Raw genomic sequence first — 112,471 nt, 5'->3', positions numbered from 1 at the left:
CAAGGACGCTCAGGCGCAGTTCCTCCCACCGTCCGGCGAAGGCCGCCAGTTCCTCCAGTTCCAGGTCGGCGAGCACCGGGCCGCGCCACAGTGTCAGGGCCTGCCCCAGCAGGTCGGCGGCCTCGGCCTGTCGTCCGGCCCGAGCCGCCTGCCTGCCCCGATCGATGCACCGCTCCGCCTGGTGCGTGTCCACCAGGCCACCAGCCAGCCGGTAGCCGGACCCCTCCGTCCTGATGATCTCCGGTCCGGCGCCCATCCCGCGTAGTTCCCTGCGCAGGGCCGCCACCGCGATCATGACCTGGTTGCGTACGGTCGCCGGCGGGTGCCGCCCCCAGGCGGTGGCCAACCGGTCGATGCTGAGCACCTGGCCGTGGCCGACGACCAGCATGGACAGTACGGCCCGGGCCCGCGGACCGCCCAGCCGCACCGGCCTGCCGTCGACCGTCGCTTCGAGCCGCCCCAGGATGTTGAACCGTACGTCAGGCCCCATGTGATCACGATAGCGAGGGCGGGCGTCCCGTCCGTCCGGAGAGAAACCGTGGTCGTTTCACGCGGGGGCCGTTACCGGAACGAAAAGGGATCGTTCCCCGAAAGGCGCGACCGCTTTTTCGGCGTCGCCGTCATATCGGGTCGATAGCGAAACAAAAGCGGGCGTTCGTAGGGTCGGAACGAATCTCAGGCCGAAACGGTGGGCTGCGCGAAACGGTCGACCGCGAACCTGAACTCCCTACAGAGAAAGCCGAGAAATTGAACACCACGACAAAGTTCGCGTTCGCCGTGGCGGTCGGCACGCTCGCCCTGTCCGTCTTCGCCACCCCTTCCAACGCCAGTTCCGCCGGTGCCGGCCTGCAGACGTCCTCTGTGAACAAGGCCGCCTGCGCGGTTCAGCACCACTTCTACGACGTCGGGTACGCCAGGAGGGTGGACCTCTCCAACGAGTGCTCCTCCACGCGCTACGTCTGCATCGACAAGGTCTGGAACCAGGACTCCGGGCCGCACGCCGTCCCCGGACGGTCGACGAAGACCGTCTCCTACGCCACCTGGCCCGAGCCGACCGGCCGGAGTGTCTACTACGCGAGTTCTTCCAGCAGGTGCTGAACGCGATATACGTCGCTCACAAGAGCTGAAGAGAACGGCCGGCTGGACGGGGGCGTTCCGGCTGACCTCCTCCGAGGAATCTTTGACTGGCCATTCCCAGGCCCACCGTACGGCTTCTCGCACTCCTGTTCCGGGCCCGTTTCACAGCGGTGACCGCGGGTCTGGGGTGCCCGATGGTGTGACCGGCGCATCGGGCACCCCAGAGTCTTCATTCAGGGGTGGAAGGTGTCGAAGTAGTCGGCGGGGATTTTGTTGAGCCAGGCGTGGGTGACACCGGTCCAGCCGATGCGCAGGAAGTCGGCCTTGCCGTCCCCGTCGATGTCGGCGAACTGGATGTCCTTGGGCGGCAGGTCGCCGTCCCCGGCGATCCTGCCGATGTCGCGGTAGGTGCCGCCCGCGCCCTTGGCTCCCTCGTTGATCCAGGCGCGGGCGCCGCCCTTGAGGGTGATCAGGATGCGGTCGGCCCGCTTGTCACCGTTGATGTCGGCGTAGCGGATCTCCCGGGGGTTGGCCAGGGCGCCACTGATCTGCTGGGGAGCGGTCCAGTCCAGCCACTTGCGGCCGTCCTTGTTCTGGAAGTCCCTGTTGTACGCGGCGGTCGTCGTGCCGTCCGGTTTGATCAGCAGGTAGTCGTCCCGGCCGCCCCCGGTGACGTCGGCGAACCGGATCTTCGTGGCCGGGTCGATGTTCAGGATCTCACCCTGCGACCCCTCGTCGAAGACACTGGCCATGCCGTTGTACTTGTTCATGCACATGCGCTGCCCGGAGGGGTTGTCGGCCTTCCAGGTGGAGACCTCCACCTTGCCGGTCAGCCAGACCACCATGCAGTCGGGGAACCCGTCACCGTCGACGTCACCGAAACGCAGCATGTTGCCCACCGCCCCGGCGCCGGGTTCGTAGGAGTTCTGGCCTTCGACGAAGGGCATCCAGTTCTTGCCGGAGGGCCCGCTGTTCCACCAGAACCGGAAGTTCTGCTTCTCGTCGACCGCGACGAACTCGGCCTTGCGGTCCTTGTTGATGTCGACCATCCAGAACCGGCTGGAGGAGGGGTACTGCTGGTCCTGGATGACCCCGCGGTCCTCCCAGTTCGGGCCGAGCTTGGAGCTGTTGTCACCGGTGCCGGTACCGTCGTCCCTCGGGCCGCCACAGGCGTCGGACACCTGGCCGGGATCCTGCTCGGCCGGCGGCCGGAGCCAACCTCTGTCACTCGCCTGACCGGCCGCCTTCACGAACGCCGTGCCGATCTTCTCGTAGCCCTGGTCAGTGGGGTGAATGCCATCGGTGCCGATGTCGGAGAGCTCCAATCCGGTGGTGTCGGTGTACACCACACGCAGGCCGCGTTTCACCAGCAGATCGACCATGGCGGGGATCTGGGCGGTGAACGCCTCACCCCGCGCGTTGGCGCCGGGAAATTTCGGGGAGTTCAAGGGCTGCATCCCCGCCACCAGGACGACGGCCCTCGGAGAGTCACCGGCGATCTGCTCGACCAGTCTTTGGAGCCGCCCGATCGCACCGTCCATCTGGATGTCGTAGAGGACATCGTTGCCGCCGGCGATGAGCGTGATGACGTTGGGCTTGAACACCTTGACCGCGCACTGGGCCTTCCCGGCGATCAGGTCGATCGTGTACCCACGCCAGCCCTCGACCTCCCGGTCCTCCATCGTCCCCACCCGGACCGAGCCCACCCAGTCCACCCAGGGGGTGACGTCGTCACTGACCTCGGTACCGGCGGGCTGTGCCCTGCGCTCCGCGAGATCGTTGAACCCCTGATCGGCGGTGTCGCGGTAACCGTTCCCGTCCGAACTGCCTTCCCCGTAAGTGCTGGACGACCCGAGTGCCATCGGACGCAGGCTCGCGGATCCGATGCCGTTGCGGAGCCTGTGGAGATTCGCGAGAAGGGCTGGAGCGAGGCCCTCAAGATATTGGGCCACGAACTCAAGCGGGCTCCGGAACGCGGTGAACTTCGCCGCCAGGTTCTTCACGCCCTGCGCGATCTTCTGGAGCAGGGGGTTGGCCCCCGTCTCCATCACCGCGAGCGCCTTGCCCAGCACGGCGCCGGTGATGGCTCCGTGGATGCCCACCGCCAACGCCTCCGTCCAGACCGCCGGGTCGGTGAACGGCCTGTTGTCGAAATAGGCGTTCAACAACTCCCCGATCATGCCCCCCACGAATCCGCCGAGGGCTCCGCAGAACGGCGCGGCCGCCGGGGCGCCGACATTGAAGGCTCCCAGGCACAACGCCGAGGTCAGGATCATCGCGCCCGTCCCCACAGTGGCGGAGAGGAACTTCTGCCACCAGTTCGCGTTCGGGCCGACCTGGTCGGCCGGTATCACGATGGCCACCCCGGTGTCGATCACCTGGATGGAGCCTTCGAACCCGACGCCTTCCCATGCGTCCGGGTAAACGCCCACCTCGTACGACTTCAGGAGCGTGATCATGTGATCGCTCAGCGACTGACCCGTCGCCTGTGCTCTGTGGATCTTGTCCACCTCGGCCTGGAGGGGACCACGGTCGACCTGCGAGACCTCGAAGCTCATCACCACGTCGTCGGCGTCCTCCGCCAACGCGGCGAGGCGCGCAGGGGCCTCACCCGCGCACATCAGGCGTATCGCCGAGGCCTGGCCGACGCCGGCGGGCCCGATGCCCCCCAGCCGGGCGGCGGCGCGGTCGGCGCCCTCGCACGAGGACGGCCGGAGCGGTGCACCCGCTTGCGCGGGCGTGACGGCGCCGGCCAGGACCAGCGTCACGGAGACCACAACCGCGGCGATCCGGCTCCACCAGCCTCGGCAGCGGCCGGCTCCCACATTCGAGGCCGACGGTGGACCCGGCAAACGCAGCCGTGCGACCGGCGCGGTATATAACGACTTTCTCAAGAAGCTCTCCTAAAAGGCGTTCCGGTCGCGCCCGACTCGGCGAACCGGCGTGTCATGACAGAGCGGTCACGGTCGCGAACGCGGGCGCGTCGGCTCTCCCGGCCAGACCAGCGGACCTGTACGGGCTTGGGTGCGGCACGGCTGCCTCCCGGCGGGAGGCACTCCTGGACGGAATCGGACACCGCACCGGCAAGCATGTCGCGACAGCCGTACCCGGATCGATCTCGCCTGCTGCCCATGTGAGGTACGGCTCGCGCTACCGCGGTCCCCTGTTCCCGCAGGTCCGGACGTGCCTCGTCTGCGCGCGGGCACGCGGTACGGATCGAAGGGGGACGTTCGCCGGAGAAACGGCGACCCCTGGCACGGACTCTGCTTCTCTCCTTTCCGAACGAAAGGCCGAAGCCAGTCTGTTGATTCTCCGGCGGAATGTCGTTGACGGTTTCCGCAGAATGTGTTGACGGTTTCTGCAAACGCCTGAACGCCTCGGGTTTCACCCAGGAGGCGCCGCGAAACCGGGGCGAAGGTGCGGTGAAACCCGGGTCGTCGAACCTGTGTCCATGAGCATCACTCAAGAGACAAGACAGACGAGGTCCGGTGCCGAGACGGCGGTGAGCGCCGTCCGGGCCGAAGGACTGGTCAAGACGTTCGGCACGTACCGCGCCGTCGACGGGATCGACCTGGACGTACGGCCCGGCGAGGTCTTCGGGGTCCTCGGCCCCAACGGCGCGGGCAAGACCACGACGATGCGGATGCTGGCGACGCTGCTGAAGATCGACGCCGGACGCGCCGAGATCTTCGGCGTCGACGTGGCCGACAACCCGCACGTGATCAGGCAGCTGGTCGGGGTCACCGGCCAGTACGCGTCGGTCGACGAGAACCTGACCGCGCGGGAGAACCTGTGGCTGTTCGGGCGGCTGCAGGGCATCGGCTCCGCGGACGCGAAGCGGATCTCCACCGACCTGCTGGGGCGGTTCGGGCTTGAGGAGGCCGCCAACAAGCCGATCGCGCAGTTCTCCGGGGGCATGCGGCGGCGGCTCGACCTGGCCGCCAGCCTGATCACCAGGCCGCCGTTGATCTTCCTGGACGAGCCGACCACCGGACTCGACCCCCGTACGCGCGGACAGATGTGGGACACCATCCGCGACCTGGTCGCCGACGGCTGCACCGTCCTGCTGACCACCCAGTACCTCGACGAGGCCGACCAGCTCGCCGACCGGATCGCCGTCATCGACCACGGCAGGAAGGTGGCCGAGGGCACCCCGGACGAGCTGAAGACCACGGTCGGCGACTCCGCCCTGCAGGTCGTGCTCGCCGTACCCGGTGAGATGCGGCAGGCCTCGGACATCGTGCGCCGTGTGGTCGGCGTCGAGCCCGTGCTCAGCCCGGAGCAGGGACGGCTCACCGCCCCGCTCGGCCAGGCGGACCTGGCCGCCGACGTGCTGATCGCGCTACGCACCGCGGGGGTGTCCGTAGCGTCGGTGAGCGTGGACAAGCCCAGCCTGGACGAGGTGTTCCTGGCCCTCACCGGTCACGAGGCCGACGAGAAGAACGACAACGACGGAGAGAACCGATGAGCACCCTGACCGCACCGGCCACTCGCCAGCCTGTACGGGCCGCCGACCGGGTGGCGTCCGCGCGGCGGCGCGTCTCGGTCGGCGAGACGCTCAGCCAGACCATGATGATGGCCTGGCGGGCGGTGAAGAAGATGTTCCGCAACCCCGAGCAGTTCATCGACGTGACGATGCAGCCCATCCTGTTCACGGCGATGTTCGCCTACATCTTCGGCGGCGCCATCGCCGGGAACGTGGGCAACTACCTGCCGCTCATGATTCCCGGCATCCTCGCCCAGACCGTGCTGACCACCTGTATGGCGACCGGCACCCAGCTCCGTGAGGACATGGAGAAGGGCGTCTTCGACCGGTTCAAGTCGCTGCCGATCGCCCGCATCGCGCCCCTGGCCGGACCGATGGTCGCCGACCTGGTGCGTTACACGATCGCCTCGGGGCTGACCTTCGGCATGGGCATCCTCATGGGCTACCGGCCGGGCGGCGGCGTGTTCGGGACGCTCGGCGCGATCGCGCTGTCGATCGTCACGGGCTGGTCGCTGGCGTGGGCCTTCACCTGGGTCGGCACCATCGCGCGCAGCGCCCAGGCGGTGCAGGGCATCTCGATGATGATCATGTTCCCGCTGACGTTCCTGTCCAACGCGTTCGTGCCGGTGGACACGCTGCCGGGCTGGCTGGCCGCCTTCGTCCGGGTCAACCCGGTCTCGCACCTGGTCACGGCGGCTCGCGACCTGGCCAACAACGGTGTCGTGAGCGGCGAGGTGGCCTGGACGCTACTGGCCTGCCTGGTCTGCATCCTGATCTTCGCGCCGCTGGCGGTGCGTTCCTACAAGCGGCACATCTGAGCCGTGGCCGCGCAGCGCCTTCCTGGCCTCGTCGAGCAACTCGGGGCCGCGCCGGTCGCCGTACTCCGCCCGTATCGCGGAGATCAGACCGGGCGCGGCCCTCTCCGCGTGCGGCTCGATCCGGTCGAAGGCCATGCTGGACATCATCTGGCTGTAGGAGAAGCGCTCGGCGAGCACCAGCAGCCTGATCGCCTCCTGCGCGGGCAGCGCCTCCCACAGCAGGCCCCACGCGCCGAGCGCGAACAGCATCGTCCCGACCACCGGGTAGTCGATGTAGAGGCTGCGCGCGCTCAGCATCTCCCCGTTCAGCAGGAAGGACCGGTCGGCGAACAGTTCCTCGCCGTGACGCAGGTCGGACGGGCCGGCGTGGTAGGCGTGGGCCGTCAGCGCGAAGGCGGTGATGACGATCACCCACGGTTCGCTGCCGCTCGGAAGACCTGCGGTCAGCCGCATGTCACGGGCCCGCTGTACGGCCAGGCGGTACTGGGCCAGGGCGTGCGCCGTGTCGCCGCGGGCGAGGGACAGTTCGGCCGCGCACATCGGGATGAACACCATCTCGCCCTGCACCGCCTCGCTCTCGCTGATCCGCGTCAGCTCGGCGAACTCGGCCTCGGCCGTCTCCAGATCGCCTGTCTGGATGGCGTTGTGGATGATGACGGCGCGGAGTTGCACCTCGTCGTCGGTGGCACCGATCCTGATCATGGCGGGAAGGGCGGCACGGGCGTGGCGGACCGCCTGCTCGTGGTCCCCCTGTTGCAGGGTCAGCTGGGCGAGTGTGGCCCGCAGGACGGCCTTCTGCCACGGCCCGTCGTCCTCCCGCACCACGGCCAGAGCCCGCTCCGCCGCCGCGCACGCGGCCTCCGCCGCTCCGATGTTCTCCAGCGCGTGGGCCAGCGCCTGCCCCGCCATCAGGGCGAGGTCGTGGTCGGAACTCAGGCTCAGCTCGGTCAGTCGCCGGATGACCTGGTCCCCGACGGGGGAGTCGCCGGCCAGCACCACCCGCGTCATCGCGGCCAGGCGGGGATCGGGACTTTCCCGTTTGGGCAGGTGGGCGAGCAGGTCACGCAGCGTGCGGTCGGTCATCCCCATCATGTTCATGAGCATGATGAGCAGGGCCGCCCTGGTCGCCTCCTCAAGCTCCGGAGGCGGGACCCAGCCGTCGAGCGCCTGGACCAGCGCCTCACGCAGCACGACGATCCTGGGGTGGTCGCCGCGGATCGACCACAGCGCGCCCACGGCGGACATCAGCTGCATCACCGTGCCGGCATCGCCCTCGCCGAGTGCCCGGCGCAGCTGGTCGGCCAGGTTGCCCTCCTCGGCGCGCAGCGCGTCCACGGCCTCGAACTGGCGGGTGCTGAACAGGTAGCCGATATGGCGTATGCCGTACTCGACGGCCCAGGACCGTTGCGCCGCCCGCGCCCGCTCCTCCTCACCGGCCTCGGCCAGGCGCATCAGGCCGAACTCCCTGACCGTCTCCAGCATGCGGTAGCGCAGACCGTACGCGGTCTCTCTGACGCTCAGCAGGGACTGCTCGACCAGCGCGTCCACGGCGTACAGCGCGTCCGCGCCCAGCATGTACTCGGCCGTCTCCAACGTGAAGCCGTCACCGAACAGCGACAGCCGGCTCAGCGCGCGCCGCTCCCGCTCGCCCAGCAGGTTCCAGGACCAGTCGATGACCGCCAGCAACGTCTGGTGCCGGTCGGGGGCGCTGCGGTTACCGCCACGCAGCAGGGCGAACCGGTCGTTCAGCCGCCGTCTGATCTCCTCGACCGACATCATCCGCGTCTTGGCCGCGGCCAGCTCGATGGCCAGCGGCAGACCGTCGAGCCGGGTGACGATCTCGCGCACGACCTCCTCGTCGAGCCGCACACCGGGACGGGCCGCCGTGGCCCGCTGGCCGAACAGCTCGACCGCGTCACCCGTGGCCAGCTCGCCGAGCTGGTGGACCCGTTCGGCGGGGATCGCCAGCGGGGCGCGTGAGGTGGTGAGAATCCGCAGGTCACGGGTGGTGGCGATGAGGAAGGCCACCAGGTCGGCCACGGCCTCGACGACGTGCTCGCAGTTGTCCAGGATGAGCAGGGAGGGCACCTGGTCCAGGTGGGCGGCGATGCGGGTCCGCACGTCGGCGCGCTGCTGCGGGGTCAGCGCCCGCCGTCCGACGACCGAGTCACGCACCCCGAGCGCGGACCCCACCTCGTCCACCACGCCCTCGGGAGAGGACACGGCGACCAGTTCGACGAAGTGCGCCACCGGCTGCACGGCGTTCCTGCCCGCCACGTGGGCCAGCCGCGTCTTGCCCAGCCCGCCGGGGCCGACGATGGAGACGACCCTGCCGCTCTGCAGCAGGGCGTGGACCGTACGGATGTCGTCCTCACGGCCGAGCAGCGAGGAACCGTCGTAGCGAAGCCCCTCGCGCACCGGCCGGTCGGCGGCCAGCAGCCCGGCGTGCACCCGCGTCAGCTCAGGCCCGGGATCGGTGCCGAGCCGGTCGGCGAGGTCGGCCCGGTAGCGTTCGTAGCGTTCCAGCGCCGCGGCGACACCGCGCACCGCCGCCTCACTGCGCAGCAGGCAGGCCAGCAGTTCCTCGTCGTGCGGAAGGGCGGCCGCGCGCTCCTCAAGCAGGGGAAGCGCGCCCGCGTGGTCGCCGTCCCTGCCCCGCGCGAGGGCAAGCACCCGGCAGGCCTCGGCCAGGTGTCCGGCGGCGACGGCGCGCAGGTCGGCCAGCGCGCCGGTCGACGGCTCACGACCGTTCCCCGCCAGGGTGATCGCCTGCTCGGCGCACCGGCGGGCCAGGGCCGTGTCCCCCTCGCCCAGCGCCCTGACCGCCCGCCCCACGAGGTCGGCGAGCAGGTGGGCGTCGACCTGGTCCGCCGACAGGCCCAGCCGGTAGCCGCGCGCCGTACGCACCACGACGTCGGGGCCGGTCGCGGACCGGGTACGGGAGACCACGACCTGTAGCGCCTTGACGGGGTTGGCGGGCGGGTCCTCCCACCACAGCTCCCGGACCAGGTGATCGTCGCTGACCCCGGCCTTCCCGTGCAGCACGAGCACGGCCAGCAGGGCATGCGCGCGATCGCCCGCCAGTGGCCTACCCTCCCAGCGGACACCGTCGAGCAGGGTCAGCACCGGAGCCACGCACCCCAGCTTACGGCGTATCGGCCTTCCAGTAGCAATGCATATATTTCCCCCTAAAAAGGCCGCTGACCTGCGATATTTACGAAATTCGACCGCCGGCCCCGCCGCGTACGCCAGGTTTCAAACACCACCACCGGCCCCTGGGGCGGCTACTCCCGGGATCGATCGGTCACGTATCACCGTGAAGCCCAGCAACCGATCGTGAAGAACCTGGCCCTCCGCGTCGAAGAGCGTCCACAGCCCGTCCACCAGAAGTAACCACAGCCCGGCACCGGGCACGAGGGCGAGCAACGGAAAGGCCACCACCCGAAGCACCGCCCTCCCGGCCGTTGATCGTGTGCCCGTCGCGACGACACGGATCCCCAGCAGCCGTTTACCGGGCGTCCGCCCCCACAGGACGTGCTGGATCCAGAAGAAGAGGAACAGTCCGGCGGGGGCGGCCGGTGCCGTCGGGTACGCCTCGGCCCGCTTCAGGAAGCCGGCTCCCATCCCGGATATCGGGCCCACGACGGAGCTGAAGACTGTACAGATGACGAGATAGTCGACCAGGACCGCGGCCGGTCGTCGCCACGCCATCCCCGCCGATGAGCCGTCCGGATGACGCTCCCGTGAGGCGGCGAACATCAGCGCCGCCGCCATCAGAAGGCACAGCTGGGTGGTCCCCACCCGTTGGTCATCGCCGCCAACCGCTCGACGCTGAGAAGCGGGATCTCCTCCCGGCAGATCCCGCTGGAGCCGTACAGCGAGACGAGAGCTCCGACGGCCGCGCCCATGACGAGGAGCCAGGCCACACGTCGGCCGGTCGCTCCGGGATCTCCACGGTTCAGACAGGGCAGAAGACCGAGAAGAACTACCAGCGCCGCGACCGCCCGCTCCGTGGCAAACTTACCGACCGTTTCGAGATCATGGCTCAACGGGGCGAGCGGGGACAGCGTTGTTCCGCTGCCGAACCGGCACACGACCCTGTAAAACGTGTCGGGCTCTCCCGAAGTCCGTACGAACTCCTCATAACCAAGGCGTTCGCGCCACAATTCCCACGTCGGGAAGACCGCGACGACCGCGGCCGTCACCCACACCGCCAGCATCGACCAGGACATCCGCGGCAAGGTGGTCCTTTCGTCTTGGGAGACGACACCCTACCGACAGACCTGGACGCCACAGATTTCGTGGAAATGTCTCACTACGCTGTCATCGGCCCTGGAACTCACGGCGAGGTGTTTCCACAGGAAGGCAGAACTCCATGGCGGTTCTTCTCGTGAGTGCTCTCGACAGCCTGCGGATGTATCTGGGCTCCGACTTTCTCATCACCGAGGTGGAGGACGGCATCCCCACGGGCAGCCCCTCGCCCGGTGACGGCATGAGGATGACGCTCCCCAGGATCGGGGCAGGTCCCAACGGGGTCAGCATCGTCAGCATGGTCACTTCCGGGGGAACGAACCAGCGAGGTGGTCCGATCCATGTCCGCTACGAACTCTGGGACGCCGAGCCCGGCCTGCTCCCCTCCTGGGAGCGCATGTGGGAAGGACAGCTTCACCTGCGCTCCGGTCGGATCGGCATCGTCGAGGAGGTAGGAGAGGAAGGAGACGAGTATCTAGAGTTCGACACCGGCAGACGAGACAGCACCTGGTCGGCCCGGGTGTTGACCAGATACCTGTCCAACACCGACGAACCCGACTTCCCGGCCACCGTCGTCGATGTCGACCTCTACCGGATGCAGCTCTGGCCGGTGTAGCGGTTACCCGCCGGTCGCCTCGCGTACGGCGGCCGGGCTGGGTTGGGCGGGTGGGACGGGGCCCTGGCGGGTGCGGTAGACGACGTAGGGGCGCCACAGGTAGGCCAGGGGGGCCGACCAGACGTGGACGAGCCGGGTGAACGGCCACAGCGCCAGGAGCAGGAAGCCGCCGACGGCGTGCAGCTGGTAGACCAGCGGGGCGCCGGTCATCAGGTCACTGCGCGGGGAGAACAGGAACACGCCGCGGAACCAGACCGCGACCGTCTCCCGGTAGTCGTATCCCGGGCCGAACAGGTTCACGACGACCGTGGCGGCCATCCCGAGCCCGATCATGACCGCCAGGGCCGCGTAGAGCACCCTGTCCATGGGGGTCGTCTTCCGCCTGACCCGGCGGTTGACCACGCGACGGGCGACGAGCAGGACGAACCCGGCGACGAGCATGACGCCGGTCACCGTACCGGCCCAGACCGCGACCAGGTGGTAGAGGTGCTCGGGGACACCCAGCCACGCGGTCACCGAGGCCGGGACCAGCAGCCCCATCGCGTGCCCGCCGATGGCCCCGAACGCGCCCAGGTGGAACAGCGGCGACCCCAGGCGCAGGATCCGGTTCTCCAGCAGCTGGCTGGTGTGCGTGGTCCAGCCGAACTGGTCGTGGCGCCACCGCCATATGTGGCCGCCGACGAACACCACGAGGCAGAGGTACGGCAGGGCGATCCAGATGACGGTGTTCATCGCAGGTCCTCCGAGGAGGGGGTGGGGTACGGTGCCAGGCCGATACCGCCGAGCTCGTCACCGTGGAGGTCGAGGTCCGGGCTCGGGAAGCCCGGGCTGAGGAGGTCCGGCCCCAGAGAGCCTAGACCGGGAGAACCCGGACCACAGAGGTTCAGGCCGGAGGAGTCCAGGCCGGGAGAGCCCGGTCCGCAGGGGTTCGAGCCGGGGGTGTCCAGGCCGACGGACTCGACGGGTGGGCCGTCCAGGGCCAGCTCCGCGATGGCCGCCCGGTCGGCGTCGGTCAGCTCGGGCAGGACGGCGGTGATCGCGTCAAGCAGCAGGCCGTACGGCGTGCCGAGGTCGGCCAGGGCGGCGCGGAGCAGTTCGACGCCGCGCCGGTGCTGGCGCAGCGGCGCCTCCCCCTCGCCGGGGCCGACCACGGCGGCGAACTCAAGGACGACCGGCAGCAGGTCGGGCAGCTCACCGGCGGCCAGCCGCAGGCCGTGGGCACGGTAACGCCGCTTGAGGACGAGCAGCGCCATGCCCCGCCTACGGGTGTCACCGTGCAGGTAGTACGTCAGGTAGAGGCCGGACTTACGGCGCAGGTCGAAGGTCCGCACGTAGTGCCGCTGCGCGTCGATCGGCGCCGTGCCGGTCAGCCAGGCGAGGAACTCCTCGACCTGCCCGCGCAGCCACGGGTGCCCGATTCCGACGGCGGCACCGCGCAGCTCGTCGGCGGCGCCGAGCAGTTCCGCGTCCGGATAGGTGAGCAGCACCGAGGCGAGCTGGAACAGCCGGATCCGGTCGGCCGGGGCCACGGAGGCCCCATCGATCACGGAGGTCCCATCGGCCACCACCGGGGTCGCGTCCGTGGCGGCCGAAGCCCCATCGGTCACCGTCCCCGAGGTCGTATCCGTGGTGGCCGGGACTCCACCGGTCGCCGCCATCGAGGCCGTGCCCATGGCGGCCGGGGCCGTGTCGATCACGGGCATGGGGGCCGCATCGGTGACGGCCGTCAAAGTCACGTCGATCACGGGCACCGGGATCCTGGTGGTCGCGGTCATCGGGGTCACCGGGGTCATCGTGAAGGTCGTGTTGGTCGGGGGTGTGGTCATGACCGGTCCCGCAGGGGGTCGATGGTCAGGCCCGTCCGGCCGTCGGGGCGTCGTGTCGTGAGTCCCTGTCTTCCGACGTGCACGTCGTCGGCACCGCCCTCGACGAGGTGGAAGCGCTCGGTCACGGCCCTGACCCGCTCGGCATCACCCGCCCCGGAACCACCCGCGCCAGGACCGCCCGCGCCAGAGCCGTCCGCTCCGGAACCGCCCGCCCCAGGACCGCCCGCGCCAGAGCCGTCCGTTCCGGAACCGCCCGCGCCAGGACCGCCCGCCCCGGAACCACCCGCACCGAACCCGGCCGCGCCGGAACCGCCCATGCCCGGGCCTCCTTCGCAGTCCAGGGAACAACCGCCTGACGCGGCGGCCTGGGCCTCAAGGGCGGCGGCGTCCCTGCTGTAGGCGGTCGGGATGACGTACCGCTCGTCGTACTTGGCGATCGCGAGCAGCCGGTACATCGACTCGACCTGTTCGGCCGTCATCCCGATGCCGTCGAGCAGTTCCTCGGCGACCGTGCCGTCCAGGGTCCTGGCCCGCATGTACGAACGCATCGCGGCCAGCTTCATCAGGACCCCGGCGGCGGCGTCGGCGTCGCCCGCGGTGAACAGCTCGGCGAGATACTCGACCGGGATGCGCAGGTCCCTGATGGTGTGGAAGACGTCGTCGGCGTCGGTGTCGTCACGGCCCGCCGCGCCGGTCGCGTCGAGCACCGGCGAGAGCGGCGGGACGTACCAGACCATCGGCAGCGTCCGGTACTCCGGGTGCAACGGCAACGCGATCCGGTACTCGCTGATCAGCCGCCACACCGGCGACAGCCTCGCGGCCTCGACCCACTCCTCGGGCATCCCGGCGTCGCGGGCCGCCCGCCGTACCGCCGGGTCGTGGGGGTCGAGGAAGACCTCGCGCTGGGCGTCGAGCAGGTCGTGCTCGTCCGGCACCGACGCGGCGGCGAGGACGGCGTCCTCGTCGTAGAGGACGATGCCGAGGTAGCGGAGCCGTCCCACGCACGTCTCCGAGCAGATGGTCGGCTGACCCGCCTCGATCCTCGGGAAGCAGAAGGTGCACTTCTCGGCCTTGCCGGTGGCGTGGTTGACGTACACCTTCTTGTACGGGCACGCCGAGACGCACATCCGCCAGCCCCGGCACCTGTCCTGGTCGACGAGGACGATGCCGTCCTCCTCCCGCTTGTACATCGCGCCCGACGGGCAGGCCGAAACGCAGGCCGGGTTGAGGCAGTGCTCGCAGATCCGGGGCAGGTGGAACATGAAGGTCTTCTCGAACTCGAACCTGACCTTCGCCGCGGCCTCGGCGGGCATCCGGGTGATGTTCGGGTCCCGGTCCGCCCGTTCGTGCGCCCCGCCGAGGCCGTCCTCCCAGTTCGCCCCCCACTCCACGGCCATCGGCTCACCCGTCAGCGCGGAGTACGGCCTCTTGACCGGGGTGTCCTTCAGGCCGGCGGGCGCGCCGACCAGGATGTCCTTGTCGAACGTCGCGGGCTCGTAGTAGTCGTCGATCGACGGCAGGTCCGGGTTGGCGAAGATGCGGCTCAGCCGCTTCATCCGGCCGCCGGAGCGCAGGACCAGCCTGCCCTTGCGGTCGAGCCGCCACCCGCCGTGCCAGCGGTCCTGGTCCTCGTAGTGCTTGGGGTAGCCGATGCCGGGCTTGGTCTCGACGTTGTTGAACCAGACGTACTCGGTGCCCTCGCGGTTGGTCCAGGTCTGCTTGCACGTCACCGAGCAGGTGTGACAGCCGATGCACTTGTCGAGGTTCATCACCATCGCGACCTGCGCACGGATTCTCATCAGTACTCCACCTCCTGCGAACGACGGCGGATCACCGTGATCTCGTCGCGCTGGCTGCCGATCGGGCCGTAGTAGTTGAAGGCGTAGGTGAGCTGGGCGTGTCCGCCCGCGAGGTGGGTCGGCTTGACCAGCAGCCGGGTCATCGAGTTGTGGTAGCCGCCGCGGCGGCCGTTCCTCTCGGCCTTGGGCACGTTCACCGTCCGCTCCGGCGAGTGGTACTGGAAGACCGTGCCCTCGGGCATCCGGTGGCTGACCACGGCACGGGCGACGACGACGCCGTTGCGGTTGTGCGCCTCGATCCACTCGTTGTCCCTGACGCCGATCTTCGCGGCGTCCTCGACGCTCATCCAGATGACCGGCCCGCCCCGGGACAGCGCGAGCATCAGCTCGTTGTCGTGGTACATCGAGTGGATCGACCATTTGGCGTGCGGGGTGAGGAACCGTACCGTCACGCCGCCGTCGACGACCTCGCCGGGCCTGCCGAAGTGACGCGCCATGTTCAGCGGCGGCCGGAAGGCGGGCAGCTGTTCGCCCAGTTCGGCGACCCAGTCGTGCTCGACGAAGAAGTGCTGCCTGCCGGTGAGGGTGTGCCACGGCTTGGACCGTTCGACGTTGAGGGTGAACGGCGAGTAGCGGCGGCCGCCCTTCTCCGAGCCGGACCACTCCGGGCTGGTGAACACCGGCTGCGGCGCGGCCTGGGTGTCCGGGTAGGTGATGTGGTCGTCCTCGTGGCCTTCGATCAGGTCGGCGAACGGCTGCCCGGTGCGCGCCTCCAGGGCGGCGAACCCGGCGGCGGCCACCCGCCCGTTGGTGGTGCCCGACAGCGCCAGGATCGCCTCGCACATCCGGTCGGCGGTCGCCAGCGACGGGCGTCCGGCGAACGGGCCGTCGGCGACGACGCCGTTGCGCTCGGCGAGGTAGGCGATCTCCGGGGTGACGTCCACGGTGATGGCCTTGGTGGTCGTGCCGAGGGTGTCGAGCAGCGGGCCGACCGCCCGCATCTTGGCGCCGATCAGCGTGTAGTCGCGTTCGATCTCCACGAGCTTCGGCATGGTCACGCCGGGGACGGGCTCGCACTCCCCGGCCTTCCAGTCCCTGGCCCGGCCGCCGGGGGTGGCGAGTTCGTCGGGGGTGTCGTGCTGCAACGGCACCGCCAGGACGTCACGCCGTACGCCGAGGTGGACGGCGGCGAGTTCACTGACCCGGTCGGCGAGGGCGAGGAAGGTGTCGTAGTCGGTGTGCGCGTCCGAGGGCGGTTCGACGGCCGGGCTGAACGCGTGCACGAACGGGTGCATGTCCGTGGTCGAGATGTCGTGCTTCTCGTACCAGGTGGCGGCGGGCAGGACCAGGTCGGCGTGCAGCCCGGTGTTGGTCATCCGGAAGTCGATCGCGGTGAGCAGGTCCAGCTTCCCGGTCGGCGCCTCCGCACGCCAGGCCACGTCGCGGGGCCGTTCGCCGGGTTCGCACTCCTCCGCCCGGGCGAGGGAGTCGACGCCGAGCAGGTGCCGCATGAAGTACTCGTTGCCCTTGCCCGAGGAGCCGAGCAGGTTGGCCCGCCACAGGGTGAGGCAGCGGGGGAAGTTCGCCGGGTCGTCCGGGTCGTCGGCGACCGCCCCGAGCCGCCCGGCCTTCAGCTCTTCCACGATGTGCTCCTGGACCGTACGGCCCGCCGCCGCGGCCTCGTCGGTGAGGTCGAGGGGGTTGCGGTCGAAGGCCGGGTGTCCGGGGCTCCACCCCATCCGCTGGGCAGCGGCGACGGTGTCCGCGAACGTCATCCCGGCGAACCTGCCGGTGCCCAGCGGCGAGGCCAGCTCGTCGGCGGGCACCCGCTCGTAGCGCCACTGGTCGGTGTGCAGATACCAGTACGGCGTGGCGGCCTGGTGCCGCATCGGGCGCTGCCAGTCGAAGGCGAAGGACATGTGCTGCTGGCCGGTCAGCGGCCTGGCCTTCTCCTGGCCGACGTAGTGCGCCCAGCCGCCGCCGTTGACGCCCTGGCAGCCGGTCAGCAGGACGAGCGAGATGAACGCCCGGTAGGTCATGTCGGAGTGGAACCACTGGTTGGCCCCGGCGCCCAGGACGATCAGGGAACGGCCCCTGCTGCGTTCGGCGTTGCGTGCGAACTCCCGGGCGATCCGGGCGGCGAGGGCCGCGGGAACCCCGGTGACGCGTTCCTGCCAGGCCGGGGTGTTGGGCTCCTCGGCGTCGTCGTAGCCGTTCGGCCAGCTCCCCGGCAGGTCACCGCGGCGCACGCCGTACTGGGCCATGAGCAGGTCGAACACGGTCGTCACGAGGTGGCCGCCGATCCGGGTGACCGGCACTCCCCTGCGCATCACGGCGCCGCCCTCGGTGTCCCCGACGTCGAACCTGGCCAGCTCGACCTCGACGGCCTCTTCGGTCGTGCCGAGCAGGCCCAGCGCCGGTACGGCCTCGCCGAGGTCGAGGTTCCACCGGCCCGCGTCCCGCTCGCCGTACCGGAACCCGAGTGAGCCGTTCGGCACGACCGGCTCGCCCGTGCGCTCGTCGAGGAACACCGTCCGGTGCGCCGCGCCCTGGTCCTCGTCGCCGAGGTCCTTGGCGGTCAGGAAACGGTCGGAGGTCCAGGCGCCGTTGTCCCTTCTCCTGAGCGTGACGAGGAAGGGCAGGTCGGTGTAGCGGCGGACGTAGTCGGTGAAGTACGGCACCTGGCGGTCGCGGAAGAACTCGGTGAGGACGACGTGGCCCATGGCCATCGCCAGGGCGCCGTCGGTGCCGGGGTGCGGCGCGAGCCAGTCGTCGGCGAACTTGACGTTGTCTGCGTAGTCGGGGCTGACGGCCACGACCTTGGTGCCCCGGTAGCGGGCCTCGGCCAGGAAGTGCGCGTCCGGGGTCCTGGTCACCGGGATGTTGGAGCCCCACATCATCAGGTAGGTGGAGTTCCACCAGTCTCCGGCCTCGGGCACGTCGGTCTGGTCGCCCCAGATCTGCGGGGAGGCGACGGGCAGGTCGGCGTACCAGTCGTAGAAGCTCAACAGTGTGCCGCCGAGCAGCGCGTGGTACCGGGTGCCCGCGGCGAAGGACGCCATCGACATCGCCGGGATCGGCGAGAAGCCCACGACGCGGTCCGGGCCGTACTTCTTCGTGGTGTGGACGTGGGCGGCGGCCATCATGGTGATTGCCTCCTCCCACGAGGCCCGCACGAAGCCGCCCCGGCCCCGCCGGCTCTTGTAGGCCTGCGCCTTCATGGGGTTCTCGACGATGTCGGCCCAGGCGAGCACCGGGTCGCCGAGGCGCTCCAGCGACTCGCGGAACATCTCGGCCAGCGCCCCGCGCACGTAGGGGTGCCGTACCCGGGACGGCGAGTACTCGTACCAGGAGAAGGACGCCCCGCGCGGGCAGCCACGGGGTTCGTAGTCCGGCGCGTCGGGGCCCGTCGTCGGATAGTCCGTCGCCTGGTGCTCCCAGGTGATGAGGTCGTCCTTCACGAACACGTTCCACGAGCACGAGCCGGTGCAGTTGACGCCGTGCGTCGAACGGACCACCCGGTCGTAGCGCCACCGGTCCCGGTAGAACGTCTCCCAGGAGCCGCGGTCGATCTGGTGCAGGGTCCGTCCCCCGTCGCCGACCGTCTCCTTCGTCAGGAAGCGACGTGCGGCCAGCAGCGGCGCCACGCCGGGCACCGAGTCCGTCGCGGGGGTCTGGGGGTGTGGTGACACGGTGCTGCACTCCTTCGATCGCGGGACGCGTACTCAGGCTCCCGTGGCACCGGGTCGCACGTCAGGTGCCGAGGGTCCCGATCAGCCGGGTCCTAAGTCCCGGACGCCTCCGACCCTTCGACCAGGCGCGGACGCATGGCGCGGCGGGCCGTCCTGGCGACGGCGGTGGTGTCCAGCAGCAGGGCGGCCAGCGCGACCAGGGCCAGCAGCCCCAGGCCGAGGGCGTAGCTGCCGTACCAGCCGTAGATGACGCCCATCAGCAGCGGCGGCACGAACCCGCCCAGACCGCCCGCGGCGCCCACGATCCCGGTGACCGAGCCGACCTTGTTCGCCGGGGCGAGCAGCGCCACCAGGGCGAACGTCGCGCCGCTGCCCGCGCCGAGCGCCGCGGCCATGGACAGGAACGCGACCGTCCCGAGGGGCGCCAGGCCGGGGGTGAACGCCTGGACCGTGGCACCGGCCACGACGACGACCAGTGTCCAGGCGAGCACCCTGGTCGGCGCGAACCGGTCCGACAGCCACCCGCCGACCGGGCGCATCAGCACCGCGAGCAGCACGAACCCGGCCATCCGGTTGGCGGCGTCGGCCTGGTCCAGCGCGTAGGCGGTCTTGAGGTAGGCCGGCAGATAGACCGAGAACGCCACATACCCCCCGAAGGCCACCGCGTAGAGCGCCGAGGCCTGCCAGGTCACCCGCAGCCGGAGCGTGGCCCCCAGCCGCCGCGCCATCGACTCGACCGGCACCGTACGGCCCGGCGCGTCCCGCAGCAGCAGCGCCGCGACCGCCGCGTACCCGCAGAGCACGACGGCGGTGACCGTGAACGGGGTCGCGCCTCCGCCGACGTCGACCAGCTTGACCGTGGTCAGCGCGCTGATCGCGGTGCCGCCCATGCCCGCGCCGAACACGCCGACGGCCAGGCCGCGCCGCGCGGGCGGGAACCAGGCGTTGACGAACGGCACACCGATCGCGAAGGTCGTGCCGCCGACGCCGAGGAAGAAGCCCCCGACCAGCAGCCCGGCCAGGGACGTCTGCCCGGCCAGCCCCAGGTAGAGCACCGGGACGACGGTCGCCAGCGACACCAGCGGGAACATGACGCGACCGCCGTACCGGTCGGTCAGCGCGCCGACCGGGACGCGGCCGAGCGAGCCGACGACCACCGGCACCGCCACCACCAGCGCCTGCTGGAAGGGGCTCAGGTGCAGGGCCTCCTTGAACCTCGGCGCCAGCGGGCTGAGCAGCGCCCACGCCCAGAAGTTGATCGCGAAACCGGCCGTGGCCAGGGTCAGCATCAGCGCCGGACGCCTGTCCGGCGCGTCTCCCGCACTCATGGTTTCCTCCACTGTGTGTCGCCGTGCCGCCCAGGGCACGGTGGTCGACACACAGCGTTTCCGGCCGGTACGTCCCCGGGACAGGGACCTTGGACCTCTCCCCGCGGGCCCTGTGTCCCCTGCCTCCGTACGGATCGCGCGTCACCTGCCGCCTCGGCCACCCGGGTTCCCCTCCGGCTCCCGCTCGGTGTGGATGTCCAGGGGCGGCCCCCCTAGAAGATCCGTTTACGATGACACGCCCAGCCCGCTCACCATTTCACGATAAATAAGCGAAAAACCAATGCTTGGATAATAAATCCACTAAATGTCTATAAGACGGTATATGAGAGCCGGGATGTTTGACACCTGATTTGGGCGGTATGGGCGCCTCTGACGAGGGAAAACGGACATCGCGTCGCCAGAATCTCCTACGAAGGGGACCGACGGGCGACTTCCGGACTCTCACCAGAAGCAAGACGGGAGAACTCCATGCGTAAAACGCTTACCGGACTGGGCCTAGCCTTCTTCCTGACGCTTGGGCCCGCCGCCACAGCGGCGACCGACTCACTGGCCGCACCGGTCACCCAAAGCCAGCCCACTCCCGCACCACAGAACAACAACAGCAACAGGGACAGCGGCGACAAAACCGGTCTCTGGGGCCTGCTGGGGCTGGTCGGCCTCCTGGGTCTCAGCGGCCTGCGCAAGCACCGCGAGTACACGGGAACAGGAGCCGGCGCGCACGTCGGCGACCGGCCGACGCGTCCATAGCCGTCGAGAGAGCCGTCGAGAGGCGGGAGGCCCACGGCTCCACGGCCGGGGCCTCCGGCGCTCCGCGATTCGCACGTTTGCCCATCTGCCTGTTTTGTCCACCGCAGTACGACAGCGGCCGAGCCGAGCCGCCGTACGCGGATCAGGCCACCTGACCGGCACCGGCCGCGGGCCCGTCATTTCTCCAGAAGGCTCACCCGGATGCCGTTGATGAGAATGTCCAGCTCACTGAGAAAGGTCTCGTCGCGCCGGTCACGGGGCCATATCTTGGCCTGCCGGGCCTGTTCCTCCAGCGTGAAACCGTTCGTGAAGCTCGTCAGCAGGTCCGCGCCGAGCTCCGCGTCCCGCTCCGGGACGCCCGCCGTACGCAGCGAGTCGACCAGCGCCTGGAAGTAGGTCACGGCCGAGGCCGGCAGCACGCTGAAGGAGGCCACCAGCCGGGCGCCGTCCCGGTGCGCCAGCATGGTCGAGCGAGCCCGTACGGCCAGCTCCCGCAGCCGGCCCGCCCAGTCCTGCTCCGCGATGGGCTCGGCGAGCATCTCGTCGACGATCCGCTCGACCAGGGCGTCCAGCAGGGCGGTCTTGCTCGGGTAGTGCCAGTACAGGGCGCCCACCCGGACGCCGAGCCGGTCCGCCAGCCTGCGGGTGGTCAGCTCGTCGAGACCCACCTCGTCGAGCAGCTCCATCGCGCCTCGGAGCACATCGGCCTGCCGGAGCGGCATCCACTTCCCCCTTCTCCTCGTCCTCCACGGAGAGCTTGCCACTTGAACACCGACCAAGTAACTTGAACACCGCTCAATTGAGCAATGTTCAAGTCAAGGGAGCCACCATGCGGGTTCTGGTGATCGGGGCGGGCATCGGCGGACTGTGCCTGGCACAGGGGCTGGTCCAGGCCGGGATCGACGTGCGGATCCACGAGCGGGAGACGGGCGCCCACAGCCGCTACCAGGGTTTCCGGATCGGCATCGGCGGCGCGGGCCTCGCCGCGCTACGCGAATGCCTGCCGCGGCGGCTGCACGGCCTGCTGGAGGCCACCACAGGAGAGCTGTCCGGGGAACGGCCGGTCGTCGACCAGCACCTCAACGTGATCGGCCAACTCGGTCCGATCGACGACGGCATGGCCACCGACCGGCACGTGCTGCGACACCTGCTGCTGGCCGGTCTCTCCGACCGGATCGAGTACGGCAGGCGGCTGGTCGAGTACGTCGAGCTGCCCGACGACACCGTGCGGGCGGTCTTCGCCGACGGCGGCACGGCCACCGGTGACCTCCTGGTCGGCGCCGACGGAGTCGGCTCTGCGGTCCGCCGCCGGTTGCTGCCCGACGCCTCGGTCGTCACGCTGGGCGGCAACGGCCTGCTCGGGCGCACCCCGCTCACCGAGCGCCTCGCCGTTCTGGTGCCGGGGTTCGGCACCGTGGTGCGCGGCCCGGACATGAGCATGCTGCTCGGCAAGATGGAGTTCCGCCGCCCGCCGCACCTGGCCGCCGCCGAACTCGCCCCCGACGTCGAACTGCCCGCCACCGAGAGCTACCTGCGCTGGGCCGCGTTCCTGCCCGAGCGCGTCGAGCGCCTGCCCGACGACTGGGCCGCGACCCGCGACCTGCTGCTGACCCTGATCGACGGCTGGCACCCGGACCTGGTCGAACTGGTCGAGCGGTCCGACGTGGTGAACAGCTCGCCGCTGAAGGTCGGCTACGCGCGGCCGGTGCCGCACTGGGGAACCCGCCGGGTGACCCTGCTGGGCGACGCCGTCCACGTCATGCCGCCGAGCGGCGGCCAGGGCGCGAACACCGCCTTCCGTGACGCGGCCCTGCTCTGCCGCCGGCTCACCGAGGTCCACCGGGGCGAGAGCGACCTGCTGCCCGCCGTCGAACGCTACGAACGCGAAATGCTCGACTACGGCTTCGCGGCGGTCGCCCGGAGCCTGGAGGCACTGCCGAACTTCACCGTGGCCGGCCGCTGACCCGACCGGACCGGCCGCACCGTGAGCGGCGCGAGCGGGCTCCCCACGACCGGGCTGGCCTCACCGGGGCATATCCCACCGCGGCCCGACCGGCCGCACCGGGGCGGCTCCCCCGCGGCCCGACCGGCCGCACCGGAGGCACGCGCCCGACGCGGACAGACCGGCTTCATCGGGGCAAAGCACCGCCGCCGCCGGGGCGGCGGGCCGGTCACGACTCCCTGTGCGCCACCGGACAGCCACCGGTCAGTCTGCTGAGGAAGTCGTTGGGGTCGTAGTAGTGCTCGACCTCCACCAGCCTGAGGTCGTCGGACAGCTTGGCGATGCTGACGCCGTACATCTCGATCGTCTGCCCGGTGGGCTGGAAACCGTGGTACTCACCCTCGAAGACGCCCCAGTGGCGCCATTTGACGGTGACGGTCGGCGGCGGGGTGAGAACTTCGAGCACCTCCCAGAAGAATCCTCCGGGAAACGCCCTGTGGAACATCCGGTGCGAGGAGTCGAAGGTCTCCCGCCCGGTCGGGTAGAAGACGCTGTCGCCGATCAGGACGTTGTAGCTGCCGATCTCCGCGATGTCCGCCGCGGTGGCCCACGGACCTCCGTTGACGTTGGTCCGGAAACGGTCGGCGACCATCGACACCCAGGTCGCCGGATCCTTCTTGTGCGAGACCTCCATCTCGAAGACCTGCACGATCCCCTCGACCACGGCCTCCAGCGAACCGGGCTCGAAGTGGTGCGTCCGCTGCCGCGGCATGACTTCGTGCGAGAGGTCGTAGTCGGGCAGGCCGTCCCGCCACTCACTCGGATCCGCGGCCGCGACCACGGCCGAACGCCCCTGAAGCCACAGCGGAGTTTCAGCCAAGACAATCACCCCATTTAGGACGACTACCACGAAAGAGCCGAAGCCCACAGATCCTCACGGACGCCTCCCGCCCCGTCAAGCGCCCCTCACGGGAGCGGCGTCGCCTTCGGCTTCCAAAGTCCGTCACCCAGCCTGGCGATGAGATCGGTCGCGGAAAGCCCCGGCTCGCGCCAGAAGGCGCCATCGGCCGCGGCGGGACCGAAATGCCTTTTCGAGCCGCCCGGGAACCACCGGCCAGAAACCAGGGAAATCACGAAATGGAATTAACACTCACACCCTCCGTGATAATCACCGCCAGTCGAAGGCCGTAAATCCGCGAGAACGGCTGCGATGAGCTGCGATTCTCACCGACGGTGCCCGAATGGAACACCCCTGCCACCTGCGGCGACGAGCGGAACACAATATGAATTGTGATCCACGTCACGCCGCGTTCGACGGCGGGAGAGATATGTTCGAGGAGTGCGAAGGCGAGTTTTTAATTCCAGCCCGCCTTTATCGCCTACCACCGGAGGTTGCACGTGTTAAAGTCACGCCGAATTATGCTGGCTTCCATTGTCGGCGCCGCTGCCGCCGCGACGGCACTGCTCTCACCTCACACCGCCATGGCCGCGGACTCCACTCCGATTCCGGCGTCCGCCGACGTCTCGGCCCTCAGTCCGCAGCAGCTCGAACTCCTCAAGTCCGACACCCCGCACACGCTCTCGGTGGACCCGCGAACCGGCAAGGTGCTGTCGGTGACCGAGGGAGCCATCTCCACCCCCGCGATCAGCCAGCACAACATCTGCAACTCGGGTGACTTCTGCTACGCGTCCGGCCAGGTCCCGTACGCGCACCAGGGGTTCTACGGCAGCGCGGGCACGAAGACCGGAAGCTGGCCCTACCGGTCCTACTTCAACACCGGCAACTACAAGGGCCGGGCCTGCTGGACCTATCAGGGATCGTCGCCCTGCAGCGGCCCGTGGGGTCCCAACAGCTACGTCAACTTCAACGGTTCGCTCGTCACCGGCACCAGCGTCACTCTCTACTGAGCCACCGGTGAGGACATGACCGAGCGATGCCATCGCTCACATTGAGCGATCGAGAGCGGGGAGGCCGAGCCTTCCCGCTCTGCGTATGGAGAACGTCGACTCACGGACCGTCGAAACCGGAGACGGGATTCACCGGAATTATTTCCCGTTCGTGGACGGCGACAGTACCTGACCGGTAAGCGGATCCACGTTCACCGTCCTCCCGCCGAGATTCGACGGCTTCCCCTCCGAAACTCCCAGCACCTGGCCGGTGGCGGGGTCCACGGTTATCGTCACCGGTTTGTCCGACTGCAGAAGCTCCTTCTCCCGAGGCGTGACCGTCGCGGTGTCCGCAGGTGACGGGCCGGTCGCGCTGACAATGGACGTCGAGGTCAGAGCCATGGCGACCGCACCGGCACCAACCGCCGCCACGAGGATGAGACGTCGTACTTCAGGCACGTTGACCTCCGAGGATCGAGAGAACTTACGGGGACAGACGTACGGCAGGCGCATCCACCAACCGCTTGACCACAGCCTTCACTTCTCAAAAATGAGAACCCACACAAACCTATCGCCGAGCGGCGATCCTCAGGACCTTTACCTTTGGTTCCAACCGAGATCGGCGACCCCCAAGCACTCCGATCCGGAGCCGAACACCCCTGAAGCCATAACGGGGTTTCCGCCAAAAGCCATCGAAAGTCCCGGGTCACGCGGTCATGCAGCCCTCCAGAGCGGCGGCGAACTCATCGGGGCGAGACCAGTAACCCAGGTGGTCCCCCGGAAGGTCGACGACCCGCCGATTCCACCGGGCCGCGAGCACGGCGGCCGGCCGGTAGGGAAAGTGGGCACGGGAGTCCCGGCCACCCGCCAGGACGACGCGATCACGCCACGCGTCAAGCGCGGCGAAGTCCGGATGGTAGCCGGGAGCGTTGGGCACCTCCTGGGTCAGGATGGTGAGCGTGTTCCCGGACATGCGGGCGAGCAGTTCCGGATCGGGATCGGCCGGTCGCCGAGCCTCGGCGACCCCGATGCCCGCCAGGAATCGCCGCATCGCCGCCTCCTGCCCCTCGCGCCGATGGGTCGCGCCGACCTCCTCGAAGAAGGCTCGCCAACGCGGGGCGTCCGGCAGAACCTCGAAGATGGGCGGTTCGTGGGCCACGAGCCTGCTGACCAGCCGAGGATGCCGGCCGATGAGGTCGAGCCCGATGACGGCTCCCGCGCTTGTGGCGAAGACGCGGACCGGTTCCCCGGAGACGGCACCGATCAGGCGGCGCGCGTCTTCGACGTGCGTCTCGATCCACCCCGCGGGCTCCTCCTGGGCGAAACTCCGGGAGAAGCCTCGCCGGTCATAGCCGACGACCGTATGACGGTCGGCCAGCCGATCGGCCATGGCGTCGAAGAAACCGGCGTCGCCGTTGCTCCCGGGGATCAGCAGAAGCACCGGCCCCGAACCGCGAACCTCGTAGTGGATGCGGGCTCCGGCCACATCCAGGACATGGTTCTCACGCACAGCCATCACGCCTCACCTTCGCGCACGGCGGATAAGATGCGGACTGCATCTAACATAAACCGTTCCCAAGGGGTGTGCGATGGGCCGACGGCGCGGAGAACGGTTGGAGCAGGCCATCCTCAACGCCACCTGGGACCTACTGACCCAAGGGGGCTACGCCAAACTGACCATGGAGGCCGTGGCCGCCAGAGCGGGCACCAGCCGACCGGTGATCCACCGCCGCTGGCCCACCCGCGCGCGACTAGCACTCGCGGCCCTCGACCACGCGGCTCCCCCCGACGCCGAACCACCGGACACCGGCGGGCTGCGAACCGACCTGCTCGCCATGATGCGGCAGATCACCCACCGATTCGGCTCCGTGCACGGCGAGGTCCTCGCCGGGATGACGGCCGAGACAGCCCGTGACCCGGAGGCCGCCCACGCCCTGCGCGCCCGGCTGACCGTCACGACCCGAGGACAACAGGTCGCGACCATAGTCCGGCGAGCCGTCGAGCGGAACGAGATCCTCCCCGTCCTCCTGCCCTCACGCGTGACCACACTCCCGCTCGACCTGATCCGCAACGAGATCGTGCTGTACGGCCGGCCGCCGGGCGAGGACGCGATCACCGAGATCGTCGACTCCGTCCTCCTGCCCGCGATACTCCACGCCCCGGCCCCCGGCTTCGATGCCGGGCAACCGGTCGCGGGGAAGCCCTGACCCTTCGGATGCCACGACGACCCACCGCCGGTCGCCGAGGCACCGCGTCCAACCGGCTCCGGGCTGTCGAGCCGGCATGCCGCCGTCCCCGCGCCGCTACGAACGCCGGGCAGACCGCTTCTCCTCCTTCGTCGCTGTCGCCGCAGCCCTCATCCGCTCCCGCCGCCTCGTCGAACAGGCCACCGGCGCCGCGGGATGGCGGGGGTTCACCGGGCCGGAAACCGAACCCACGCTGCTCAGAGCAGATCTGCCCCAGGCGGATCGTGTCGACGCCGGTCCTGGTCACCTCACAGGATGGACGCATGAGCGAAAAATCGAATCCTCCGCTTTTCGACACGCGGGTGAGGCGCGAACTCTACGAACAGCGTGTCCTCGTTCTCGACGGCCCTCTCGATGACGACAACGGGACCCTGCTGGCCACGCAACTGATAGCACTCGCCACGCAGGACGCGTCAACGGACATCGCGCTCTGGATTCACTCCCCGGGCGGTTCCGTTCCCTCGATGCTCGCCATTCGCGACGTCATTCGACTCATTCCCTGTGATGTGTCGACCTTCGTCCTGGGCATCGCCTACAGCGCCGGACAGTTCCTGCTCTCGTCGGGAGCCAGGGGAAAGCGCCGCGCCCTGCCGCATTCACGCGTCCTGATGCACCAGGGCTCGGCGGGAATCGGTGGCACCGCGGTCGACATCGAACTGCAGGCCGGTGACCTGCGGCACACTCGCGACACGGTGCTCGGTCTCATCGCCGCGGACACGGGGCAGTCCGTCGAGCGCATATTCGAGGACTCTCTGCACGACCGTTGGTACACGGCGCAGGAGGCACTGGAATACGGCTTCATAGACGCGATCGTTCAGGACTTCCACGAGATCGCACCACACAATCGCCCCCGAACCGGTTTCGGCATCACCGGAGGAGTCGGCCAGTGAGCACATACACGATCCCGAACGTCATCGCCCAGAACCCTCGTGGCGAGCGCATCATGGATGTCTACTCGCACCTGCTCACCGAGCGAATCGTCTATCTGGGCACCGCGATCGACGCCGGCGTCGCGAACGCCCTCATCGCGCAGCTGATTTTCCTGGAGTCGGACAACCCCGAGGCCGAAATACAGTTCTACATCAACTGTGAGGGCGGGGACCCGAGCGCGATGCTCGCGATATACGACACCATGCGCTACATCCGCCCGCGGGTTTCGACGACCTGCGTCGGACAGGCCGTGGCGGTCGGCGCCGTCCTTCTCGCCGCGGGCACCGAGGGAAAGCGCGCCGCCCTCCCGCACGCACGGGTGATCCTGCACCAGCCCGCCGCCCAGGGGCGCGGAACGATCCCCGACCTCATCCTGCAGGCCGACGAGGTCGTCCGTGTCCGAGCGGACATCGAGCGCATCCTGTCACGGCACACCGGTCAGACGGTCGAGACCCTCCGCGCCGACACCGACCACGACCGCGTGTTCACCGCGGCCTCGGCCCTGGAGTACGGGCTCATCGACCAGATCATCGAGGAGCGTTCGCCCGCTCGCAGGTGATCCGGCGGCTACGCGGCCAGGGCGTACGCCGCCGAGCAGGTGGCGCCTCTCGACACGCCGCTCTGCGCGGACCGCAGGCTCTCGGAGACCGCGAGGGTCAGGTCGATCAGGGTCACATCCAGCGCTCCGGCGACCGCGGCGATCATCTCGCTCGACGGCTCCTTGACGCCCCGTTCCATCTCGGAGAGATACTGCGGCGAGACCCCGGCACGACGTGCCGTCTCGCTCAGCTTCTCGCCCCGCTCGTGACGAAGACCTCTGAGACACTCACCGAGCGCGTGCCGCCACAACGGCTCGCGAACCGGAGACGGCTTGGAGTCGGTCCGAACGATCGCCGGACGCAGCGGCGGAACGGAAGAGGCCATACCTCACCTTAAGGAGACGCCACCCCCAAGTTCAGTCCAATCCGCGCAGAGCAGAACCGTTCCCGTCTTCCCTGGTCCATCTCGGTGAGCACGATCACCGTGGACGAACACCTCCATGGCTGGATCGAGGGACCCACGCCATGGAGGTCAACCCGGAAGCTCCTGGCCATCCGCCTCAGCGCCAAGTCCTTCATCGGCAGGACAGGGCTCGGTCACCAAGCTCTAGCCGGGTGGTCAGTCGCTTCTCCGGCGACGGCGGTACTCGGTCTTGACAGGCATGAGACGGTCACGCCTGGCGGCGACTGCCTGATAGTCCACCATTTGACCGCTCTCCCACTCGGCGGCGTACCTCTCCCGTCGCTCTCGCAAGGCGGCCATTCCCTGAGCCAGCCAGTCAGGGTCATGGCGCACCTCCACCATCTCGCCAGAGGCGATCAGGTCAGCGGCTTCCCTCTCGGACAGCTCCCTGCCCACCCAGTCGGGCAGCCGACGGAGACCTCGCCGGTCACGACGCGACACGCACCCTCCCGAAGCACAGGTACGGCCTTCAGGGTAACCACGTGTTTCCACCGTCTCCGCGAGCCCGCGTGGGCGGTATCTCGTGGCCGGCGACGCCGAACGGATCCGTACCTACCGAGTCCCGCGAATCCCGGACCTCGACGTCCTCGACGAGCGGTTCAACCTGGCGGACCTACCTGGAGTGTTGCGACGCGCGCCGACACCGGGGGGAGACGACGCTCCGTCTTTCCCCCAACGCCCTCGACCGGCCGCCCCACCTCATGGAACCGGCCGTGGTCCACGCCGTACGGCGGGCCTCCACGCCCCCGGATCCCGACGGCTGGACGCGGGTGACCATCCCGATCGGGTCCGTCGAACGGGCCCTCCCCGAACTCCTCAAACTCGGCGCCGAGGTCCTCGCCCCCGTCGAACTCCGCGAACGGATCACCCAGACCCTCGACACCCTGATCGACCTCCACCGACGACCGACCTGAAACCGCCCTCGGACCCCCGACAGCCAGCTCAAATGGCCGCGGGATGGGTCACGGCTGCTCAGGAGAGCCGGATGGCAAACAGGAGATAATTCACTTATTCAGCACGAAAGAACATATCACCGCATTTCCGCTCATGAACCAAGCGATCTACCTTACTGCGTGAGCAAGTTGACGGAAGCGAGATGGATTACATCCAATTCACACATTAAATTGCGGATACATCCGACTCTGAGACTGTTTCCCGAGGTCACATCGGTAGAGAGGGATCACGACCGGGGTGGACCGGATTGAATTCGCTCGAAGGGCGCTTGCTATGGCGGCATATGCATACCGATGTCCGCATTGCTCCGAAATTGAGGCCGTTTTTCCGATCGGCACCGCACCCGCTACGGTGCCGTGCCCAGACTGCGGCGCGGCCTCTGTTCGGACGTTCTCAGCGCCGATGCTGGCGCGCATTCCGACCGCCGTGTCCGCGCAGTTGCAGCGCGCGGAGCGCAGCGCCTCCGAGCCCGAAGTCGTCACGTCCCTGCCACGGCGCCGTACCGGAGGCGCGGTGGCCGTCCATCCCGCCACCGCCCGCCTGCCGAGGCCGTGACCGTCCCGCAGCGCCGAAAGGAATCCAGCCGTGCCAGAGTTGATTTTCCCGCTCGACTCGACGAAGAAGTTCACCGACCAGGCCAAGATCGGTCACAACCGTTGGCACCCCGCGATCCCGCCTGTGGCGCGGGTCAAGCCCGGCGACAGCTTCCGGGTCCACTGCCGGGAGTGGTTCGACGGCGCGATCCACAACGACGACTCCGCCGAGGACGTCCGTGACGCCCCGTTGATGAAGGTGCACGCGCTCAGCGGCCCGTTCGCGGTCGAGGGAGCCGAGCCGGGTGACCTGCTGGTCGTGGACATCCTCGACCTGGGGCCCATCCCCCAGGAGGACAGCGGCCCACTGGCCGGTCAGGGCTGGGGTTACACCGGGATCTTCCCCACCAAGAACGGCGGGGGGTTCCTCACCGAACAGTTCCCCGACGCCTACAAGGCGATCTGGGACTTCTCCGGCCAGGTCGCCACATCACGCCATATCCCAGCGGTGTCGTTCACCGGCATCGCCCACCCCGGGCTCATGGGCACCGCGCCGTCGGCGGCGCTGCTGTCGAAGTGGAACGCGCGGGAGTCGGCGCTGATAGCCACAGACCCGCAGAGGGTGCCGCCGCTGGCCCTGTCTCCCGAGCCCCGGGAGGCCATCCTCGGCGGTGTCTCCCCGTCCGAGTTCGACCGGATCGCGGCCGAGGCCGCCCGTACCGCACCGCCGCGAGAGAACGGCGGCAACCAGGACATCAAGAACCTCACCCGGGGCTCCCGAATCTTCTACCCGGTGTACGTATCCGGTGCGAACCTGTCGGTCGGCGACCTGCACTTCTCGCAGGGCGACGGTGAGATCACCTTCTGCGGCGCCATCGAGATGGGCGGCTTCATCGACCTGCGGGTCGACGTCATCAAGGACGGCATGCAGACCTACCGTGTCGGCGAGAACGCCATCTTCATGCCGGGCCGTACGGACCCTCAGTACAGCGAGTGGCTGGCCTTCTCCGGGGTGTCCGTCACCCTGGACGGCGAGCAGCGCTATCTCGACTCGCAGCTGGCCTACCAGCGGGCCTGTCTGCACGCGATCGACTACCTGACGGCGTTCGGCTACAGCCCCGAGCAGGCGTATCTGTTGCTCGGCGCCGCGCCGATCGAAGGCCGGTTGTCGGGGGTGGTGGACATTCCCAACTCCTGCGCCACCGTCTATCTGCCAACCGCGATCTTCGACTTCGACGTCCGTCCTGGCTCCTCCGGCCCGTTCCGCGTACCGCAGGGCACCAGCGCCCCGCACGCCGGCTTTGACTGAGCCGCCGACTTCCCGCTTTCAGGCGGGCCGATCACTCTGGTCGGGTAACGAAGACGGTGGCCGAAGTGAGCCGGAACACGTGGAGCGCGAGGCCCGGTTGCGGGCCACGTGAAAGACAAGTCCGAGGTTCGGTGGGCGGCTGCATATGAGGCCTCCAGAGATTGAGGTGTCTGAAACGACACATCCACACCGACCGAGGAACCCTGCAAAGGTGGACGGCGTTAACTGATCATGACGAGCGATGAGAAGCCAACCGGCCGGTTCCAGCGTCTGCCTGAGCGGCCGGACCCTGCGACCTGGGTGCCGGGCCGGGATGAGGACCCGTTGCCGCAGGTGATCGCCGAGCCCGGAAACCCAGTCGACGCGACCCTGCAGTGGGTGGCGCCCGAGCTGTACGCGGCACAGCAGATCAGCGATGCGATCGTCCGCCGTCGCTCCCACGACTGACCACAGGGTTCAGTCACCTCACACTGGCTGGGGTGTCTGACGCGGTCGTTCGACAAGCTCGGCACCGGACCTGCCGCCGGTGTAGCGGAAAGCCGTCGTCGTGACGGCACTCTGCTTGGTGGTCGACCGCGGGCTGGGGAAGCGTTCCAGGAACGACAGCGAGATGTCGGTTTTCAGACATCTCGGTCTGGGCGGCTTCGGAGAAGGCGTGCCAGATGCCGGCCGGTACGGCCCAGCGGTGCGGATGGACGGCCTTGATCACGCACAGCGTCTGTACGGCAAAGGCCTCTACACCGGTGTGCGATGTCGCCGTAGGACCATCAGAGAATTTGCGAATCGGCACGGTCTGTCTGCCGTTTCCTCCGTTCGACGCGTACGGCGCGGACGATCAGATAGGTCAGCAGCAGTACCCCCGCGACGAGGACACCCACGCGGACAGCGGGGGTCTCCAGGTCTCTTGACGCCCCTTTGAGGACGAAGAAGACACCCAGATAGAGCACGAATCCTCGCCCGTCGAACCACAGGTGGACACGGGGAATGCCGTTGAGGATCATCAGGCTGAGAATCACGTAAGCGAAGATCAGGAAGCCCGGAGCGAGATCCATTGGCGGCCCCAGCCAGAGGTAGGCCGCTCCTCCTATGGAGCCGATCAACGACATTGTGATCGCGGTCACCTTTTGCGGCTTGGACAGCGCGTTGAACCACGACGAAGGCCGATCTTCGGAATTCACGAGATCAATCTCGCACAGAACGACAATCAACCGCCAGGCATGGCCTGACATGCCCATGTAGACGGTCCCGCCCTGGCCGTAGTTGTCAGGCGGGCCCGTCAGCTGAAACGGCCGGACAGATCGTCAGTGACGACGATGACCGGTCCGCGCCGGTTGGCCGCGGCGGTCCGCTGAAGCAACCGGATCCGATGCGGTGACCAGAATTCGGCGCGCCTGAGAGCGGTGGATGCCGATGCCCGCCACACGGGCGACGGCGGTCAAGCTGTTCGGCATCCACCGCGGCGGGCCGCTCTCATCGGCCGCCACCAGGGCACCTGCCTCGTCGCGGACCGGGTGCCCCGGGGGGGGCCGAGCACGCCAAGGCGATGATCACCCGCGTTCGACCCTCGTCGGTGTCCAGCCTCAGGCGCGCGAACAGTGGTTCGGCATGATGATCTGAACCATCGTTCCCCCGGCCCAGCCGGCATCCACACCCTCGATCAGCAACGCGGCACCGGACACCCTGGGGAAGCTGGAGCGAACCGGCTACCCGCAGGTTGGACGCCGCGACTGAATACCGGCGCCCACGCCGGGTTCAGCGGCAGACCGTACCGGGCACAGGGAGCGTCCCGGAGATCAGGTAACGGTCGACACTCCCGGTCGCGCAGGCGTTACGCAGGTACGCGGTGTGCCCGTCGCCGTCATAGGTCAGCACCTGTGACCCCTTGATACCCCTGGCCAGGCTCTTGGCCCAGACGAGCGGCGTTGCGGGATCATGCGTGTTCCCGACCAGCAGAACGGGCGGCACCTGGGTGATGCGCACCGGCCGCTGCGGATTGGACGGCTGGACGGGCCATCCCAGACATCCGGTCGTCATGTCCCAGAACTCCGATGTCCCGCGCATGTGCGGGGCCCTCCGTGCGGCGTCCCGAGCCCAGGCCCTGAGCTGCGAGAATCCGTTGGTTCCAGGGTCGATGTCCTGACAGAGGACCGCCCGGTAGGCCGAGGTCATCGCGGAGTTGTCCAGCGCCTCAGTCCGCATCTGCCCGAGGATCTCCGCATCGCCCTGCTCCGCCTGAACGATGCCCCGGGCCAGATCGCCGTTGAACTCGGGGGCCAGCGTGAGCATCACGTACGCGGCGTAGCGCAGTTCTTCCGCCGTCAGCGGACGCCCGCCGGTCACCGGAATCGGCGTCTTCTCCGCCTTGCGCATCAGCGCGTCCCACACCTGCGGTACGGACCGGCCGTGCAGCTCACATTCCTCCGTCCGCTCGCACCATTCGCCGAACCTGTCGAACCCGTCCTCCACCGCCGCCGCGGCATCCCGCACCATCTGGCGCGAGCTCATCCCGTGATCGACGATCCCGTCCAGAGCCATCGCCCGTACCCGGTCGGGGAACCGCCGCGCGTACTCGGTCCCCAGCATGCTCCCGTAGGAGCGTCCCAGGTAGCTGATCTGCTCCTCGCCCAGCGCGGCCCGCACCGCGTCGAAGTCTCGCGCCACACTCCCGGTGTCCACGTGACCGATCAACGGCCCGCAACTCACGCCCACGGCCCGGTTGTGCGCGACAAGGCGGTCATACTCCCACCGCGTCTCAGGGAACTGCGTGACAGCCGGATCATGCACCGCCTTCCCGCACTGGATCTGCCCACTGCCGGCGACCCCGCGCGGATCGATCCCGACGATGTCGAACCGCTCGCGTAACTCCTCGGAGAAGTAGTACTGCGACCAATTCCGCACCAGATAGGCCGCACCCGCCCCCGGTCCGCCCGGGTTGTAGAACAGCGTCCCGACCCGTTGTCCGGTGGCCTTGCGACGCGTCATGTTCAGCGAGATCCGAGGCCCGTCCGGCTTCTCCCAGTCCACCGGCACCGCGAGGGCGCCGCACTCGGCCCCGGGTTCCTCCCCGCAGGCTCGCCAGTCGATCGTGTCCGTACCGGTCACACTTACCGCTTGGGTCACTTGGCCGGTCGCGGCGGCAGGTGCCGCGGGAAGCGCTACCGCGATCAGCGCCAAGCCCGTGATGAGGGGTGTCCATTTCATGATCTAAATCGTCCTCGGCTTGCCGACCCCCGCCATCGGCCGAACGGACCATAGTTCATCGAATACGGCTTTTCGAAGCCCCAACAGAAAGATCAGCGAACGAGCCGCGGTCACACGGACAGGAACGCAGAGGCCCCACCGGAACCCCTTCCCTTGGCACTCGGCTTCGCGGGATCAGGCTTGGTGGGCCGGCGCCGCTCCTGAGACTTCCCCATACCCGTCATCGTGAAGAGACCACAGCCCGGTGACGAGATGTTGTCAGGCGCTTATGGGTCATCGGTGGGCGAGTTTAAACCGCTCGGCCACCCTCTCCTGCAGAATCTGCATTGCTTGAAGCATGTTCATTACGACATGATCCGCCTCGCGCTCCCGGTCCGGCCACGTCCCTCGATCGATCCAGACCGTATGAAGGCCAGCGGGCCGCCCTCCACCAATGTCGGCGACCAGGTGATCACCGGTCATCCATCCTCCGTCGACAAGATCCACCCTGTACCGTCGGGCAGCAATTGTTCGACCGGAGCCATGAACGGCGTGATGCCGGTGGTGACTTCGCAGCGGCCGAAGACTTTCGCCCGGTGGACGTCGTAGGCGGCCAGGTAGGCCGGCGCACCGCCACGGCCGTAGGTGTGGTTGACGCGCACCGCCCTGGCCTGGCCTGGGGCGAGGGTCGGGTGACATCGGCAGCGGGCCTGGATCGAGGTTCTTCTCGTCGCTGGAGATCACGTATTCGTCCGCGCTGAGGGGTTCGCCTTCGTAAGTGGGGGCGTATAGACCAAGGACGTGCTGAGCCTTGGCGCGAAAGTCCGGGTCCCGGATGAAGATCCGGGATTGGTGCTGCCAGGGCTTGAGCGCTTCCTGCCGAAGCCAGCGGCGCACGGTGGACGCCAGGAGTATGGGGCGGCTGGCAGGAACAGGCAAGGCAGACAGGCCGATCAGCAGAAGTGGATCACAATGCAATGGGGGTCTTGCTCACGCCGTCTCGTGATGGAGGGGGTCCAGGGCAGTGAGTTCTTCCTTCGACAGTCTCAGGGAGCCCACGGCGACGTTCTGGACGAGGTGGTCGAGGTCGCCGGTGCCGGGGATGGCCAGCACGTGGGAACCCTGGTGCAGCGTCCACGCCAGCCGGATCTGGGCTGCGCTCACGCCGTGGGCGCGAGCGATGGTGTGCACCTCCGGACTGTCGGCGGTGGTCGCACCGGCAGTGCGTCCGGCGCCGGCAATCGCGTAGAACGGCACGAATGCGATGCGCTGTTCACCGCAGAGGTCCAGGAACTCCTTCTGCTCAGGCGATGCGCCGATGCCGTACATGTTCTGGACGCAGACCACCGGCGCGATGGCCTGGGCCTCAGCGAGGTGGTGAGGACGGACGTTGGACAGGCCCAAGTGACGGATGAGTCCGGCCTCGCGCAGTTCGGCCAGCGCGCCGAAGCGTTCGGCGATCGAATCGGCCCCGACGATGCGCAGGTTCACCACGTCGAGGTGGTCGCGGCCGAGCTGGCGCAGGTTCTCCTCGACCTGGCCGCGCAGCTGCTCGGGAGTGGCGTGCGGCAGCCATTGCCCCGAGGGATCGCGGCCCGGTCCGACCTTGGTGGTGATGACAAGGTCGTCCGGGTAGGGGGCCAGCGCCTGGTTGATCAGCTCGTTGGCCGAGCGCAGCGGCGAGAAGTAGAAGCCAGCGGTGTCGATGTGGTTCACGCCGAGTTCGGCCGCGCGGCGCAGCACACCGATCGCCTGGTCACGGTCGCGTGGAACGGCATCGGGTGCGAACGCCTCGCCGTGCTGCGGCAGGCGCATCGCGCCGAAGCCGACCCGGTTGACCGTCAGGTCGCCGAGCTTCCAGGTGCCCGATGCCGCTGCGGTGATCATCTGTGAGGTCATGGCGAGATGATCCCCGCACGGTAGGCTGACCCGCCATTGATTCATGCATGCCTGAATCTATTGAGGAGGGGTTGTCCTGGCGGAACTGACGTTCTCGACGAGCGATCTGGCGCAGGTGCGGTTCGCCGTCTCGCCGATGTGGGAGGTCGCGCCCAGCTTCCGATTGCTGAGGTCCGGCACTACGCATTCGGTCCACCGACCCTGGGTCCACCAGGTACGGCCGCGCCTGGTGGCCGCCGGACTGGACCGGGGATGGCTCCACGAGTTGATCCCGCCCAGCGGCGGCTACGTCCCCGACTTCCTCAACCCGGCCCCCACCGGACCGGCCCCCACCCTGGCGGCAGAGCGGGACGCGATCCGGGCCGCGCCCGCCGACCGGGTACGCCATGATCTCGACCACCTGGCCCGCCACCAGGGAACCCTCGGCCCCCGGCTACGAGCCCTGCGCAACAACCCTCAGGGCCTCCTGGCCAAGGTCGCAGAGGAAGTCGAAACCTACTGGGGACTGGCGCTCGCCCCCTACTGGACACGAATCCGAGCAGTCCTGGACGCAGACATCCTCTACCGGGCCCGCCTGGCCGCCGAGCACGGCACCGGCCACCTTCTCAACGACCTGCACGCGTCGCTGAGCTGGGATAACAACGCGCTGCGGATGGCCCGCCGGAAGCAGCCACTGACCCGCACGACGGCAGGCACGGGACTACTGCTGATTCCCTCGGCCTTCACCGGAGCAGGGCTACGCACCCGAACGACGCCGCCAGATCCACCTCAACTTTCCTATCAGGCACGGGGTGTCGGCTCGCTCTGGCAGGCACGGCCCGTTACACGAGCCGACGCCCTCTCCGCCGTACTAGGGCGCTCACGGACCTTGCTGCTGGCCGAGTTGGAGATCCCGGCCTCCACCACACAGCTGGCCCACCGCACCGGACTCTCCCTGGCCGGGGTATCCCAATACCTCACCGCGCTACGTAACGCGGGCCTGGTCAGCGCCCACCGCGCCGGCCGGTCCGTCCTCTACGCACGCACCACCGCAGCCGAAGTCCTTCTCCAAGCCGCCTCCGCCTGACCTCACGTCAGCCCCCGAAGGACTTCCGGCGCCGACCACTAAGGACAAGGGCATCACCAACGGAAACCTCATGCAGAAGATTGACCAGCTTCACACCAGCGGCCACATCTCACAGTTAATCGCTGAGGCCGCCCACGAAATCCGGTTCACCGGCAACGAAGCCGCTCACGGCCCCTTAGACATGGACCCTACGAACCAGGAAGACGCCGAAACAGTCACTCGGTTCATGGACAAGATCCTGGAGCGCGTCCATCACGAGCCAGCGGAGATCGAATACATCCACATGAAGCGGACTCTTGGCCCGGCTGCAGGAGAGCGGCACCCCGACCATGCTCCCGGCGCTTTTGGCAGTCTGCCCGAAGCCGGATGGGTCACTAGGTCGGCCTTTTGAGGATGCGGCGAAACCACTTAGTCGCGCAATTGGAAACGCAGAGGCCCCCTACGGTCACCGTAGGGGGCCTCTGACCTGGAGCCGCCTTCGGGATTCGAACCCGAGACCCCTTCATTACGAGTCAACGGCGGGTGCCAGGTCGGATGGCTCACGCGCTGGTCAAGCGGTAGATGCGGTTCGGTGAGATGTGATCGCGTAAGGCGGTGTTGCTGTACGACTCTGCTGTACAGCATTCCCCGTGAGCTGCGGCGCGGTCTCTCGGTCAGCGCTCGCTGTGCAGGATCTCCATCGCCTGGAGCACATCCGTAACAACGTGGTCGGCCCCGTGCTCCTGGTCCCGCCAGTCTCCCCGATTGATCCAGACCGTGCGGAGGCCGGCAGCCTGTCCCCCGCCAATGTCCTTGACGGGGTGATCTCCGATCATCCATCCCCCGTCGGCCAGGGCCATGCCGCGCCTCCGAGCGGCGATCTCGAACAGACCAACATCCGGCTTGCGGATGCCTTCGACTCCAGAAAGCGCGTAGGCGTCGACAACCTCGGCCAGTCCCGTCTGCTGGATCTTACCTAGCTGGTTGTCCGCCGTTCCGTTGGTGACGATGGCCACCTTCCATCCGGCAGCACGAAGCCGCGCCAGGCCCTCCTTCACCTCAGACCGACAGCGAACCAGGTACGGCATGCGCCTCCGGTAGCACCCCCACAACTCCTCGACGGACGCTGGGAGGGCGAAGCGCTCACGCACCTTGCCGAAGAAGACCTCACGATGCGGATCGCCCGCCCGATCGAGAGCGATCAACCAGTCAACCGCCGCGGACTCAAGCCCATGCTCGTCGACGAACTCCACAGTCCATGCCTGGAACGCCTCGTCCAGGTCCACAAGTGTGTTGTCCAGATCGAAGAACACGAGTGGCTGCACGGCAACTCACCCTATGGGGACAGCTAAGCCAGAGACACCCGCATTAGGAGAGCGGCGGCTGTACGGTTGGTTCGTGTGGCATGAGCTGCGTGGACGCTTCGCGTAGCCCGCACTGCTCGCGAGATCATCCCGTGCATGTCCCGCACCTATCGAGTCGGGTCACCACGCCACTCGGTGACAAGACATCCGTACCGCGGAATGGAAAGCCCGGGAGGTCTAAGCCGTACGGCGGATCGGCTTCCCGACATTCGGAGCCACGATGCTTCAAGATCATAATTCTTGGCATCTTCCGAGAGTTCATAGCGACACAAATCCGGCCACCTCGTGAGGACATATGGCATAAACAGGTCATTTGGCTCCGGCATACCGATGCGAATGCTCCCTCAACGGACGCGGTAGCCAGTAACTCGTGGCACTCTATAGTCATGAGTTCCCCGACAGCCCAGCGCCGCCCCCAGCAGCCGAAGCCCCCGACGATCCAGCGCAGCGTCTACTTCTATCGGATCGATGCAGGCGCTGATGAAACGGGTATCCCGAAGAACATCAATGTCGAGCTCGAAGCTGGCCTTAAGGCGATTGGCGATCTTCCCTTTGACCTTGCTAATCGTCGATACATGAACCAATCAGATGGCAGTAGCCTTTGCACGTGGATAGACGCTGTGGGTGAAGTCACTAAAATCCGACTGGGAACTATCCGAAAGAACGCACTTCCTCAGTCCGAATTCGGAGGAACGCTCCGTAACCTCACACTCGAAGCGGAAGAAGGGCTATGTGAAACATCGCATATTTGCCTCTTCCCTAACGGGATTGTCGGGGTGGAGCATAATTTCTACGGCCCCCGCGCAAAACGTTTGTCTGCGTACATGATGCACGTTCTATCTGGATCACTTCCATCATTCACGATGGAAGCTTTGCTGCGCCATGATGTATCGAAGCAGCTGGAGGGAAACAAGTCCGTCCGTAAGCTGACTCTGCGCGTCCGTAGATCATATACGTCCACCATCGCTGAAGCTAACGAGTCCCTTGGCCGGGCGCTTGATGCTGCTGCCGTTGGAAGTGATGCTGCCGTTGTCGGACTCATACTTCAACCCGAACCTTACAAGAAGATCGATCTCAAGTCGGACTTGATTCACTTCTTGCGTCGCATCATGCGTAAGGAAGATCTACGCGAGCAGACTAGGGAACTTAAGGCAACCATCGTTGATGACAAAACGGGAAGGACTGATGAAATAAACCTTCTGGAGGATCAACTCATCAGTAAGAAGACGATCCTTCGGCAGAGCCAAAGGTCTAGAGTTCTCAACAGCGATGATGCTTACCGTAAGATCGCCGAGGCCTACGAGGAGCTACGCGAAGATCTTTTGTCGGCCTCGTCAGCTAGTATGTCCTCAAAGGGTTTGAATCAATCCCCCTAAGAGGTGCAAGTGATGGTGTGGCGGCGACTTCCCTCCTTCGCCAAAGAACTTTTCGTGTCCGCCGTCATATCCGCAGTGCTCTACAAGTTATCGCTTATGCCAGAAGTAAATAATCCGGTTCAGGGTATTTTGGTAGGCCGCCGGAAAGAGATCTACGCTGCAGTTCTTGGACTTCATGGAACTCTTCTTGGATTCATTATTGCAGCTATCACTATTGCTTTAACTTTTGTAAATTCTCCCAGGTTCGAAATATTGCGTCGAACCAAGCAATGGCCTCGCCTGTTCGGCTCCTATACAAGGAGTATGCGGTGGGCTGCCATGGCCACCCTTCTATCGTTTATTGCACTATTAGTCGACAACGATGCCCGGCCAAATCAACTAGCGGCGACTCTCTGCTTCTCCGCCGTCTTCTTCGCGACCTTGGCCCTTACACGCATGCTGTGGGTTACTGAGAAGACGGTGAAGGTAGCAATTTCCGCCAAACCTAGACTGCCAGGCGAATAGCGCGATTAGGTGGGGCAGCCATTTAAATCCGCCCGCCCGTAGCATAACGATATTTTCGGCGATAAATCGCCCCTATGCTTAACAGTCAGGCTTATATGTCTCGCTGAGCATCACGGTCGTCGCTGGCCGTCGGGTCGTAGGTCTCGCGGAATACCATCTCGGTCAGCCATCGTTTGAATGCAGAGTTGCCGGCGAACTGGCTGTATAGCTCAGTGTCGGACTTCAGGAACGCCATGATCGCCCGCTGCACAGCGGCGTCACTCTCGACTCGGGCGTTCTGCTCATCGTTGTACCGCTGGGCATTGATGTACTGCTTGTCCTCACGGACCTTCGCCGGGATCTCCACGGAAATCAGGTGCCGTATCCGGTCCTTGTCAGTCCAAGGGATATTGCCAAAGTGCTGATTGAAATCCTGAAGGATGACCGAAGCGGGCTTCAAGTCGGGTTCGGCCCGCTGTCCCATACCCATCGGGGTGCTAGCCGTCAGCTCCGCGTCCTCGTTGCTCAGGGTGATGCTGATCGCCGTCTGCTGCTCGGCCCGGTAGCTGTCCAGGTCAACCGTCTCCAAGATGCCCCTGGAGAGGTCTTCCTCGATTGGCGCGGGCAGTTTGGGAATAAGGAACGTCAGAAAGATCGACAGCTTCAACCACTCGGGGTTGCGGTAAGGAAGGATGCCAGCCAGGTAGTCGTAAGCACGAACGAACACCTTGGCCCTGCCCTTGAACTCGACCTGTTGATCCTCGCTGTCGAGCTCCTGATAGGCGACGACGAGCTGGTCAAGGAACGCTTCTAGACGTGGACGGGGCTCCTTGGCCAGGAACATCTCCACGAACTGGTCGATGTCCTCACGGCCGTAGACTCCAGCGCCGTCGAGAACGGCCCGCAAATCATGGAGCTTATTGGGATCGACTGATTCCGCAAGCACAGTGGTGCGATACCACTGTTTGAATGACTTTTGGATGACGTCGGACTTGTTGTAAAAATCCAAGACCGCGACATCATGTTTGTCCGGGTGGGCACGGTTCAACCGGGATAGAGTTTGCACGGCCCGCACGCTGGACAGGGGCTTGTCAACGTACATGGTGTGCAGGAGCGGTTCGTCGTAACCTGTCTGGAACTTGTCCGCGCAGACCAGGATGCGATAAGGGTCCTCTCTCAAGGTCTTCTCGATGGCACTGCTAGGGAAGCCATTAAGACTCGCCTCGGTGACCTTTTTGCCGCCGTACTCGTGTTCACCAGAGAACGCAACGATGGCCCGGTAGGGACTGTTCAGCTTATTTAGGTACGCGGTGATGGCAAAGTAATAGCTCAACGCCCGCGGAATACCGTCGACCACAACCATGGCGCGGGCCTTGCCACCGATCTTCCGAGGCCGGATCACGTTGTCCAGCAGATGGTCGACCATGATCGATGCTTTGGTCTGGATTGCGTGGCTGTTGCCTTCGACATAGCGACGCAACTTTTTCGCTGCTTTTTTGGCGTCGAACTCGGGGTCATCCTCAACCGACTTGACTAGCCTGTAGTAACTTTCTACAGTCGTGTAGCTCTTTAGAACATCTAGGATGAAGCCCTCTTCGATTGCCTGCTTCATCGTATAGACGTGGAAGGGATGGTCTCGCCCGTCCTCGCCGCGGCGGCCGAAGTAGCCGAGCGTTCGGGACTTAGGCGTGGCTGTGAACGCGTAGTAGCTGGCGTTGCCGAGCAGCCTCTGACTGTCGATGATTTTGTTGATCTTATCCTCGGTCGTCTCTTCTTCCTCAACATCTTGAGGAGCCGTACCGAGCGCGCTGCTCATAGCGTGTGTCGTCTTGCCGCCCTGCCCAGAGTGCGCTTCGTCGATAATGATGGCGAACCGTCGGTCTCGGTGCGCATTGTCGATGTCATTGAGGATCACTGGGAACTTCTGCACTGTAGAAATGACGATCTTCGTGCCGTTGGCGAGGGCCTCGCGCAGATCTTTCGACTTGTCGGCGTGCTTGACAAGAGATCGACGCTGCGTGAACTGCTTAACCGTGCGCTCGATCTGCGTGTCCAGGTTGATACGGTCGGTTACTACAATTACCGCATCGAAAACTGGCGAGTCGTCGCCACCGAGATCTACCAGCTGGTGTGCCAGCCAGGCAATGGAGTTGGACTTACCGCTGCCAGCCGAGTGCTGGATCAGATAGCGCTGACCGGCGCCGTTCTCTTTGCTGTCTTTGAGGATCTCACGAACGACGTCGAGCTGGTGGTAACGCGGAAAGATCTGCCAACGCTTCGTCTTTTTGGTTTTGGGGTCCTTGTCCACCAGCCGGGCAGCGTAGTGCTCGATGATGTCTGCGAGACTCGCGGGCGCCAGGACGTCTTGCCAGAGGTAGGCGGTCTTGTATCCGTGCGGGTTAGGCGGGTTGCCGGCGCCGCCTTCCCACCCTTTATCAAAGGGGAGGAACCAGGACTTCTTACCGGCTAATCGCGTGCAGAACCGCACTGAGTGCTCGTCCACTGCGAAGTGCGCCAGACAGCGGCCATCAGCGAACAGCAGCTCACGTGCATCGCGCGTATTCTTGTACTGCTCGACCGCGTCCTCCACGGTCTGCTTGGTCTGGTGATTCTTCAATTCGAACGTTGCGAGCGGTAGGCCGTTGACAAAGATGGCCAGATCCAGGGCCAGGAAGGTGTCGTCCTGGCTGTAGCGCAGCTGCCGGGTCACACTCCAGCGGTTGGCGCGGTGCCGCCGTTTGGCAACCGCGTTGCCAGGGGAGGGCGTCGTCCCGTAGAAAACAACCTCGTAGACTCCCGTGCTGGTGGAGTGGTTCATCCCCTTCCGCAGGAGATCCACGACACCGTGCTGAGTAATGTGCCCCTGGACGCGGTTGAGGAACTGCGCACGTGTCTCGGACTGAGGATTGCCAAGCTCGAATGCTGCGGCGGCCTCCGGCTGGGTCTCCTCTAGGAACGCCTGCAATTGCTCGGTGTCGATGGCGCGGCCACGGTCATACGACTTGGGAGACCCTTCGATCCATCCGCCCGACAGCGAGGTCATGTCCGCGACGATGTCCCGTTCAAGGGCCCTCTCGCTCATGTCCGTACCACCGTACAGCCCTGCCTTGCCACTCACATCGGCTCCTCGTTCGGGTCGTTACCGTCCAGATCGCCATTCAGTCCGTCCTCGTCGACGTCGTGGGCCGTCGCCAGGCGGGGGTCATGTGGGTCCACGTCTGGTAGCAAAGCTGCGGCGGCACGAACATCGAGCTTTCCGGTGATCACGTCAGCGGTCAGGCGGATTTGGTATTCGTGGAGGAGGGAGATTTCGCGTTCGGTACGGTGAATCACCGCATCGATTTCACTCTCCCGCCTGTGAAGGTATCGAGCGATCTCTTCTTGCTCTTCCTTAGGAGGTAGCGGTATTGCTAGCTGCCCGTAACGAGATGGGTTGAGATTCGCTTGATGAAGGCTCAGCAGTGCATGCCCTCGGGCGTAGGCCCAAAAGAGAGGGCTATTGAGTACATAGTTCAGCCACTGAGCACAATATTCTTGCCGGACGCGCAGTCTTACGAGATAGGACGCAAAAGAAATAGTTGCGTCATCTGGACCATCGTAGATTCCCGTTTTCCCTACGAGATCCGGACTGTTTGTGCGATTGAAGAGTAGGTCGTTATGGCAGAGCGTAAGCCCTGGAGGGACTGCAATGGAATTTCCAAATTCAGGAACATTTACTTTTCCGTTGCGGACATTACCCATAGTAAGGATTCGGATTGGCCCGTACCCTTCCGGGCTCTGCGAGGTGCCATATTCAATTTTTTGAAGTAGACGCTTTATTGGGGCCATGGTCCAACGAGCTGGAATGGTTGCGATCCATGGAGATCCTGTCTCTTTAACTTCAGTAGAAGGGATTAGTCCGCGTGTCACTACCTGATGCACAATAGCGTGCTTCTGTTCAGTGAGCAGGGTTACGAGCTGTCGCTTGGCTCGGATCGCTGCTCCGATTTCTCGCTCGATGTGTCGGACATACTTGACGATGGCCCGCTGTTCATCGGAGGGAGGGAGCGCAATATGGGAGCGCGACAGCTTCGCGTAATTGATATTCTGGCCGTCGCGAATTCCTGTGATGAAAAGCGTTAGGCCTGCCACAAACGGGCGAGACTTGAAGAAGATGGAGTAGAAATCTCCAAAACTACTATCGATGGGTTCCAACACGGTGTAAGCGGGACTAATGATCCCTTGGTCGTGACAGAGCTCAATGCCCCCTTGAAAAGAGCGAAGGCTGATGACAAAGTCTCCTGGTTTTGCCAGCTTCAGTAAATGGAGCCCTTTTTCTGCCGTTACCGTGCGTACCGCGTACCGGTCTTTCCTGACGACACCCATAGATTGCGTGGCTGCCAGAAGCGGCTCTTGAGGAAACCCAGTACGGGATCGTTCCCTGAAGAGCGACTTGATGCGGCGAACCTGCCAATGAGTAGGCTTGGTATCCTGCCAGGGCACGTCTATTTTTTCAAGATCGCCGTATGGATTCGGTTCGTCATTCACTCCGTATCACCGCCGAACAGATCCCCGATAAGCCCCTCAGTCTCCTTCTCCAGCGCCACGATGTCCGCTCGGATCTTCTCAAGGCTCCGAAGAGCTGGCGGCTTGTAGAAGTGGCGCGTAAAGCTGATCTCGTACCCCTTCTTCGTCACACTCGCCTTGATCCACGCGTCCTCTGCGTATGGCAGGACCTCGCGATAGAAAAACGCCTCGATGCCGCCGGGCTCCAGTAGCGGTACCTGTTCCGTGTCACGCAGTTCGCTGTCAGGCTCGTACTCGACGACAGAGGCCTGGGGCTTCGCCGACTTCGTCTCCTCGGTCTCATACAGCCCGTACAGAGGGTGCCCGGCGGTACCGGCCTTGTGGCGCTTGAGGATCACGGGCTTCGCGTTCTCGTCGCGCCAACTCACGCCGCGTAGCAGGACCTTGCGGTCAACTAGGCTGAGTTGGAGGCCTAGGCGGCCCATCGCCGTACCAGCCTGCCGTTCGAACTCGTTGTAGTCGTCGAAGACCTGCTCGCCTATGTCATTGATCAGCGCCGTGCCGATCTGAACCAGTTGCCCGTCTCGCTCCCATGTCTTCGCGTTCCGCAGCTTCTTGCGCGCGGCCTCTTTAAGGACCGGCACGTCGGTGTCCGCCTTGTCCTCATCGGATCCAGCCTCTTGGGCCCACTGCTCTAGTTGCTCGCGTACCTGCTTGGAAACGCTTGCGAAGTCTGTGAACAGGTCATCACCGAACTTCTCGTATAGCAGCCCCCGTGCCTGTGCCTCGCCGGAAGCGAAGCGCAGCGCCTCCACGCGTTCCTTCGTGAACTGACTGCTCAGCCGCAGCGGACGCTCGACTGTGATCTTCCAGTAGCCGAACTCCTCGTTTGGGAAGATCTTGGACTGCTCCGTCTCAGCAAAGTCCATGAACGCCTGGGTAGTGCGCTCAATGTCAACCGTAGATAGCTCGCAGTTCTTACTGCCCAGATTCTTACGCAATGGGGTGAACCAGCCGGTAGCGTCAATTAGCTGCACCTTGCCCTTGCGAGCATCGGACTTCCGGTTGGCGATCACCCAGACATAGGTGGCGATACCGGTGTTGTAGAATATGTTCAGCGGCAGCGCAACGATCGCCTCAAGCCAATCATTCTCGATAATCCAGCGGCGGATATTGCTCTCGCCACTCCCGGCGTCCCCAGTGAAGAGAGATGAGCCATTGTGGATCTCAGCGATCCGGCTGCCCAACGACGACTCGGTCTTCATCTTCGAGACCATGTTTGCTAGGAACATCATCTGGCCGTCGCTGGAGCTGGTAACCAGAGATGACGGCTCTACCTCGCCGCCGAAAGTGACAATGAACCGGGGATCAGAGATATTTGTCTTACCCCCCAGCCGCTCCTGGTCAGCTTTCCAGCTCTTGCCATACGGAGGGTTGGCGAGCATAAAGTCGAATTGCTTACGGGGGAAGGCATCGTTGGAGAGCGTGGACCATTCGGGGCCGCCCTTGATGTTATCGGCAGCCTCGCCGTCGCCCTTTAACAGCATGTCTGCCTTGCAGATGGCGTATGTCTCAGAGTTAATCTCCTGGCCATACAACCGGGTAACGATTTCCTTCACACGGTGCTTAGTTGAGAGGTCACGCAAGGTCTCCTCGGCGACGGTAAGCATGCCGCCGGTGCCGCATGCGCCGTCGTAGAGCAGATATGTACCACCCTTGATCTTTTCTGCGATGGGCAGGAACATTAGCCGGGTCATGAGCTTGACCACGTCACGCGGGGTCCAGTGCTCGCCGGCCTCTTCATTGTTTTCCTCATTGAACCGGCGTACTAAGTTCTCGAAGATTGTTCCCATACCATGATTATCGAGGCCCGGCATGTGGACCCGTCCATACGCGTCGAGCACTGGCTCAGGGGAGAGGTTGATCTCCGACGACAGCAGCTTATTGATCAGCATGCCGAGGGTGTCATTGCGAGATAGCTTGGGGATCTGGTTACGGAACTCGAAGTTGTCGAGGATCTCCTTGACGTTCGGCGAGAAACCGTCTAGGTACGCCTCGAAATCGCTACGGAGCTGCTGGGCGCTGGTTCGCTTGGACAACTTCTGGAGGGTGAAGGGCGAGGTGTTGTAGAACGCCTCCCCTGCGGCCTGCCGTAGCGGGAAATCCAACTGCTCGGGATCGATCAAGCCCAGGCCTCTGAGCTCCTCGTGAGTCTGGAGGACAGCGTCCTTGGTCTTCTCCAAGACCGCGTCGAAGCGCCTCAGGACGAGCATGGGAAGAATCACGTCGCGGTACTTGCCGCGCACGTACACATCACGCAGGACATCGTCCGCGATCCCCCAGATGAAGCTCTCAATGCGGCTCTGCTGCGCGCTGTACACCCTGCGACCGTCTCTCCTTGGACTGTGCCGATCCCGTCTAGGCCGGCACGCTATGCATGTTCTTAACAACATCGCAAAGCGTAGTGGCAATCCCCTGAAATCGTGGAGACTTTCTATGCAGCGATGATCTGCTGGCACCTCGCTGTAGTGGCCGCTCGGGCGGCCGTGACCTGCTGTTCGTAGACGATTGGCGGTAGCCCGTCAGCGGCGCTGTGCCGACGGCGAGTGTTGTAGAAATCAGCGATCCAGGTCGCGATCTTCAGCCGTGCCTCGGTGCGGGTGGCGAAACGGTTCCGGTAGGCGAACTCCACCTTGAGGGAGGAGTTGAACGACTCGGCCGCAGCGTTGTCCAGCGCGCAGCCGACCCGGCCCATCGACTGCACCACACCCCAGTGGCGACAGGCGGCCTGAAAGCGAGCCGCGGTGTACTCGCTGCCGCGATCGGTGTGGAAGATCACCCCGTCGATGTTTCCGCCCCGCGTGACCGCGGCCATCTGCAGCGAGGCGACCGTCAGGGCGGCATCGTGATGGGCGGACATGGCATAACCGAGCAGGCGGCGGGAGAACAGGTCCTCCACCGTGGCCAGATACAGCTTGCCCTCATCGGTGACGATCTCGGTGACGTCGCCGCACCACAAAACATCCGCGGCGACCGCATTGAACTGCCGGTGCACCAGATCCGGCGCCGCCAGCCGCCTGCCCTGCCGGGTCAGCGACCGGGGCAGACGCCGCATGCGGGCCACCAGGCCGAGCTCCGACATCCGGGCTGCGACCGTGTTCACCGACACCTGCCAGCCGTGCTCGCGCAGGTCACGGGTGATGCGCGGAGACCCGTAGGTGCCGCCGGAGGCCTCGAAGGCGGCGGTGATCGCCGCATCCAGCTCCTCCCGTCGTCGCCGTCGGACGCTCGACGCGCGATTACGCCACTTGTAGAACCAGGACTGCGAGACTCCCAGGATCCGGCAGGCCGTCGCGTGGGGAACATCGTGCTCGGTCTTCTGGGAGGCGATGAAGGCCGCCACGCTCACCGGCCCGTCGCCTCCTTGACCCACAAGACCACCGAGCGCTTGAGCACATCACGCTCCATCTCCAGTTCCGCGCGCTCCCGGGCCCATTCGGCCTTTTGCCGGCGCAGCCGGGCCAGTTCCTCGCGCTCGGATTCGATCAGTTCCCCATCGGTGTCGCGTTCGCGGGCCAGGCGGTCCATCTGCATCCAGTTGGCCAGTGTTCCCGCGTTCATCCCCAGGTCCTTGGCGACCTTCCCGCGTTCATCCCCAGGTCCTTGGCGACCTTCCCGCGTTCATCCCCAGGTCCTTGGCGACCGAGGCGATCGATTTCCCGGTCTCTCGCACGATCCGCACCGCACCGGCGCGGAACTCTGGATCGAAGTTGCGTCTGGTCTCTCCCATGCTCCGACCTCCCCCTTAGGTCAGGTCTCCACGATATGAGGGGAGAGTCATAGTTGAGAGGACTGACACATGCCGGGCCTCTGAGCTCGAAGGTTCGGAGTCATTTCTAGTCCCCGATCGGTGTCCACAGGTACGCAGTACTGGTGTGTGATGTTGCCTCAGCGCTGCTGTCGCCCCAGCCCTAGTCGCCCGGTGCCGAGTCCCGACGAAGGAGGGCCTTGGCGTCGATCGCCCTGGCCATGGTCCGTGAGTACCGAAGTGAGCGATCGTCACGGCCTTAAGCGGCAACTCCTCTCGGGCGCGCGGGCGGTGCGTGCCCGGACCGGCCGAAGAGCCGCAGCCGGGCACGCTTGCCGACTAGCGCGCCCGGCGGGCCGCGCAGCGGACCGCCTTTAAAGACGGACAGATAAGTTTCTTTCGATCTTGATCCAGTGCTGTCAGCCGCTTTGAGCTGCGGGTACCGCTCTGTCCCAGACGCGTTCGAAGCTATCGAGGTAGGTGGCCGCGGTGCTGTTGGGTTCGTTGCCGGTGATGTAGACGACCGGGGCGTCGGAGGCGCGGGTGCCGTAGGCGTGGAGGTTGACCAACAGGTCGTTGTCGGCGCGGTAGATGGAGTTGTACAGGATCGTCCCGTGCAGCCGTATCTCGATCCCCTCCACGTCCCCCAAAGGACGACAGAGCGTGAGAGCGTTCCTGGTCCTGGAGACCATGACATCTGCTCCGACCCCTTCGTCCGCTCCCCGGGTGGCGACGTGAGGGCTGTCGGGATCACCGAGCAGGATGCGTACCCGGACTCCGGCCCTTGCCCGCCCGACCAGGATGCGGAGGAGTCCGGCGTCTTCGGCGAGGAACAGGCCGCTGTAGACGAGGATGCCGATCTCAGCCTGGGCGGCTTCGAAGAAGGTGCGCCAGATGGTGGCCGGTACGGCCCAGCGGTGCGAGTAGACAGCCTTGATCTCAGCCGGAGGTCCTGGGCGTCGGCGGACACTTTCGGGCCACAGGTCGTTCTCGTCCACGTGGAGAAGGTCGGCGACGGCCAGGCGGTGGCGCGGGTGGGGGACGCGGCCGGCGAGCCAGCGGGTGACGGTTTTGGGGTCGACGGTCAGGTGAGTGGCCACGTCGAGGGGTTGCAGGCGGGCCCGGATGAGGGCGTGGCGAAGGTGTTCGTTCATCGGGTGTGGTCCCTCCCGGAGCGGGTCGGTACCAGCGACGCTAACATAAGACGTCCCTAGACGTCCCTAAAGTCGTGGTGCCTGTGTCCCATCCCGGTCGGGAGACTCACTGGCACCGAACCCGGCACCACCGGGGCCGTGAGACGACGGGAGCACCCGCATGTCCAAAGAGAAGATCATTGACCACCAGCGGAACCTGCTGACCATACTGCGCGGCCACCTCAACGCGCTGTACGTGCCGAATTTCCTGACCAACGACCAGAACGGTCAGCCCTGCCTGGAGATCACCGACCACAACGCCCGTACCCGCCGCGTCTACGTCCAGGTCGTCTTCTACTGGTTCTACTGGGGCGACCGACCCGACGAGCGCACCTCCACCATCCACCTGCCCATGGCCGCCGAGGACATCGCCGCAGCGGTGCGGCGCGGCTGGCGTGAGGGCGAGCAGGGCACGCTCACCATCGATCTCGGCAACATCCACGGCGCGCACGGCCGCTGACCTCGATGACCGATGACACCGACGGGTGGCTGACCGGCAGGCGGGTCTACGACCGGATCGCCGAACGGCTCCGCGCGCAGATCACCGCCGGTCACTACCCTCCGGCCAGTGTCCTGCCCTCGGAGGCGGCACTGGCCCAGCGCTTCCACGTGGCCCGCAGCACCGTCCGGCGCGCGCTGGCCGTACTGGAGGACGAAGGACTGATCGACACGATGCCCGGCGCGGGACGCCGGGTGAAGGACCCCAAGAACCAAGCGGCGCTGTATCGCTATCAGGAGATCGCCGCCGAGTTGCGTGAGCGAATCAGCAGCGGCTCCCTCCCAGTGGGGGCGGCGGTGCCGAGTGAGAACGAGCTGCGGGAACGGCATGGGGCCTCGCGCAACACCGTCCGCCAGGCGCTGGCCGTACTGGAGCGGGAAGGGCTCATCGTGGCCCGGCACGGCAAAGGGCGTTTCGTCCGTCACGCACCGCTTTGAGACGTCCTGAGACGTCTGATGCTGGGCCTCGGGACAGGCTTCGGGCGGAGTCTAGGGTGAACCGTATGGGACAAGCCGAATGGGCACGTGACCTGGCCCGGCACCTGCTGGAGGAACCTCTGCCGCGCCGGTGGGCGCACACCCAGGGGGTCGCCGCGCAGGCCGAATCGCTGGGGTCGATCCTCGGCGTGGAGGCCGACCTGCTGACCGCGGCGGCCTGGTTGCACGACATCGGTTACGCTCCCGCGCTTGTCGATACGGGGTTCCATCCGCTGGACGGCGCCCGCTACCTGCGTGACGTCCAGCAGGCCGACGACCGGCTCGCCCGGCTGGTGGCCCATCACACCTGCGCCGAGTGCGAGGCCGCCGAGCGCGGCCTGTTCGACACGTTGAATGCCGAGTTCGCCAAGGAACGCCCCGAGCTGGTCGAGGCGCTGACCTACTGCGACATGACCACCAGCCCGGACGGTCTGCCGGTCGACGTCGGGACCCGCCTGGCGGAGATCCACTCCCGGTACGGCCCCGAGCACCTGGTCAGCCGGTCGATCACCAAGGCCACACCGTGCATCGTCGCGGCCGTGCACGCCGTACAGGCCGCCTTGAGCGCGCGGGCCTGACGTTCAGGCCGGGCTGGCGTGAGCGGCCATGATGCGCCAGCCGTGCTCGTCGGTGTGGGCCCAGGTGCGGGTGTAGCGCAGCCGTGAGGCGAACGGCTCTCCCGCGAACGTGCCCTCCAGCGTGCCGAGGAAGCAGGTGACGCCGGTGGTGCCCGCGACGACCACGGTCAGGTCTTCCTCGACGAGCTTGGTCATGACCTGTCGGAGTGAGCGGTGATTGTCCAGGTCAAGCTGCTTGGCCTGCGGGTGACACGCGCCGTCCGGCGGGCCGGTGAAGACAAGCCGATCATCGAGTAGCCGGTCGAGTTCTTCGACGTCTCCGGCGAGCATGGCCGCCTGCAGACGGCGTTCAGCCTCGTACAGCTCGTCGGTGAGGGTGCGTTCGGTCATGAGATCGCCTTCCTATTGTGCGGGAGCTTTCAGAGGCGAGTACCTCAGTTGCCGCGCGCGTATTCACCCGATGTACGGCCCGGCGCCGTCGAGGAAGTGACCGAGCCGCAACCGCATCGACCGGTCCATGACCAGGGAGCCGACCTCCTCGCGCGGCACCCAGCGGACCTCGCGGGACTCGTCACTCGGCGTCGGCTCACCATCGACGGGTCGGGCGGTCAGGACGATGGAGAACTCCTGGCGGGCTTCGCCGTCGGAGGTGTAGAGGATCACGTGGCGGGGGTCGGTGTAGGTGCCGACCAGGCCGGTGATCTCACAGGTGACGCCGGTCTCCTCCAGCGTCTCCCGTACGGCGGCCTGCGGCAGGGACTCCCCCAGGTCGATGGCGCCGCCGGGGACGGCCCAGTTGCCGTTGTCGGTACGGCGGATCATCAGGATGTCGCCCGCGTCGTTGACGACGACGACATTGACCGAGGGCACCAGACTGTTGGGGGCGGGTGCGGCGGGGTCGTCGTAGAAGTCGATCCGGCGGGCCGTCATGGGTCAGGACTCTACCGGCCGGGCCTGGTCCCAGACGGATTCGAAGCTGTTGAGGTAGGTGGCCGCCATCGTGCCGCCGGGGACTTTACGCAGGTGCATGACCGGGGCGTTGGAGGCGAAGGTGCCGTAGACGTGGCTGTTGACCAGCAGCTGGTCATCGGCGCGGTAGATGGAGTTGTACAGGACCGTGCGGTGGAAGCGGATCTCCACGTTCTCGTGCCGGCGCAGCGACCGGTAGAACACGAGCGCGGTCTTGATCTGGGCCGCCATGCCGTCGTTGATCCCCTCGTCGATGCCGCGCTGGGCGACCTCGGGTGAGTCGGGGTCGCCGAGCAGCATCCGGATCTTCACGCCCGTGTCGGCCCGGTCGGCGAAGACGCGGACGATGCCGGTGTCCTGGGCGATGAAGATGCCGCTGTAGACCAGGATGTCGATCTCCTGGCGGGCGGAGGCGAACAGTCGTCCCCAGGCGTCCTTGGGTACGGCCCAGCGGTGCGGGTAGACGGTGACGATCTCGGTCTCGGAGACGGCCGCGGTCTGGGCGGGGGTCATGGCCTCGGGCCACAGGTAGGCCTCCTCGACCCCCAGCAGCTTGGCCACGGCGAAGCGGTGCTTGCGGTAGGGCACCCGGCCTCGGGTGATCCATCGTTCCACGGTTTTGGCGTCGACCTCGATGGCCTCGGCCACCTCCGTGATGGTGGTTCCCCGTTCGAGTAACGCCGTGCGCAACCGCTCGTTCGCCATCTCACCTGCCTGTCAGCGGGGACGTCCAGGGACGGGGCAATCGTAGACCGGACGTCCTGTACATGTCCCGTCCTGTAGTGATCACGTCCTACCTGCTCGTCGCACTCTCGGTATCGCAAGGCGTCACCGGCAGCGACGAGAGGAGAGACAACAATGATCAACGACACGCCCGCCTGCGGGTGCGGCGCGGTTCTGGAGGAGGGGCGGTTCATTTGCCGTAAGTGCCGGGCGCGGGAGCGGTGGGTTCGCCGTCAGGTGGCCCGGCGCAGGACGAGCCAGCGGCGCGGTCAGGTGCGGCGCCCGGTCAACCGCCCGTACGGCACCGCTGAGGCGGGGGTGATCTGGACGTGAGCGCGACCATGATCCCGCTGATCATCGGCCTGGTACTGAGCGCGGCGGTGTTCGTCGGCTACATCGTCGTCCTGGTCGGGATGCGCCAGGAGGACCGGCGCATGCGACTTGACGAGGCGCCTCCGAGCCGGGCGGCGGCCCTGGCCCGCCGGGTCACCGGCTGCCACGTACGCGGGTGAGCGCGCTACTTCCCCTCGCCCAGCTTCGCCTCGACCTTCTCCAGCCGGGCCGACAGGTCGCGCAGGGTGGCGCGGATCTCGGCCAGCTCATCGGATACCGGCGGGGCCAGGGCGGCGTCGTCACGGACGAACACGCCCTTGCCCTGCTGGCCGATGACCAGTCCCTCGTTCCGTAGGACCCCGACGGCGAGTTTCACCACGCTCAGCGAGGCGTCGTAGGCGGTGGCGAGCTGGGTTGTGGAGGGCAGCGGATCGCCGGGCGCGAGAGTGCCGCGCCGGATCTGGTCGCGCAGGTCGTCGGCGATCTGCAGGTAGCCCGGTCGCCCGGTGTTCTTGACCATCCGCCCTCTTTTTCCGCCTTCCCGTCCTGCCCGAACCAGTCAGCCGCTGTAAACAGTCTCACCGGTTCCACTAGTTCAGCACAGACACGCGACCAGGCCAACCATGAGAACGTTGACATCCAGGCCAACTAGGTTGACTATGTTGGCTGAGACGAACAAGGAGGTCCATCCATGCGCACGATCCCGATCCCCGTCGACACCCACCGGCTCCGCTTCACCTGCGTCAAGGCCGCCCGTCCTCGCGTCATCGACCAGGACAGCGGAAAGATCAAGACCGACAAGGACGGCAACAAGGTCTACGAATCCGTGCTCCTCGCCGAGGACGAGTTGGGCCGGATCGAACTGGTCAAGGTCGGAACCTCCGGAGAACCGCCCATCGCTCCCGGACAGGACGTCGTCCCCACCGGCATGGTCGGCTACGTCTGGGAGATCCCCAGCAACGGCACCGCCCGCTGGGGCATCAGCTACAAGGCCGCCTCCATCGTCCCCGTCTCCGGCAGACCAACCAGCGGGAGCGGCGATGCCTGACCTGCCGCAGTCCCTGCTCGTCCTGGCGACCGCGCTGGCCGTACTGGCGACCTGGCGGTTCTGGCCGATGGTCGGCTACCCGTTCACCGCCCTGAGCGTGCGGGCCTCCTGGCGCAAGGTCGCCCTCGGCTGCGGACTGACCAAGAAGCGCGCACGCTGGGCCTTCACCCTCACCCCCGGCGCCCTGGTTTCCACCGGCACCGTGAAGGTACGGCGCCGCTTCCGCCGGGTCGCCGTCGACACCACCCCGTGGATACGGTTCCCGCTGCCGACCCGCCACGGCTGGCGCGTCACCGTCCACCTGCTGGAGGGACAGATCCCCGACGACTACGCCCAGGTCGCCGAACGGCTGGCGCACTCCTGGGGTGTGCACGCCGTACGCGTGTCGTCCCCGCGCCCCGGACGGGTCGTCCTGGCCGCCGTCATCCGAGATCCCCTGATGCGGGTCGATCGGCTACCGCCCTCGGAGGAACCGCTCAAGGTCACGGTGGGCCGCCTGGAGACCGGCGCACCATGGGTGATCGACTTCCGAACCGTCCCCCACTGGCTCAGCGCCGGAGCGACGCAGTCCGGCAAGTCCAACCTCGCCAACGCCCTCATCGTCGGCCTGGCCCCGCAACCGGTGGCGTTGGTCGGCTTCGACCTCAAGGGCGGGGTGGAGTTCACCCCCTACGCGCCCCGGCTGTCGGCACTGGCCACCACCCGCACCGAGAGTGTGGGCCTGCTCGATGACCTGGTGACGCTCATGCTCAACCGGATGGACCTGTGCCGGAGAACAGGCGCCCGCAACCTCTGGCAGCTTCCTCCCGCCGTACGGCCGGTGCCGGTCGTGGTCCTGGTCGACGAGCTGGCCGAGCTGTACCTGATGGCCGCCAAGTCCGAGAAGGACGAGGTCGCCCATACCTCTACGACCCTGCTGCGGGTGGCACGGCTTGGCCGGGCGTTCGGGATCTACCTGTTCTGCTGCGGCCAGCGCATCGGCTCCGACCTCGGCCCCGGCGTCACCGCGCTACGCGCCCAGTGTTCGGGGCGGATCTGTCACCGGGTCAACGATCCGGAGACCGCGACCATGACGCTCGGTGACCTCGACCCGGCGGCCCTGGTCTCCGCGCGGGCGATCCCGGCCGAGACGCCGGGGGTGGCGATTGTGGCCTCCCAGGACGGCCAGTGGTACCGCGCCCGTTCCTTCCACGTCTCCGAGACCACCGCCGAACACGCGGCCTGGATGTACGCCGACCTGACCCCGTCCTGGGCGGAGATCACCGCCCCCGCTCCTGCGACCGAATTCGACCCCGCCGACCTGGACGAACTCCTCACCGCCTGACCTGCCACAAGGAAGGGGGACACGATGCGACGCCTCATCCGTTGGCTGCTGGACGCCGGGCCGATCCTGACCCTGGCCGCCATCGCGGGTGCCGGATCGTTCACCCACATCCGCGACACCGCCGCCGAACACGGCCAGACCGGGTGGATGTCCTGGGCGGTGGCCGTGTGCGTCGACCTGACCTGCGTCATGGCCGCCCGGGAACGCCAGCGCGACAAGCACACCGGCCGTACCCGCAACGGCTGGATCTCCTGGCCCACCCTTGTCCTGGTCGCCGGGATCGTCCTGTCGCTGGCCGCCAACCTCAACCAGGCCGACCCGTCCCCGTGGGGATGGATCACCGCCGCCACCCCGGCCGGGGCGTTCCTCGTCGCCGTCTCCATGCTCGAACGGCGCACCTCAGCCCCTCGTACTGCGCCGGAGCATAAGCCCTCCTCCTTTATTTCGGATGTCGTCCCCAACCCGGCCCCGCCCTCTATCCCGGGGACCGTCCCTGAACCCGTCCTCGCTGAACAGGCCGAGCAGGACGGGCCGTCCTCAGAGCTCCTCGACTACGCCCGGCGCGTGGCCGAGGAATACCAGACCGCGCACAGCAGGCCCATCAGCCGCGACACGCTGCGCGCCCGTCTGGGTGTGTCCCATCAACTGGCCTCCGACCTGCTGCGCACCCTGCGCATCTCGCCGGACGCCCTGTGAAGAGGAGAACCGATCATGTCCACCGACACCCAGCGCCGTACCGCCTTCATCGGCGGCCTGCGCGACCTGGCCTTCTTTCTGGAGGCCAACCCCGCCGTCCCCGTCCCGACGGACTCGACGATCGTCACCTACTACCCCGAGCAGGGCACCGACGATGACCTGTGCGCCGAGATCGACCGGATCGCCGCCCTGTGCGGCACCTCCGTGGACCCGCGACTGCTGCCGCTGGGCCTCTACACGATCTCGCGCTGCTTCGGCCCTGTCCACGTCGAGTGGACCGCCATCCTCAGCATCGCCAAGCCACCGCATGAGTCCTGAGCCACCCGACGAGCCGGTGACACCGGCTGAGATCCCGTCCCGGTGGTGGCGGTGCTGCACCTGCGGCGGCACCGGACTCGACAGCTACGGCACCACCTGCGAACACTGCGACGGCCTCGGCTTCTGCTGAGCCGTCGGCGCCCCCGGCCTGGCCGTACATCCGCCAAGACGCCCGCCAGGTCGGGGGCCATCCCCCTCACCCGAACGAGTGAAAGGAGGAGACCATCTTGCCCACAATCCACCCTGATCCGCACGCAATCGCAGGCATGATCACCCGCCTCAACGACCGCAACTACCCCCGCTGGGCCTCCCAGATCCACCGGACGGGCGGTTGCCGCCAGCCGATCCACCTACGGGGCCGCGTCCTGCACGTCGACCGCTCCACCGGCCGGCTCCTGCACTCCTACACCACCGCCACCGAACCCGACGGCGTACTCCGGCTGCCGTGCAAGACCCGGCGGGCCTCCCGCTGTCCGGCCTGCGCCGAGGTCTACCGGGCCGACACCTACCACCTCATCCGCGCCGGACTCGTCGGCGGCAAGGGCGTCCCGCCCTCGGTGACCGCTCACCCGTGCCTGTTCGTCACCCTCACTGCCCCGTCCTTCGGAGCCGTCCACACCCGCCGAGAGAAGAACGGCAGACCGCTGCCCTGCCGTCCCCGCCGGGACGCCGAGAGGTGCCCGCACGGCCGGGTGATGTCCTGCACCGCCCGTCACGGGGCCGAGGAGTCCTGCCTGGGCGAACCTTTGTGCCCGGACTGCTACGACTACACCGGCTCGGTGCTGTTCAACGCCCTGGCTCCCCAGTTGTGGAAGTACTTCACCGACGCCCTACGCCGCCGCGTCGCCAAAGCCGCAGGCCTGACCCTGCGGGAGCTGCGCACCCAGTGCACGATCTCCTTCGCCAAGGTCGCCGAGTACCAGCGGCGCGGGGTGGTGCACTTCCATGCCGTCATCCGCCTGGACGGCCCTGACGGCCCTACCTTCCCGCCTCCGGCCTGGGCCACCGCTGATCTGCTGGCCGATGCCGTACGACACGCCGCTCACGCGGTCACCGTGACCGCTCCCGCCACCGTCAATGAGTCCGCCCGGGTCCTGCGGTGGGGGCGGCAGCTCGACATCCGCGAGATCACCCTGGACGGCGAACTGTCGGACCAAGCCGTGGCCGGCTACATCGCCAAGTACGCCACCAAGGCCGCCGAATGCGTCGGCACCCTCGACCGACGCATCAACCCCCTCGACGACCTGGCCGCCTTCAACCTGCGCGACCACCCCCGCCGCCTCATCGCCGAATGCATGCGCCTGGGTGCTCTCGACGAATACGCCGACCTGCGCCTGACCCAGTGGGCCCACATGCTGGGTTTCCGCGGCCACTTCTCCACCCGGTCCCGCCACTACTCCACCACCATGGGCGCCATCCGTGACGAACGCCGCGACCACGCCCGCACCGAGGAGATCACCACCGGCCGTCTGCCCCTGTTCGACGAGGACACCGTCCTTGTGATCTCTCACTGGGAGTACGCGGGCAAGGGCCTGTCCGCTGGAGATGCCCTGCTTGCCGCTCTCCTGAGTGGTGACCCGCCCTCACCTGTTTCGCTGGATGGCGGAGGCGGCCGATGAAGACCGACGACATGCTGACGGTGCCCGAGGTGATGGCCAAGCTCAAGGTCAGCCGGTGGACCCTCTACGCCCTGATCCGCTCGGGTGAACTCGCCTCCGTCGTGGTCGGTGTTCGCTGTCGCCGTATCCCGGAGTCCGCGCTGAGCGACTACATGATCCGACTTCGCGAGGAGGCCGCCTGATGGGCAAGCGCTCGAACGGTGAGGGGTCGGTCTTCCCGTACAAGGACGGCTGGGCGGGCTATGTCTGGGTTACCACGCCGGAGGGCAAGAGAACCCGGAAGTGGGCCTACGGCAAGACCCGTGAGGAGACCCACGAGAAGTGGCTCAAGCTCCATGACCTCGCGCGCAAGGGGCCGGTGCCGACCAAGCACCCCGCCCTTGCCGCCTACCTGACCCGCTGGCTCGCCGAGGTGATCGAACCCAACCGGGAGCCGACCACCTACGCCGGTTACGAGCCTCTGGTCCGGCTCTACCTCATCCCTGGCCTGGGCAAGAAGCGCCTCGACAAGCTCACAGTCCGCGACGTGCAGACCTGGATCAACACGCTGCCGACCTTGTGCACCTGTTGTGACCAGAAGAAGGACCACCGGCGTCCGGAGGGCAAGCGGCAGTGCTGCGCCGTCGGAAAGTGCTGCAAGGGCTATCCGTCTCGGAGCACCATCGCGAGCATTCGGCGCATCCTACGCTCCGCGCTCGGCAACGCCATACGGGAAGAGTTGATCTCCAAGAACGTCGCCGGGCTGACGGTGCTGCCCAACGCGAGCAAGACCAAGAAGGCCAAGAGCCACAGCGTGTGGAACGTCGACGAGGCCCGGCGATTCCTCGAACACGTGCGGGAAGCGAAAGAGCCACTCTACGCCGCCTACGTCCTCATCTTGATCCTCGGCCTGCGACGGGGCGAGGTTCTGGGGTTGGCCTGGGACTGTGTCGACCTCGACGGCGAACAGCTCTGGATCTCCTACCAGCTCAACCGGGTCCGTGGGCAGCTCCTCCACCGGGACACGACCAAGACGGAGGACTCGACGGCGTCCCTGCCGCTTCTCGGTCTCTGTGTCTCGGCGCTCCGGGAGCGTCGGCGAATCCAGCAGGAGGCCCGCCGGGACGCCGGAGCGAGGTGGCAGGACTCCGACCTCGTCTTCACCACAAAGAACGGGACTCCGGTCGAGCCCCGCAACTTCTACCGGTCCTTCGAGCGCTACTGCGAGAGGGCCGACGTCCCCCGCATCCGCGTCCACGACACCCGGCACACCTGCGCCTCACTCCTGGCCGCGCTCAACGTTCACCCCCGTGTCGCGATGCGCATCCTCCGGCACTCGCAAATTTCAGTAACAATGGACGTCTATACACAGGTACTCACCCCGGAGACGCGGAAGGCTCTGGATCTCCTGAACCGAAGCCTCGGCGAAAAGCTTTCGTAGGTTTACCCTGCCGCCGTCACAGGCGTGTCACCGTACGTATCGAGGCCCTCCGGCTTACCAGAGGGCCTCGATACGTACGGACTACCAGGGAGTTCTAGCTCCGGCGGGAACGCCACAGAGCGAAGATCGAGAGGACAGTGACCGCCGGGATCACCATGGCACCGATCGTCAGGTGCGCCGGGAGCATCGCCAGATCCTTTGCATTCAGCAGCGGAACGATCGTGGCTGCGGCCATCGCGGCAACGGTGATCACAGCATCCCAGAAGCGGCCCAGGTGAGGGCCACGCATCTCGCTTGAAGCAGTCACGCCCAACCCGTCAGGGGACTGAAGGGAAACCTTCAGGTTCGCGGCGTCGCTAGGGGCTTCGTCAGTGGAGTGGGTGGAGGCGGGGTTGGTGGGCATGTCGCTCCTCTCTCAGGGCACAGCTCCGCCCAGTGCGGAACATATTCGCGCCCTCTGAAGCGACTCCCGGCCCAAGCTAATCCGGAGTAAGGGGCTCGGCCGAGAATCGGTCTCTAACTAGCTCCATGCCTCTACCTCCTCAACGTTTGGGCCTCAGTTACAGGTCAAGGCCCACTCGAAGTAGGGTATCAGGCAACCACACATATGCACCAAATTGCTGCAATTCTGCTGCTCCTACATGGTTGATCGCCTGCTGGTGTGCGACTATCAGCTGAGTGACCCCGAGCCGACAGACGGGTCAGCTACTTGTGCGAGGTATGCCATGCCTTCGGAGTCAACCCCTCCTCAAGCTCGGCAGATAGTGAGCGAGCGGATAACAGTGGGGCTGGTCCCGCGAGTCTCTGAACAACTTCAGCGACTCCAAGAACGCACCGGCTTCTCGAAGACCGATCTAGTGAACAGAGCCATCACGCTCTACGAGTACGTAGAAGCAGAGGCTTCCAAAGGCAATGATCTGCTGATCCGCCAGAAAGACAACGGCGAGTTGTTCATCGTCAAGATCCTTTGATCGAGGACGACGCCAACGCCTCTTCGATGCTTCGTACCTTCAGCTAGCTGTCATCGCACGGCCAATGGGTCGCTGATCTGCTTGAACGTAGAGGTAGCTGTACACATTGCTGTACGGCTACGCAAAAGGCCCCCACCGGAACCCGGTGGGGGCCTTCTGACCTGGAGCCGCCTTCGGGATTCGAACCCGAGACCCCTTCATTACGAGTGAAGTGCTCTGGCCGACTGAGCTAAGGCGGCATGTCGCGTCCGCGTGAACGCGACCTACGGCAGTCTACAGGCTTCGCGGGGGTTTGCGCTCCACCGTGTCAGTCGATCTTCGGGCAGCGGACACCGTCCTCGGGAACGGTCAGGTTGATCAGATAGTCGTCGACCAAACGGTCCACACAGGACGAACCGCTGCGGTAGGCCGTGTGACCGTCGCCGTCGAAGTCGACCAGGACCCCCGAGGAGAGCTCGCTCGCCAGGGCCTTGGCCCACTCGTACGGCGTCGCCGGGTCACGCTCGGTCCCCACGACCAGGATGGGCGCGGCCCCAGGGGCGTCGATCTTCTCCTTGGGGGCCGACTCGATCGGCCAGTAGGCACAGGCCAGCGTCCCCCACATGATGTACGGCCCGAACAGAGGAGCGTCCTTGAGCGACTCGCGCGCCGCGGCGGCGAACTCGGCCGAACCCCGGGGGAAGGCGGAGTCGACGCAGTTGATGGCGGTGTTCGCCTCGGTCTGGTTGGCGTACTCGCCGTTCCGGTCACGGTTGACCAGCAGGTCGGCCAGGCGCAGCAGGGTGGTTCCGTCGCCGCGTTGGGCGTCGGTGAGCGCACGGCGCAGGATCGGCCACGCCTGCCGTTCGTAGAGCGGGGTGGCCAGGCCGAGGACGGTCCACGACTCACCGATCGCGCGGCTGTCGGTCCTGTTGGTGAGCGGCTGCCGGTCCGCGCGGCTCAGCAGTTCGGCGATCTGCTTCCGGGCGGAGGCCACCGTGCCCTGGAAGGGGCAGTCGGGCGCGGTGAGGCAGTTCTCCAGGAAGGCGTCGAGGGCTACCTCGAAGCCACGGGCCTGGGTGACGTTCATCTCCACCGGGGTGAGCGAGGGATCGACGGCGCCGTCCAGCACGAGGGCGCGCACCCGCTTGGGGAACAGGTCGGCGTAGACCGCGCCGAGTTGCGTGCCGTACGACTTGCCGAGGTAGGTGAGGCGTTCGTCGCCGAGGGCGGCGCGCAGCAGGTCCATGTCCTTGGCCGCGTTGGTGGTGCCGACGTACGGCAGGAGCTTGCCCGAGCGGGCCTGGCACCCGGCGACGTAGGCACGCGCGCCCTTCTCCAGGGCCGCGATCTCCTCCGGGGAGTCGGGGGAGCCGTCCAGACCGGTGTAGTCGTCCAGTTCCTTCGACGACAGGCAGCGCACGGGTGCGGAGCCGCCGACCCCGCGTGGGTCGAAGCCCACCACGTCGAACCTCTCCCGTACGGCGTCGCTCAGCACCGACTGGGCGTTGCGCGCGTACTCGACGCCCGAGGCGCCGGGTCCACCGGGATTGATCAGGATGGAGCCGACACGCTTGCCCTTCGCGGGCAGCCGGATGACGCTGATCTCGATCTTCTCGCCGTCCGGCTTGGCGTAGTCGAGGGGAACCCCCAGCTTGGTGCACTCGTAGCCACCGCCACAGGAGGTCCACGCGAGCGAGGTGGCCGCCCCGCCGTCACGAGCGGCGCCACCGTCACGAGCGGCACCGGCGTCACGGCCGTCGCGGGCGTTCACCCCCGAACAAGCCGTCGCGAACAACGTCAGCGCCGCGAACGCGGCGGCCGTACGGCGGTACCTGTGCGGTGTGACCACTCGCCTCATCCTTCTGGGTCAGGGCGTGCGAGGTCACGCGCGAGACGTTCGGATCCTACTGCGAGTCGCCGTAGGCGGCGTCGTGTTGTTTTCTCGGGGAGCAGACGGAGGCGGACGGGCAGGCGCAGCGACGGCCGCCGTCGTCGAGGCGGACGACCACCGAGTCGGAGGGGACGTTGCGCCCGACCACGGTTCCCGGGCCCTGCGCGGTGTCCACCTTCGCCCCGACCTTGGGCATTCTGCTCTGCGCCTCGGTGTAGAGGGGGTGTTCGTATTTCAGGCAGCACATCAGCCGCCCGCACGCCCCGGCGATGCGCATCGGGTTGACCGGCAGCTCCTGGTCCTTGGCCATCCGCACCGAGACCGGCTCGAAGTCCTTCAGGAAGGTCGCGCAGCACAGGTCACGGCCGCAGGGACCGATCCCGCCCTGCAGCCGGGCCTCGTCGCGGGGGCCGATCTGGCGCAGCTCGACGCGGGCCCGCAGGTTCCTGGCCAGGTCGCGGACGAGGAGACGGAAGTCCACCCGGTGGGGGGCCGAGAAGTAGACGGTGTAGACGTTGTCCGTGTCGAGGTAGTCGACCCCGACGACCTTCATGGGCAGTTCGTGCCGTCTGATGAGCCGTTTGGCGACGCTCCTGGCCTCGGCCCGCCGGCGTCTGTTGGTCTCGTCGCGGGTCAGGTGCTCCTCCCCGGCGAGGCCCTCGCACACCGGCAGGCCGTCGATCTCCTCACTCGTCCACTGCGGCGCCCAGACGCACTCGGCGACCTCGGGGCCGGCGTCGGTCGGCACGAGCACCTTGTCGCCGATCTTGGGGCTGTGGCCGCCCGGATCGAGGTAGTACAGACGGCCGTATCGGGTGAAGCTCACGGCCATGATCATGCTCATATGGCTCCAAGCGGCTGGGGTACGGCTAAGCGCCCACGCCAGCCACCCTACGCGTCACGGCCGTCCCTGGGGACTCCCAAGCCCGGGTTACCTGCCCCTGCCCTTCACCGAGCACGACGGTCGGTCCTCGTCCCCGAAGACCGTGTCGATGATGACCGACCGCAGGGAGGCGCGTTCGCGGAGGCACACGACGTCCACGGCGACGGCCACCCCGGGTAGTTCGCTCGCGGCTCCGAGCAGCGCCGCCCGGTCCGCACCCGGCCTGACCTGGACGATGAAGGTTTCCGGCATATCCGTGATCTTCACGGTCTTCAGAAGAACAGGGTTTTTGTCCTCGTACTGCCGCTGGAAGCCCTCGTAGGCCGTCCGTTGGTCCCTGAAGGAGACACTCTCCACCTCGGGCCGCCCCTGAAGCGCCCGCTGGATGCCGGCCTTCTCCGTCTCGGTCGCCTTCCCTCCCGCACATCCGGGGTGCACGGTCGCGTCACCGCTGAGGCACAGGAAGACGTTGACGCTCGATGTATCGGACTCGTCCAGAGCCCCCATGGACATGGCGACGACCTCGCTCCGGTCGGGAGAGGACAGAACAGCGGCGACCCGTACCGTCAGGAACACGGCGACGGACGCGGCGGCGGCGACAACCGCGACCGGGATCACCCACCGCCTGCGACGGCGCGAAGGCACGGTCAGCGGGCGGACGTTCACGGCGGTCGAGGCGGCGGCGGACAGGGCGTCGCGCAGACGGTTCTCCGTCTCGGTCATGGCTGCTCTCCAAGGTCTCTAAGGTCTCCAGGGTCTCCAGGACTTGCCGGGGTTCCGGACGCTCCAGGCGCTCCGGGGTCACCGAGGGCTCTGGCGAGGGCGGCCAGTCCGCGCGTGATGGTGGACCTGGCCGTGCTGGCGCCCACGCCCATGGTCTCGGCGATCTCGGGGTCCGACAGGTCGAAGTAGTAGCGCAGCGTGAGCGCCTCCCGCTGCCGCCTGGGCAGCCGGAGCAGGGCGAGAAGCACCTCACGGCGTTCCTCGCCGAGCAGCGCCGCGTGCTCCGCCGACCAGACGGGCGGCTCGTACGGCACGGCCCGCCGCCATGCCACGGCCCTGCGTCGCAGCACGGAACGGCAGCCGTTGAGCACCGCGGAGCGGACGTAGGCCAGCGCGCGCCCGGGGTCGCGCAGGCGGCGTCTGCCCGCGTGGGTGCGGGCGAACGCCTCCTGCACGACGTCCTCGGCCGTGGGCTGGTCACCGACCATGAGCAGCGCGAGCCGCACCAGCCCGAGGTGGTGGTCGGCGAACAGCGCCGCGATGTCGGTGCCGTCCCTGATCGTTGGCTCTCCGTGGGAGAGCAGTTCGGCCTTCACATCACAGAGACGCCGCCGATCGGGATCTGCTGCTTTCATCCGGCGAAAACCTCTGCCCGCCGAACCCGGACCCACCCGGCCGCTCGAAACCGGCCGCTCGAAACCGCGGGCCGTGGCCGTCAGCGGGTGAGGTCGGCGAAGGCCCTCTCCCAGCGGGCGGAGATCGTGGAGATGTCGTACTTCTCCGCCGTCCGCAGGGCGTTGGCGGCCATCCTGAGCCTGCCCTCCTCGTCGTCGATCATCTCCAGCAGCCCCTCGGCGAGGGCGTCCACGTCGTCGGGCGGGACCAGCAGCCCGTCGTGGCCGGAGGTGATGATCTCCCGGGGACCCCGGGGGCAGTCGAAGCTGACCACCGGGACGCCACAGGCGAACGCCTCGATGATCGTCATGCCGAAGCCCTCGAAGCGGGAGCTGACCGCGTGGATCGAGGCCTTGGCGAGCTCTCCCTCGATGTCGTCCGTCGGCCCCATGAACATGACGTTGTTGTGCAGGCGGAGCTTGACGGACGTCTTCATCAGCTTGTCGGCGATCCGGCCCTCGCCGTAGATGCGCAGCTTCCAGTCGGGGCGCTTCGTGATCACCTGGGCGAAGGCCTTCAGCAGCCGGTCGTAGCCCTTGACCGGCACCAGCCTTCCCGCGGCCAGCACGATGCGGTTGTCCTGCTTCGAGCGCGGGCGCGCCCCTCCGGCCAGGCCGTTGCCGATGGTGTAGACCCGGGTCCCCGCCTGGCCGAGCATGGCGCGGTAGTCGCGTTCGTCGGCCTCGGTGAGGGTGACGACCGCGTCGAGCCTGGGGTACCACTGCCGGATCTCCTCGAAGATCCCGGGCTTGTGCGCCTCGAAGTGCAGGTGCTCCTGGGCGATCCTCACGACCCCCCTGCGGGCGAACCTGGCGGCCATGATGTTCAGCCCGGCCCTGGTGGTGACGAGCACGTCGGTGCGCAGCCGCCGCAGCTCCCGCCTGAGCACCTCGTCGCTCCAGGCGGTGAAGGAGGGGTAGGCGCGTTCCTCGGGGTGGACGAGCGTGCTCTCCATCGCGCTCAGCCGCTCGGCCCGCTTCGTGTACGGCCAGCGGACCCGTGCCCCCGGCCGCAGGTCGACCAGCGAACGCAGCCTGACCTTCTCCCCCAGCGGCAGGAAGGGCCGGTCGGCGTGCTGGAAGACGCTGATCACCTCGACGTCGTGCCGTTCGGACATCTCGGTCGCCAGGTCGAAGGTGGCACGGATCGTGCCGCCCATGCCGTACGCGTTGAGGATCAGGTAGGAGACCTTCACGCGGCCTCCTCCTCGACACTGAAGGCGACGGCCAGGCTGTCGCTGTCGGTGTAGTACGGCCTGACCCTGATCCGGCCCACGTGCTGGGCGGGAAAGCGCACCTTGGTCTTCTTGTCGGCGACGTCGTCGAGCCGGGCGGCCAGCGGCAGCCGTACTCCCGCGATCTCGGCGTGCAGGTCCCAGAAGACGCGCTTACGCGCCTGGCCGTCGGCCATCGGTTCGATCAGGACGCTGCCGCCGAAGCGCCGTCCGCCGAAGGAGGCGGGCCCGCTCACCGGTTCGGTCCCCTTGCGCGGCACGGCCACGAGCCTGGCCGCCCCTTCGTACTGCTCTCCGTAGGCGACCAGGCCCTCGACCTCGATCACCCCGCCGTCGGCGACGACCCCGGTGACCTCGACGTACGGCTCGACCTCGCGGACGGTCAGGGCGAGGATTCCCGCCGACGTACGGAAGGCCCTGACCTCCCGGTCACGGGGAGTCCCGGCGTAGGCGACCAGGTCGTCGAGGGAGAAGCCGGGGTCGTCGGTGGCCAGCGGCTCCCCCCGGTGGGAGGCCAGCCATATCCCGGCCCGCAGACCTGTCAGGTCCGTCCCGGAACATTCCTCCCCTGTCTCCGCGTGCCGCAGAACGATCTCCGCGTCGTCGGCCGGAGCGGTCTGCCCCGGCCACTCGATCCGCAGTGTGTCGTCGTCTCTCACGCGGCTGGTGACGGCCCGCCGGCCCCCTGGCACCGTCACGTCCCCCCGCGATCCCATGCTGACCAAGAGTCCCCCGGTCCTTCCCTGTCCATCCCCGTCGAACAGGACATGTTCGGTAGTTTTATAACGAATGCATCGAAATTTGCTGGGAATTCTAACGATGCACACCCCAACTTTGAGGGGGATTAGCCGGGAATGGTTCCATCCGATCTAAGAACCGTTCCTCACCAGGCGGCACCCGCTCCCCGCGCGCCGGGCGTTCTCGCACGTCCTTGGCGGGCTCACGCCCGGCGAGCGTGAGCGAGGCCACAGGGAGGCGGAGCCGTCCCGGGCGGGGTTTCATCCCGACCTGCATGCCCAAGAGACGCCGAAACCCACCCGTAAGGTTGCTTACAGGTGGTGAAAAGTCCGAAAAATCAGGCGACTGGACGCCGTAGGGAGAGCGTCATCGCCTCCACGGCCATCTGCGGGTTGACGTTGGCGGCCAGCCGCTCCCGGCACCGCATGATCGCGTCGATCCTGCGCAGGGTGTCCTCCGGCGTCGAGGAGCGGGCCAGCCCCTCAAGGTCGTCCCTGCGGTCCTCGTTGGCCAGCTCGACATGCGCCCCGAACTGTACGGCCAGCACGTCCCGGTAGAACGCCACCAGGTCGAGCAGGGCCGTGTCGATGACGTCGCGCTTGGTCCTGGTCGCCCGGGACTTCTGCCGCTCCTCCAGGTCCTTGAGCGCGCCGGCCCCACCCCGGATGAGCCCCTTGTTGAGCCCCTTGCCCGAGGAGCCCTCACCGTAGATCTTCCGCAGCTCGGCGACCTCGGACTCGTTCAGGGTCGCGGTGACCGCGGCGGCCTCCTCCTCGGCGGTCTTCACCAGCCGTTCTGCGGCCGTGACGCACTCGGCGACGCCGGTCAGCGACCTGGGGATGGACAGCACCGCGTCCCGGCGCTTACGCGCCTGCTCGTCCAGCGCCAGCCTGCGGGCCCGGTCGATGTGCCCCTGGGCGGCCCTGGCGGCGAACTCCGCCGTGGCGGGCGGCACGTTCTCCCGGGTGGCCAGCACGTGTGCGACCGCGGCGGTCGGCGGGGTGACGAGCGTCACCTGACGGCAGCGCGACCTGATGGTGATCATCATGTCGTCGGGAGCGGGCGCGCACAGCAGCCAGACGGTCCTCGGCGGCGGCTCCTCGATCGCCTTGAGCAGCGCGTTCGAGGCGCCCTCCGTGGCACGGTCGGCGTCCTCGAACAGCACGACGCGCCAGCGGCCCAGGGTCGGCGCCCCGGCCGCGCGCAGGATGAGCTGACGGGTGTCCTTGATGCCGTACGACAGCCCCTGAGGCCGTACCGTCTCCAGGTCCGGGTGGGAGCCGACGGCCACCTGGTGGCACATGTCGCAGTGGCCGCACCCCTGGTCCTTGCAGAAGAGCGCGGCGGCGAAGGCCCTGGCCGCCTCCTCCCTGCCCGACCCCGGCGGGCCGGTGAACAGCCACGCGTGGGTCATCCCCGCGCCGCGCCCGCCCGCCAGGAGCTCGGCCCCCGCCACGGCGGCGCGGCGCAGCGTCAGGGCCGCCTGCTCCTGCCCCACAAGGTCATCGAAGACACCCACGCCATCAACCTACCGCCGGGATCAGTCGCGGATGACGGGGATGGTCCCCGTGGCGTCCTCCGCCTCCTGCGGCACCGGGTCGGGCAGCATCTCGCGCATCCGGTCGTGGATGAGCTGGGAGATCCGCTCCTGGGGAAGCGTCCCGTCGAGGACCAGATAACGCTCGGGTTCGGCCGCGGCCAGTGCGCGGAACTCACGCCGCACCCGCTCGTGGAACTCCATCGGCTCCGACTCGATCCGGTCTGCGGCCCCGCCGAGCCGGGCCAGCCCGACCGAGGGCGGGGTGTCGATGAGCACGGTCAGGTCGGGGACGAGCCCGCCCGTCGCCCACCTGTTGAGCCGCTCGACCTCCGCCTGGTCGAGCGCCCGCCCCGCGCCCTGGTAGGCCAGCGAGGAGTCGACGTAGCGGTCGGAGATCACCAGGGCGCCCCTGTCGAGGGCGGGACGGATGACCTTCTCCACGTGCTCGGCCCGGTCCGCGGCGTACAGCAGTGCCTCCGACCTGGCCGAGAGCCCCTGGTGCACGGCGTCGAGCAGGATCGCGCGCAGACGCATCCCCACCTTGGTCGAGCCGGGCTCCCTGGTCTGCACGACGTCGAAGCCCTGGTCCCGCAGCCAGATCGCCAGCAGCCGCGACTGGGTGGTCTTGCCCGACCCCTCGCCGCCCTCGAAGGCGACGAACACCCCCCTGCGGTGCCCGGAGCCGCCCGGCACCGGGCTGCCGTGCCCCCGCAGCGCCGCGACCAGGTCGGCCAGGACCGACATGCCGGGGCGGTCGTCCATCTGCCGCAGCGCGAGGAAGCCGACGGTCACCGCGAGCAGCGCCCCGATCAGCAGCACCAGGTTGGAGCCGTCGAACACGTAGACCGTCTCCCGGCGGAAGACGAAGTCGTGGCTGCCGAACAGGCCGGCCAGCGTCGGCACCACCGCGACGACCAGCAGCAGCGTGACCCTGGCCAGCGACTGCAGGAAGGAGAACGTACGGCCCCGCAGCCCGTCCTCGACCTCCAGGCCGATCATGGTGTAGCCGATGATCCAGGCCGTTCCCGCGCACGCCCCCAGCAACGTGGTGAGCATGACGACGATCGCCAGGTTGTGCACCAGCGCGACCGCGGCCAGCACCGCCCCGGCCCCGATGATCGACAGTCCGAACAGCCTGCGCCGGGACAGCTCCCGCAGCATCCGGGGGCCGAAGAACATGCCCGCCGCCATGCCGAGGAAGACCGCGCCGAACATCACGCCGTAGGCCGGGTCGCCGCCGCCGAGCGCCCGCACGTAGAGCTTGGCCACCCCGACCACCGCGCCCCCGGCGGCGAACGCGCCGATCATGCCGGTGATCAGTCCGCGGACCAGCCTGTCCCGGCCGACGAAGCGCCAGCCGTCCACGATCTGCCGCAGCACCGAGGGCGTGGCGACCTTGACGGTCGGAGAGGTCGTCTTCGGGATCTCCCTGAGGGTGAAGATGATGACGGCCGAGGCCAGGTAGGCCAGGGAGTTGACGAACAACGCCAGCGAGGTGTCCGCGAGAGAGGGCACCAGGGCGCCCAGCAGGTCGGTGGTGAAGGACAGCACCGCGAACAGCAGCGCGGCGATCGGGGCCGTGCCGTACGTGACGAGCAGGTTGAGCTGGTTTGCGGCCTCCAGGCGCTCCTTGGGCACCAGGTTCGGCACCGTGGCGTCCTTGGCCGGGACCCAGAACAGGTTGACGCACTCGACCAGGAACGTGGCGACGATGATCCACTGGTAGTTGCCGACCAGCGGGATCGACAACACCAGCGCGAAGCGCGCCACGTCGGCCGCGACCATCGTCAGCCTGCGGTCGAACCGGTCGGCGAACGCGCCGGCGAGCGGGCCGAGCAGGATCGCCGGGAGCATCTTCGCCACGAAGACGCCGCCGATCGCGAAGCTCTGGATCCGGTAGCCGGACCCGGCCGTGAGGTTGCCCGCCAGGGCGGTCAGCGCGATGAGGTTGAGCCAGTCGCCGAGGCTGCACACCGACATGGCCGTCCACAGCTTGCGGAACGGCGCGTTGGCCAGCACGTGGGGAGGCTTGCGACGCGCGGTGTTCCGGCCAGGGGTGGTCATGATGTCAGCGTATCCAGGTGTTCGCCGGGCGGGGGAAGACACGGGACCAGGCGATGTGCCAGGCCGTTCGTCGCCTGAGGTTAGTACGTACGGCCCGGCCCGCGCAGCGGAGGCGGTAGGAAAACCGGTGGGTTCACCCCGCCTTCCGCCGGTCTCCCGGACGGAGTTCGAGCAGGGTGATCTCCGGCGGGGCCCCGACCCTGACCGGCGGCCCCCAGAAACCCGCTCCCCTGGTGACGTAGACCTGGGTGCCGTCGACCTCGCCGAGGCCGGAGACCATGGGCTGCTGGAACGGGACGATCAGGTTGAAGGGCACCATCTGCCCGCCGTGGGTGTGCCCGGAAAGCTGCAGGTCCACGCCGTACTTCGCCGCCTGTACGGCCTGCACCGGCTGGTGGGCCAGCAGGACGGTCGAGCGCCCCGGGTCCCGCCCGCCGAAGGCCCGCTCGAAGTCGGGCCCGCCCCCGCCCGCGGTCCCCGTGACGTCGTCGACCCCCGCCAGGTCGAGTACGGCTCCCGCGTGGGCGATCTCGACCCGCTCGTTCCGCAGCGGGCGGACTCCCAGGTCACGGAGCTCCTCGACCCACTCGTCCGGGCCGTTGGCGGTGTAGTACTCGTGGTTTCCGGTGACGAAGTAGGCGCCGTAGCGCGACTCCAGGCTCCGCAGCGGCCTGGCCAGCGGGCCGAGCTCGGCGACCGTGCCGTCGACCAGGTCTCCCACGACGGCCACCACGTCGGCCTGGAGCCCGTTGATCATGCGGACGATGCGCTCCGTGTGCCCGAGACCGGTGAGCGGGCCGAGGTGGATGTCGCTGACCACGGCCAGGCGCAGCCCGCCCAGACGCGGGTCGAGGCCGGGCAGCGCCACGCTCACCCGCTCGATCAGCGGGTCGCCGAGGGCGGTGCGCACCCCCGTCCCGACCGTGACGAGCGCCCCGGCCCCGGCGACGGCGGCGGCCGTACGGGCGACGAAGTCCCTGCGGTTCATCGCCACCCCCTTCGGCTCCTCGCCGGAGGGCTCCTCGCCAGGAGGTTCGGGAGCCCCGACGAGCACGGGGGCGGTTCTCGCGGGCGCCCGCCGCCGCAGTACGGCCAGCGCGACCGCCCTGGGCACCTCAAGAACCACGAGGAACACGGCCAGGTAGTACATCACCGCCAGCCACAGGAACCCCGGCCACGCCAGGAAACGCCCCCAGTCGCTGTGGGAGCCGACGAGCGTGACGGGGATGAGCGCTCCCAGCGCGACCGTCGCCCAGGTGAGCGCCCTGCGGAGCGGCCCCGGGGCGGTGGTCGCCCGGACGAGCCTGCGCCACAGGTAGTAGTGGACGAGGGTGGTCATCAGGACGATCAGCACCACGAAGCCCATCGCCGCCACGACTCGCTTTCTTTCGCGTCCGCTCGCCGTACCCGGCTCGTTTCCAAGAACGTCCGCAACCCCGGATGCGTTCCGTGAAAACCACGAAAAAACGCCCGGGACCCCGGAAATCGGGGCCCCGGGCGGGAACGAACGTCAGGCCTTGGCCTTCGCCCTGGAGGTGGTGCGCTTCTTCGGCGCCGGGCCACGGGCGCGACGGTCGGCGAGCAGTTCGGCGGCACGCTCGGTGGTGATCTGCTCGACCTCGTCACCCTTGCGGAGGGAGGCGTTGGTCTCACCGTCGGTCACGTACGGGCCGAAACGCCCCTCCTTGACCACGATCGGCTTCTTGGAGACCGGGTCCTCACCCAGCTCGCGCAGCGGGGGAGCCGCGGCGGCCCTGCCCCTGCCACGGGCCTTGGGCTGGGCGAACAGCGCCTCGGCCTGCTCCAGGGTGACCGTGAACATCTCCTCCTCGGAGGCCAGCGATCGGGAGTCGGTGCCCTTCTTCACATAGGGCCCGAACCTGCCGTTCTGCACCGTGACCACCTGGCCGTCGAGCTCACCCAGGCTCCTGGGCAGCGAGAGCAGGCGCAGGGCGTCGTCCAGGGTGACGGTGTCCAGGGTCATGCTCTTCAGCAGCGACTCGATGCGCGGCTTGGGCGCGTCGGCCTTCTTGGTGCGCTTCTTCCCCTCGGCGGGAGGCTCCTCCACCTCGGGGAGGATCTCGGTCACGTAGGGGCCGTAGCGGCCGTCCTTGGCCACGATCACGTTGCCGGTGACCGGGTCCTTGCCCAGCTCCCTGACCCCGGACGGCCGGGCGAACAGCTCCTCGGCCATCTGCGCGGTCAGCTCGTCGGGGGCGAGGTCCTCCGGGACGTTCACCCTGGCGCCGTCACGGTCGAGATACGGACCGTAGCGGCCGACCCGGATCATGATGTCGGTGCCCCGGATCGGGAAGGAGCTGATCTCCTTGGCGTCGATCTCTCCCAGCTCGGTGACCAGGACCTTCAGGCCCTCGTCGCCCTCGGCGCCGTAGTAGAAGCGCCGTAGCTCGGGGACCCGCTCGGCCCGGTCGTTGGCGATGTCGTCGAGGACCTTCTCCATGTCGGCGGTGAAGTCGTAGTCGACGAGGTGCCCGAAGTGCTGTTCGAGCAGGTTGACCACCGCGAACGCCAGGAAGGACGGCACCAGCGCCGTGCCCTTCTTGAAGACGTAGCCACGGTCCAGGATCGTTCCGATGATCGAGGCGTAGGTCGACGGACGGCCGATCTCCCGGTCCTCAAGCTCCTTGACGAGCGAGGCCTCGGTGTAACGCGCGGGCGGCTTGGTCGCGTGCGCCAGCACGTTGAGCTCGGCCGCGGTGAGACGGTCGCCCTCGGTCAGGGTCGGCAGCCGCTTCTCGGAGTCGTCACGGTCGGTCGCCGGGTCGTCGGCCCCCTCGACGTAGGCCTTCAGGAAGCCGTGGAAGGTGATCGTCCGGCCGGTGGCGGAGAACTCGACCTGCTCCCCCGAACTGGACGTCCCCGTCACCTTGACGTTGATCGACTCGCCGACCGCGTCCTTCATCTGGGAGGAGACGGTCCGCTGCCAGATCAGCTCGTACAGCCGGAACATGTCGCCGGTCAGCCCGGTCTCGCCGGGGGTGCGGAACTCCTCCCCCGAGGGGCGGATCGCCTCGTGCGCCTCCTGGGCGTTCTTCACCTTGCTGGTGTAGACCCTGGGCTTGTCCGGCACGTAGGCGGAGCCGTACAGCTTGATGGCCTGGCTGCGGGCGGCGGCGACGGCGGTCTCCGACAGCGTGATGCTGTCGGTTCGCATGTAGGTGATGAAGCCGTTCTCGTAGAGGCGCTGGGCGACCTGCATGGTGGACTTCGCGGAGAAGCCCAGCTTCCTGCTCGCCTCCTGCTGCAGCGTCGTCGTCCTGAACGGCGCGTACGGCTTGCGGGTGTACGGCTTGCGCTCCACGGAGGCGACCGTGTAGGCCGTACCGGCCAACCTGCCCGCCAGTGCCCGCGCGGCCTCCTCGTCCAGGTGGAGGACGCCCGCGGTCTTGAGGGTGCCGTTGCTGGCGAAGTCGCGTCCCTGGGCGACGCGCCTGCCCTCGACGCCGGTCAGCGCGGCGGTGAACTCGTGGGGAACCTCGTCACGGCCGGTGTCGAACAGCGCCTGCAGGTCCCAGTAGCTCGCGCTGGTGAACGCCAGGCGCTCACGCTCCCGCTCGACGACCAGCCGGGTCGCCACGGACTGCACGCGCCCGGCGGACAGGCGGGGCTTGACCTTCTTCCACAGAACCGGGCTGACCTCGTAGCCGTAGAGGCGGTCGAGGATGCGCCGGGTCTCCTGGGCGTCGACCAGACGCAGGTTCAGGGCACGCGGGTTGGCGACGGCCTCCTGGATCGCCCTCGGGGTGATCTCGTGGAAGACCATGCGGTGAACCGGGACCTTGGGGTTGAGCACCTCACGCAGATGCCAGGCGATCGCCTCGCCCTCGCGGTCCTCGTCGGTGGCGAGGTAGAGCTCGTCGGCGTCCTTGAGCAGCTGCTTGAGCTTGCTCACCTGTGACTTCTTGTCGGGGTTGACGACGTAGAGCGGCTCGAACTCGTGGTTCACGTTGACGCCCAGACGGGCCCACGGCTCGCCCTTGTACTTCTCCGGGATGTCGTCGGCCTTCTCGGGGAGGTCGCGAATGTGTCCGATGCTGGACTCCACGACGTAGCCACGGCCGAGGTACCCAGCGATGGTCTTCGCCTTGGAGGGCGACTCGACGATCACCAGGCGGGTTCCGCCGACGTTGCCGTTCTTGGCTGGCACGCTGCTTCCTACCTCGCTGTTCCCATTCGTTCCCCGTTCACTTCCACTCGGGTTACCCGATCCGCATCGGGCACACTCCAAGTAAAGCCGCAAGGACGCACAATAAAGCCCTATGGGAGCCGACGTCCCCTGCACACCCTCGGAGACTAATCGCTGTGCTCGACTACTCCTACTTGGTTCTCCATCTTCCGCGTGGCACCTCCCGGGACGTGGCCCGGAGGATACTGACCGAACATGCAGAATACGGCGACTGGGAACTCGACCGTCTGCGACTGTATCCCGACGGCCGCCGTGACATCCGCCTGCGTCGCAAGATCATACGTGTGACCAGGACAATGTGACCTCTGTCATGGCTTTCGGCCATGCCCCTCGACGGCTTTCGACATGGCTTTGCCCGCCCCGGGCCGCGCCCCCGGAGCGGGCAAAGCTCTCGTGCCCCGCTCGATGAACGAAGATCGTCGATCTCCCCCGTCATCCGCGAAGCGTCCGGCGTCTCCCACAGATGATCGGAGGAGACATGTCTAGAGGGTTACTAACGCCTTACTTCTTGGCGAAGCGGATACGGCGCGCGGTCACGAAGAGAGCGGCGGAGGCGGCGGCCATGGCTCCGAGCAGCAGCGCGAAGAGCGAGCCCGAGTTCATCCCGGTCACCCCGATCGGCTGGGCGGCGCTCATCAGGCCGACCGGCAGCCCGGCGTCGACGGGCAGGTCCTTGCCGCCGAGCAGCGCGCCGCCCTTCCCCTGCGCGGGCCGGGGCGCCGACTGGGGCGCCGACTGGGAGGTACGGGTCACCCCCACGATCCCGCCCCTGCCGAGGAGGCCGTCCACGAGACCGGCGGAGGCCGGACGCGGGCGCGAGCCGACCGGCGTCTGGGGCAGCGTGGGCAGGACTCCCTTGACGCGGCCGATCAGCCCCTTGACCGGGGCGGGAAGCACGGACAGCAGCCCTCCGACGACCCTGGGGGCCACAGCCGGGGGCGCGGCGGGAGCCGGGGGGTTCCCCTTGCCGTAGGCCTGCCACACCTGACGCGCCCCGACGGGCACCCCGGCGACGGAACCGACCGGGTTCCCCACCCGGGAGCCGCCGAGGCAGCCCGCGGCGGCGTCACCGAGGGCGGCGACCGCGTTGCCGCACGCGTTCACCGGGGCCGTGATCGGCGCCGTCACCTGGTTGCCCGCCGCCACCCCGGAGGTCCCGTCGGTACGGTTGCCACCCGCGCCCCGGCCGTAACCGGCGCCGACCGAGGAACCGCCCCGGCACCCGGCGAAGGCGTCGCCCGCCACCGCGACCGCCGTACCGCACACGTTCACCGGGGCCGCGACCGGCGCCGTCACCTGGTTCCCCGAGACCACACCGGACCTGCCGGAGGTCGTGTTGCCGCCCGCGCCCCGCCCCGCGCCGAACCCGTTGATCGAGGAGCCGCCGACGCAGCCCGCGGCGGCGTCGCCCGCCACCGCGACCGCCGTGCCACAGACGTTCACCGGGGCCGTGATCGGCGCCGTGACCTGGTTGCCCGCCGCCACGCCGGAGGTGCCGGAGGTCGTGTTACCGCCCGCGCCGGGGCGGCCGGTGCCCGCGTAGCCGGTGTTCGGACGGGCGGGGACGCCGGGAACCTCGGCACCGCCCGTGCAGCCGGAGAAGGCGTTGCCGACCGCCCCGACCGCGAGACCGCAGACGTTCGCCGGGGCCGTGACCGGCGCCGTCACCTGGTTGCCGCCGAGCACCGACGACCTGCCCGAGGTGGTGTTGCCACCCGCCCCGCCGCGACCGCCGGACCCGACCACGGAGGCGCCGCCCCGGCAGCCCGCGACCGCGTCACCGAAGATCGCGATCGCGTTGCCGCAGACGTTCGCCGGCGCCGTGATCGGCGCCGTGACCTGGTTGCCGCCCAAGACGCTGGAGGTCCCGTCGGTACGGTTGCCACCGGCCCCGCCTGCGCCCCGGCCCCGCTTGACGACCGAGGCGCCGCCCCGGCAGGCCGCCAAGGAGCCGCCGACGACCGAGACGGCGTTGCCGCAGGCGTTGACGGGAGCGGTGACCGGCGCGTTGACCTGGTTGCCACCGAGCACGGACGACCTGCCCGAGGTCTTGCCGGGGATACCGCCCTTCTCGGCGGCCGAGGCGCCGCCCTGGGAGACCGCGGTCGACGTGCCTCCGACGGCCGCGGCGTTCCCGCTGATGTCGACGGGCAGGGTGATGGGAGCCTGGATCTGGTTGCCGCCGCCGACCGAGTGCCTGCCGTCGGTGTCGGCGAGGGCCGTACCGCTGCCCAGGGACATGACGCCCAGCGCGAGCAGTGCCGCCGGGGCGGTGCCCTTGACCCACATACGCATGATTTATGCTCCTATGCGATTATTTATCGGTGCTTAATAGGGGAATGCCGGAAATTTCGTGATCGGCTGGAGGCCGTGCGGGGTCGGCTGAGCGCCCGTACGGCGGCGACCGTCACGAGGGATGTGTGTTCTCCGGCGGAATGATCTGAGTTCGCGACCACCGGGCCGGCGCCCGGCACGAGCGCGCGAGAGGCCCGGATTGGGGCCAGGGGAACTCAGTCAGGGGAGATGGAGGGGTCGTCCGCCGCTGTGCGGACGACCGGGGGGAACGCGCGGGCCGCAGGGACACGCCGCGCCGTCACCCGCGGGTCGTGAACGAACCGGGTGACGTCCCCCGCGCCCGGCCAGGAAAGACCGGAACCGCCACCGCCCTGGGGCACGAAACCGTTCGCGCCCGAGTTGTGGTCGGCCGACGCGGGGGTCGGGAAAGCAGGCTTCGACTGGCTGGTGAGCCCGTCCACACCCCGCCCCGCCATGGCCTCGGCGTCTCCTGACACCGAGAACCCGCCGCCGCCCGTGGGGAAGACACCGGCCTGGAAGGCCGGTCCGGGAGCGGCCGGATCGAGAACGTCGAGATGTGCCGTCTCCGTGGCCGCGGTGGTGTCCGCGATCGCCGGAGCGGCACCGAGAAGCCCGAAGACAAGCGCGAGCAACCACCCGGCGGCCACCAGGCCGCCGAGCGCGAGAACCCGCCTGACGACTGTCCGGGCACCGGCCACGAACCGTGCCATCCGGTCAGCCCGGACAACGGGGACAGTCACGCACGCGCGCTGGACGGCGGACGGGAGAACCCTCCACCGACCATGCGGCACACGCGCCACGCGAACCTCCCCGAAGCTCCCAGCCGGACCAGCCCAAGGCAAAGCCCGGCCCTCAACGGAGCGTTACGCTATCAGCACGGGGAGTCAACGTGAGAGGTTTCCTGAGGGTTTGGCCAAGAACCTCTCAGCAGGCGTCGAGGAAACGGTCAAGCACCCGCACCCCGAACTTGAGCGAGTCGACGGGCACCCGCTCGTCGACCCCGTGGAACATCCCGGAGAAGTCCAGGTCGGCGGGCAGCTTGAGCGGCGCGAAACCGAACCCGCGCACCCCCATCACGCTGAACGCCTTCAGGTCCGTCCCCCCCGACAACGTGTACGGCACCGCCAGCGCCCCCGGGTCCTCGGCCACCAGGGCGTCGGCCATGGCCCGCACCAGCGGCCCGTCGAACCCGGTCTCCAGGGCGACATCGTGATAGACGAACTCCCTGGTCACGTTGGGCCCGAGCAGCTCGTCGAGCGTCTGGAAGAACTCCTCCTCGTAACCGGGCAGGAAACGGCCGTCGATGTGCGCGGTGGCGGTCTGCGGGATCACGTTGGCCTTGTAACCCGCCTGGAGCATGGTCGGGTTGGCGGTGTTGCGCAGTGTGGCGCCGATCATCCTGGCCAACGGGCCCAGCTTGGCCACGGTCGCCTCGGGGTCGTCGGGGTCGAAGTCGAACCCCAGCGCCCGGGAGGTCTCGGTGAGGAAGGTCTCCACCGTCCGCGTCAGCCGTACCGGCCACTGGTAACGCCCGACACGGCCGACCGCCTCGGCGAGCTCGGTCACGGCGTTCTCGGCGTTGAGCATGGAGCCGTGCCCCGCCCTGCCGGTCGCGGTCAGCCGCATCCAGGCGATGCCCTTCTCCGCGGCCTCGATGAGGTAGAGCCTGCGCGCGTCGTCGATGGAGACGCTGAACCCGCCGACCTCGCCGATCGCCTCCGTGCACCCCTCGAAGAGGTCCTTGTGCTCGGCGGCCAGCCACTGCGCGCCGTACTCGCCCCCCGCCTCCTCGTCGGCGGTGAACGCCAGCACCACGTCTCTCGGCGGCCTGCGCCCCTCGCTGATCCGCTGCCTGACGACCGCGAGGATCATCGCGTCCATGTTCTTCATGTCGACGGCGCCACGCCCCCAGACACAGTCGTCGGCGATCTCCCCGCTGAGCGGGTGGAGGGTCCAGTCGGCGGCGTCGAACGGGACGACGTCGAGATGACCGTGAAGGAGCAGCGCGTCACGGGAGGGGTCCTCCCCCTCGACGCGCACGACCACGTTCGCCCGGTGGCTGTCGGATTCCAGGATGCGCGGCTCAAGCCCGACCTCGGCCAGCTTCTCCGCGACGTACTCCGCCGCCGCCCGTTCCCCCGGACCCGAGTTGTCGCCCGCGTTGGTCGAGTCGATCCTGATCAGATCACGGCACAGCCCCGCGACCTCGTCCTCACCGTTGAGCGTGGTCATGGCGACTCCTTAAATCTCGTACGGCCTGCGCCTCCCATCCTGCCGTCGCCGGACACGTCTCGGCATCCCCGGCGGACCTGCCCGCATACCGATATGACGCAAGCTCAAGAGTTTGCTAACCTGATTCCGCCGACGCGGGATGACGGTCCCGCGTGCAGGCACCAAGTCCGGGTGGCGGAATAGGCAGACGCGCTAGCTTGAGGTGCTAGTGCCCTTTGCGGGGCATGGGGGTTCAAGTCCCCCCTCGGACACACTCGATTCGCCTATGAGGTGCTGGTCAGTTCTCGAACTGACCAGCACTTTTCTTTTTCCCGGGTGATAGACGAGCCACAGCCCGAGGTCCGCGTAGATCTTCGCCTTGCGCACCGGCTCCGCCTCGCCCAGGATCCGCACCATCCCACCGAGGGCGTGCATCATCTCGGCCAGGTCGTCCCTGCCGAGCCTGCGTGAACGGACCGGAGTGCGACGGAGCCTTCTTTCCGCCTCCACCTTCCGCGCCTGCTCCTCCCTGATCCACCCGGCGACCACTCCCGGATCCGCCCCGGCCTCCAGGGCCGCCCGATGCTGAGCCAGCCTGCGGTCGGACTCGGCGATCTGCCGCCGGGCCGCGACGAGCCCCTCACCCTCGGAGGCGCCGACCAACTGGGCGGCCACGAGCATGTCCAGGGTCTCCTCCACCCGGTGCGGCGCGAACAGTCGGCCGAGCCAGCGGTCCAGCCGCGGCACCACCACGTCCTCGCGCAGGTAGACGTTACGCGGGTGCGTCACCCGGTTGGCCAGCGCGTACTCCTCAGGAAACCGGCACCGGTAATACGGTGCATCGTTGACCCAGTTGCCCTGCATCCGCCGCTCGCACACCCCACAGAAGATCAGCCCCCGCAGCACGTACGGCTTGCCGACCTTCCTGGGGCGCCGCCCGCTCTGCCGTCCGCCCCGTCCGGCGAGCACGGCCTGGGCCTCGTCGAAATCCTCGACACCGACGATCGGCGGATGAGCCGCGGCCTCTGACCACACCCACTCCTCACGGGAGTTCCAGCGGAGCTTGGTGGTGTGGCCCAGGCCGACGTCGTCGACGTCGATCAGGACCTCGTCCTTGCGCTGCTTGTTCCACACCTGATGCCCGGTGTAGCGGGGGTTGGTGATGATCGCCCGCACCGCCGACTTCGACCAGGCGACGCCGACCCGGTGCCGGTTGCGCTCGGGGTCGTGTGCGGACGGGCTGGGGATGCCGTCGCGAGTGAGGCCCTCGGCGATGGCGTACAGGCCGTACCCGTCCAGGAACTCGGCGAAGATCCGGGCCACCACCGGCGCGGCCACCGGGTCGAGCTCCAGACAGTGCAGGCGTCGGCCGTCGGCGGCCTTGGCCGGGTTGGGGTGCGGGCCGGCGTCCCCCAGGCGGTAGCCGTACGGCGGTCGCCCGCCCAGGAAGCGCCCTTCCATCTGGGCCTGGGCCGACATTGCGGTTCTCACTCGAATCTTGATCCGGTTCCGCTCCCCCTTGCTCATCCCACCGAAGACGCTCATCACCAGGTCGTGCGCCTCGTTAGCCGGGTCGATCGGCCCACCGACCTCGGGCACCCACAGCGGCACCCCGAAGTGCTCGAAGATCGGGAAGGTCAGGCCGTACTGGTTGCCGTAGAACGCCCGATGTGGCTCGCCGATCACCACGGCGTCGAACCCCCGGTGCGGGTCACGCAGTTCGGCCAGCAGTGCCGAAGCGCGGGGGCGGCGCTGCCAGGGGATCGAGCGGGACTTGTCGACGTCGAAGAACTCGGTGACGACTTCCCCACCACGGGGTTCGATCAGTGCCCGCGACCGGGTGATCTGCCAGGCCCGCGACGACTCGGGATCCTGGTTGTCCTCGGTCGATACCCGGCCGTAGAAGGCGAACCGCATCGTGTTCCTTTCGTCAGGCAGCGTCAGGCAGGACGTGGCTTTGCAGCTGGGCGTGAGCCTCCAGCAGGATCTCCAGCAGCTCCCCGGCGGCGTCGAGGGTCAACGTCGGAGGGCCAGAGGGAAGCGCTACGTGAACGTGATCCTTGGGGGTGGCGGAAGCCATGTGTGTCCTTCCAAGAGCACGATAGGAGGCGTGATCGAGGAGCGTGCGCCCACTTTTGAGGGGGTAGCCGTACCGGCCGTACCAGCCTTGTTTTGCCTGGTCAGGGCCGGTACGGCTTTTTCAGTGGTACGGCTTGAGCCGTACCGGGACGGCGATCTCACGGCGTTCAGTGGTACGGCTAAGCCGTACCGCGATAACAAGCCTCATTGGGCCTGACCTGCGATGTTGAGGGTGGTACGGCCGGGACGGCTCCCCCTCTCCAAGGGGATCAGTGCGCCCTGCTCGGCGTCGGCAGGGTCGGGGCAGTAGCGCGTCCAGGCGTCGGTGAAGTCGATGCGCTGGTACCCCTTGGCCTGCCCCACGGGGAGCGGAAAGCGGATGGTGGACGATCGGATGTCGTATTCGCGCAGCAGGACACCCAGCTTCATGGGCGTGAGCCCGTTGGGGCCGTAGTCGGCCCACGGGGCTTCCGGGTCGGCCTTGAGCCGCTCCAGCAGGGTCGCAGTGGGGAGAGCGGTGTCAGTGCGGAAGGCCGTACGGCAGTCGGCCAGCAGCCGGACCCGCGGAGAAGGCTGACCCGCGTCGTCAGCTTCGGCGGTCAGGGCCAGCACCGCGGCGCGAGCGCGGTCGGGCCAGTGGCCCCCGGCGTAGTCGGCGACGGCGACCAGCGGTTCCCAGGTGTCGGCGGCGCGGTCCTCGACCGGCATGGGCGGTTCGGCGGCTTCCAGGGTGGCCAGGTCGGCGCGGAGCCAGGTGGACAGTTCGGCGGCCAGCTGGCGCAGCGGCGGCCGGTCGCGGCGGTGCCGGTACGGCGCCACCGTCTCACCGGGGCTACGCCGACGCATCCGAACCACCACCGCGCGGTCTTCGATCGTGTCGGGCATGGCGCCGATCCCGGCGAGGGCGGCCATGCAGAACGTCGGGATCGACTCGACGCGGTTGGTCGCGGCGTCGTACCGCTTGGCCGGACGGTTCCTCTGGTGACCCGCGTTGAGCAAGCCTCTGAGGTCTTCGTTCCCGTCGGCCTTCGGCCCGAAGATCGTGTCCGCCTCGTCCACGAGCATGGTGGGCGGGTCGTCGCTGATGGACCGGTAGACCGCGGCGCTTGAGCTGTTGACGGTGATGAACGGCTCATGGCAGGTGGCCTCGACCACGTCGAGCAACCGGGACTTGCCGCACCGCTTCTCGGGTGCGCGGATCACGAGGCGGGGGGCGTGTGCCCATGCGGGCTGGGCGTGGGTGGCGGCGATCCACAGGGTGACCGCGTCGGCGGCCTCCTCGGTCGGCAGGATGACGTACCGGGTGAGGGCGGCGCGAAGCCGGTCGAGTAGTTCCGCGCCGCGGCTGATGGGTTCGGGCATCGGGTCTCCCTGCTGGTTGAGCGTGCTCATGCGCTTCGCCGGGTCTGGGCGGCGAGGCGAAGGCGCTGACGGTCGTTAGGATGGGGGCGGGCGAAGTCGGCGCGGTGGCCGTCCCAGCGGCGCTGGCTCAGCTCCGAGTAGGGGCGAGTGCGGGCCAGTTCCCGCACGTGATTTGCCAGGCGTGCCCAGTGGCCGGCCATCTCGTAGTGAGCGTGGCCGTAGCCGGTCTCCCAGCCAGAGCGGTGACCGTCGCGGTAGCCCTGCTCGTAGGCGGCTCGTTCGCGGCGATGCTGGCTGTCGAGGTCAGCCACAAGCGCGGCCATGGCGCGGTAGGCGTCAGGCGGAGTGTTCATGGGTCTCCTTTCGGGTCAGCGGACATTGAGGAGGCGGACGCCGGGGCGGGCGCGGTGGCCGGTACCAGTGCAGGTGGGGCACTGGCCGTTGGAGCGGTAGATCAGGACGCTGTTTCGGTAGCCGGTGCCACGGCAGGGGCGGCAAGTGGTGTGCGGGCGTCGGGCCAGCAGACGCCAGTAGGCGAGGAGGGCTGCAGCCAGCACCGGCACGAGCAGGAGGACGAACGTCGTCAGGTGGAAGACAGTGACGGCGGCGAGGGCGAGCAGGGCCAGCGGGACGGTTTTGGGCATGCGGACCACGACCTTCGGCGGGTGTGCGGACGGGGTGGGTGTGACCCCCTGTGACCCCCTCACGGGAAAGGGGGGTCTGGGGTCGTTTCGGGGCTCGGGGAGGGGGTGGGGGTGTGACCCGCACAGGGGGTCACACCCCCACGTTTGCGCTGTTCAGGGGGTGCACAGGGGGGTCACACCCGGGGGTGTGCGGGTCACAGGGGGTGTGACCCCCCTGTGATCCCCGGGTGTGACCCGGGGGTGTGACCCCCCGCGGCGGCCTGGAAGTCCTCCAGGGCGTAGCCGCGGCCCCGCTCACCGCCCCGCTTGAACGGCTGTGTGAGGGGGCCGATGCCGTAGGGGCGCAGGGCGTCGGCCAGGTCGGTCTGGGTCAGGCCGAGAGCGGTGGCGAGTTCGGCCGAGTGCAGCCGTTCGGCGTCGGCGGCGGCGAACACGGCCAGGGCTCGCGCGACGATCGGCGGGGCCGTCGCGGCGACGGCGGGCCGGGTCGAGGCGGTCGATGGGGTTGGTGGGGTGGGGATGTGTTCGGCGCGCAGGAGTTCGCGGGGCTCGGGCCAGGTGGCGGCTGACGAGGCGGCTGGGGCCGGGGTGGGGGTACGGGCGAGGTCGAACGGGTCGGCCCAGTCATCGGCCCTGCCGGTGTCGCGTCCGCCGAGTAGGACGGTCAACCGCCGCGCGGGCAGCCAGGCGGCCTCATGAATGGCGAGTTCGGTTCCTGGGCCTCCGGCGCTGGGGCCGGGGCCGATGCCGACGGGGGTGGCGGTGGGGTCGTCGGGGTCGGTGAAGGCGGCCCGCATCCGGTCGTACCGGGCCGCGTAGGCCGGTCCGGCCAGCTGCTGGGCGCGCGGGTCGAGGTCAGGCCGGACAGCGGCGATCTGCACGGCGGCGGAGATGACGGTTGAGGGCAGCATGTACTGGCCCTTGAACGGTCGGGGCAGGGCTTGGCCGGTCTGGACGAATCCGCAGCCGGGGCCGGGCAGGTCGGCGACGTTGACGCCCCGGACGTGTTCATACATCAGTCCCAGTTCGGACTGGTCTTGCACGTACATCGCGATCCGGACGTGGGACTGCTTTTTGATGTTGACCGGCAGCATGTCGGTGGTCGGGCGGAGTGAGGAGGCGATGATCCGCACCGCCGAGTCGCGGCCGATCCGCTGGATCTCCTCCAACGCCTCACGTAGGTACCTGACTGAGGTGTCTCCTGGGGAGACGGCTTCGGCGCCTTCGTCGAGGACGATGACGATCTCCGGCAGGTCCGGGGAGACCGGCATCAGCGTGGCATCGGCGGCGATCTTGAGTTTGCGGGCTGAGGTTTTGCGGTCCTTGGCGATCTGGACTGCGGCTTCGGCCATGTGCAGGGCCTCTTGTGGGGTGGAGGCGGCCCAGTCGATCGCGGGCCGGTCGGTGCGGCCTTCCAGCCAGGGCGCCAGCCACATCTGTGACAGTGACCCGCCGTTGAGGTCGATGTGCCACACCAGCGCGTCCCGGCAGCGGGCGACTCCGGAGGTGAGCACGTTGAGCAGGATCGTCTTTCCTGATCCGGTCTGGCCGATGACCAGGGCGGAGGCTTGCCGCAGCGGCACCTGGACCGGGTCGCCGTTGCGGTACTGGCCGATCTCGACGGGGTCGTTGATGCTCGCGCCGACCGTCAGCGGCGGGAACGGCACCTCCTCGCTGAGCCGGTTGACGGTGGAGACGCGCAGGATGACCGCGCCGCGGTGCGCTCCGGGGCTGATCTCGACGCCGCACCCGGTGGGCAGGCGGGCATCGGTGGCCAATGCGTCGGCCTGCCCGGCGATCTGGGCGAGGGTGGAGCCGCTGCCGGGCAGGTCGGCGTGGACGTCGTAGCCGGTGCCGGTGGCCCACATGGTCACGTCGGTGACGATGACGGTGATGCGGCATACCCGCTGGATGCGGGCTTGCCATTCGAGGCCGATCCGGCTGGTGTGGCGCACCACCAGCGCCGTGCTGGTCGAGGTGGCCGGGCGGGTCGAGCGGCGGCCCAGCGGGGCCAGCAGCCCGGCGGTGAGGGCGCCGAGTCCGAGCCCGGCCATGGTGTTGAGGTTCCAGGGGGTGGTGGCCAGGGTGTAGGTCCACCAGGCTCCGGCGCTGATCCAGCAGCCCAGCCGGTACAGCAGCCCGGTGGGGGTGTGGTCGTGGTGGGCGCTCACCAGGACTGTGCCCAGCGCCCCGACCGCGGTCGCGGCGCCGCCCCATAGGGGGTCCAGTCCGGCGGCGTCGCCGATCGTGGCCAGCGCGGCCAGCGCGAGCGCGCCTTGGGCGGTGGCGCTGACGGTGCCGCGAGGGGACAACGACCAGTCAGCGCGAGGCTGAGGCCGGGAACGAGGTTGGGGGCGGGTGGTCGTGGTGGCGCCCACGGTCATCTCCTTTCTGTGTCATCACGGCCGGTACGGCGGCCGGACCTGGTGAGGGTGGTCAGACGTTCCACAGCGGTTCGTTGGTGCGCGGCGCCTCCTCGCGCTTGAGGTCCTCGGCGTGCACCCGCCGAAACAGCGGCCCGATCTCCTCGGCGAGGGTGACCAGCACGGCCTGGGCCTGGTAGAGGTGGTGGATCGCCTCGACCACGGCCGGGTTGATGGGGTAGTCGGACTGAAGGCGGGTGGTGTAGGTGCGGATCGCCAGCGCGACGTTGGCGGGCACCTCGGCGAGCTGGTCAAGCTCGCGGGCGACGACCCACATGTCAGCGGGGGTGTGACTGGCCGCGGCGGCGTTCATCTCAGCGGCCGTGACGACCAACGGGAAGGCAGACATGACGCGGTTCCTCCTGTAGGTGGGTGACGGTGAAGCGAGGTAGGGGTGACGGCGCGCCCCGGCGCCGGCCGAAGCGGCCTCCCCCTCGGGGGCGGGGGTGCTTTCGGCGGTCTGGCCGGTCGAGGCGGGTTCCTCGGGAGGGTCGTTGGGCTCGCGGAAGACGCGGATGGTGTGACCGCACCCGCACGTGATGGTGTGATCAGGCTGATCTACCGGGATCGTGACCGTGTGCGAGGTTCCGCACCGCGGGCAGAAGATGGTCTCGGTGAGAGCCGGGTCACCCGTCGAGGGCGTCTCAGCCGTGGTGTCGCCGGTGGTTTCAGCGGCTTCGGTGCTCTCGGCGGAGGCGGGGTTGCGGGTCTTGCGGCGGCGCCAGCGCTGGACCAGCACCGCCAGCAGGGCCAGCAGCGGCGCGGCCACCGGCCCGTACCAGCGGTCCAGCTTCTCCGCCGCGCGCCGACGCGCAGCACTGAACCCCTCGCCCTTCTTGCTGTTCTTGGCGGCTTTCCAGGCGGATGAGATGCGCTTGCCGGTTCGCCGGTCGGCCCACGCCCCGGCCCGCCGAGCCTGCGCAGCAGCGGCCCGGCCCGCACCGCGCACCGCCCGGCGTGCACCCTGACCTACAGCGCGGTAGGCGCGCCCGGCCCGGCCGCCGGTCTTGGCGTTGACCGAAGCGGCGCCTTTACGCACCCGGTCAGCACCACGGCGAGCCATGCGGACGCTTCCCTTGGCGGCCCGGCGGCTCATCCGGGCGAAGTTGCGCCCTGCTGTACCGGTGGTGGCCGCGACACGGCGCGCCGCGCCGAGTGGTCCCCGCTGCCGGGAACCTGCGGAATCCTTGTCCTTGCCGGTGCCGTGGCGCTTCCTCTTGCCGTCAGTCGGGTGGGCCGATCCGTTCGGCGACGAAGACCGATCTCGCTTGGTGCGGCGGCCCTTGGGCTCGGTCGAGCGTGACCGGCCTGCCGAACCGCCCTCGGAACGGCGGGCGCCACCGAACAGACCGCCCAGGACGCCCGGCCCGCCGGACCGGGACCCACCACCAGCGGAGCGGCCGGACCGCCCGGAGAACACGCCACCGCCACCGGTGCGGGTACGGCCCGCCGGGCGGGACGCGCGGCCTTCGCTGCGCAGTCCACCCAGCACGTCCCCGCCCCCACCGCTGCGGCGGCTTCGGCGGCCTCGACGGTTCCGGCCGTGCCCGGTGTGGCCGTCTTCCCAGCTGGTTCCCCAGGTGCGTCCCGACCGGCGGCGCTGGTAGCGGTGCCGCACGTAGGCCACCGCGCCGCCCCCGGTCAGCACCCCACCCGCGATCAGGCCCGGCAGGCCCAGCAGCTGGTAGACGGCGCCCAGAGCGACCGCGCCAGCGGACAACCCCCCGGCGGCCAGGTGTGCCGCCGGGACCCCATCAAGCCGCTCGCCATGGGTGTCGCCCGTGTCCTGGTCCTGCTCGGGGGCAGTCTGAGGGGGCGGTGCGGTCGAGGTGGTGACTGTGCTCTCGACCGGGTCGACGTCGGCGGGCGCCGGTCCGGGCGGGTTGGCGGTCTCGGTGTCGCTCATCAGCTCATCTCCAGATCGAACAGAGAGGTCTGGTCCGCGCACAGGCCGCACGGCTCCCACGGCGACCGGCCGTGGGCGCGCGGAGTGCGGCACTGCTGGTCGGCCGGAACACGCGGCAGCGACAGAACGTGCTCGTTCAGGTCCACCAGGGCCATGCGGCGGGCGGCCTGTTCCTCACCGGTCGCCCCGCAGAGGCACACGAATTGATAGACGGTGCCGATGTCCTCGGCGGTGCGTATGACCTTCGGCCGGTGCCGGACCGACGCGGGCGCGGTGGTGGCCATCACGCGCCTCCGACCAGGGTGTCGCGGACGGCGCGGGCGACGTCTGTGCCGCACCGCAGCGCCCGGCGGATTGCGGCGGCGCTGGGGAACGGCGGCAGGTGCCCGGCGTCGATCAGCCGCCGGGTCTCGGCCAGCTCGGGAGCGAAGTCGGCCTTACCGTCCCCCTTACCGGGGTTACTGGAATCGTCGTCGGCGGGGTCTTCCGGAGGGGTGTTTTCCCTGTACGTAAGGCCAGTAAGGGCGTCGGTAAGGGCCTCTGAAAGGCCGGGGGCGGGCAGGGTCGCCAGGACCGACCACAGGGTCGGCAGCAGCCAGATCGCGGTCACCGCGCCGAGCGGCCCCAGCGCGTGCACGAGCAGCGGCAGCGGGTCGAACCCGGACCACTTCAGCGCGGGCCAGCAGTTGAGCACGAGCGTCAGCCCGAGCAGCAGCGCTTCGGCCTTGAACAGCTTGCGGCCGTGCGGGCTGCTGCGATCGACCGGCTTGCCGCGCATCGCGGCGTACGCCTGGACGGCGACGGCCGCCAGCAGCGGCAGACTCAGAACCGGCTCGACACCGAAGGCAGCCCACCATCCGGCCGTCCCGGCGTCGAGGGCGAGCCCCTTGGCGACGCTGGCCTGTACGCCGATGGAGGAGATGCCCAGGGCGATGGTCGCGGCCAACATCGCCATGACCGTGCTGACCCGACGCATCCGAGCATCGGTCCAGGCAAGCGTGGTGGGGTCCTGGCTCAGCGCGTACAGCCGCGCGGCCTCAGCCACCCGGGCGCGGCGCTTACGCACCTTCGCCGTATCGACCAGCAGCGGCGCGTCATCGGCCTGCAGCTCGACCAGGCGGCGGGACTCGGCGACCCGGGCGCGCAGCTCACGAACCCGCCGGGTCTCCCCATCCTCCTCAGCCGGGACCGTCGAGGAAACAGGGTCGGCCAGGCCGTCGGCCGGGGCCGGGTCGCGCAGCGCGGCGACCCCGGCGGCGTAACGCTCGATCTCGGCCAGCCCCTGGGCGATCTCTTCCGGGGACGGTTCCGGGGACGGGGTGGGGGCGGTGTTCATCCCGTCACCCCCGGCAGGGGCAGGGCGTTGGGCTCAGCCGAGAAGAACAGGACGTTCGCGCCGTGCCCCTTGCCCGGCATCTGGTCCAGCGCCCAGGACAGCAGGCCCTCCCGGGTCGAGCGGCCGCCCACGTCAAGCGTCCGCATGAGGGTCCACTGCTCGAACCCCCCGCTGTGCATCGGCTGGGAGATGGTCAGGATGATCAGGAACGGCACGGTCGTGGGGGCTTCGGGCTGGTGGCTCATCGGTGCACCTCCGAAACGGATCGGGTGATGTCGTGGTGGCCGGTCCACATCCGGTAGAGGGCGGACACGGCGGCGATGTCGGGCAGGTCCTTGGGGCGGAGCGCGGCGCGCTTCCAGGCCAGGACGTCACCCAGGCGCATGAAGGGCAGGCCGTCGATGATGTCGGCGGTGGCGATCAGCCGGTCACTCGACCAGCCGGGCGTCCACCGGTCGAAGACCTCGATGTCGGCGTGCGGGTGGCGGATCACCTGGCCGTGCCCGGACGGGGCCGGGCGGGGGGCACCGAGTGTGGCGGCGATGGTCCAGGCCGGGCCGATGGCCAACACGTCGAGGTCGCCCATGCGGTCGCGCAGGCCGCGCACGTACAGCGCGGCCGATCCGCAGATCACATACGAGCCGTGAGGCAGACGCAGACCGGTCAGAGTGGCGAACAACCCGGCCGGGTCAGTCAGCAGGGGCAGAAACATCTCAACCCCCCGAACGGGCCAGGCCGCGGCAGGTGCGGCAGCCGTGCAGGCGGCGGGCGCCGTGCGTGCGGCAGCGCTGGATCTGCGAGCCGGTGGTGCCGCACCGCGTGCATCCGGTCAGTGCGCTGTGACGGCGCGAGCAGGCCGGGCACTGGAATCGTGCGGCCATCACGCCACCTTTCCGAACTCGGCCGCCTGGTCGGGCCGAGCGGCGTGCTCAGCAGCCTGGGCAAGCTGGTCGGCGTGCTGGGCGACCTGCTCGGGCGTGCGGCCCGCCCAGATACCGGAGGAGGGGCGGACCTCGGCGGCGTACAGGCCGCAGAACAGGTGCGCGGGGCAGGTGGCGCACACCTCGCGGGCGACCTCCTCACGGGCGGCCTGCTCGCTGGGCGTCTCGGCACCCTGCTCGGGGTCGGGGCCGGTGTGCAGCTGCGGGTCGTAGGCGCACTCGGGAAGGCGCGGCTCCCCCTCGACGAACCATGCCGCGTCAAGCTGCTCACCCGTCATCCGGGACGGGTGCAGGGGCAGGACGGCCTGAGCGCCGTAGACATCGGCGTAGACGCGGGCGACGGCCTCAAGACCGGCCCCGCTGTGGTCGCTCAGGTCGGTGGTGCACACTGTGCCGAACCGGCCGCCGGTGCGCTCCACCACGGCCAGACGTGCCGCTGCCGGCAGCGACGGGTCCCGCAGACGCAGGCCCTCCGTGATGGGCTCAACCCCGACCGTGTGCTGCGTCGAGGCGGTGGTGTGCAGGCGAACGAGATTTGCCATGATGGCGAGAACTCCTGACTACTGAAGAGTGGAAAAGGAGCCGGCCGGGGCGGCGTCGGGACTTGGCGGAAACGAGCCGCCCCGGTTCTGTTAAGCGGTGATGGTGATGGCGATCCAGCGGGCCGCGGCGCCCCGGGAGGGCAGGCCGTGCCGGGTTGCGGTGGGCAGGTCGTAACCAACGCCCGCGCTCCACACGACTCCGCCTCGCGCTCCGCGGCTGCGGGTGATGAACCCGGCGACGTCGGCGGCGGTGCGAGGGGTGGCGGGGGTGGCGGTGACCAGGTAGCCGACCGGGTCCGGCGGGGTGCCGATGCGGCGCAGGACAGCCGGGCCGGGGTGCAGCCACAGCCCAGCAGACCAGAGGGCGGGCTGGCCGTAGCCGGTGACCCAGGTCGCGGTCAGCCGTAGGTGTGCCTCCGACCACATCTCCTCAACGCCGGAGTCGGTGTCGGGAGCAATATGGGCGGTGAGGTTGTGGACGGTGGCGCACGACCAGCACACCGCCCGCATCCCCAACTCACTCATCCCGCCGGGCCGCTCCACGGTGAGGGTCTGCACGTCCCAGGCGGGACGGCGACAGCCGGGCAGATGGCCGATGGGCCGCCAGTTGAGGTAGGCATGTCGCAGGTTGCTCATCAGCTGGCCGCCTGCGTGGAGTTGTTGCCCTGGCACAAGGGGCAGGGGTAGGGGCCAGTGCCGGGGTTCCAGATCTGACCGTTGCGGCAGTCCGACGTGCATACGTCGGACTTGGCCAGGATGGGCGGGCAGGTCATGATGATGATGCTCCTTAGCGGGAGTAGAGGGGCGGCCCCGGGTCTTGGCGGATTGGGGGTCGCCCCGTTGTCGTGGGTGGGGTTAGCGGTCAGCCGAAGTTGGAGGCGAAGGTCACGAAGGCGTCAGCTACGGCCATCAGCCCGTTGAAGGCGTGCGTGGTTACGACTGCGGCTCTGTTGGGCTCTCTGACGACGAAGAACAGGGTGAGAGCGCCGAGCAGTACGAATAGGAATCGGCGAGGGTGCGAGCCGTTCATGTGTAGGAAAGTCCTTTCGAGGGAAGCGGCACAGATCACTACAACCGACTTAAACAACCTCGCTGTATTAAGACAGTAGGACTGCATGGGGGTGAGAGTCAACCCCTCCGTCGTAAGACAGTTGATCGATATGCTGAAGTCGTGGCAGAGGGAGATCTCATGGGTGGCGCTCCACAGGCGAGCCGACGAATTGCAGACGACCTCAAATCCCAGATCGAGCAAGGCGCTAACTACCCACCAGGCACAAAGCTGAAGTCGTATCGGCAGCTTGCGGCCGAGTACGGTGTAGCGCACAACACCGCTCAAGCAGCTGTGCGACTTCTCCAGGCAATGGGACTTGTGGAGATAAAGGCCGCTAGCGGTGCTTATGTCCGAGAGCGCATGCAAGGCCTCTCCTCCACAGAGGAGCTGCCGCAACTGCGCGCTGAGCTCGAACAGGTCCGCGAGCAGTTCCGTCAGGTCAGACTGTCCCTGGCAAAGGCTGAACAGGCTCTCGAAGAGGTTGTCGATCGCCTCCCACCAGAAATTCATGCGGGCTGAGCCCTTTGCACCCATAGCGTCCACTTGCACCTCCCTCCGGTCCGGCGAGGCGGTTCGCCGCGCTGGTATAAGGAGACCGCCGACCTGGTAGGCATCTCGATGGCGCGAGATCTGGCACGTGAATGGCAAACCGTCTGGCGATGGAAAGGGGCAGCGGTTACGGTTGCCATACTTCGAGCGATATCCATAAAGACGCCGGCGGGAGGCGTGGGCGGTGGCCACTGGCAGGGTCAAGACGCCGAACCTCGTACTCAGGCGAATCCGCGAGGAAGAGCGGCATGAAACTCGTGAGGAGTTCGCCCGAGCGGTAGTAGCCGCTGCTGACCTCATCGGAGAGCACGGCCTCGCCTGCGACGCACGGCTGATCGCTCGTTGGGAGGACGGAGAGGTAGGTCGTCCTCGCCCCGCGTACCAACGAGCTCTTGAGGCACTGACCAGCCGCACCTTCGACGAGCTCGGTTTCCGGCAGCGAAATGCCATCGAAGTGCCATCGCCTGATGTGCTCTCCCCCGAAAGACTGTCCTTCTATGTCGATGAGGGGGGACAGATGTGGGCGAAGCTTGATCGCAGGACGTTCCTGGTGGGGAGCACAACTGCCCTGCTCGCTCAGCTCAGTCCGCTGACAAGCGCTGGTCCGCTGATCGGCCAGGTGGATGACCCGTACGGCTTCACGGCTCTCATCAGCGAACGTTGGCCAGACCTACGGCTGTCTCGACCCTTCCCCGACTACGGAATCGACGTGACAGCGCTTCTCCCGGCAGGGCGTGTGCTGGAAGGTTCTGCCCTGCAGATGCAGTTCCACGACGCCACGCCATCGAACGGGCGAGCACTGACCACGCTGACCAACCTCCCCCGATGGACGGAATTCTCCAGCGGCACCGGGCGGGCACTCCTCGTCGGTGCGGATAAGTCTGCGGGAACACCACGGTTCTTCGCCCTCGATGCCCGTGAGGCGAAGCGCCGTTTAGCAAACTCGCCAGGTTCTGGATCCATCGTGATCCCCACCGCTTACGAGCTCGATGACTTCACCTTCGGCCTGCTGTGGGCATGCGCCAGTCTCGACGGTGGGCTCCAGGCTGACGATCAGGAACTCGCTCTTTCCCGCGAGCAACTGGCCGCTTATGAGAAGCTCTCGGCATCTGCAGTCAGTCGCGAGGCAGCGCCAGACTTGGGCAGCGTGTCTCACATGTGGCTTGGTTCCGAGTTCTGCGCACGCCACATCCTGCGCAACCTCGAAGGCCTGCCCGACCTGCCGGTGTTCTGGACCCGCGAGCAGCGCGGGGAAGAGGCGTGCACATGGCTGCTGTTCGACCACAAATACGCCTATTTGCGTGCTGTACGCTCCCGCACGGGTGAGCAGGCATCAGCGAGGATGTTCTGCATTCCGCGACAGGCTGTCCACGACTCCCCGCATCACGAACGCATTCTGCTCTTCCTGTCCATTGCTCTGATGGAAGCCACAGGAATCCACGTCAAGGTTTGCGACGATCCGTCGTACGCCAACGTGGAAGGGTTCGTCCTGGGAGGTGAGCAGGCGATCATCGCGAACTGGGTCCGGGGGGCCGGTATGTGGCATGTGGACACCACGAATCGGGTATCGGTGCTACGGGAGTTTCGGGAGGCATCCGGCCAGGTCGGAGCGCACTCCGTGATCGAGAGCCGCGACCCGGCCGGACGAATGCGGGCACTGGCCGACTACCTGGAACTCGACTGGGCCTGGTTGTTCACTCGCTGTCAGGCGTTCGCTCAGGCTGGCAGCGCTGGGCTACTCCGTCCGCGTAGTCGTCTGATCTCGGGGGCAGGCATTGACGCCGCGTGCGCGTATGTCACCCGCCTTGGACATGCCATCGCGTGACTGCGCCGTTGGCGACCTCTGGAAAGGCTCCATGTATGACTCACTCCGCCCGCATTGCCGTGTTCTCGCTCGGCGGGACGATCGCGATGGTGCCGAGCGCGGGCGGCGGCGTCACACCTGCGCTGACAGCGCATGATCTGCTTGCGGCGGTGCCGGGGCTCGACGGCCTCGGCGTCGAGCTAGAGGTGCACGACTTCCGGCAGCTGCCCGGGGCGTCACTGTCCTTCGCGGATCTGATCGAGTTGGCCACCGCCGTTGAGCAGGCAGTCGAGCGCGGTGTCGACGGTGTGGTGGTCACGCAAGGGACAGACACCATCGAGGAGACGGTTTACACGCTGGACCTGCTGTACGGCGGGCAGGCGCCGGTGGTGGTGACCGGAGCGATGCGCAACCCCGCCATGGCCGGCGCGGACGGTCCCGCCAACCTGCTGGCGGCCATCCGCACCGCGGCCAGTCGCCAGGCGCGCGGGCTGGGATGCCTGGTCGTATTCGGCGACCAGGTGCACGCGGCCCGCTGGGTTCGCAAGTCACACACCAGCAGCCCCGCTGCGTTCGTCTCGCCGAACTACGGGGCGATCGGGCATGTGATCGAGGGGCGGGTACGGGTGCCTCTGAGATTCGATCGCGGCCCGGTGCTTGAGGCTGACCCTCGACGGGCCGTCCGGGTCGTTCTGCACACGGTGACACTAGGAGACGACGGAGAGACCGTACTCGCCGCAGGTGGGCGTGCCAACGGACTTGTGGTGGCCGCGTTCGGAGTCGGGCACGTGCCGGCCACGATGGTCCCCGCGCTCACGGAACTCGCGCAAGGAATGCCTGTCGTGTTGGCCTCCCGTACTGGTGCCGGCCCGGTGCACGAAGGCACCTACGGGTTCCCCGGGTCGGAGCGAGACCTGTTGTCCCGAGGTTTGATCGGCGCCGGATACCTCGACCCGCTTAAGGCCCGAATCCTCCTGCACCTCCTGCTCGCCTCCGGCGCCGACGGCGACCGAATCGCAGAGGCATTCGCGATTATCGGAGACCACAGCGACAGCCGCGTGTCCATATCTTGATCTGTTGACTCACAAACGAATCGAGGAACGTGCATATGCGAGCGCGTGAGCTGACCATCGGCCGCACCTTTGGTGTGACCTTCGATCACGGTGATGACTTCATGACTTCCCTGAGCGACTTCTGTCGCGAGCATGATGTTCGGCAGGGCTACATCCCCATGTTCCTGGCTGGCTTCGCCGAAGCGGAAATCGTCGGGACGTGCGAAAAATTAAAGAACCCGGATGCTCCGGTTTGGTCAAAGGTGCACCTGACCAATGTCGAGGCGTTCGGATGCGGAACCATTGCTGCCGACATTGAGGCAGGTGGCATTTCTCCGCACATCCACACCACACTCGGCCTTAAGGAGCGATCAGCAGTCGGCCATACCAGCCATCTACTGTCCGCCAAGGTGCAGTTTTTGACTGAGATGCTTGTGGTCGAGGTCTTGTTGCCAACCATGACGCGCCCACGGATGCCGGAACTCTACAATGTCCCGTTGCTGAATTTAGACATAGGGAACGACTTCGGGAAGAAGCCGTTGTCATGAATCTCAACCAGTCCTCATCACCCCTTCGCCAGCAGGCCCAGTGCGCACAATTAATGGCCTGACCCGAACTGCCGACTTGCCTACCTTCCTCTGACATTAACTCATTGAGCGGAGGTCGATTTACATGCAGGAACTGACATTTCACGGCGAGTCGAAGAAAGTGCTTTTATCCGAAAATTTAATTTTTCGTCCATATCAACATAATGTGTTGATATGGAATGGGGCCCAGCCTATGAGCCGGAGTGGAGCTCATGTCCAACTGGCCGAGTTCTCCGAGGCCATCTGGGGGCTGCAATGGAGTCCGGCCCGTGATCCGGAGCGGAGCCCCGCAGCGACTTCGGCGCCCCCGCTTTGAGCTCCAACCTGCAATGAAGTCCGGCCTGTGAGCCGAAGTGGAGCGCGCCCGCGTTGGGCGTACCAGTGGTCCCGGTTGCCCCTGCAATGGAGTCCGGCCTGTGAGCCGAAGTGGAGCTCTACGTCCGGCGGCAGACGGCGCTTACCCGAGGCAGCCCCTGCAATGGAGTCCGGCCTGCGAGCCGGAGTGGAGCGGCCGGTCGAGGCTGCTACAAATCGTTTCACAAGCCCCTGCAATGGAGTCCGGCCTGCGAGCCGGAGTGGAGCCCTCGTGTACACGTGCGGCTGGCTGTACTGGCTGGGCCTGCAATGGAGTCCGGCCTGCGAGCCGGAGTGGAGCAAGAGGCCCCTGCGTTCGATCTCGACCTGTCGGGCCCTGCAATGGAGTCCGGCCTGCGAGCCGGAGTGGAGCGCCGCGTGACGTGGTCTAACTACTTTCAGTAAGTATATCGAAACGTCTTTTTGGGCGATTCACGCCCGAAACAGGCTGTTTGCGGTTCGGAACCTCCCGGGGAAACCATGAGAGCTTGAGGTTCCTAACCTGTACGGCGCAGCAACAAGGAGCGGCGAGAAAAGCGTCTTCGGTTTTCAAGCAGCATGGCGTGGTCAGTCGATCGCCTCGAACAGGCCAAGGCCGAAATGGGACAGGTGCCCCAGCGCGAAGGGACCGGGAAGGGGGGCGGGGAACTCCAGCTCAAGTGCGTGCCCGCTGCGAGGTTCGGTGGCCTTCCTGTCACGCCACCTGCGCCGGACGAATCCAAGAAACGCTGAGTTGGTTCTCTCCCAGACCTCCAGAGCATCTGCCGAACGACCTCGGTAGGCCAGCTCGCGTATCACCTCTCCGTGCACGTAACCGTCGGAGCTTTGGTGGCGCTTAGGGTAACGGGAGGGAACGAACGGGGTGACGGACCGCCACCGGCAGGCGGGTCTCGTCCACTCGTCCGGCAGCAGGTCATCGCCCCCTGACGCGGTGAGCAACACCTGAAGGTCACGCGGCCCGGTCACCCCTTCTGGGACGCCAACACCGCGCCGGCCCAGGATGTCCAGCACGTCGACCTCTCCGGCAGTCAGGCCACCGGGTGTCCAGATGACGACCTCGTCGATGCGCCCGTCTCGATCGGCGTCGTAGGGCAGGAAGTGGGCGTGCCGGTGTGCGTCGGTCAACGGTCTACCGTCTGCGGACTTTCCGGCGAGGAGGCTGTCGAACGTCCCGTTCCGCCGGGTGAGGATTTTGATGCACGCCCCGCGTATGGCGTCCATCAGTGGGACCGCATGGGACATGTGAGGTTGCCGGACTCCGCTGACGGTCAGCCGTACCACGGTGATCGCCGAACTGGTGCGGGAAACGGGCCGGGACGGTTGGGACGGCGAGGGCACCGCGTATGTGATCTTTCTGGTGCCGTGGGGGTAGAGCCGCTTGGTGGCGCGCACGTCGACCGGCCGCTGGACCAGCGCATCCAGGTCGAGCGGTAGGCCCGGGCATAGTACTTCCACCAGTTGGTGGCGTTCGCTCAGGTCGTCGTCCAGGCCAATCGGCTCGGCCCGCGCGTGCCCATCCGCTTCCGGAGGCACCCGATCGAGCAGCCGCGCTTCACAGGTGGAGTCGGCGCGGCCGATGTACGGGATGGCCGTGGCCAGCTGGGCCAGCGCCGCGTGCTGCTCGGGGTCGAGTTCGATGGGCCAGACGGCGTAAAAGGTCTGGTCGCCATCCAATACGGCGAAAGCGTCCACAGCCTTGTCCGTGCTGACCGATCCACTGCGATGCTTGCTGTCGGGGTAGTAGTGCCGGGAGTGCGCGATCCGGTACGGCGGGATCCGGTAGGACGGCGGAAGGGCGAGTGCACCCAGCAGGGAACACACCACGTGTTCCTCCAGCTCAGGTGCTCGGACTCGCCAGGCGGAGTACAGTGCGCGCAGCAGCCGCCACGGCGACGGCGGGACCTCCACGAGCCCCTCGTTCACGTAGCGTCCCCACGGGGTGGCGTGGTAGCGGCCCCAGGGGAAGTGCATGGCGAGGACGACCGGCATGTCATCCCTTCCAGAGCACGGTGATCGGCTCCATGCCGATGCTCTCTGCGGTGACGAGTTCGCCGATGCGGGCCTCCAGCTCGGCCTGTTCGGGCAGATCCTTCGGGTGTTCGGTCACTTCCAGGTCGCAGGCGGTGCGTAGCCGCAGCCCTCGGGCCAGCAGCGTGCGGATTTCCCACAGGGCGAGCAGCGCCAGCAGTTCAGTCGTTCCTGCCCCCAGGCCGTAGGAGCGGAGCAGGTCAACGTCCACCACGAACATCGCCGTGATGTCCCCGGCCGTCCACTCGACCCGGTGGAAGGGGATTGACCCGTAGCCCTCGCTGGTGCCGCCTTCCCCTTCGACGAGCTGGTGGCGTACGTGGTCGGCCTTTCGTCCGCCGCTGATCACCTCGCGGACGTCGTGCGCCTCGATGACGGCGGAGATCGCACGGGTGAACCTGGGCTGGCCAAGCCAGCTCCTGTGGCTGAAGAACACCCCGTGCAGCAGGCAGAACGGGTCGAGCCCCAAGATGGCACGGGCCATGCGGGGATAGTCCAGCGGGGTGTCCTTGACCAGGCCGAGCCGGTCGCGGATGACTTCCAGCATCGGCTGCCCGTCCAGGGCGGAGTCGCGGACGAAGGCCGAGGCGAGCCGGTGGGCCTCCTGCCGTGAGGAGGTGAGGTACTCCTCGGGGTTACTCCCCCGGTGCACCCGCACGTACGGCAGGGCCTCAACCAGCGTGACCGGCTTGCGTTCCGCGCGGTCCCAGGTGGTGGCTTCCAGCCGGTTCGCCATGGACTGGACCGACTCCACCAGCAGGCTGTCGCCTCCCCCGGCCCGGGAGAACCTGGCCGCGCCGACATCCGGGAAGCTGGTGGGCTGGAACGTCGAACCCAGCGCGGGCCGCAGGTGAGCGGTGTAGCGCAGGCGTGGCTGGTCCAGGGAGATCACGCGGGTGCTCCTTCGGTTTCCTGAACGATGTAGTTGGTGGTTTCCGCGACGCAGATCCGGGCCAGGGACCATTCGCGTTCGCGCCGGGTGACCGGTAGCAGCAGGGTTGCGGCCAGGCGAAGTCCGTCCGCCCGGGACGGGGGCATCCGGGGGACACGGGGCCGAAGTCCCGCCATGCGTAGCCGCAGCAGCGCCTCCCCTGCCACGGCGTCCGTCCCTCCTGCGGCCAGGCGGGAGACCCAGCCGGGGCGCGGTGCGAGCCGCACCGTCCTCAGCTGTCCTTCTCCATCGCGCGGGTCGCGGACCCGAACGGTCAACTCTCCGGTACCGAAGAACGGCAACAGCAGGGAGAGCGTCCAGTCGGGCCGTACCCGGTCGAACTCCGGCCAGGGCTCGTCACCGCCGGGACGGTAGCCGAGGGCCAGCAGCCCGCGCAGGTGATCGGCGACCTGGTCGTCACGGACGCCACCGGCCGCGAACGCGGCCAGCAGGCCGACCGGGAGTCGCTGGCCTCGGGGGTAACCGGTCTGGGACCCCCGGGCTGCGGCGTCATCATCGCTGGCGACGGGGCGTTCGTCCTGGGCTCTGATAGCCCTGATCCGGTGCGCCTCGGTGAGCGCCCGCGCCAGGGTCACCCCGTACAGGCCGACTCCGCAGCCAGGAGCGTCCTGCCACTGCCCGCCCCCGGCCCGGCTCAATAGAGCCCGGATCCCTGGCCGGGAAGAGACGGGAGCGTCGCGACGTCCCCGAGACCTACCGGGATCGTCGTGCAGGCCAGCGAAACCGGCGGCCAGCCACACCTCTCGTGAACCGTCCTGCAGCGCGGCGAGCCAGTCTCCCGCCCGCTCGTCTGGCACGTACGGCGGGACCTGGGCGCGCGTCCGCCCGGACGCGCCGACCGACTCGTGCAACCGGCCGAACTCGGTCACGAACCGCGCCAGCGCTTTTGGCCCCTCACCTGCGGCGACCGCGAACAACTCACGTTCCACCCGCCGCAAAGCGGTGGCGACCCCACCGGTCGGAGCTGTCCTGCGGACGCGTTCCAACCACCGGTACGGCCCGCGCAGCAGAGCCTCCTCCGGCCGAGACGTCACGGTAACCCGCCCGGCGTGGATGGCCAGCGGGTTCTGCCCCAGCCGTTCAGCGATCACGAACCGGTGGAACGCGGTCAGTCCGCGGTCGACGCCGAGCGAGGCCAGCGCCATCGCGAACTCCAGGCCCGAGGTGGCCTGCCGGTGTCGCCACCGCGCCCTGCCCTCCCCGATCAGGTGGGCCACCTCGGCGGCCCCGGCGGGCTGGTCCCACAGCGGCACCCACTGCTCGCCTTTCACCGGCTCACCTTCGGCCGCGCTGCCGTGCCCGAGCGGTGTCGAACGGGTGAAGAACGGCTTGGCCTCGCCTGCGCCACCGGTGCCGTTCCGCCGTACGGCGGCGCTGGCGAACAGCAGCGTCCCCTCCATGACCAGCACGAACGACCACGGGTTGGCGAAGCCGTCGCCCTTTTCGTCGGCGGCCGAGTGGATGCCACCCGCCCGGCCGGGATCGTACTGGCCCACGGTGTCGCGCAGGTAGGCCACGTCCTCCAGGCCGAACAGTGCCGCCTGCGCCCATCTGCGGCTCTCAGCCGGTTTCGCCGCAGGCCCCATCAGCCGCAGCAGCCGGTCGTAGTAGGTGGCCGACAGGTCCTGCCGCCCGAAATTGCCACCGGTTCCGGCCAGCGCGTTGAAGGCCACCTCGTCCAGGGTGAGGGTGACCGCGACGTCCAGCCAGGCCAGTGCGTCGTCGGGAAACGTGTTGCGGCACAACCGTACAACGTCGATCTTGTGGCCCTTTTCCCACAGTTCGTCCTTCTTGCCGCCCCAGCCTCGGCGGCGCCCCTCGCCCACCACCCGGCGCCCGGCCAGAATCGCCGCTCGCAGCGGCCCGAACCGCTCCTCGGCGAGGTCCTGTACGGCCTGCAACGCCTGTTCCGCGCTACGACTCTTGCCGTTTCCGGCGAACCCTGAACCGGAGTTCCACGGCGAGACGATCGCCGCAGGCACGTATGAGCGGACCAGCCAGGTCAGCAGGTCTTCTTCAGGCAGTGTGGTATCCAGAACCGCCACGTCACCACGCCAGTGCAGCCGCGCTCCGGGGTCGACTTGGGCGGCGACCACCCGCAGCAGGCCGAGCGCCTGAAGGTAACCGGCCAGAACGTCGGCCCGGCACCCGCCCAGGATGATCTGGTTCACGCGCCCTCCCGGTAGACCCGGCTGACCCGCATGTCGGCGATCCGCACCAGCGCCTCCAGAAACGCCAACCGGAACGGCCCCAGGTCAGCGCGATCCCGCAACGCCACCGCCCTGGCCGTCCACGACCGCCCTTCCTCCGCGGCCCCCAGCCGGAGCGACGCCAAGGACAGGGTGAGCGAGCCGAGATGTTCACCAGACACCAGGAAGACCTGCGATGTCTGATCGCCATCGGCCACGCCAAGCACCGTCGGCGGATTCCCGCTGGACTCCTCACCCACCGAACGCACGCTGACACGGACCTTTCCGTGGTGCGCGGCGGCCAGGTAGACGATCAGGTCTCCCTCCGCTTCACCGTCCAGCAACCGGCAGGACGGGTGGGTCAGCATCAACGCGCTGACCAGCTCGTGCCGGAAGTACGGCCGTGAGTGCCGCATCCAGCCGCCCGGCGACTTCGCCAGCAACCCCGCGATCGGGCTCTCCCCTGAGCGCTCAAGAGTCCGCTGAAACACCGGGTGGCATTTCCCCAGATCGTGGTAACGGCCGGCCAACGCTGCGGCAGCGATCTGTGTGGAGGTCAGCCCTGGCATCCGGACCCGCCCGGCGAGCGCGACCACCTCTTCCTCGACATCCTGCAGGTGCTGGCTCAAACCCACCCACGGCTGTCCTCGCGATGCCAGCGGATCTTCACCGATCGAGTCGTCCCTGGGCACCTCCAAGGACTCTTCGGGCTCGGCGAGCCGCGCCGACAAGAGCGGGGTGACAGGGGTCCGGCTTCCCGGTGCCCAACCGAGCACCAGGTCGTACCCACCGCCCGAGGCGTCGACCAGCAGCACAACGCCGGGCACCACGTCCTGCCGGTTAGCAGGCCGCCATGCCCCCCCGATACGGTCCCGCACCCACACCCGCCGCGTGCCACCGGCCGAAGTGACCAACTTCCGCACATCGGCGAGCGGCGCCGGGCACAGCTCCCCCCGTGAGGGCCACGGTTCGTCCTCGGCCGGCCGCCCGCCGGTGGCCGCCCAGTCCCGCCACGCCACGAAGACTCCGCCGTCATCGCCGTCCCGGATCCATGGGCTGACGTCGATGTCGGCCCCAGTCAGGTCCGGCGTCGTGTCGAACAGCTGCAGCAGGTCGCGGCGACGCACAACCGGGTGCAACTCCTGGGCCTGGTCCACCCGACGCCGCTGAAGCTGAGTGGAGGTGACCGCCACCCCCTCCAACTCATCAAGCGCCGCCACGGCGGCGTCCACGTCCTCCTGCGTGTACGGCGCGGCCGAACCGCGCCCGCCGGGCGGCACGCCCCACAGCAGGAACGCGGCGGCGTACTCCCCGCCGCGGTTGCACCGCCCGGCCCGCTGCACGACCGAACTCCACGGCGCGGCCTCGGTGAACAGCGTCCGGGCCGTGATGTCCACTCCCGCTTCCAGGACCTGGGTGGAGATCACGATCCGCCCCTCCGGAGGAGGGTCCGCTTCGACCAGTTCCATGAGCCCTGCGCGCTCGGCCGGGCGGAAGCGGGAGTGGATCAGCACAACGTCGGCCTGCGGGGCCGCCTTCGCGACCGCCTCGCACACCGCCGTGGCACGCTCCACCGTGTTCAGCACCGCGATCGTCCGTGTGCCGGGCCGGTGCCGTTCGAGTAGTTCCTTCGCGACCGACGCCGGGTAGCCCTTGGCGTCGGCGGCCAGCTCCAGCCGCTGAACGGTCCTGGTCGCCTTCAACCGCTTCGCGAGGTGGCCGACCCGGTCCTCGTCCGACAACTCGACCGTCCGCAGCGTGGCGGCGTCATGATCGGCCGTGGACAGGCCGTCCTCCGCCAGCGTCGCCGACATCCACATCGTGTGGGTCGGCGCGGCCACTCCCAGCCCGCCGCGTAGCCCCTGGAGCTGGGCGCTTGTCGGCAGCGCAGGCCCGAGCAACTGCGTCTCGTCGAACACCCACTGTGTGTCCGAGTGGAGCAGCGCGTAGGAGATCGGCCACCTCGGCCGCGCCTCGGCGTACCCCCGCATCAACGCACGGCTGAGCACCATGTCCTGCGTGCCAATAAGAACAGCTCTTCTGTCCGGTTCGAGCTGCCAGAGGTCGTCGTTCCGGTCCGCGCCGCCCATCAGCACCTGGAGAACAACCTCGTCCGCCCGGCTCGCCTCTCCAGGGTCGCCCGAGGCACGCAGGCCGAGATTGTGCAGCCACTTCGCCACCTCGCGTGCGGTCTGCTCGACCAGCGTCCGCAACGGCAGCACATACACCAAGCGACGCGGAGTCACCTCGGGAAACGCCATGGTGCGCCACAACCACGGCAGCACAGCCGCCAGCGTCTTCCCCGCCCCGGTCGGCACCCTCAGCAGCTCAGGCAGCCCCTCGTGGGCGAGCCGAACTTGGTAGGGATACGGTGCGAGCCGTTCCCCGGCCGCGCGCATGACAAAGTCCCCAAACTCGACTAATTGCCGATCAGCACGCACAGTGCACACCTCGGAGAAGTAGACGGTCTGCAGGCCAGCCTCCAGAGCCCCGCAATCTATCGCCTCCTACCGACAAACCCGCTACTCACATCCCCCGTCACCGCAATGAAGTCCAGCGTGGAAACTGGAGTGAGACGAGCCTCTAGAGCGATATGGCTTTCCTCCACCTGGACGCTGCGAAGAGGTCCGGCATGAGAACCGGAGTGCGACCATCGGTTCGCCTGGCGGTTCGGGCGGCGACATGGCGGCAATGGGGTCCAGCGTAAGAGCCGGAGTGGAACTCTTAGGACGTACGAAGCGCGCGAGCAGAGGCGGAGCCGCAATGAGGTCCGGCTCGTGAACCGGAGTGCAGCCCTGACCGGCACGCATCGCAGTGAGATCGCAGCGCTGCCGCAATGAGGTCCGGCCCGTAAGCCGGAGTGGAACTCGACGTCATCGTTCCCGAGCTCGGCTGCGGGCAGCCGCAATGAGGTCCGGCCTGTGAGCCGGAGTAGAGCGCCATTTGAATAGCAGCTATGACCTAGAGTAACCGAGAAAAACTCTAAAACCGCCCGTTTTGTCACCTCGACTGCCCGTTTGGAGTTCGGAACCTCCCGGCAGGGACGCGCGCACTAGAGGTTGCGAAGCATGTCGCTTTAAAGAACCGAGCGGCGGCCAGGGATGTTCTTGTCAAGGAGCAGCCGGAGCGAGACCCTCCATAAAGCCTGACCTACCAGGTCAGGCATGCAAGATCGGGTCTCCAATGGCAGTCGAGCTTGACCACCTTACAATGACGACGCTGCTGGAGATCTTCGATGCCGGCAGCGAGGGCTTAATACGAGCTTTCGCTTCGAGCTCTATCCATGCCGTTGCTGAACCACTTCCCAACCAAGGGCCCGCAGACGAACCCAGGAGATGGTCGAAGGGGTCGAGTCACCCCACACCAAAAGCGGTCCATGATCTGCGTCGATTCGTAGGCGTCGCTGCCTCAGACATATCGGTCCGGGTGATTTGGGGCACGGATGCGGCACGAGGCCCGTTCGTAGTGTCGCTAGAAAGAAAAGCCGTGTCCCATCACGTCATGAGCGAGGCTCAGTCGGCGGGTTTTCCCGGTTAGAAGCTGACTTTTGGGAATCTCCGATGTCGCTGGCAACCTCCGCGTGCTGGGAGTCGCTTTGCGGTTTCGGATGGCGAGCATTTCGGCGCGGCCCTGGGTGGCGGACCTCCGGCCAATCCTCTGCCACACCGGAGTCCGGCCTATCGTCCAGGGCATCCGCGCCCATTCTGCGATATGTCCGTATCAAGGCAGCGATGTGCTCAGGGGAAACCTCTGTGTTGGCCACCAGGGCGGCGAGCAGTTGGGAGCGGCTTATGTTCTCACCGGCCGCAAGTGCGGCGGCAACAAGCTGCTCAAGACGGTCGTCGACGGCCTGAGGCCAGGTAACCAAGGTGTTGCGGCGTGGAGCGCGCCACAGCAGTTTCATCGACGCCCCTAATAGACCTTGATCTATACTCAATATATATTGAGCACATGGTGAGCATGCTGCAAGCCCCGCCCCCACCTCGAGTGGAAGACTGCGAGCCGCCCGCTGCCGCGAGGATCGCTGGGCGCACGCTGCAACCCACACCGGTGTTCGACACCTACTGGCGGTTCGCCGCAGCCAGGCAGCAGGTGTACCTGGCGCGGCTGGGAGAAGCGCCACCGCCAGCGCGCCAAGACCCTGTGCTGGCGCAGCACCGCTTCACAAACTGCTTCCGTGCCGCAGACCGGGTCAGCCAGTACCTGATCGGCCAGGTGTCCTACCGCGGAGATCAAGAGTGGTGTGAGGTGTTCTTTCGCACCTTGCTCTTCAAGGTCTTCAACAAGATCCAGACGTGGCAGCTCCTGGAGGAGCACTTAGGTGAAGTGACCTGGAGTGGGTACGGCTTTCAGGCCTTGGACCGCGTGCTGTCGGAAGCGTTCGCGGCGGGAGAGCGGCTGTACTCTGCGGCCTACATCACTCCTCCGCCAGCGCTGGGGGGACAGCGCAAGCACAGCAACCACCTGCGGCTCATCGAGTTGATGATGGATCAGGGAGCGCCGGAGCGAGTGCAGCAGTCCGCTTCGATGCGTGAGGCGTATGAGGTGTTGCTGGGTTTTCCAGCGGTTGGCCCGTTCCTGGCCTACCAGTACTTGATCGACCTGAACTACGCGGCGCAGATGCCCTTCTCAGAGATGGACTTCGTCGTTCCGGGGCCGGGAGCCCGCGACGGAATTCGAAAGTGCTTCGGTCCTGCCGCCGATGGTGTTGAAGCCGAGGTGATCCGCTACATGGCGGATACACAGCAGGAACACTTCCACCGTCTCGGGCTCCAGTTCACCGGGCTGCGGAGCCGCCCCTTGCAGTTGATCGACTGTCAAAATCTGTTCTGCGAGGTCGACAAGTATGCACGGGTGGTGCACCCGGAGGTCGTCGGCATCAGTGGGCGCAGCCGCATAAAGCAGTTGTACCGGGCAGACACCACCCCCTTGACCGCGTGGTTTCCACCCAAGTGGGGTGTCAACACCTAGGTACTCCAGCCGGTTTGAGCACTGCGCCCTCTTTTCATGATCAAGCGGGCAGCTGCATCTGTTCCTGGATTATCGGGCGAATGGCAGTGACATCGTCTTCTATCTGAGCATGCCCAGCGACCACCGTCAGGCTGCCCGGACGCACTTGCGCTTGCTGGGCCAGGTAGGCCAGCATGCGTCCCAGGCCCAGGTAGTTGCCGTAAGCGCGGGCCACCATGTAGTGGCTGCGGTATAGAGCTACCGCATGCAGGGTGCGCTCGCGGTCCAGCTGAAAAGAGCAGTGGCTCAAGCATGGGAAGCCGCGATATCCGTTGTCCTTGCCGGTGACATGGACTGGCGTCGACCAGGTGCTATCCCCTGGGACCACGTCATCGGGGTGGGCGATATCCATCTCGTATGCGGCACTCATCGGCCCTTTGCCGGAGGCCTGCCGGCGAATGCGAGTGATCAGTAGGGTCAGCTGATCGACCGCGCCGCTCTCTCCGGGGTAGGCCACGATGCGGCCGAAGTAGGTCCCGCCCCTGTTCTGTCGGTCCATACGCTTCAGCCGTTCATACATCTCCCGGTACCGGTGCACGAGTTCCTCAGGGGAAGAGCATGCTGCTGCCAGCTTGGCAGGGAAGAGGGTGTTAGCAACCGTCTCGATGGGCTCGTATCCATGCCGGTCTCGCATTTGGTCAAAGTGGGTCCGCAGCAGCGGGTCCTCTGCGGCGGCGTCGGCGATGCGGACCACCGTGTGGAAGCCGTCCCGGCTCAGGTGGGCGGGTACATCCAGAGCCCGGCAGGCGGCAGCCCAGGCCAGGGAGGTGTTCTTCGCTGCGACGTTGAAGGTGTGCATCGCTGCTCCTGAGGTCGTGATGGACCAAGGGCGGTACAAGAAGAACCGGATGGTCAGATTGACCAGAGATCCTGAACACCGCGGCGTGGCGATTGCCGTGCCACGGTGAACTCGAGCAAATCGGCAGCGCCCGGCACGCGAACCGTCACAACGGCCGTGCTCCTGAGCGCATCGGTAACCTCTGCGGCAACCGCGGAGCTGCCCTCGCCCCAGAGCACCTGCCCTTCCGAATTGTCGGCAGAAAGCAGGACGTCAGGCAACATCTCAAAGTGGGCGTTGGTGTCCCACAGGACGACCAGGTCTCCCACTTCGACCCGCACGGTCGCTCCGTGGGCAGCCATGCCAATCACATGGACATGCACTTTGTTGGAAACCAAGCCTCTGAGCAACGACGCCTTGATGGCAGCCGGCTTAGCCTTCAGCCAGGCTGTCTTCTGAGCTTGTGTCAGCAGTTTCAGCCGGTGTAGGTGGTTCACGGTCCCCGCATAGGAGGTCCCCAGCCAACGGGCCACCTGGTAGGCGTGCTCAGGCAGGCGAGGGCGGTCGATGCCGATCCGCCCAAGTGCTGAGCGCACTGCGGGCGGAGGCATGAGGAACCATGCCGCGAACGCCTCCGCTGTTTTCTCCTCGTCGGACCAACTGCCGTCCCCCCAGCGGGCGGTGCGGTCCAGATCCTTGTCGAATGCGGTGTCGTGTTGCAGACGATGGTGACCCAACTCGTGTGCTGCCGTGTGACGTTGAGTGACAATGTCCAGGTTGGCGTTGAGCAGCACCGCGGGCCCATTGTCCTGCGGCGAGAAGTACATCCCGAACAGTCGCGGCATGGGGCGCGCCATGCCGACCACCCCGGCTTCCTGCAGTGCGGCATGCACATCGACGTACTCGTCACGGTCGATCCGTAGGTCGCGGTGTGCCTGCACGGCTGCGATCGAAGCGAGCCGGTGGGCGACGTCCCAGTTCACTCGGCCGTTCCGGGCGGCATGGCGTCTTTGTCGACGGACCCCTGAGCCAAGGCATGCTCGTTCGCACGGCGGAACTTCAAAAATTCGGCGAAGCTGATGACCTCTTCCCAGTCTCCGTCGGTCAGGCCGACCAGTGCGCGGGGAAGTCCGGCCAGTGCGTGCTCGCCAAGATCGGCATCCTCCTCCTTGGCGAGAAAGTAAGACACTGGCCGGGTGTAGAGGCGGGCGAGCTTCTTCAGCTCCAAGCTGTCCACGCGCCGGGCGCCACGCTCGATGTCGCTGATCGCAGAACGCGGGATGCCGGTCATCTCACACACATACTGTTGCGACATACCCAGATAGTCACGGGTGTTGCGCAACCGTTCACCCAGGAGTTCCAGCTCGGGGTCGCGACTGCGAGAGTCGGCGGAGGTGGGGGTCATGACTGTTGCCTTTCCTTGATCGTCTCCAGGATGGTGGCGGCGAAGGTGTACACAGCTCGCGTGGAGCGAGCAGCCTGTTCGTTCACGGGAACGGTGATGCCATAGCGCTCTTCGGCACGGGTCAAGATCTCAACAACCAAGATCGAGTCGACCGGCAGTTCCTCGCCGGCCGCTTCCAGTTCCGCGCGCAGCTCGTCAGGATCCCGGCCCTGCGAATGCGCCAGGAGCTCCAGGACTACAGCAACGACGTCCTCCATAGACGGCTCAATCGCGTTCAGGAGATTCCCCTGTTCGTCGGATTACCCGGCACCACTGTTCTACTATACGACAATGTTGGCGTTCCCGACCATGCCGCTGGATTTTCCGACAGGAGGAATCGTGGACTTTGCCCGCTACCAGCAGGCAGCGACCAAAACCCTTCAGCCACCCATCCCCGACACAGATCCCGTACTGGTCCCTCTGCTTGGCCTGGTCGGCGAGGTCGGATCCCTCGCCACTGCCTACAAAAAGCGCCTGCGCGATGGGGCCGGCCTCGTCTCCGGCAAGCAGTACCTGCGTGAAGAACTCGGCGACGTCCTGTGGTACGTCGCGACCTTGGCACACCGCTTCGATCTCGACTTGGAAGACATCGCCGCCGCCAGCTTGGTGAAAAGCAAAGATCGATGGCGTCCCACCCCTGAGACCGAACGCACCCTTTTCGACGACACCTTCCCCGAATCCGAGCGGCTTCCGCGGCAGGCCACCCTCGAATTCATGCTGCAGCAACGCGACCGCGACGGCCGTACCGTCGCGGTGCTGACCCGTGACGGCATCCCATGCGGAGATCCCCTCACCAACGCTTCACACATTGACGACGACTACCGCTTCCATGACGTCTTCCACCTGGCCCACGCCGCCGTTTTGGGCTGGTCCCCCGTCACGCGCTTCCTGCTCGGCTGCAAGCGCAAAAGTGACCCCCGGATCGACGAAGCTGAGGACGGCGGTCGCGCCATCGCCATCGAAGAAGGCATCGCCGCGCTCGTGTTTTCCTACGCCGCCCGCCACAGCTACTTTGAGAATGTACGTCACGTCGATCACGAACTTCTCAAGACCATCGCCGCCATGACCTCCCACCTTGAGGTGAGCGTCCTGCGGGCTGCTGACTGGGAACAGGCGATCACGATGGGCTACGCCGCTTGGCGACAGCTTCGCGGAACCAGAGGAGGAATCCTCCATCTCGACCTGGATCAGCAGACGCTGACCGTCGAATAACTCATCAAACTGATCAACTTCCTCACCGCCGAACCGGATGACGCGTTCGACGCACCAACAACCTCAGGGTCACGCGGGAGGCAGCTCGCACATCACTTCGCCCAACGCAAGCAGACTGCGCGTAGGATTCCCTGTCTACCCCCGCCACTTTCCGGCGGGCCTCATTGTGGTTAGCACGTGTGCGTAGGTCACCTCGTTAGCACACCAGTCCCGATCTAGGACAGGTCGGGCCCCATTCTGTGATGTGGGTCCCATCGTGTGATGGGACCCACATCACACGATCAGCGGCCAATGACTCCCGAAGTCAGTCCCGGATCCCCTAGCAGTCGCAGTACAACCATGAGCACGACTACGTAAATGACGACCTCTTTGAGGTCAGCGATCCCATGCTGCCGCTCACTTGAAGCCACACAAGTCTCCTGTCCAGGGCGCCAGGCGCCCACCCTTGCGTCACACATGACTTCTACCGTGAGTGATCGTAGCTCATTTACTCACACGTGCTACAAGTTACAGGCAGGTCCGGCATAGGAACTACGAGGCGAACTCACCCGAGTCTCGATCGAGCAGGCTGACATCTGCAATGAGGTCTGGCGTAGAAGCCAGAGCGCGACCGTCGGCGGGGACGACCCGGCCGACTTGGATGGCGGCGCTGCAATGGGGTCCGACATGGGAGCCGGAGTGGACAGCCGGGGGCAGGGCCGGGCCGGTTCTGGAGCTACTGGCTGCAATGAGGTCCGGCGTAGAAGCCGGAGTATGACGACCGGCTGGACCGACTTATGGCCGCGCTGTGGACGCTGCAATGGGGTGCGGCGTAGAAGCCGGAGTGCGATGCCGACGAAATGATCTTCCTGTACGAGTTCAAGGCGCTGCAATGGGGTCCGGCGCAGGAGCCAGAGTGCGACGCTATATGAGCAGAAGGCGTGACCAAGAGTGACCGATAAACACTCTAAGACTGTCCGTTTTGCCACCTCGACTACCCTTTTGGGGCTCAAAACCTCCCGGCAGAAGCATGTGCACTAGAGGTTCCAAAGCAGGACATCTTCAAAGAAGAAGCAGCAACCAGGGATGTTCTTGTCAAGAAGCAGCCAGAGCGAGACTCTCCATGAAGGCTGACCAATCAAGGGCCGTGCCTGCAAGATCGGATCTGCGATAGCGGTCAGGCTTGACCACCTTACAATCATGGCGTTGTCGGCGATCTTCGATGCCGGAAGCGAAGGCTTGCGACAAACCTTCGTTTCAAGCTCCACCCGTGCCGTTGCTGAACCACATCGTCACTCAACGTCGAGCCAAGGGTCCGCAGACGAGCCCAGAAGATGGGCGAAGGGTTGTGGTCGCCCCTCGGACACAAACCCTTGGCCGATATCGTCCTGGTCAGTGCTCGCACTGACCAGGACTTTTCGCTTTCCGGGGTGGTAGGTCAACCGCATCCCCAAAGCGGCGTAGATCCTGGCCTTCCGCTCGGGGTCGGCCTCGTTCAGCACCCGGACAGCATCACCCAAGGTTGCGTCCACGGAGGTGGTGTACGAGTTTGACCCGGTCACAGGCATGGCGCCGGGAAATGGTGACGGCCATCGCGTGATCCTTCGAGTAGCGAAGATCAAGTTCGAAGGAGAACCAGGCGATGGCCGCAGACAACAGTGTGGCCCCCGATTCCTGACTGGCGGAGTAGAGCGAGACCGGCGATCCGGATCTGTTGCGATCCATGGCGGGAGACCATGGCCGAAGCGTTGATGTCGGCCGAGGCCGACGGCCTGTGCGGCGCCGGATACGGCGAGCGGACCGATGAACGCACCAACCGCCGCAACGGCTACCGCACCCGCGGCCGGGACACCCGCGCCGGAACCGTGGAGCTCGCCATTCCCAAGCTCCGCTCGGGCTCCTACCTTCCCCGAGCGGCTGCTGGAGCGCCAGCGGGGGCCGAGCAGGCCCTGATCAGCGTGGTGGCCACCAGCTACCTGCTGGGCGTCTCCACCCGGCGGGCCGACAAGCTCGTCGAACAGCTCGGCATCAAGACCATCTCCAAGAGCCAGGTCTCCCAGATGGCCAAGGTGCTCGACGAGCAGGTGGAGGCCTTCCGCACCCGCACCTTGGACGGCGGGCCGTATGCCTTTCTCTGGCTGGACGCCCTGACCCAGAAGGTCCGCGAAGGCGGCCGGATCGTCAACGTGCGCGTCCTGGTCGCCACGGACGTGAACGCAGGCGGCAACCGGGAGATCCTCGGGCTGGAGGTCACCTCGGCCGAGAACGGCGCCGGCTGGCTGAGGTTCCTGCGGGGCTTGGTGGCCCGCGGCCTGGGCGGGGTGCAGCTGGTCGTCTCCGACGCCCGTCCTGGCCTGGTCGAGGCGATCGGCGCGACCTTGGCGGGCGCGTCCTGGCAGAGATGCCGCACCCACTACCCGCGCAGTCTGCTGCCACCGTCCCGAAGTCGGCGCAGCCGTGGGTGGCCACCCTGGTGCGCACCGTCTTCGACCAGCCTGCCGCCGAGCAGGTACG

The 112,471-nt window shown here is 67.4% G+C and carries 107 protein-coding genes, 2 tRNA genes, 4 pseudogenes and 1 CRISPR repeat array (1 of these 114 cut by a window edge); of the genes and pseudogenes, 42 read left to right on the top strand and 71 right to left on the bottom strand.

All coding sequences use genetic code 11. The features are described from left to right. A protein-coding gene (locus ABT340_RS22830; protein ID WP_352012816.1) for an AfsR/SARP family transcriptional regulator crosses the window boundary here: on the bottom strand, positions 1 to 490 show its 5' end (the start). 2,597 nt of this gene lie to the left of the window's left edge; only the first 490 of its 3,087 coding nucleotides appear in the window; its start codon is at positions 488 to 490; its stop codon lies beyond the left edge, outside the window. 257 nt (positions 491 to 747) lie between these two features. On the opposite strand from ABT340_RS22830, the gene ABT340_RS22825 reads away from it, so the two are divergent. Next, positions 748 to 1,098, top strand: a complete 351-nt coding sequence (locus ABT340_RS22825; protein WP_352012815.1) for a hypothetical protein — start codon at positions 748 to 750, stop codon at positions 1,096 to 1,098. Positions 1,099 to 1,310: 212 nt separating this feature from the next. Here ABT340_RS22825 and ABT340_RS22820 read toward each other — a convergent pair whose 3' ends face one another. Continuing rightward, on the bottom strand, positions 1,311 to 3,845 hold the full coding sequence (locus tag ABT340_RS22820) for a GDSL-type esterase/lipase family protein (RefSeq protein ID WP_352012814.1): 2,535 nt from the start codon (positions 3,843 to 3,845) through the stop codon (positions 1,311 to 1,313). A 683-nt stretch (positions 3,846 to 4,528) separates the two neighbouring features. Between ABT340_RS22820 and ABT340_RS22815 the strand changes: the two genes are divergently transcribed. Together ABT340_RS22815 and ABT340_RS22810 are read left to right on the top strand one after the other, a co-directional pair. Further along, positions 4,529 to 5,545, top strand: a complete 1,017-nt coding sequence (locus ABT340_RS22815; protein ID WP_352012813.1) for an ATP-binding cassette domain-containing protein — start codon at positions 4,529 to 4,531, stop codon at positions 5,543 to 5,545. Then, a complete protein-coding gene (locus tag ABT340_RS22810) occupies positions 5,542 to 6,381 on the top strand; it encodes an ABC transporter permease (RefSeq protein WP_352012812.1) in 840 nt (279 codons plus the stop codon). Before ABT340_RS22815 ends, ABT340_RS22810 begins: the two co-directional genes overlap by 4 nt. Here ABT340_RS22810 and ABT340_RS22805 read toward each other — a convergent pair. The 3 genes from ABT340_RS22805 to ABT340_RS22795 form a co-directional block, all read right to left on the bottom strand. Then, positions 6,310 to 9,516 carry an ATP-binding protein gene (locus ABT340_RS22805; RefSeq protein WP_352012811.1) on the bottom strand — a complete coding sequence of 1,069 codons (3,207 nt, stop codon included), beginning with the start codon at positions 9,514 to 9,516 and terminating at the stop codon, positions 6,310 to 6,312. The two genes, ABT340_RS22810 and ABT340_RS22805, sit on opposite strands and share 72 nt — an antisense overlap. 120 nt (positions 9,517 to 9,636) lie before the next feature. Further along, the gene (locus tag ABT340_RS22800) at positions 9,637 to 10,182 is read right to left on the bottom strand and encodes an RDD family protein (RefSeq protein WP_352012810.1); all 546 of its coding nucleotides are present in this window, start codon (positions 10,180 to 10,182) and stop codon (positions 9,637 to 9,639) included. Next, complete coding sequence (locus tag ABT340_RS22795) at positions 10,155 to 10,613, bottom strand: hypothetical protein (RefSeq protein ID WP_352012809.1); 459 nt, start codon at positions 10,611 to 10,613, stop codon at positions 10,155 to 10,157. The genes ABT340_RS22800 and ABT340_RS22795 overlap by 28 nt, the downstream gene beginning before the upstream one ends. 143 nt (positions 10,614 to 10,756) lie before the next feature. Between ABT340_RS22795 and ABT340_RS22790 the strand changes: the two genes are divergently transcribed. Next, positions 10,757 to 11,248, top strand: coding sequence for a hypothetical protein (locus ABT340_RS22790; RefSeq protein WP_352012808.1), 492 nt, complete (start codon positions 10,757 to 10,759; stop codon positions 11,246 to 11,248). 3 nt (positions 11,249 to 11,251) lie between these two features. Here the strand turns inward: ABT340_RS22790 and narI are convergent, their stop codons facing one another. The 5 genes from narI to ABT340_RS22765 all read right to left on the bottom strand — a co-directional run bounded on the left by narI (position 11,252) and on the right by ABT340_RS22765 (position 19,893). After that, positions 11,252 to 11,980, bottom strand: a complete 729-nt coding sequence (gene narI / locus ABT340_RS22785) for a respiratory nitrate reductase subunit gamma (RefSeq protein ID WP_352012807.1) — start codon at positions 11,978 to 11,980, stop codon at positions 11,252 to 11,254. Next, positions 11,977 to 13,074 carry a nitrate reductase molybdenum cofactor assembly chaperone gene (gene narJ, locus ABT340_RS22780; protein ID WP_352012806.1) on the bottom strand — a complete coding sequence of 366 codons (1,098 nt, stop codon included), beginning with the start codon at positions 13,072 to 13,074 and terminating at the stop codon, positions 11,977 to 11,979. The genes narI and narJ overlap by 4 nt, the downstream gene beginning before the upstream one ends. After that, a complete protein-coding gene (narH, locus tag ABT340_RS22775) occupies positions 13,071 to 14,873 on the bottom strand; it encodes a nitrate reductase subunit beta (RefSeq protein ID WP_352012805.1) in 1,803 nt (600 codons plus the stop codon). The genes narJ and narH overlap by 4 nt, the downstream gene beginning before the upstream one ends. Beyond that, positions 14,873 to 18,565 (bottom strand): nitrate reductase subunit alpha, encoded by a 3,693-nt coding sequence (locus ABT340_RS22770; protein ID WP_352012804.1) that lies wholly within the window; start codon positions 18,563 to 18,565, stop codon positions 14,873 to 14,875. The genes narH and ABT340_RS22770 overlap by 1 nt, the downstream gene beginning before the upstream one ends. Before the next feature lie 92 nt (positions 18,566 to 18,657). Next, a complete protein-coding gene (locus tag ABT340_RS22765) occupies positions 18,658 to 19,893 on the bottom strand; it encodes an MFS transporter (RefSeq protein ID WP_352012803.1) in 1,236 nt (411 codons plus the stop codon). Positions 19,894 to 20,361: 468 nt separating this feature from the next. On the opposite strand from ABT340_RS22765, the gene ABT340_RS22760 reads away from it, so the two are divergent. Next, the gene (locus ABT340_RS22760) at positions 20,362 to 20,640 is read left to right on the top strand and encodes a WGxxGxxG family protein (RefSeq protein ID WP_352012802.1); all 279 of its coding nucleotides are present in this window, start codon (positions 20,362 to 20,364) and stop codon (positions 20,638 to 20,640) included. 176 nt (positions 20,641 to 20,816) lie between these two features. On the opposite strand, the gene ABT340_RS22755 is transcribed toward ABT340_RS22760, so the two are convergent. Further along, a complete protein-coding gene (locus tag ABT340_RS22755; RefSeq protein ID WP_352012801.1) occupies positions 20,817 to 21,362 on the bottom strand; it encodes a TetR family transcriptional regulator in 546 nt (181 codons plus the stop codon). Between the two features lie 107 nt (positions 21,363 to 21,469). Between ABT340_RS22755 and ABT340_RS22750 the strand changes: the two genes are divergently transcribed. Continuing rightward, a complete protein-coding gene (locus ABT340_RS22750) occupies positions 21,470 to 22,603 on the top strand; it encodes an FAD-dependent oxidoreductase (RefSeq protein WP_352012800.1) in 1,134 nt (377 codons plus the stop codon). A 208-nt stretch (positions 22,604 to 22,811) separates the two neighbouring features. Here the strand turns inward: ABT340_RS22750 and ABT340_RS22745 are convergent, their stop codons facing one another. After that, entirely contained in the window at positions 22,812 to 23,462 is a 651-nt protein-coding gene (locus tag ABT340_RS22745; RefSeq protein ID WP_352012799.1) for an ester cyclase, read from the bottom strand. A 539-nt stretch (positions 23,463 to 24,001) separates the two neighbouring features. Between ABT340_RS22745 and ABT340_RS22740 the strand changes: the two genes are divergently transcribed. Continuing rightward, positions 24,002 to 24,490 (top strand): hypothetical protein, encoded by a 489-nt coding sequence (locus tag ABT340_RS22740; protein WP_352012798.1) that lies wholly within the window; start codon positions 24,002 to 24,004, stop codon positions 24,488 to 24,490. A gap of 138 nt (positions 24,491 to 24,628) precedes the next feature. Here ABT340_RS22740 and ABT340_RS22735 read toward each other — a convergent pair whose 3' ends face one another. Next, positions 24,629 to 24,928: a hypothetical protein gene (locus tag ABT340_RS22735; protein WP_352012797.1), complete on the bottom strand. Its 300-nt coding sequence runs from the start codon at positions 24,926 to 24,928 to the stop codon at positions 24,629 to 24,631. A 247-nt stretch (positions 24,929 to 25,175) separates the two neighbouring features. Continuing rightward, positions 25,176 to 25,985: an alpha/beta fold hydrolase gene (locus ABT340_RS22730; protein WP_352012796.1), complete on the bottom strand. Its 810-nt coding sequence runs from the start codon at positions 25,983 to 25,985 to the stop codon at positions 25,176 to 25,178. A 73-nt stretch (positions 25,986 to 26,058) separates the two neighbouring features. On the opposite strand from ABT340_RS22730, the gene ABT340_RS22725 reads away from it, so the two are divergent. The 3 genes from ABT340_RS22725 (at position 26,059) to ABT340_RS22715 (ending at position 28,204) form a co-directional block, all read left to right on the top strand. Beyond that, the gene (locus ABT340_RS22725; RefSeq protein WP_352012795.1) at positions 26,059 to 26,676 is read left to right on the top strand and encodes a TetR/AcrR family transcriptional regulator; all 618 of its coding nucleotides are present in this window, start codon (positions 26,059 to 26,061) and stop codon (positions 26,674 to 26,676) included. Positions 26,677 to 26,978: 302 nt separating this feature from the next. Beyond that, a complete protein-coding gene (locus ABT340_RS22720) occupies positions 26,979 to 27,605 on the top strand; it encodes a ClpP family protease (protein ID WP_352012794.1) in 627 nt (208 codons plus the stop codon). Beyond that, complete coding sequence (locus tag ABT340_RS22715; protein WP_352012793.1) at positions 27,602 to 28,204, top strand: ClpP family protease; 603 nt, start codon at positions 27,602 to 27,604, stop codon at positions 28,202 to 28,204. The genes ABT340_RS22720 and ABT340_RS22715 overlap by 4 nt, the downstream gene beginning before the upstream one ends. Positions 28,205 to 28,212: 8 nt before the next feature. Here the strand turns inward: ABT340_RS22715 and ABT340_RS22710 are convergent, their stop codons facing one another. Both ABT340_RS22710 and ABT340_RS22705 read right to left on the bottom strand, forming a co-directional pair. Then, positions 28,213 to 28,569 (bottom strand): helix-turn-helix domain-containing protein, encoded by a 357-nt coding sequence (locus ABT340_RS22710; RefSeq protein ID WP_352012792.1) that lies wholly within the window; start codon positions 28,567 to 28,569, stop codon positions 28,213 to 28,215. A gap of 234 nt (positions 28,570 to 28,803) precedes the next feature. Further along, on the bottom strand, positions 28,804 to 29,088 hold the full coding sequence (locus ABT340_RS22705; protein WP_352012791.1) for a hypothetical protein: 285 nt from the start codon (positions 29,086 to 29,088) through the stop codon (positions 28,804 to 28,806). Between the two features lie 41 nt (positions 29,089 to 29,129). On the opposite strand from ABT340_RS22705, the gene ABT340_RS22700 reads away from it, so the two are divergent. The 5 genes and pseudogenes from ABT340_RS22700 (at position 29,130) to ABT340_RS22680 (ending at position 31,890) form a co-directional block, all read left to right on the top strand. Continuing rightward, positions 29,130 to 29,561 carry a WCX domain-containing protein gene (locus ABT340_RS22700; RefSeq protein WP_352012790.1) on the top strand — a complete coding sequence of 144 codons (432 nt, stop codon included), beginning with the start codon at positions 29,130 to 29,132 and terminating at the stop codon, positions 29,559 to 29,561. A 313-nt stretch (positions 29,562 to 29,874) separates the two neighbouring features. Further along, a pseudogene (locus tag ABT340_RS22695) lies at positions 29,875 to 29,994 on the top strand (FmdB family zinc ribbon protein); the annotation flags it as partial. Positions 29,995 to 30,003: 9 nt separating this feature from the next. Next, a complete protein-coding gene (locus tag ABT340_RS22690; protein ID WP_352012974.1) occupies positions 30,004 to 30,156 on the top strand; it encodes a hypothetical protein in 153 nt (50 codons plus the stop codon). Positions 30,157 to 30,186: 30 nt separating this feature from the next. Then, positions 30,187 to 31,443, top strand: coding sequence for a formamidase (gene fmdA / locus ABT340_RS22685; protein ID WP_352012789.1), 1,257 nt, complete (start codon positions 30,187 to 30,189; stop codon positions 31,441 to 31,443). A 231-nt stretch (positions 31,444 to 31,674) separates the two neighbouring features. Further along, entirely contained in the window at positions 31,675 to 31,890 is a 216-nt protein-coding gene (locus ABT340_RS22680) for a hypothetical protein (protein WP_352012788.1), read from the top strand. A 320-nt stretch (positions 31,891 to 32,210) separates the two neighbouring features. Here the strand turns inward: ABT340_RS22680 and ABT340_RS22675 are convergent, their stop codons facing one another. The 5 genes from ABT340_RS22675 to ABT340_RS22655 all read right to left on the bottom strand — a co-directional run bounded on the left by ABT340_RS22675 (position 32,211) and on the right by ABT340_RS22655 (position 36,522). Then, positions 32,211 to 32,678, bottom strand: coding sequence for a hypothetical protein (locus tag ABT340_RS22675; protein ID WP_352012787.1), 468 nt, complete (start codon positions 32,676 to 32,678; stop codon positions 32,211 to 32,213). A gap of 517 nt (positions 32,679 to 33,195) precedes the next feature. Further along, a complete protein-coding gene (locus ABT340_RS22670; protein ID WP_352012786.1) occupies positions 33,196 to 34,644 on the bottom strand; it encodes an alpha/beta hydrolase in 1,449 nt (482 codons plus the stop codon). Positions 34,645 to 34,917: 273 nt separating this feature from the next. After that, complete coding sequence (locus ABT340_RS22665) at positions 34,918 to 35,106, bottom strand: HAD hydrolase-like protein (protein ID WP_352012785.1); 189 nt, start codon at positions 35,104 to 35,106, stop codon at positions 34,918 to 34,920. Then, the gene (locus ABT340_RS22660; protein ID WP_352012784.1) at positions 35,103 to 35,285 is read right to left on the bottom strand and encodes a hypothetical protein; all 183 of its coding nucleotides are present in this window, start codon (positions 35,283 to 35,285) and stop codon (positions 35,103 to 35,105) included. The genes ABT340_RS22665 and ABT340_RS22660 overlap by 4 nt, the downstream gene beginning before the upstream one ends. A gap of 328 nt (positions 35,286 to 35,613) precedes the next feature. After that, positions 35,614 to 36,522 carry an aldo/keto reductase gene (locus ABT340_RS22655; protein WP_352012783.1) on the bottom strand — a complete coding sequence of 303 codons (909 nt, stop codon included), beginning with the start codon at positions 36,520 to 36,522 and terminating at the stop codon, positions 35,614 to 35,616. Positions 36,523 to 36,751: 229 nt separating this feature from the next. On the opposite strand from ABT340_RS22655, the gene ABT340_RS22650 reads away from it, so the two are divergent. Beyond that, entirely contained in the window at positions 36,752 to 37,588 is an 837-nt protein-coding gene (locus ABT340_RS22650) for an ArsR/SmtB family transcription factor (RefSeq protein WP_352012782.1), read from the top strand. 49 nt (positions 37,589 to 37,637) lie between these two features. After that, positions 37,638 to 37,979, top strand: a pseudogene (locus tag ABT340_RS22645) (DUF4145 domain-containing protein); the annotation flags it as partial. A gap of 262 nt (positions 37,980 to 38,241) precedes the next feature. Here the strand turns inward: ABT340_RS22645 and ABT340_RS22640 are convergent. Continuing rightward, on the bottom strand, positions 38,242 to 38,892 hold the full coding sequence (locus ABT340_RS22640; protein ID WP_352012781.1) for an HAD family hydrolase: 651 nt from the start codon (positions 38,890 to 38,892) through the stop codon (positions 38,242 to 38,244). 425 nt (positions 38,893 to 39,317) lie between these two features. On the opposite strand from ABT340_RS22640, the gene ABT340_RS22635 reads away from it, so the two are divergent. Further along, positions 39,318 to 40,307, top strand: coding sequence for a hypothetical protein (locus tag ABT340_RS22635; protein WP_352012780.1), 990 nt, complete (start codon positions 39,318 to 39,320; stop codon positions 40,305 to 40,307). Positions 40,308 to 40,316: 9 nt separating this feature from the next. Beyond that, positions 40,317 to 40,811 carry a hypothetical protein gene (locus ABT340_RS22630; RefSeq protein ID WP_352012779.1) on the top strand — a complete coding sequence of 165 codons (495 nt, stop codon included), beginning with the start codon at positions 40,317 to 40,319 and terminating at the stop codon, positions 40,809 to 40,811. Positions 40,812 to 40,902: 91 nt separating this feature from the next. Here ABT340_RS22630 and ABT340_RS22625 read toward each other — a convergent pair whose 3' ends face one another. The 7 genes from ABT340_RS22625 to ABT340_RS22595 all read right to left on the bottom strand — a co-directional run bounded on the left by ABT340_RS22625 (position 40,903) and on the right by ABT340_RS22595 (position 50,258). Next, positions 40,903 to 43,908: a type I restriction endonuclease subunit R gene (locus ABT340_RS22625; RefSeq protein WP_352012778.1), complete on the bottom strand. Its 3,006-nt coding sequence runs from the start codon at positions 43,906 to 43,908 to the stop codon at positions 40,903 to 40,905. Then, complete coding sequence (locus ABT340_RS22620; protein ID WP_352012777.1) at positions 43,905 to 45,317, bottom strand: restriction endonuclease subunit S; 1,413 nt, start codon at positions 45,315 to 45,317, stop codon at positions 43,905 to 43,907. Before ABT340_RS22620 ends, ABT340_RS22625 begins: the two co-directional genes overlap by 4 nt. Continuing rightward, positions 45,314 to 47,677, bottom strand: a complete 2,364-nt coding sequence (locus tag ABT340_RS22615; RefSeq protein ID WP_352012776.1) for a type I restriction-modification system subunit M — start codon at positions 47,675 to 47,677, stop codon at positions 45,314 to 45,316. The genes ABT340_RS22620 and ABT340_RS22615 overlap by 4 nt, the downstream gene beginning before the upstream one ends. Before the next feature lie 113 nt (positions 47,678 to 47,790). After that, positions 47,791 to 48,705, bottom strand: coding sequence for an IS3 family transposase (locus ABT340_RS22610; RefSeq protein ID WP_352012775.1), 915 nt, complete (start codon positions 48,703 to 48,705; stop codon positions 47,791 to 47,793). Continuing rightward, positions 48,702 to 48,917 carry a hypothetical protein gene (locus ABT340_RS22605; protein WP_352012774.1) on the bottom strand — a complete coding sequence of 72 codons (216 nt, stop codon included), beginning with the start codon at positions 48,915 to 48,917 and terminating at the stop codon, positions 48,702 to 48,704. The genes ABT340_RS22610 and ABT340_RS22605 overlap by 4 nt, the downstream gene beginning before the upstream one ends. 28 nt (positions 48,918 to 48,945) lie before the next feature. Then, positions 48,946 to 49,086 carry a transposase gene (locus ABT340_RS22600; protein ID WP_352012773.1) on the bottom strand — a complete coding sequence of 47 codons (141 nt, stop codon included), beginning with the start codon at positions 49,084 to 49,086 and terminating at the stop codon, positions 48,946 to 48,948. Between the two features lie 437 nt (positions 49,087 to 49,523). After that, positions 49,524 to 50,258 carry an XRE family transcriptional regulator gene (locus ABT340_RS22595; protein ID WP_352012772.1) on the bottom strand — a complete coding sequence of 245 codons (735 nt, stop codon included), beginning with the start codon at positions 50,256 to 50,258 and terminating at the stop codon, positions 49,524 to 49,526. Between the two features lie 160 nt (positions 50,259 to 50,418). Here ABT340_RS22595 and ABT340_RS22590 point away from each other — a divergent pair, with 160 nt between their 5' ends. The 3 genes from ABT340_RS22590 to ABT340_RS22580 all read left to right on the top strand — a co-directional run bounded on the left by ABT340_RS22590 (position 50,419) and on the right by ABT340_RS22580 (position 51,850). Then, on the top strand, positions 50,419 to 50,757 hold the full coding sequence (locus ABT340_RS22590; protein WP_352012771.1) for a hypothetical protein: 339 nt from the start codon (positions 50,419 to 50,421) through the stop codon (positions 50,755 to 50,757). A 5-nt stretch (positions 50,758 to 50,762) separates the two neighbouring features. Continuing rightward, positions 50,763 to 51,233: a GntR family transcriptional regulator gene (locus ABT340_RS22585; RefSeq protein WP_352012770.1), complete on the top strand. Its 471-nt coding sequence runs from the start codon at positions 50,763 to 50,765 to the stop codon at positions 51,231 to 51,233. Between the two features lie 65 nt (positions 51,234 to 51,298). Then, positions 51,299 to 51,850, top strand: coding sequence for an HD domain-containing protein (locus ABT340_RS22580; RefSeq protein WP_352012769.1), 552 nt, complete (start codon positions 51,299 to 51,301; stop codon positions 51,848 to 51,850). Between the two features lie 3 nt (positions 51,851 to 51,853). Here the strand turns inward: ABT340_RS22580 and ABT340_RS22575 are convergent, their stop codons facing one another. From ABT340_RS22575 to ABT340_RS22565, 3 genes are all read right to left on the bottom strand, one after another. After that, the gene (locus ABT340_RS22575) at positions 51,854 to 52,240 is read right to left on the bottom strand and encodes a nuclear transport factor 2 family protein (RefSeq protein ID WP_352012768.1); all 387 of its coding nucleotides are present in this window, start codon (positions 52,238 to 52,240) and stop codon (positions 51,854 to 51,856) included. Between the two features lie 63 nt (positions 52,241 to 52,303). Continuing rightward, on the bottom strand, positions 52,304 to 52,780 hold the full coding sequence (locus ABT340_RS22570; RefSeq protein WP_352012767.1) for an NUDIX hydrolase: 477 nt from the start codon (positions 52,778 to 52,780) through the stop codon (positions 52,304 to 52,306). A gap of 3 nt (positions 52,781 to 52,783) precedes the next feature. Continuing rightward, a complete protein-coding gene (locus tag ABT340_RS22565) occupies positions 52,784 to 53,524 on the bottom strand; it encodes a DUF5919 domain-containing protein (protein ID WP_352012766.1) in 741 nt (246 codons plus the stop codon). A 153-nt stretch (positions 53,525 to 53,677) separates the two neighbouring features. Here ABT340_RS22565 and ABT340_RS22560 point away from each other — a divergent pair, with 153 nt between their 5' ends. Together ABT340_RS22560 and ABT340_RS22555 are read left to right on the top strand one after the other, a co-directional pair. Next, positions 53,678 to 53,875, top strand: coding sequence for a hypothetical protein (locus tag ABT340_RS22560; protein ID WP_352012765.1), 198 nt, complete (start codon positions 53,678 to 53,680; stop codon positions 53,873 to 53,875). Next, positions 53,872 to 54,054 (top strand): hypothetical protein, encoded by a 183-nt coding sequence (locus tag ABT340_RS22555; RefSeq protein WP_352012764.1) that lies wholly within the window; start codon positions 53,872 to 53,874, stop codon positions 54,052 to 54,054. The genes ABT340_RS22560 and ABT340_RS22555 overlap by 4 nt, the downstream gene beginning before the upstream one ends. A gap of 5 nt (positions 54,055 to 54,059) precedes the next feature. On the opposite strand, the gene ABT340_RS22550 is transcribed toward ABT340_RS22555, so the two are convergent. Then, positions 54,060 to 54,395: a GntR family transcriptional regulator gene (locus ABT340_RS22550; protein ID WP_352012763.1), complete on the bottom strand. Its 336-nt coding sequence runs from the start codon at positions 54,393 to 54,395 to the stop codon at positions 54,060 to 54,062. Between the two features lie 171 nt (positions 54,396 to 54,566). Between ABT340_RS22550 and ABT340_RS22545 the strand changes: the two genes are divergently transcribed. The 8 genes from ABT340_RS22545 (at position 54,567) to ABT340_RS22510 (ending at position 60,300) form a co-directional block, all read left to right on the top strand. Further along, positions 54,567 to 54,923, top strand: coding sequence for an SCO3933 family regulatory protein (locus ABT340_RS22545; protein WP_352012762.1), 357 nt, complete (start codon positions 54,567 to 54,569; stop codon positions 54,921 to 54,923). Further along, entirely contained in the window at positions 54,916 to 56,247 is a 1,332-nt protein-coding gene (locus ABT340_RS22540) for an FtsK/SpoIIIE domain-containing protein (RefSeq protein ID WP_352012761.1), read from the top strand. Before ABT340_RS22545 ends, ABT340_RS22540 begins: the two co-directional genes overlap by 8 nt. A gap of 24 nt (positions 56,248 to 56,271) precedes the next feature. Next, complete coding sequence (locus ABT340_RS22535) at positions 56,272 to 56,943, top strand: DUF2637 domain-containing protein (protein WP_352012760.1); 672 nt, start codon at positions 56,272 to 56,274, stop codon at positions 56,941 to 56,943. A 15-nt stretch (positions 56,944 to 56,958) separates the two neighbouring features. Further along, positions 56,959 to 57,261, top strand: a complete 303-nt coding sequence (locus tag ABT340_RS22530; RefSeq protein WP_352012759.1) for a hypothetical protein — start codon at positions 56,959 to 56,961, stop codon at positions 57,259 to 57,261. After that, positions 57,251 to 57,391 carry a hypothetical protein gene (locus ABT340_RS22525; protein WP_352012758.1) on the top strand — a complete coding sequence of 47 codons (141 nt, stop codon included), beginning with the start codon at positions 57,251 to 57,253 and terminating at the stop codon, positions 57,389 to 57,391. The genes ABT340_RS22530 and ABT340_RS22525 overlap by 11 nt, the downstream gene beginning before the upstream one ends. Before the next feature lie 136 nt (positions 57,392 to 57,527). Continuing rightward, entirely contained in the window at positions 57,528 to 58,880 is a 1,353-nt protein-coding gene (locus tag ABT340_RS22520; protein ID WP_352012757.1) for a replication initiator, read from the top strand. Next, a complete protein-coding gene (locus ABT340_RS22515) occupies positions 58,877 to 59,062 on the top strand; it encodes a helix-turn-helix transcriptional regulator (RefSeq protein WP_352012756.1) in 186 nt (61 codons plus the stop codon). Before ABT340_RS22520 ends, ABT340_RS22515 begins: the two co-directional genes overlap by 4 nt. Then, positions 59,062 to 60,300 carry a site-specific integrase gene (locus tag ABT340_RS22510; protein ID WP_352012755.1) on the top strand — a complete coding sequence of 413 codons (1,239 nt, stop codon included), beginning with the start codon at positions 59,062 to 59,064 and terminating at the stop codon, positions 60,298 to 60,300. Before ABT340_RS22515 ends, ABT340_RS22510 begins: the two co-directional genes overlap by 1 nt. A gap of 94 nt (positions 60,301 to 60,394) precedes the next feature. Here ABT340_RS22510 and ABT340_RS22505 read toward each other — a convergent pair whose 3' ends face one another. Then, positions 60,395 to 60,703 carry a hypothetical protein gene (locus ABT340_RS22505; protein ID WP_352012754.1) on the bottom strand — a complete coding sequence of 103 codons (309 nt, stop codon included), beginning with the start codon at positions 60,701 to 60,703 and terminating at the stop codon, positions 60,395 to 60,397. Between the two features lie 238 nt (positions 60,704 to 60,941). On the opposite strand from ABT340_RS22505, the gene ABT340_RS22500 reads away from it, so the two are divergent. After that, positions 60,942 to 61,271, top strand: coding sequence for a hypothetical protein (locus ABT340_RS22500; RefSeq protein ID WP_352012753.1), 330 nt, complete (start codon positions 60,942 to 60,944; stop codon positions 61,269 to 61,271). Positions 61,272 to 61,433: 162 nt separating this feature from the next. On the opposite strand, the gene ABT340_RS22495 is transcribed toward ABT340_RS22500, so the two are convergent. The 11 genes from ABT340_RS22495 to topA all read right to left on the bottom strand — a co-directional run bounded on the left by ABT340_RS22495 (position 61,434) and on the right by topA (position 75,169). Further along, positions 61,434 to 61,510 (bottom strand) — tRNA-Thr (locus ABT340_RS22495). Between the two features lie 68 nt (positions 61,511 to 61,578). Continuing rightward, a complete protein-coding gene (locus tag ABT340_RS22490) occupies positions 61,579 to 63,102 on the bottom strand; it encodes an alpha/beta hydrolase (protein ID WP_352012752.1) in 1,524 nt (507 codons plus the stop codon). 55 nt (positions 63,103 to 63,157) lie between these two features. Continuing rightward, positions 63,158 to 63,982 carry a PSP1 domain-containing protein gene (locus ABT340_RS22485; RefSeq protein ID WP_386191631.1) on the bottom strand — a complete coding sequence of 275 codons (825 nt, stop codon included), beginning with the start codon at positions 63,980 to 63,982 and terminating at the stop codon, positions 63,158 to 63,160. 93 nt (positions 63,983 to 64,075) lie between these two features. Beyond that, positions 64,076 to 64,750, bottom strand: coding sequence for a permease-like cell division protein FtsX (locus ABT340_RS22480; protein WP_352012751.1), 675 nt, complete (start codon positions 64,748 to 64,750; stop codon positions 64,076 to 64,078). Further along, positions 64,747 to 65,385 carry a sigma-70 family RNA polymerase sigma factor gene (locus ABT340_RS22475; RefSeq protein ID WP_352012750.1) on the bottom strand — a complete coding sequence of 213 codons (639 nt, stop codon included), beginning with the start codon at positions 65,383 to 65,385 and terminating at the stop codon, positions 64,747 to 64,749. The genes ABT340_RS22480 and ABT340_RS22475 overlap by 4 nt, the downstream gene beginning before the upstream one ends. Positions 65,386 to 65,465: 80 nt before the next feature. Further along, positions 65,466 to 66,620, bottom strand: coding sequence for a glycosyltransferase family 4 protein (locus ABT340_RS22470; protein ID WP_352012749.1), 1,155 nt, complete (start codon positions 66,618 to 66,620; stop codon positions 65,466 to 65,468). Continuing rightward, the gene (locus ABT340_RS22465) at positions 66,617 to 67,318 is read right to left on the bottom strand and encodes a hypothetical protein (RefSeq protein WP_352012748.1); all 702 of its coding nucleotides are present in this window, start codon (positions 67,316 to 67,318) and stop codon (positions 66,617 to 66,619) included. The genes ABT340_RS22470 and ABT340_RS22465 overlap by 4 nt, the downstream gene beginning before the upstream one ends. A gap of 416 nt (positions 67,319 to 67,734) precedes the next feature. Continuing rightward, positions 67,735 to 68,916 (bottom strand): DNA polymerase III subunit delta', encoded by a 1,182-nt coding sequence (locus tag ABT340_RS22460; RefSeq protein ID WP_352012747.1) that lies wholly within the window; start codon positions 68,914 to 68,916, stop codon positions 67,735 to 67,737. Positions 68,917 to 68,937: 21 nt separating this feature from the next. Beyond that, complete coding sequence (gene tmk / locus ABT340_RS22455; protein ID WP_352012746.1) at positions 68,938 to 71,001, bottom strand: dTMP kinase; 2,064 nt, start codon at positions 70,999 to 71,001, stop codon at positions 68,938 to 68,940. Positions 71,002 to 71,134: 133 nt separating this feature from the next. Further along, entirely contained in the window at positions 71,135 to 72,367 is a 1,233-nt protein-coding gene (locus ABT340_RS22450) for a metallophosphoesterase (RefSeq protein ID WP_352012971.1), read from the bottom strand. Between the two features lie 144 nt (positions 72,368 to 72,511). Next, on the bottom strand, positions 72,512 to 75,169 hold the full coding sequence (topA, locus tag ABT340_RS22445; RefSeq protein ID WP_352012745.1) for a type I DNA topoisomerase: 2,658 nt from the start codon (positions 75,167 to 75,169) through the stop codon (positions 72,512 to 72,514). A gap of 155 nt (positions 75,170 to 75,324) precedes the next feature. Here topA and ABT340_RS22440 point away from each other — a divergent pair, with 155 nt between their 5' ends. Next, positions 75,325 to 75,510, top strand: a complete 186-nt coding sequence (locus tag ABT340_RS22440) for a DUF5703 family protein (RefSeq protein WP_312863762.1) — start codon at positions 75,325 to 75,327, stop codon at positions 75,508 to 75,510. Positions 75,511 to 75,709: 199 nt separating this feature from the next. Here the strand turns inward: ABT340_RS22440 and ABT340_RS22435 are convergent, their stop codons facing one another. From ABT340_RS22435 to ABT340_RS22425, 3 genes are all read right to left on the bottom strand, one after another. Beyond that, the gene (locus ABT340_RS22435) at positions 75,710 to 77,503 is read right to left on the bottom strand and encodes a chaplin family protein (protein ID WP_352012744.1); all 1,794 of its coding nucleotides are present in this window, start codon (positions 77,501 to 77,503) and stop codon (positions 75,710 to 75,712) included. Between the two features lie 215 nt (positions 77,504 to 77,718). Continuing rightward, positions 77,719 to 78,234: a hypothetical protein gene (locus ABT340_RS22430; RefSeq protein ID WP_352012743.1), complete on the bottom strand. Its 516-nt coding sequence runs from the start codon at positions 78,232 to 78,234 to the stop codon at positions 77,719 to 77,721. A 214-nt stretch (positions 78,235 to 78,448) separates the two neighbouring features. Further along, entirely contained in the window at positions 78,449 to 79,756 is a 1,308-nt protein-coding gene (locus ABT340_RS22425) for a M20/M25/M40 family metallo-hydrolase (protein ID WP_352012742.1), read from the bottom strand. A 165-nt stretch (positions 79,757 to 79,921) separates the two neighbouring features. On the opposite strand from ABT340_RS22425, the gene ABT340_RS22420 reads away from it, so the two are divergent. Continuing rightward, positions 79,922 to 80,007 (top strand) — tRNA-Leu (locus tag ABT340_RS22420). 490 nt (positions 80,008 to 80,497) lie between these two features. Here ABT340_RS22420 and ABT340_RS22415 read toward each other — a convergent pair. From ABT340_RS22415 to ABT340_RS22350, 14 genes and pseudogenes are all read right to left on the bottom strand, one after another. Next, positions 80,498 to 81,652: pseudogene (locus ABT340_RS22415) on the bottom strand (recombinase family protein); the annotation flags it as partial. Positions 81,653 to 82,018: 366 nt separating this feature from the next. Continuing rightward, positions 82,019 to 83,206, bottom strand: a complete 1,188-nt coding sequence (locus ABT340_RS22410) for a DUF3631 domain-containing protein (protein ID WP_352012741.1) — start codon at positions 83,204 to 83,206, stop codon at positions 82,019 to 82,021. Then, entirely contained in the window at positions 83,203 to 83,529 is a 327-nt protein-coding gene (locus ABT340_RS22405; RefSeq protein ID WP_352012740.1) for a hypothetical protein, read from the bottom strand. Before ABT340_RS22405 ends, ABT340_RS22410 begins: the two co-directional genes overlap by 4 nt. 15 nt (positions 83,530 to 83,544) lie before the next feature. Next, positions 83,545 to 83,820, bottom strand: a complete 276-nt coding sequence (locus ABT340_RS22400; protein WP_352012739.1) for a hypothetical protein — start codon at positions 83,818 to 83,820, stop codon at positions 83,545 to 83,547. A gap of 194 nt (positions 83,821 to 84,014) precedes the next feature. After that, a complete protein-coding gene (locus tag ABT340_RS22395; RefSeq protein ID WP_352012738.1) occupies positions 84,015 to 86,198 on the bottom strand; it encodes a hypothetical protein in 2,184 nt (727 codons plus the stop codon). Between the two features lie 58 nt (positions 86,199 to 86,256). Continuing rightward, on the bottom strand, positions 86,257 to 88,149 hold the full coding sequence (locus ABT340_RS22390) for a hypothetical protein (RefSeq protein ID WP_352012737.1): 1,893 nt from the start codon (positions 88,147 to 88,149) through the stop codon (positions 86,257 to 86,259). Continuing rightward, positions 88,149 to 88,433 carry a hypothetical protein gene (locus tag ABT340_RS22385; protein ID WP_352012736.1) on the bottom strand — a complete coding sequence of 95 codons (285 nt, stop codon included), beginning with the start codon at positions 88,431 to 88,433 and terminating at the stop codon, positions 88,149 to 88,151. The genes ABT340_RS22390 and ABT340_RS22385 overlap by 1 nt, the downstream gene beginning before the upstream one ends. Beyond that, the gene (locus tag ABT340_RS22380) at positions 88,433 to 89,485 is read right to left on the bottom strand and encodes a hypothetical protein (RefSeq protein ID WP_352012735.1); all 1,053 of its coding nucleotides are present in this window, start codon (positions 89,483 to 89,485) and stop codon (positions 88,433 to 88,435) included. The genes ABT340_RS22385 and ABT340_RS22380 overlap by 1 nt, the downstream gene beginning before the upstream one ends. Then, complete coding sequence (locus ABT340_RS22375) at positions 89,482 to 89,730, bottom strand: hypothetical protein (RefSeq protein WP_352012734.1); 249 nt, start codon at positions 89,728 to 89,730, stop codon at positions 89,482 to 89,484. Before ABT340_RS22375 ends, ABT340_RS22380 begins: the two co-directional genes overlap by 4 nt. Continuing rightward, on the bottom strand, positions 89,727 to 90,197 hold the full coding sequence (locus ABT340_RS22370) for a hypothetical protein (protein WP_352012733.1): 471 nt from the start codon (positions 90,195 to 90,197) through the stop codon (positions 89,727 to 89,729). The genes ABT340_RS22375 and ABT340_RS22370 overlap by 4 nt, the downstream gene beginning before the upstream one ends. A 1-nt stretch (position 90,198) precedes the next feature. Further along, the gene (locus ABT340_RS22365) at positions 90,199 to 90,366 is read right to left on the bottom strand and encodes a hypothetical protein (protein ID WP_352012732.1); all 168 of its coding nucleotides are present in this window, start codon (positions 90,364 to 90,366) and stop codon (positions 90,199 to 90,201) included. After that, positions 90,366 to 90,968, bottom strand: a complete 603-nt coding sequence (locus ABT340_RS22360; protein ID WP_352012731.1) for a WhiB family transcriptional regulator — start codon at positions 90,966 to 90,968, stop codon at positions 90,366 to 90,368. The genes ABT340_RS22365 and ABT340_RS22360 overlap by 1 nt, the downstream gene beginning before the upstream one ends. Positions 90,969 to 91,058: 90 nt before the next feature. Continuing rightward, entirely contained in the window at positions 91,059 to 91,604 is a 546-nt protein-coding gene (locus ABT340_RS22355) for a hypothetical protein (protein WP_352012730.1), read from the bottom strand. Between the two features lie 226 nt (positions 91,605 to 91,830). Continuing rightward, positions 91,831 to 91,998: a hypothetical protein gene (locus ABT340_RS22350; protein ID WP_352012729.1), complete on the bottom strand. Its 168-nt coding sequence runs from the start codon at positions 91,996 to 91,998 to the stop codon at positions 91,831 to 91,833. 159 nt (positions 91,999 to 92,157) lie between these two features. Between ABT340_RS22350 and ABT340_RS22345 the strand changes: the two genes are divergently transcribed. From ABT340_RS22345 to ABT340_RS22330, 4 genes are all read left to right on the top strand, one after another. Continuing rightward, entirely contained in the window at positions 92,158 to 92,538 is a 381-nt protein-coding gene (locus ABT340_RS22345; RefSeq protein ID WP_352012970.1) for a GntR family transcriptional regulator, read from the top strand. A 214-nt stretch (positions 92,539 to 92,752) separates the two neighbouring features. Further along, the gene (locus ABT340_RS22340; protein WP_352012728.1) at positions 92,753 to 94,393 is read left to right on the top strand and encodes a hypothetical protein; all 1,641 of its coding nucleotides are present in this window, start codon (positions 92,753 to 92,755) and stop codon (positions 94,391 to 94,393) included. A gap of 35 nt (positions 94,394 to 94,428) precedes the next feature. Beyond that, positions 94,429 to 95,445 carry an asparaginase gene (locus tag ABT340_RS22335; protein WP_352012727.1) on the top strand — a complete coding sequence of 339 codons (1,017 nt, stop codon included), beginning with the start codon at positions 94,429 to 94,431 and terminating at the stop codon, positions 95,443 to 95,445. A 35-nt stretch (positions 95,446 to 95,480) separates the two neighbouring features. Beyond that, on the top strand, positions 95,481 to 95,972 hold the full coding sequence (locus tag ABT340_RS22330; RefSeq protein WP_352012726.1) for a PPC domain-containing DNA-binding protein: 492 nt from the start codon (positions 95,481 to 95,483) through the stop codon (positions 95,970 to 95,972). Positions 95,973 to 96,260: 288 nt separating this feature from the next. Then, positions 96,261 to 96,738: direct repeats of the CRISPR family, unit length 37 nt; unit sequence CCTGCAATGGAGTCCGGCCTGCGAGCCGGAGTGGAGC. Between the two features lie 194 nt (positions 96,739 to 96,932). On the opposite strand, the gene csb2 is transcribed toward ABT340_RS22330, so the two are convergent. The 4 genes from csb2 to cas3g are packed head-to-tail and all read right to left on the bottom strand — an operon-like array spanning position 96,933 to position 103,975. Beyond that, positions 96,933 to 98,354, bottom strand: coding sequence for a type I-G CRISPR-associated protein Csb2 (gene csb2 / locus ABT340_RS22325; RefSeq protein WP_352012725.1), 1,422 nt, complete (start codon positions 98,352 to 98,354; stop codon positions 96,933 to 96,935). 1 nt (position 98,355) lies between these two features. After that, positions 98,356 to 99,285: a type I-G CRISPR-associated RAMP protein Csb1/Cas7g gene (gene cas7g, locus ABT340_RS22320; protein ID WP_352012724.1), complete on the bottom strand. Its 930-nt coding sequence runs from the start codon at positions 99,283 to 99,285 to the stop codon at positions 98,356 to 98,358. Continuing rightward, positions 99,282 to 101,516 carry a type I-G CRISPR-associated protein Cas8g1/Csx17 gene (cas8g1, locus tag ABT340_RS22315; protein WP_352012723.1) on the bottom strand — a complete coding sequence of 745 codons (2,235 nt, stop codon included), beginning with the start codon at positions 101,514 to 101,516 and terminating at the stop codon, positions 99,282 to 99,284. Before cas8g1 ends, cas7g begins: the two co-directional genes overlap by 4 nt. Next, positions 101,513 to 103,975, bottom strand: a complete 2,463-nt coding sequence (gene cas3g / locus ABT340_RS22310) for a type I-G CRISPR-associated helicase/endonuclease Cas3g (RefSeq protein ID WP_352012722.1) — start codon at positions 103,973 to 103,975, stop codon at positions 101,513 to 101,515. The genes cas8g1 and cas3g overlap by 4 nt, the downstream gene beginning before the upstream one ends. 1,510 nt (positions 103,976 to 105,485) lie before the next feature. Here cas3g and ABT340_RS22305 point away from each other — a divergent pair. After that, the gene (locus ABT340_RS22305) at positions 105,486 to 106,505 is read left to right on the top strand and encodes a nucleotide kinase domain-containing protein (RefSeq protein WP_352012721.1); all 1,020 of its coding nucleotides are present in this window, start codon (positions 105,486 to 105,488) and stop codon (positions 106,503 to 106,505) included. Between the two features lie 40 nt (positions 106,506 to 106,545). Here ABT340_RS22305 and ABT340_RS22300 read toward each other — a convergent pair whose 3' ends face one another. Genes ABT340_RS22300 through ABT340_RS22285 form a run of 4 tightly spaced genes read right to left on the bottom strand, consistent with a single transcriptional unit; the run spans position 106,546 to position 108,984 of the window. Then, positions 106,546 to 107,343 (bottom strand): hypothetical protein, encoded by a 798-nt coding sequence (locus ABT340_RS22300; protein ID WP_352012720.1) that lies wholly within the window; start codon positions 107,341 to 107,343, stop codon positions 106,546 to 106,548. A 53-nt stretch (positions 107,344 to 107,396) separates the two neighbouring features. Further along, entirely contained in the window at positions 107,397 to 108,305 is a 909-nt protein-coding gene (locus ABT340_RS22295; RefSeq protein ID WP_352012719.1) for an ImmA/IrrE family metallo-endopeptidase, read from the bottom strand. After that, positions 108,302 to 108,727 carry a helix-turn-helix domain-containing protein gene (locus tag ABT340_RS22290; RefSeq protein WP_352012718.1) on the bottom strand — a complete coding sequence of 142 codons (426 nt, stop codon included), beginning with the start codon at positions 108,725 to 108,727 and terminating at the stop codon, positions 108,302 to 108,304. Before ABT340_RS22290 ends, ABT340_RS22295 begins: the two co-directional genes overlap by 4 nt. Continuing rightward, a complete protein-coding gene (locus ABT340_RS22285) occupies positions 108,724 to 108,984 on the bottom strand; it encodes a phosphopantetheine-binding protein (protein ID WP_352012717.1) in 261 nt (86 codons plus the stop codon). The genes ABT340_RS22290 and ABT340_RS22285 overlap by 4 nt, the downstream gene beginning before the upstream one ends. A gap of 73 nt (positions 108,985 to 109,057) precedes the next feature. Between ABT340_RS22285 and ABT340_RS22280 the strand changes: the two genes are divergently transcribed. Beyond that, entirely contained in the window at positions 109,058 to 109,978 is a 921-nt protein-coding gene (locus tag ABT340_RS22280) for a nucleoside triphosphate pyrophosphohydrolase family protein (RefSeq protein ID WP_352012716.1), read from the top strand. Between the two features lie 1,491 nt (positions 109,979 to 111,469). On the opposite strand, the gene ABT340_RS42490 is transcribed toward ABT340_RS22280, so the two are convergent. Then, on the bottom strand, positions 111,470 to 111,682 hold the full coding sequence (locus tag ABT340_RS42490) for a hypothetical protein (RefSeq protein WP_502992524.1): 213 nt from the start codon (positions 111,680 to 111,682) through the stop codon (positions 111,470 to 111,472). On the opposite strand from ABT340_RS42490, the pseudogene ABT340_RS22275 reads away from it, so the two are divergent. Next, positions 111,669 to 112,471 (top strand): annotated as a pseudogene (locus tag ABT340_RS22275) (IS256 family transposase); the annotation flags it as partial. The gene ABT340_RS42490 and the pseudogene ABT340_RS22275 sit on opposite strands and share 14 nt — an antisense overlap.

Origin of the sequence: Streptosporangium sp. NPDC000239 (assembly GCF_040300765.1) — a bacterium.
Taxonomy (GTDB): domain Bacteria; phylum Actinomycetota; class Actinomycetes; order Streptosporangiales; family Streptosporangiaceae; genus Streptosporangium.
Note: the sequence above shows the minus strand (reverse complement) of the source record. Positions and strands in the feature narration are given on the sequence as shown.

Excerpts from the sequence above, each read along its gene's own strand:
- ABT340_RS22760 (WP_352012802.1), top strand. The coding sequence starts at position 20,362 with ATGCGTAAAACGCTTACCGGACTGGGCCTAGCCTTCTTCCTGACGCTT.
- ABT340_RS22765 (WP_352012803.1), bottom strand. The coding sequence starts at position 19,893 with ATGAGTGCGGGAGACGCGCCGGACAGGCGTCCGGCGCTGATGCTGACC.
- ABT340_RS22290 (WP_352012718.1), bottom strand. The coding sequence starts at position 108,727 with ATGACCCCCACCTCCGCCGACTCTCGCAGTCGCGACCCCGAGCTGGAA.
- ABT340_RS22755 (WP_352012801.1), bottom strand. The coding sequence starts at position 21,362 with ATGCCGCTCCGGCAGGCCGATGTGCTCCGAGGCGCGATGGAGCTGCTC.
- ABT340_RS22515 (WP_352012756.1), top strand. The coding sequence starts at position 58,877 with ATGAAGACCGACGACATGCTGACGGTGCCCGAGGTGATGGCCAAGCTC.
- ABT340_RS22580 (WP_352012769.1), top strand. The coding sequence starts at position 51,299 with ATGGGACAAGCCGAATGGGCACGTGACCTGGCCCGGCACCTGCTGGAG.
- ABT340_RS22345 (WP_352012970.1), top strand. The coding sequence starts at position 92,158 with ATGGGTGGCGCTCCACAGGCGAGCCGACGAATTGCAGACGACCTCAAA.
- ABT340_RS22350 (WP_352012729.1), bottom strand. The coding sequence starts at position 91,998 with ATGAACGGCTCGCACCCTCGCCGATTCCTATTCGTACTGCTCGGCGCT.
- ABT340_RS22550 (WP_352012763.1), bottom strand. The coding sequence starts at position 54,395 with ATGGTCAAGAACACCGGGCGACCGGGCTACCTGCAGATCGCCGACGAC.
- ABT340_RS22330 (WP_352012726.1), top strand. The coding sequence starts at position 95,481 with ATGCGAGCGCGTGAGCTGACCATCGGCCGCACCTTTGGTGTGACCTTC.
- ABT340_RS22585 (WP_352012770.1), top strand. The coding sequence starts at position 50,763 with ATGACCGATGACACCGACGGGTGGCTGACCGGCAGGCGGGTCTACGAC.
- ABT340_RS22400 (WP_352012739.1), bottom strand. The coding sequence starts at position 83,820 with ATGCCCAAAACCGTCCCGCTGGCCCTGCTCGCCCTCGCCGCCGTCACT.
- narI (WP_352012807.1), bottom strand. The coding sequence starts at position 11,980 with ATGAACACCGTCATCTGGATCGCCCTGCCGTACCTCTGCCTCGTGGTG.
- ABT340_RS22790 (WP_352012808.1), top strand. The coding sequence starts at position 10,757 with ATGGCGGTTCTTCTCGTGAGTGCTCTCGACAGCCTGCGGATGTATCTG.
- narH (WP_352012805.1), bottom strand. The coding sequence starts at position 14,873 with ATGAGAATCCGTGCGCAGGTCGCGATGGTGATGAACCTCGACAAGTGC.
- ABT340_RS22450 (WP_352012971.1), bottom strand. The coding sequence starts at position 72,367 with ATGGGCTTCGTGGTGCTGATCGTCCTGATGACCACCCTCGTCCACTAC.
- tmk (WP_352012746.1), bottom strand. The coding sequence starts at position 71,001 with ATGACCACCCCTGGCCGGAACACCGCGCGTCGCAAGCCTCCCCACGTG.
- ABT340_RS22605 (WP_352012774.1), bottom strand. The coding sequence starts at position 48,917 with ATGAACGCGGGAACACTGGCCAACTGGATGCAGATGGACCGCCTGGCC.
- ABT340_RS22475 (WP_352012750.1), bottom strand. The coding sequence starts at position 65,385 with ATGAAAGCAGCAGATCCCGATCGGCGGCGTCTCTGTGATGTGAAGGCC.
- ABT340_RS22530 (WP_352012759.1), top strand. The coding sequence starts at position 56,959 with ATGTCCACCGACACCCAGCGCCGTACCGCCTTCATCGGCGGCCTGCGC.
- ABT340_RS22635 (WP_352012780.1), top strand. The coding sequence starts at position 39,318 with ATGAGTTCCCCGACAGCCCAGCGCCGCCCCCAGCAGCCGAAGCCCCCG.
- ABT340_RS22680 (WP_352012788.1), top strand. The coding sequence starts at position 31,675 with ATGACGAGCGATGAGAAGCCAACCGGCCGGTTCCAGCGTCTGCCTGAG.
- ABT340_RS22560 (WP_352012765.1), top strand. The coding sequence starts at position 53,678 with ATGATCAACGACACGCCCGCCTGCGGGTGCGGCGCGGTTCTGGAGGAG.
- ABT340_RS22425 (WP_352012742.1), bottom strand. The coding sequence starts at position 79,756 with ATGACCACGCTCAACGGTGAGGACGAGGTCGCGGGGCTGTGCCGTGAT.
- ABT340_RS22355 (WP_352012730.1), bottom strand. The coding sequence starts at position 91,604 with ATGAGCAACCTGCGACATGCCTACCTCAACTGGCGGCCCATCGGCCAT.
- ABT340_RS22665 (WP_352012785.1), bottom strand. The coding sequence starts at position 35,106 with ATGACCGGTGATCACCTGGTCGCCGACATTGGTGGAGGGCGGCCCGCT.
- ABT340_RS22590 (WP_352012771.1), top strand. The coding sequence starts at position 50,419 with ATGTCCAAAGAGAAGATCATTGACCACCAGCGGAACCTGCTGACCATA.
- ABT340_RS22565 (WP_352012766.1), bottom strand. The coding sequence starts at position 53,524 with ATGGCGAACGAGCGGTTGCGCACGGCGTTACTCGAACGGGGAACCACC.
- ABT340_RS22385 (WP_352012736.1), bottom strand. The coding sequence starts at position 88,433 with ATGGCCACCACCGCGCCCGCGTCGGTCCGGCACCGGCCGAAGGTCATA.
- ABT340_RS22600 (WP_352012773.1), bottom strand. The coding sequence starts at position 49,086 with ATGGGAGAGACCAGACGCAACTTCGATCCAGAGTTCCGCGCCGGTGCG.
- ABT340_RS22795 (WP_352012809.1), bottom strand. The coding sequence starts at position 10,613 with ATGTCCTGGTCGATGCTGGCGGTGTGGGTGACGGCCGCGGTCGTCGCG.
- ABT340_RS22380 (WP_352012735.1), bottom strand. The coding sequence starts at position 89,485 with ATGAACACCGCCCCCACCCCGTCCCCGGAACCGTCCCCGGAAGAGATC.
- ABT340_RS22815 (WP_352012813.1), top strand. The coding sequence starts at position 4,529 with ATGAGCATCACTCAAGAGACAAGACAGACGAGGTCCGGTGCCGAGACG.
- ABT340_RS22280 (WP_352012716.1), top strand. The coding sequence starts at position 109,058 with ATGTTGGCGTTCCCGACCATGCCGCTGGATTTTCCGACAGGAGGAATC.
- ABT340_RS22740 (WP_352012798.1), top strand. The coding sequence starts at position 24,002 with ATGCTGGCTTCCATTGTCGGCGCCGCTGCCGCCGCGACGGCACTGCTC.
- ABT340_RS22520 (WP_352012757.1), top strand. The coding sequence starts at position 57,528 with ATGATCACCCGCCTCAACGACCGCAACTACCCCCGCTGGGCCTCCCAG.
- ABT340_RS22435 (WP_352012744.1), bottom strand. The coding sequence starts at position 77,503 with ATGCGTATGTGGGTCAAGGGCACCGCCCCGGCGGCACTGCTCGCGCTG.
- ABT340_RS22305 (WP_352012721.1), top strand. The coding sequence starts at position 105,486 with ATGGTGAGCATGCTGCAAGCCCCGCCCCCACCTCGAGTGGAAGACTGC.
- ABT340_RS22535 (WP_352012760.1), top strand. The coding sequence starts at position 56,272 with ATGCGACGCCTCATCCGTTGGCTGCTGGACGCCGGGCCGATCCTGACC.
- ABT340_RS22405 (WP_352012740.1), bottom strand. The coding sequence starts at position 83,529 with ATGAACACTCCGCCTGACGCCTACCGCGCCATGGCCGCGCTTGTGGCT.
- ABT340_RS22335 (WP_352012727.1), top strand. The coding sequence starts at position 94,429 with ATGACTCACTCCGCCCGCATTGCCGTGTTCTCGCTCGGCGGGACGATC.
- ABT340_RS22485 (WP_386191631.1), bottom strand. The coding sequence starts at position 63,982 with ATGATCATGGCCGTGAGCTTCACCCGATACGGCCGTCTGTACTACCTC.
- ABT340_RS22720 (WP_352012794.1), top strand. The coding sequence starts at position 26,979 with ATGAGCGAAAAATCGAATCCTCCGCTTTTCGACACGCGGGTGAGGCGC.
- ABT340_RS22750 (WP_352012800.1), top strand. The coding sequence starts at position 21,470 with ATGCGGGTTCTGGTGATCGGGGCGGGCATCGGCGGACTGTGCCTGGCA.
- ABT340_RS22575 (WP_352012768.1), bottom strand. The coding sequence starts at position 52,240 with ATGACCGAACGCACCCTCACCGACGAGCTGTACGAGGCTGAACGCCGT.
- csb2 (WP_352012725.1), bottom strand. The coding sequence starts at position 98,354 with ATGCCGGTCGTCCTCGCCATGCACTTCCCCTGGGGCCGCTACCACGCC.
- ABT340_RS22360 (WP_352012731.1), bottom strand. The coding sequence starts at position 90,968 with ATGGCAAATCTCGTTCGCCTGCACACCACCGCCTCGACGCAGCACACG.
- ABT340_RS22540 (WP_352012761.1), top strand. The coding sequence starts at position 54,916 with ATGCCTGACCTGCCGCAGTCCCTGCTCGTCCTGGCGACCGCGCTGGCC.
- ABT340_RS22505 (WP_352012754.1), bottom strand. The coding sequence starts at position 60,703 with ATGCCCACCAACCCCGCCTCCACCCACTCCACTGACGAAGCCCCTAGC.
- ABT340_RS22410 (WP_352012741.1), bottom strand. The coding sequence starts at position 83,206 with ATGAGCACGCTCAACCAGCAGGGAGACCCGATGCCCGAACCCATCAGC.
- ABT340_RS22480 (WP_352012751.1), bottom strand. The coding sequence starts at position 64,750 with ATGACCGAGACGGAGAACCGTCTGCGCGACGCCCTGTCCGCCGCCGCC.
- ABT340_RS22710 (WP_352012792.1), bottom strand. The coding sequence starts at position 28,569 with ATGGCCTCTTCCGTTCCGCCGCTGCGTCCGGCGATCGTTCGGACCGAC.
- ABT340_RS22430 (WP_352012743.1), bottom strand. The coding sequence starts at position 78,234 with ATGGCACGGTTCGTGGCCGGTGCCCGGACAGTCGTCAGGCGGGTTCTC.
- ABT340_RS22675 (WP_352012787.1), bottom strand. The coding sequence starts at position 32,678 with ATGGGCATGTCAGGCCATGCCTGGCGGTTGATTGTCGTTCTGTGCGAG.
- ABT340_RS22300 (WP_352012720.1), bottom strand. The coding sequence starts at position 107,343 with ATGCACACCTTCAACGTCGCAGCGAAGAACACCTCCCTGGCCTGGGCT.
- ABT340_RS42490 (WP_502992524.1), bottom strand. The coding sequence starts at position 111,682 with ATGGATCGCAACAGATCCGGATCGCCGGTCTCGCTCTACTCCGCCAGT.
- ABT340_RS22655 (WP_352012783.1), bottom strand. The coding sequence starts at position 36,522 with ATGACCTCACAGATGATCACCGCAGCGGCATCGGGCACCTGGAAGCTC.
- narJ (WP_352012806.1), bottom strand. The coding sequence starts at position 13,074 with ATGACCACACCCCCGACCAACACGACCTTCACGATGACCCCGGTGACC.
- ABT340_RS22375 (WP_352012734.1), bottom strand. The coding sequence starts at position 89,730 with ATGAGCCACCAGCCCGAAGCCCCCACGACCGTGCCGTTCCTGATCATC.
- ABT340_RS22390 (WP_352012737.1), bottom strand. The coding sequence starts at position 88,149 with ATGAGCGACACCGAGACCGCCAACCCGCCCGGACCGGCGCCCGCCGAC.
- ABT340_RS22370 (WP_352012733.1), bottom strand. The coding sequence starts at position 90,197 with ATGTTTCTGCCCCTGCTGACTGACCCGGCCGGGTTGTTCGCCACTCTG.
- ABT340_RS22670 (WP_352012786.1), bottom strand. The coding sequence starts at position 34,644 with ATGAAATGGACACCCCTCATCACGGGCTTGGCGCTGATCGCGGTAGCG.
- ABT340_RS22595 (WP_352012772.1), bottom strand. The coding sequence starts at position 50,258 with ATGAACGAACACCTTCGCCACGCCCTCATCCGGGCCCGCCTGCAACCC.
- ABT340_RS22690 (WP_352012974.1), top strand. The coding sequence starts at position 30,004 with ATGCTGGCGCGCATTCCGACCGCCGTGTCCGCGCAGTTGCAGCGCGCG.
- ABT340_RS22725 (WP_352012795.1), top strand. The coding sequence starts at position 26,059 with ATGGGCCGACGGCGCGGAGAACGGTTGGAGCAGGCCATCCTCAACGCC.
- ABT340_RS22365 (WP_352012732.1), bottom strand. The coding sequence starts at position 90,366 with ATGGCCGCACGATTCCAGTGCCCGGCCTGCTCGCGCCGTCACAGCGCA.
- ABT340_RS22570 (WP_352012767.1), bottom strand. The coding sequence starts at position 52,780 with ATGACGGCCCGCCGGATCGACTTCTACGACGACCCCGCCGCACCCGCC.
- ABT340_RS22810 (WP_352012812.1), top strand. The coding sequence starts at position 5,542 with ATGAGCACCCTGACCGCACCGGCCACTCGCCAGCCTGTACGGGCCGCC.
- ABT340_RS22730 (WP_352012796.1), bottom strand. The coding sequence starts at position 25,985 with ATGGCTGTGCGTGAGAACCATGTCCTGGATGTGGCCGGAGCCCGCATC.
- ABT340_RS22545 (WP_352012762.1), top strand. The coding sequence starts at position 54,567 with ATGCGCACGATCCCGATCCCCGTCGACACCCACCGGCTCCGCTTCACC.
- ABT340_RS22510 (WP_352012755.1), top strand. The coding sequence starts at position 59,062 with ATGGGCAAGCGCTCGAACGGTGAGGGGTCGGTCTTCCCGTACAAGGAC.
- ABT340_RS22285 (WP_352012717.1), bottom strand. The coding sequence starts at position 108,984 with ATGGAGGACGTCGTTGCTGTAGTCCTGGAGCTCCTGGCGCATTCGCAG.
- ABT340_RS22525 (WP_352012758.1), top strand. The coding sequence starts at position 57,251 with ATGAGTCCTGAGCCACCCGACGAGCCGGTGACACCGGCTGAGATCCCG.
- ABT340_RS22500 (WP_352012753.1), top strand. The coding sequence starts at position 60,942 with ATGGTTGATCGCCTGCTGGTGTGCGACTATCAGCTGAGTGACCCCGAG.